Origin of the sequence: Streptomyces sp. NRRL F-2580, assembly GCF_000720115.1 — a bacterium.
In the GTDB taxonomy this organism is placed as follows: domain Bacteria; phylum Actinomycetota; class Actinomycetes; order Streptomycetales; family Streptomycetaceae; genus Streptomyces.
Window position 1 is genome coordinate 57,180 of sequence record NZ_JOIR01000005.1, and the last position, 115,343, is coordinate 172,522.

Genomic DNA, 115,343 nt, shown 5'->3' on the forward strand with positions numbered 1-115,343 from the left:
GGCGGATGCGAATACGCCGACCTGGCCGAGCAGACCGCCGTGGAGCGGGCCAAGGTGCTGTTCGGGGCCGAGCACGCGAACGTGCAGCCGCACTCCGGCTCCTCCGCCGTGCTGGCCGCGTACGCCGCGCTGCTGCGGCCCGGGGACACCGTGCTGGCGATGGGGCTCCCGTACGGGGGGCACCTCACCCACGGCTCGCCCGCGAACTTCTCCGGGCGCTGGTTCGACTTCGTCGGGTACGGGGTCGACGCCGAGACGGGTCTCATCGACTACCAGCAGGTGCAGGACCTCGCCCGCGCGCACCGCCCCAAGGCGATCGTCTGCGGGTCCATCTCCTACCCCCGCCACCCCGAGTACTCGGCCTTCCGGGAGATCGCCGACGAGGTCGGGGCCTATCTGATCGCCGACGCGGCCCATCCGATCGGGCTGGTGGCCGGCGGGGCCGCGCCCAGCCCCGTGCCCTACGCCGACGTCGTCTGCGCCACCACGCACAAGGTGTTGCGCGGGCCGCGCGGCGGGATGGTCCTGTGCGGCGCCGAGTTCGCCGAGCGCATCGACCGGGCGGTCTTCCCCTTCACCCAGGGCGGCGCCCAGATGCACACCATCGCCGCCAAGGCCGTGGCCTTCGGCGAGGCGGCCCGGCCGGCCTTCACCACGTACGCCCACCGGGTCGTCGCCAATGCCCGGGCGCTGGCCGGCGCCCTCGAAGAGCACGGTTTCACCATCACCACCGGCGGCACCGACACGCATTTGATCACCGCCGACCCGGCGCCGCTGGGCATGGACGGCCCGACCGCGCGCGGCCGGCTGGCCGCCGCGGGGATCGTCCTCGACACCTGCGCCCTCCCGTACGGGGACCAGCGCGGGGTCCGGCTGGGCACGGCCGCGGTGACCACCCAGGGCATGGGCGAGGCGGAGATGCGCAGGATCGCGGCGCTGTTCGCCGCGGGGCTGCGCGGGGACGGCGCGAAGACACGTACGGAGGTCAATGAGCTGGCGCAGGAATTTCCCCCTTACGGGGAGTAATCAGGACAAGAGGGGCGTAGTGGAACCGGGATACGGACCCCTCGCGTCCTCGGGGGAGGGGACATCGCAGCTAATGTGTGGGGCTGAGATGGCCGGCGATACATCTGGGGCAGCCCGTGCGTGAATATCTGCTGACGCTTTGCGTCACGGTCGCGGTGACCTACCTGCTGACCGGGCCCGTGCGGAAGTTCGCGATCGCGGCCGGGGCCATGCCGGAGATCCGTGCCCGCGACGTGCACCGAGAGCCCACGCCACGGCTGGGCGGCATCGCCATGTTCGGCGGTCTGTGCGCGGGCCTGCTGGTCGCCGACCACCTGCGGAACCTCAACGGCGTCTTCGAGCTGTCGAACGAACCGCGCGCCCTGCTCTCCGGCGCGGCCCTGATCTGGCTGATCGGCGTACTCGACGACAAGTTCGAGATCGACGCCCTCATCAAGCTCGGCGCGCAGATGATCTCCGCCGGCGTGATGGTCATGCAGGGCCTGACGATCCTGTGGATCCCGGTCCCCTTCTTCGGCACGGTCTCGCTCACCCAGTGGCAGGGCAACCTGCTCACCGTGGCCCTCGTGGTGGTCACCATCAACGCGGTGAACTTCGTGGACGGCCTCGACGGCCTGGCCGCCGGCATGGTCTGCATCGCCGCCGCGGCGTTCTTCCTCTACGCGTACCGGATCTGGTTCGGCTACGGCATCGAGTCGGCCGCGCCGGCCACCCTCTTCGCCGCGATCCTGATGGGCATGTGCCTCGGCTTCCTGCCGCACAACATGCATCCCGCCCGGATCTTCATGGGCGACTCCGGCTCGATGCTGATCGGCCTGGTGCTGGCCGCCGGCGCCATCTCCATCACCGGCCAGGTGGACCCCGACGCCCTCGCCCTGTACGCGCAGGGCGAGCGCAACGCGACGCACGCGATGCTCCCCGTCTTCATCCCGCTGATCCTGCCCCTGACGATCATCGCGATCCCGATGGCGGACCTGGTCCTGGCCATCGTGCGGCGTACGTGGAAGGGCCAGTCGCCCTTCGCGGCCGACCGCGGGCACCTCCACCACCGGCTGCTGGAGCTCGGGCATTCGCACAGCCGCGCGGTCCTGATCATGTACTTCTGGTCAGGGCTCATCGCCTTCGGCACGGTGGCGTATTCGGTGCATTCCGCCACGATGTGGATCGTGCTCGCGATCGCCGCGCTGAGCGCCGTGGGCCTGATCCTGCTGCTCCTGCCGCGCTTCACCCCGCGCACCCCGCGGTGGGCGGAGGGTCTGGTTCCGCCGCGTTACCGGCACGCCGCGCGGGCGGCCGAGGCGGCTGCGGAAGCGGCCGCGCTGGATGCCTCGGGCGCGGAGCCGCAGCCCGCCAGGCCGATCGCGGCGGGCGTCTCCGGCGTCAACGGAGCGACCGCCGTGGGCCCCCGTTCGCGCTTCCCCGACCGGCGTAAGGCTGAATCCACCCGCTGACAGTTGCGCCGCATGTCGGACATGGGTGCCCTTTACCAGACAAGTCGCACGCCTGTCGCGCACACACGCGCAGGGTCCCTCTCATGTGTGACAGTCAGCACACCGGGCAGGTAAAGCTCTCATCAAATAGTTTGTGATACCGTTCACTAAACCCGGCGACAGAGCCGAAGGACCGTAGTGCGACGGCCCCTTGGCCCGAGGTTCTCTCTCGGACCGGGCTTACGCTCGTCCCGTACGAGTCCCGTGCCCCCACCACCACGCGGAGCAAACCGCCATGCGGTCAGATGACGTCCGATCCCTCCTGCAAGCCGCCGTACCCACGGCTGTCGCCGGCGCACTCGCCGCAGCGATCAGCGCGTTGGTCGTCGGAGGCAAGGGCGCGGTCGGGGCCGTCGTCGCGACGCTGGTCGTGATTCTTTTCATGGGCATCGGATTCGTCGTTCTGCAGCGCACGGCGAAGTCACTCCCGCACCTTTTCCAGGCCATGGGGCTCATGCTCTACACGGCCCAGATCCTGCTGCTTTTCGTGTTCGTCGCGGTGTTCAAGAACACCACCCTGTTCAATCCCAAGGCCTTCGCGATCACGCTCGTCGCCACCACCCTGGTGTGGATCGGCGCGCAGACGCGTGCTCATATGAAGGCCAAGATTCTTTACGTCGAACCGGACTCGGTGAAGGGCGACAAGCCCGAAAATCCGGGGCCGAAGTCGTGAAGGGTAGGGCCGGGATAAGCGGGCGTTCGAGATCCTGCTATCGTCCGGTGCTGCCAACTGCGGCACTGCGGGCGCGGGCATCTGAGCTGACGCCTGTCCCATCGCGAGGCTCGATGCCTGACCGCCGCCCCCACACCCGTAACACCAGTCCAGTGCCGAACAGCGGCTGTCCGCCGCGCCGACACAACGAGGTTGCCGTACCTATGCGCCACGCTGAAGGAGCCCGCGGTGAGTGCTGACCCGACGACGGTGCTCGCCTTCGAGACCGACTGCCACATCTTCGACGGTTGTGGCTTCCCGGCTCCCGGCCTGCACTCGTTCCTGTTCCAGCCGATCTTCGGCGACGCGGACAGCAACTTGTACTTCAACAAGACGATGCTGCTGGCCCTTCTCGGCTCCGTCATCATCGTCGGCTTCTTCTGGATGGCTTTCCGCAAGCCGAAGGTCGTCCCGGGCAAGCTGCAGATGGTCGCCGAAGCCGGTTACGACTTCGTGCGCCGCGGCATCGTCTACGAGACGCTCGGCAAGAAGGAGGGGGAGAAGTACGTCCCCCTGATGGTCTCCATCTTCTTCTTCGTCTGGGTCATGAACCTCTGGTCGATCATTCCGCTCGCCCAGTTCCCGGTGACCTCGATCATCGCGTACCCGGCCGGCCTCGCGCTGATCGTCTACGTGATCTGGATGAGCGTGACGTTCAAGCGCCACGGCTTCGTCGGCGGCTTCAAGAACCTCACGGGCTACGACAAGTCGCTCGGCCCGGTCCTGCCGCTCGTCATGGTCATCGAGTTCTTCTCGAACGTCCTGGTCCGGCCCTTCACCCACGCGGTCCGACTGTTCGCGAACATGTTCGCCGGTCACACCCTGCTGCTGCTGTTCACCATCGCCAGCTGGTACCTGCTGAACGGGATCGGCATCGCGTACGCGGGCGTCTCGTTCGTCATGGTCATCGTGATGACCGCGTTCGAGCTCTTCATCCAGGCTGTCCAGGCGTACGTCTTCGTCCTCCTGGCCTGCAGCTTCCTCCAGGGCGCGCTCGCCGAGCACCACTGAGCCCCGCCCGCCCCGCTCAGCCCCCCGTATTCGTCCGGTGGCCAACCCCCACCGGTCCGTGAAAGAGAAGGAAGAACTGGCATGTCCCAGACCCTTGCCGCCGTCACCGGCTCCCTCAGCTCCGTTGGTTACGGTCTCGCGGCCATCGGCCCCGGCGTCGGCGTCGGCATCATCTTCGGTAACGGCACGCAGGCCCTTGCCCGTCAGCCCGAGGCTGCCGGTCTGATCCGCGCCAACCAGATCCTCGGCTTCGCCTTCTGTGAGGCGCTCGCCCTCATCGGTCTGGTCATGCCGTTCGTCTACAGCTGACGAACCGCGATCACTAGTCCGAACCGACGAAAGGCACTGATGTGAACCTCCTGGTTCTCGCGGCTGAGGGTGGAGAGAACCCCCTCGTTCCGCCGATCCCCGAGCTCGTCATCGGTCTGATCGCCTTCGTCATCGTCTTCGGTTTCCTCGCGAAGAAGCTCCTCCCGAACATCAACAAGGTTCTGGAAGAGCGCCGCGAGGCCATCGAGGGCGGTATCGAGAAGGCGGAAGCCGCTCAGACCGAGGCCCAGAGCGTCCTGGAGCAGTACAAGGCCCAGCTCGCCGAAGCCCGGCACGAGGCCGCGCGCCTGCGCCAGGAAGCGCTGGAGCAGGGCACTGCGCTCAAGGAAGAACTGCGCGCAGAGGGCCAGCGGCAGCGTGAGGAGATCATCGCTGCCGGTCACGCCCAGATCGCGGCGGACCGCAAGGCCGCTTCCCAGTCGCTGCGTCAGGACGTGGGCAAGCTCGCCACCGACCTGGCCGGAAAGCTCGTCGGCGAGTCCCTTGAGGACCACGCCCGGCAGAGCCGCACGATCGACCGCTTCCTCAGCGAGCTTGAGGAGAAGGCCGAGGCGGCCCGATGAACGGAGCGAGCCGCGAGGCGCTGGCCTCCGCGCGTGAGCGTCTCGACGCGCTGACGGACAACACGTCCGTCGACGCGGCGAAGCTCGCCGGTGAGCTGGCTGCCGTCACCGCGCTGCTCGACCGTGAGGTCTCGCTGCGTCGGGTCCTCACCGACCCGGCGCAGTCCGGCGAGGCCAAGGCCGAGCTGGCCGGGCGGCTGCTCGGCGGCCAGGTCGGCGGGGAGACCCTCGATCTGGTGTCCGGCATGGTCCGGTCCCGCTGGTCGCAGTCCCGCGACCTGGTGGACTCGCTGGAGGAGCTGGCGGCCACCGCCGACCTCACGGCGGCCCAGCAGGGCGGCGCGCTCGACAACGTCGAGGACGAGGTGTTCCGGTTCGGCCGGATCGTCTCCTCGAGCACCGAGCTGCGTTCCGCGCTGACCGACCGCGCGGCCACCGCCTCCGCCAAGAGCGAGCTGCTGCGCAGCCTGCTCGGCGGCAAGGTGAACGCCGTCACCGAGCGCCTGGTGATCCGTCTTGTCACGCACCCGCGTGGACGTAGCCTGGAAGCGGGACTCGAGTCCCTTTCCAAGCTCGCCGCCGAGCGCCGTGACCGCATGGTCGCCACCGTGACCAGCGCGGTTCCGCTCAGCGACGTGCAGAAGGCACGCCTCGGCGCGGTGCTGGCCAAGCTGTACGGCCGCCAGATGCACCTGAACCTCGACGTGGACCCCGAGGTCCTCGGCGGGATCTCGGTGCGAGTCGGCGACGAGGTCATCGACGGCACCATCGCGGACCGCCTCGCAGAGGCGTCCCGCCGCATGGCCGGCTGACCAGCCACCAAAAGAACAAAGCATTCCTAGCGGCCCGGTTGGGCCGTGCAGAACTTGCAGAAGATTCCTGGGGGTCGCCCCCAGACCCCTAAGAAGCTTCAGGCCCAACAAGGAGAGCAGGGAACCCAGATGGCGGAGCTCACGATCCGGCCGGAGGAGATCCGGGACGCACTGGAGAACTTTGTCCAGTCGTACCAGCCGGACGCGGCCTCGCGCGAGGAGGTCGGAACGGTCAGCGTTGCCGGCGACGGCATCGCGAAGGTGGAGGGCCTGCCCTCCGCCATGGCGAACGAGCTGCTGAAGTTCGAGGACGGCACCCTCGGTCTCGCCCTCAACCTCGAGGAGCGCGAGATCGGTGCGGTCGTCCTCGGCGAGTTCAGCGGTATCGAGGAGGGCCAGCCGGTGCAGCGCACCGGTGAGGTGCTCTCCGTCGGCGTCGGCGAGGGCTACCTCGGCCGCGTCGTCGACCCGCTCGGCAACCCGATCGACGGTCTCGGCGAGATCGCGACCGAAGGCCGCCGCGCCCTCGAGCTGCAGGCCCCCGGCGTCATGGTCCGCAAGTCGGTCCACGAGCCGATGCAGACCGGCTACAAGGCCATCGACGCGATGGTCCCCGTCGGCCGCGGCCAGCGTCAGCTGATCATCGGTGACCGCCAGACGGGTAAGACCGCCCTGGCCGTCGACACGATCATCAACCAGCGCGACAACTGGCGCTCCGGCGACGTGAACAAGCAGGTTCGCTGCATCTACGTCGCCATCGGCCAGAAGGGCTCGACCATCGCGTCCGTTCGCGGCGCCCTGGAAGACGCCGGCGCGCTCGAGTACACGACGATCGTCGCCGCCCCGGCGTCCGACCCGGCCGGCTTCAAGTACCTGGCGCCGTACACCGGTTCCGCCATCGGCCAGCACTGGATGTACGCCGGCAAGCACGTCCTGATCATCTTCGACGACCTGTCGAAGCAGGCCGACGCCTACCGCGCCGTGTCGCTGCTGCTGCGCCGCCCGCCGGGCCGTGAGGCCTACCCGGGTGACGTCTTCTACCTGCACTCCCGTCTGCTGGAGCGCTGCGCGAAGCTGTCCGACGACATGGGTGCCGGTTCGATGACCGGTCTGCCGATCGTCGAGACCAAGGCGAACGACGTGTCGGCGTTCATCCCGACCAACGTCATCTCCATCACCGACGGCCAGTGCTTCCTTGAGTCCGACCTGTTCAACGCGGGCCAGCGCCCGGCGCTGAACGTCGGTATCTCGGTCTCCCGTGTCGGTGGCTCCGCCCAGCACAAGGCCATGAAGCAGGTTTCCGGCCGTCTGCGCCTGGACCTCGCCCAGTACCGTGAGCTGGAGGCGTTCGCCGCCTTCGGTTCCGACCTGGACGCCGCGTCGAAGGCCGCGCTGGAGCGAGGCAAGCGTCTGGTCGAGCTGCTGAAGCAGGGCCAGTACCAGCCGATGCCCGTCGAGGAGCAGGTCATCTCCGTCTGGGCCGGTACCACCGGCAAGATGGACGACGTCCCGGTCAACGACATCCGTCGCTTCGAGTCGGAGCTGCTGGAGCACCTGCGCCGCGAGCGCAAGGACCTCCTCACCTCCATCGCCGACGGCGGCAAGATGTCGGACGACACCCTGACGTCGATCGCGGACGCCATCGCTTCCTTCAAGCGCCAGTTCGAGACCTCGGACGGCAAGCTCCTGGGCGAGGACGCACCGGCCGTCAACGTCTCCAAGTGACGACGGAAGGGACCTGACTCATGGGAGCGCAGCTCCGGGTCTACAAGCGTCGCATCCGTGCCATCACGGCGACCAAGAAGATCACCAAGGCGATGGAGATGATCGCCGCCTCGCGCATCGTCAAGGCGCAGCGCAAGGTGGCGGCATCGATGCCGTACGCGACCGAGCTCACCCGTGCGGTGACCGCGGTGGCGACCGGCTCGAACACCAAGCACGCCCTGACCACCGAGGTCGAGACGCCGACCCGTGCCGCGATCGTGCTCATCACGAGCGACCGCGGTCTGGCCGGCGGCTACTCCTCGAACGCCATCAAGCAGGCGGAGCGGCTCACCGAGCGGCTGCGCGCTGAGGGCAAGGACGTCGACACGTACATCGTCGGCCGCAAGGGTCTGGCCTACTACGGCTTCCGCGAGCGCAAGGTCGCGGATTCGTGGACCGGCTTCACCGACAGCCCGGCCTACGCCGACGCCAAGCGCGTCGCGGGGCCGCTGATCGAGGCCATCCAGACGGAGACGGCCGAGGGTGGCGTCGACGAGCTGCACATCGTCTACACGGAATTCGTGTCGATGATGACGCAGAACCCGGTCGACGGCCGGATGCTGCCGCTCAGCCTCGACCAGGCTGCGGAGGAGAGCGGTACGAAGGGCGAGATCCTTCCGCTGTTCGACTTCGAGCCGTCGGCGGAGGACGTCCTCGACGCCCTGCTGCCGCGCTACGTCGAGAGCCGCATCTACAACGCACTGCTGCAGTCGGCCGCTTCCGAGCACGCCGCCCGCCGCCGTGCGATGAAGGCGGCGACCGACAACGCCGGAGACCTCATCAAGAGCCTCTCCCGGCTTGCCAACGCGGCCCGCCAGGCCGAAATCACCCAGGAAATCAGCGAGATCGTCGGTGGCGCGAGCGCCATGGCTGACGCGACCGCGGGGAGTGACAAGTAATGACGACCACTGTTGAGACGGCCGCCGCCACGGGCCGCGTCGCCCGGGTCATCGGCCCGGTCGTCGACGTGGAGTTCCCCGTCGACGCCATGCCCGAGATCTACAACGCCCTCAAGGTCCAGGTCGCCGACCCGGCCGAGGACGGCAAGCTCAAGACCCTGACCCTTGAGGTCGCGCAGCACCTGGGTGACGGCCTCGTCCGTACCATCTCGATGCAGCCGACCGACGGTCTGGTCCGCCAGGCCCCGGTGACCGACACGGGCGAGGGCATCACCGTCCCAGTCGGTGACTTCACCAAGGGCAAGGTGTTCAACACCCTCGGTGAGGTGCTGAACTACCCGGAGGAGAACGCCAACGTCACCGAGCGCTGGCCGATCCACCGCAAGGCCCCCCGCTTCGACGAGCTCGAGTCGAAGACCGAGATGTTCGAGACCGGCGTCAAGGTCATCGACCTTCTCACCCCGTACGTCAAGGGTGGAAAGATCGGTCTGTTCGGTGGTGCCGGTGTCGGCAAGACCGTTCTGATCCAGGAAATGATCTACCGCGTCGCCAACAACCACGACGGTGTGTCGGTCTTCGCGGGCGTCGGTGAGCGTACCCGTGAGGGCAACGACCTCATCGAGGAAATGGCCGACTCGGGCGTCATCGACAAGACGGCGCTTGTCTTCGGCCAGATGGACGAGCCCCCGGGCACCCGTCTTCGCGTCGCGCTTGCCGGTCTGACCATGGCGGAGTACTTCCGCGATGTGCAGAAGCAGGACGTGCTCTTCTTCATTGACAACATCTTCCGTTACACCCAGGCCGGTTCCGAGGTCTCCACGCTGCTCGGCCGCATGCCGTCCGCAGTGGGTTACCAGCCGAACCTGGCTGACGAGATGGGTCTGCTGCAGGAGCGCATCACCTCGACGCGTGGTCACTCGATCACCTCGATGCAGGCGATCTACGTCCCCGCGGACGACCTGACCGACCCGGCGCCGGCGACCACCTTCGCCCACCTCGACGCGACGACGGTTCTTTCCCGTCCGATCTCCGAGAAGGGCATCTACCCGGCCGTGGACCCGCTGGACTCGACGTCCCGCATCCTCGACCCGCGGTACATCGCGGCGGACCACTACGCCACGGCGATGCGCGTCAAGGGGATCCTGCAGAAGTACAAGGACCTCCAGGACATCATCGCGATCCTCGGTATCGACGAGCTGGGCGAGGAGGACAAGCTCGTTGTCCACCGTGCCCGTCGCGTCGAGCGCTTCCTGTCGCAGAACACCCACGTGGCGAAGCAGTTCACCGGCGTGGACGGTTCGGACGTTCCGCTCGAGGAGTCGATCACCGCGTTCAACGCGATCTGCGACGGTGACTACGACCACTTCCCCGAGCAGGCGTTCTTCCTGTGCGGTGGCATCGAGGACCTGAAGGCCAACGCCAAGGAGCTGGGCGTCTCCTGATCCGGCGCGCTCCGCGAGGGGCGCATCCGGTTCGACGGTTCGACGGAGAGGGGCGGGTGTGTCCCGTCCCTCTCCCCACGCCCATTAGAATTTGACCCAACACCCGGCTGACCCGCCGGGTGGTGACCCGAGGAGCCACCTTGGCTGCTGAGCTGCACGTCGAGCTGGTCGCGGCGGACCGCAATGTCTGGTCCGGCGAGGCCACCCTTGTTGTCGCCCGCACCACGTCCGGCGACATCGGCGTCATGCCCGGTCACCAGCCGCTTCTCGGTGTGCTGGAATCGGGCCCTGTGACCATCCGCACCAGCGAGGGCGGCACTGTCGTCGCCGCGGTGCACGGCGGTTTCATCTCGTTCGCGGACAACAAGCTGTCCCTGCTGGCCGAGATCGCCGAGCTCGCGGACGAGATTGACGTCCAGCGTGCGGAGCGGGCACTGGAGCGCGCGAAGGCGGAGGCGGACGCCGCCGCCGAGCGTCGCGCTGATGTCCGGCTGCGCGCCGTAACGGGCTGAATGCCCGTCGGAGTTTGAACCGCTGAGTACCGGGGGGCGACCGTCGGTACCCGGCAGACCTCAGCCGCGGTCCGTTCTGGAATTTTCCAGACCGGGTCGCGGCTGAGGCGATGCAGGTCGTTTTTTTCTCATGCGGTATTCGATGAGCGAGGAGGTCGGTGAAGATGCTCCTCGCTCTGCTTGTGAGCGGCCTGGTGGTAGCCCTGGTGGTGATCGGGCTGTTTGTCTTCGGGCTGCGCCGCAGGCTCATCCAGCGGTCCGGCGGGACCTTCGACTGCAGCATGCGCTGGGGCGTGGCCGACAAGCCCGACGTCTCCGGCAAGGGCTGGGTGTACGGGGTCGCGCGCTACAGCGGTGACCGGATCGAATGGTTCCGGGTCTTCTCGTACTCCCACCGGCCGCGCCGGCTGCTGGAGCGGTCCTCCATCGAGGTCGTCGCCCGCCGCGCCCCGGAGGGCGAGGAGGAGCTGGCCCTGCTCTCCGACGCCGTCGTGCTCGGCTGTCTCCACCGGGGGACCCGCCTGGAGCTGGCGATGAGCGAGGACGCGCTGACCGGATTCCTGGCCTGGCTGGAGGCGGCGCCTCCCGGCCAACGGGTGAATGTTGCCTAAATTCCTTTCCCGTTGGGTGGGGGTCCCCCCGGACGAAGTCTGGGGGAGGGTGAATGTTGCCTAAATTCCTTTCCCGTGGCGTGGGGGTCCCCCCGGACGAAGTCTGGGGGAGGGTGAATGTCGCCTGGGTTCCGGTGGCCTGAGGCCTTCAGGACGTGAAGAAGCCGGGGAGACGGGGGCGGACCCGTCTCCCCGGCTTCCGTCCTTCCTACTGCAGCCCGGTGTGGATGGCGTTCGCGAGCTCACCGTTGGCGGTGTCCCCGCTGAACTCCCAGAAGAAGGCTCCCTTGAGGCCCTGCTGCTTGGCCCAGGTCATCTTCCCGGCGATGGTGGCGGGCGTGTCGTAGCTCCACCAGTTGCTGCCGCACTTCGCGTAGGCCGTGCCGGCGATGGTGCCGGTGGCCGGGCAGCTGGTCTTGAGCACCTTGTAGTCCTCGATGCCCTGCTCGTAGGTGCCCGGGGCGGGCCCGGTGGCGGTGCCTCCGGGGGCCGCCTGGGCGACGCCGGTCCAGCCGCGGCCGTAGAAGCCGATGCCGAGGTTGAGCTTGGCGCCGGGGACGCCCTTGGCCTTGAGCTTGGCGATGGCGTCGGCCGAGTTGAAGCCGGCCTGCGGGATGCCCGCGTACGAGGTGAGCGGGGAGTGCGGGGCCGTCGGGCCCTGCGCCGCCCAGGCGCCGAAGAAGTCGTACGTCATCACGTTGTAGAAGTCGACGTACTGCGAGGCGCCGCCGTAGTCGGCCGCGTCGATCTTGCCGCCGCTGGAGGCGTCGGCGGTGATGGCGGCGGTGACCAGGTTGTTCGCGCCGAACTTCGCGCGGGTCGCCTGCATCAGGTTCTTGAAGGCGGCCGCGCCGCTGGTGTCACAGGACAGTCCGCAGGCGTTCGGGTACTCCCAGTCCAGGTCGATCCCGTCGAAGACGTCGGCCCAGCGCGGGTCCTCGACGAGGTTGTAGCAGGACTGGGCGAAGGCGGTCGGGTTGGCCGCGGCCTGCGGGAAGCCGCCGGACCAGGTCCAGCCGCCGAAGGACCACAGGATCTTGATGTTCGGGTAGGCCTTCTTCAGCTTGCGCAGCTGGTTGAAGTTGCCGCGCAGCGGCTGGTCCCAGGTGTCGGCGACGCCGTCGACGCTCTGGTCGGCGGTGTAGGCCTTGTCGTAGTCGGCATAGGCGTCACCGATGGTGCACTGGCCGTTCTGGACGTTGCCGAAGGCGTAGTTGATGTGGGTGATCTTGCTCGCGGTCCCCGAGGTGACCAGGTTCTTCACGTGGTAGTTGCGCCCGTAGACGCCCCACTCGGTGAAGTAGCCGAGCTTGACCTTGCCGCCCGGGTCCGGGGGCTGGGTGCCGCCGGTCGTCGTGAACGACACGGTGACGGACGCGGCGCCGGTCTGGTCGATCGTGTCGCGCGCGACCACGTGGTAGCTGTACGTGGTGCCCTTGGTCAGGCCCGTCTGGGCGTAGGTGGTGCCGGTGACCGTGGCGATCTTGGCGCCGTCGCGGTAGACGTCGTAGTTCTTGATGCCCTTGTCGTCGGTGGCGGCGCCCCAGCTCAGGGTCAGTGAGGTCTCGGTGATGTTGGAGGCGGTCGGGGCGCCCGGGGAGGAGGGGGGAGCGTCGCCCGGCTGGGTGGAGCCGTCACAGGATGCGCCGTTGATCTTGCAGCCTGTGGGGGAGCCGCCGCCGGCGCCGTTGAAGCCGAAGCCGGCGCTCGCGCCGGGGGCGAGGGTGCCGTTCCAGCCGACGTTCTTGGCCGTCCAGTGGGTCCCCGAGCCGGTGACGGTGGCGTCCCAGGCCGAGGTGACCGAGGTGCCGGCCGGGTAGTCCCACTCCACGGTCCAGCTGGTGAGGGTGGTGGTGCCGGTGTTCTTCACCACCCACTTGCCCTCGAAGCCGGTGCCCCAGTCGGAGACCTTGGTGTACGTCGCGGTCGCCGCGGCGGCCGCCTGGGCCGGGGCGGCGAGCACGACGAGCCCGGTGACGGGCAGGGCGAGCGCGGCCACGATCGCCGCGACGCGGGTGAAGAACCGGGTGCGCCTGGTGCGGGGTGGGGATGCTGTGCTCAAGGGTGATCCTCCGTAGGTCCGTCTCGGTCGTGGGGGACCTCGACATGGGGGTGGGACCTGCGCCGCCCGTGAGCACGCTTTGTCATGGCACGCTCACCACAGTGTTGCGGCGAGCGTAGAAAGGTCTGGACCAACCGTCAAGAGGTCCAGACCGGTACGCGCGCGGCCGCCCCGGGGCCGGACCTATATCCCCAACTCCTGCGCCAAGACCGCGGCTTGGAGTCGGCTGCGCAGTTCCAGCTTGCCGAGCAGGCGGCTGACGTGCGTCTTCGCCGTCGCCTCGGCCATCTCCAGCCGCTGGGCGATCTCCGCGTTCGACAGGCCCTCGCCCAGCGCGCTCAGCACCTCCCGCTCCCGCGGGGTCAGGGAGGCCACCGCCGCGGCCGTCTCCGGCGCCGGGGTGGCCCGCGCCGGCCGGGGCGCCGCGAACTCGGCGATCAGCCGCCTGGTCACCGCCGGGGCGATCAGGCCCTCCCCGCGCGCGACCGTCCGTACCGCCCCGATCAGCTCCGCCGCGTCCGCGTTCTTCAGGAGGAAGCCCGCGGCCCCCGCCCGCAGCGCCCCGAAGACGTACTCGTCGAGGTCGAACGTGGTCAGTACCAGCACATCGGCCAGCCCCTCCGCGACCACCTGACGCGTGGCGGACACCCCGTCGAGCCGGGGCATCTGGACGTCCATGAGGACGAGGTCCGGCCGCAGCTCCCGGGCCAGGCGCACCGCCTCCTCCCCGTCGCCGGCCTCGCCCACCACCTCGACGTCCCCCGCGCTGCGCAGGATGAGCACCAGCCCGGCCCGTACCGCGCTCTGGTCCTCCGCCACCACCACCCGGATGGTCATGCCTCCACCGCCTTCTCCTCCGCGGGCAGTGTCGCCCGCACCTGCCACACCGCGCCGGACCGGCCCGCCGCGAACTCTCCGCCCAGCAGCTCCGTCCGCTCCCGCATGCCGATCAGACCCGCCCCGGAGCCGGGGGCGCGGGGGCCGGGCCGCTCGCCGTACGGGGAGTCCACCGCCACGGTCAGCAGTCCGTCGGCGCGTGCCACAAGGACCGTGACCGTGCCCGGGGCGGCGTGCTTGAGCGCGTTGGTGAGCGATTCCTGCACGATCCGGTACGCGGCCAGCTCCACGGGGGCCGCCGCCGGCTCCCCGGACGGCCGCTCGTCGTGGAGCACGAACGTCAGCCCGCTCGCCGAGCCGTTGGTCCCGGCCTGCGCGACCAGGGCGTCCAGGCCGTCCAGCGAGGGCACGGCGACCGGCTCCTGGCCGCCCCCGGCATCCCGCAGCAGCCCGATCAGACGCCGCATTTCGGCCAGCCCCTGCACGCTGTTCTCGCGGATCACGCCGAGCGCGTCGCGGCTGGTCGCGGCCGTGTCGATGGAGAGCGCGGCGGTGGAGTGGATGGCGATGGCGGAGAGGTGGTTGGCCACCATGTCGTGGAGCTCCCGGGCCATCCGGGCGCGCTCGGCGGCCACGGCCTGGGTGCGGTCCATCTCGGCCAGCAGCGCGGTCTGCTCCGCGCGCAGCCGGGCGGCCACGGCGGCCTCGCGGTGGTTGCGCAGGGTGGCGCCGGTCAGCGCCGGGCCGAAGCTCACGATGCCGGTGACCGCGCCGATCAGCAGGGCCTGCGGGGTGCGCAGCCAGGCCAGCGAGGCGATGGTGACCACGACGGTGATCAGGCCGGTGGTGACCGGGAGCCGCCGGGCCATGGCCGGTTTTCCGTACACGACGGCGGCGTACATCAGGTCGGTGAAGATCACGACGGTGGCGAGGCTGCCGACCGTGAACTGGTCGGCGATCACCCCGAGGGTGCCGACGGCCAGGGTCAGATTCGGCTTGGTGCGGCGCAGCAGCTCCATCGCGCCGAGGGCCACGAGGGGGACCAGGGCCGCCCAGGCCGGCAGGAAGCCCCGGCCGGGGCTGCTGTAGACGCCGAGCGACCAGAAGACCAGGCCCGCGAGCACGCTGACCACCGCGAGGAGGACGTCGTCACGGTGGGGGCGCAGGCTCTTCGGGGTCACGGTCCCATCCAACAGGGTGCGTGGGCCGCGCACGTCGGCGGAGGGGCCGAGGTGCGGCTACATCGAAGGGTGCAGGCCCACATGGTCAATGGCGACGACGAAACGGGCCCGGCGGGACGGGAGCCTGGAAGGGAACGGAGAACCCGAGCGGACGGAGAGTCCCATGATCGTCGCGCTGATCATCGCCTGCGAGGTCGGCTTCTGGGTGCTGCTGGCGGCCGGACTGGCCCTGCGGTACCTCGCGAAGATGCCCAGGCTGGGGGCGGCGGTCCTGCTGTGCGAGCCCCTGATGGAGCTGGTCCTGCTGGTGGTCACCACGATCGACCTCAAGAACGGCGCCGAGCCGGACTGGAAGCACGGTCTGGCCGCGCTCTACATCGGCTACACCGTCGGCTACGGCCACTACACGATCAAGTGGCTCGACGGGCACGCCGCCCACCGGCTGGCCGGGGGCCCCAAGCCGGCCGGCGCCGGGTACGGGAAGGCGCGGGCCGTGCACGAGTGGAAGCTGTGGGTCCGTACCGTCGTCGCGGCCGCCGTCGCCCTCGGCCTGCTCCAGGTGGCCATCTGGTACGTCGGAGACGCGGGCGACGTCAGCTCGCTCAAGGCGTGGCAGTTCGGCGCCCTGCGCGCGGTCGGCATCCACGCCCTGGTCGCCGTCGCGTACACGATCTGGCCGAAAAAGGCCCCCGCGGGCGTCGAGGAGCGGCCCGCACTGGCGAAGACCGGCCGATAGCGCGCCCTACCGCTCGCCGCCCGGTACCCAGAGCACGTCACCGACCTCCTTGTTGGCCACCCGCGCCAGGATGAACAGGAGGTCGGAGAGGCGGTTCAGGTAGGTGGCGGTCAGCGGGTTCATCACCTCGCCGTGCACCTCCAGCGCCGCCCACGTCGAGCGCTCGGCGCGCCGGACCACCGTGCAGGCCTGGTGCAGCAGGGCCGCGCCGGGCGTGCCGCCGGGCAGGATGAAGCTGCGCAGCTTCTCCACCTGCTCCAGGAAGAGGTCGCAGTCCGCCTCCAGCTTGTCGATGTAGAACTGCTCCACCCGCAGCGGCGGGTACTCCGGCTTCTCGACCACCGGCGTGCACAGGTCGGCGCCCACGTCGAACAAGTCGTTCTGCACGCGGACCAGGACCTTCACGACCTCCGCCGGCAGCCCGCCGAGCGCGATGGCCGTCCCGATGGCCGCGTTGGCCTCGTTGGCGTCGGCGTACGCGGAGATCCGCAGGTCGGTCTTGGCCGTGCGGCTCATGTCGCCGAGGGCGGTCGTGCCCGAGTCGCCGGTACGGGTGTAGATGCGCGTGAGGTTCACCATGCGGCCAGCGTAGACGGACCGCCTCCGGCCGCGGCGAGCCGGAGGACGGCTGAACTGGAGGGCTGGGCACGGGTGCTGGGCCGTACCGGTGTGATGTCCGTCATCTGAGACGTGACGCGTGTTACTTCGCGGTCACACCGCACCGCCCGGACGCTAGTCTCCGCCGGAGTGGCTACGAGACCGTGCCGTATTTGAGACTGGTCATTTGAAGAACGTGGGGTGTGCAGTGGCTGGGAAGCTCGCCGTCATCGGTGCCGGACTGATGGGTTCCGGGATCGCTCAGGTCTCCGCTCAGGCGGGTTGGGACGTCGTGCTGCGCGATGTCACCGACGCCGCGCTGACCCGTGGCACGGACGGGATCAAGGCCTCGTACGACAAGTTCGTCTCCAAGGGCAAGCTGACGGCCGAGGACGCCGAGGCGGCGCTCGCGCGCATCACGACGACCACCGACCTCGACGCGGTGGCCGACGTGGACATCGTCGTGGAGGCCGCCTTCGAGAAGATCGAGATCAAGCACGAGATCTTCCGGGCCCTCGACAAGATCGTCCGTGAGGACGCGATCCTCGCCTCCAACACCTCCGCCATCCCGATCACCAAGATCGCGGCCGTGACGGAGCGTCCGGAGCGGGTCGTCGGCGCGCACTTCTTCTCGCCCGTCCCGATGATGCAGCTGTGCGAGCTCGTGCGCGGCTACAAGACGAGCGACGAAACCCTCGCCACCACGCGGGCGTTCGCCGAGTCCGTCGGCAAGACCTGCATCGTCGTCAACCGCGACGTCGCCGGCTTCGTGACGACCCGTCTGATCTCCGCGCTGGTCGTCGAGGCCGCGAAGCTGTACGAATCGGGCGTGGCCTCCGCCGAGGACATCGACATCGCATGCAAGCTGGGCTTCGGCCACGCGATGGGGCCGCTGGCCACCGCCGACCTCACGGGCGTCGACATCCTGCTGCACGCCACCAGCAACATCTACACCGAGTCGCAGGACGAGAAGTTCGCGCCGCCGGAGCTCATGCGCCGGATGGTGGACGCGGGCGACATCGGCCGCAAGAGCGGCCAGGGCTTCTACAAGCACTGAGGCCGGGCCAGCCACCGAGCACCACCGTTCGAATATTTCGTTCACCCCTCCGGGTGAATTAGGTATCGGTTCGCTCACGGTCGGCAACTTCCCTGCCCGTGGGGCAGTCAGTTGAAGTGAGAGTTGCCGACCACGGACCAGTCGGACCATACGTACGCAGTACTGCCGGGAGTACACATGCACATCAGGGGCGACCACGCCGAACTCGCTGTCGGGGGCCGCCTCGACGTGCGCAGCGCGGCGGACGCCCGTACGGCCCTCCACACCGCGCTCGACGACGGCCGCGGCGACCTCGTGCTCGACCTCACCGGGCTCGACTCCTGGGACGCGACAGGCCTCGGCGTGATCATGGGCGCGCACCGGAGGGCCGGCCGGACCGGCCGGCGCCTCGTCCTGCGCGGGGTGCCGCCCCAGATGCAGCGGCTGCTCGTCGCGACCCGCCTGCACCGGATCCTCGCCATCGAGGGCGGCCTGGAGGCGGAGTCCCTGCCCCGCGTCTGAACGGCAGGCCGCTGACCTTTGCATTTCCTGCGGAAACGTAACGGTCCGGTGGTGATCGCCCCCCTGCGGTTTCCCGCACCACCGGCCACGGTCTAGGGTTCGGGCGGAAACCGGACCAGGAGCGACCGCGGGCGCGCCGAGGCCGGGCGGTACGACGGCGAGGCGCGCGGCCCGCGATCGGGGGACTGGGTCATGGACCGTACACAGGGGCAGACCGAACAGGACGGGCAGTCCGCAGGCGGCTCCGCGCCGCCCGTGCCCGGATCCGGGCAGGCTCCGGCCCCGTCCGCCACGACCGCCGCGCCCACGCCGCAGGGGCCCGCACGGGTCGTCACCCTGACAGCCGGCGACTTCACCCTCACCGTCAACCCGGTCGACGGCAGTGAGATCGAGCCGCTCCGCCCCGGCACCGAGCGGGGCCGCCCCGCCAAGCGCGACGCGGCCGCCCGTACGGCCCGGGAGCGCGCGGCACGGGTACCCGCCCTGCCGGGCCCCGGCGGCCCCATACCCGCCCTGCTCGGCCGCGACGAGGAGCAGGAACGCCTCGTCCGGCTGCTGGCACGGGGCCGGTCCGTACGGCTGACCGGGCCTTCCGGATCCGGCCGCAGCGTGCTGCTCGACGCGGTCGCCGCCCGGTGCGCCGGCCTCGCGCCCGACGGCCTCGTGCGGCTCTCCGGGTTCGGGCACCAGCAGCCCTCGGAACTCCTCCAGACGCTCTACGCGACCGTGTACGACGCCCCGGGGGAGCGGCCCGAGCGGGACGAGCTCCTCGCCCGCGTACGGGACATCGGCGCCATCGTCCTCCTCGACGACCTGGAGATGGGCGGACCCGCCCTCGACGAACTGCTGCGCGCCACCCCCGAATGCGCCTACCTGCTCGCCACGACCCCCGACACCCGCTCCCCCTCCGACGACTCGCACATCGAGGAGGTCTTCCTCACCGGGCTGGCCAAGGCCGACTGCCTGGAACTGCTCGAAGCGGGCGTCCGACGGCCGCTGACGGACGAGGAGACCGCCTGGGCGGGGGACCTGTGGTTCGCCTCCGAGGGGCTGCCGCTGCGCTTCGTACAGGCCGCCGCGCTGCTGCGGCAGCGGGACGAGCTCAACCACACCGCCGAGGACGACGACGAGGAGGAGCCCGGCGTCTTCGACGAGCGCCCGCGCGACCCCGCGCAGGTGCCGCTGCCGACGCTGGCCGAGGGCGCGGCCCCGGCCGAGCTGCTGGCCTCGCGGGTCAGCGAGTCGGCGCGGGCGGCCCTGCGGATCGCCTGCGCGCTCGGCGGGGAGCTGCCGCACCACGCGCACCTGCCGGCCCTGGTGGGGGACACCCACGCCGACACGGCGGTGGCGGAGCTGCTGGCCTGTGGGCTGCTGACGGGCGTCGGGACGCGCTACCGGCTGGCCGCGGGCGTCGCACGGCAGCTGGAGGAGGCCGGGTACGGGGACACCGCCGCGGAGGAGGCCCGTACGGCCGCCCGGCACTACGCCTGGTGGACCGGGCACGCCTCGGTGACCCCGGAGCGGGTCGCGGCCGAGGCGGACGCGGTGCTCGCGGCGCTGGCCGGCGCCGACGTGGTGGCGGCGGTGCTGCTGGCGCGGACGGCGGCTCCGGCCTTCGCGGGCTCGCTGCACTGGGAGGCGTGGGAGCGGGTGCTGCGCTCCGGAGCGGAGGCCGCGCGCAAGGCGGGAGAGGTGGCCGAGCAGGCGTACTTCCACCACGAGCTCGGCGTGCTGGCCCTGTGCGAGGGGCGCCTGGACCGCGCCCGGGCCGAGCTGGAGACCTCGATCGGGCTGCGCGGCGCGCTGGCCGACAAGCGGGGCACGGTGGCCGGGCGGCGCGCCCTGGCGCTGGTCGTGGACCGGGAGACGGAGGTGGCGGCGTCGCCGCCGCTGCGGCTGGAGGCGCCGGCCGCCCTCGGGGCGGGTTCGGAGGCGCTGACGGTGCCGACCCCGGCCACCCCGGCCACCAAGGCCATCGCGGCCACCCCGGCGGCCTCGTCCGCCCCGACCGCCCCGCTCGCCAAGGCCGCCCCGGCCGCGAACCGGCCGGCCCCGTCGGCCCGCGTCGCCCCCGTGGTGCCCGTGGGCCCGGTCTCCGCCGAGGCGGTGACGCGGATGACCCCGGTGGTGCCGGTGAACCGGAGCCCTGAGCCGCCCACGAAGCTGTCGGAGGTGTTCGAGGACGCCTTCCCGCTGTCGCCCAAGCCGGCCCCGCCCGCCGCCCCGAAGCCCGCGCCCGCGCCGGACCGGCGCCCGGACCGGCGCAAGCTGGTGCTGCTGGCCGGGGCGGGAGCCCTGACGGTGGTGGCGCTGGGCACGGTCGTCGCACTGGCGCTGGGCTCCTCGGACGACACGCCGCCCGCGCAGGGCCCGGCGGTCTCCTCGACCCCGTCGGCCGTGGTCACGCCGACCGTGCCGAGCGTCAGCGGGAACGATCCTGCACCGGAGCCGCCGGCGGCCTCGGCCCCCGCTTCGGAGGCCGCGCAGCCGGGGCAGAGCGCCACCGCCCCGACCCCGGGCCGCACGCCGGGCCGGACCCCGTCCCGCCGCCCGTCCGCGACGCCGCCGAACTCCCCGCCGCCGTCGTCGGTTTCGCCCCCGCCGACCACCGCGGGGCCGTCCCCGACGCCGACCGAGACCGCCGAGCCGTCGCCGACGGCCACCCAGGCGGTCACGGCCACCGCCGCCTCGCCCACCGCGGGCCCGTGAACGCCGACGGCTCCGTCCCCTTCGGGACGGAGCCGTTGCGTCAGTGGGCGCTCGGTCGGGCAGCCGGTCGGTCGGGCAGCCGGGTGGGGCCGGGGATCAGAACAGGCGGAGCTTGTCGTCCTCGATGCCGCGCAGCGCGTTGTAGTCCAGGACCACGCAGTCCATTCCGCGGTCCGTCGCCAGCACCTTGGCCTGCGGCTTGATCTCCTGGGCGGCGAAGATGCCCCGGACCGGCGACAGGTGCGGGTCGCGGTTGAGGAGCTCCAGGTAGCGGGTCAGCTGCTCGACGCCGTCGATCTCGCCGCGCCGCTTGATCTCCACGGCCACCGTCGCGCCGGAGGCGTCCCGGCACAGGATGTCCACCGGACCGATCGCGGTCATGTACTCGCGCCGGATCAGGGTGTAGCCCTCACCCAGCGTTTCGATGCGGTCCGCCAGGAGTTCCTGGAGGTGTGCCTCGACGCCGTCCTTGATGAGTCCCGGGTCGGTGCCGAGCTCGTGGGAGGAGTCGTGCAGGACTTCCTCCATGGTGATGATGAGCTTCTCGCCCGCCTTGTTGATGACCGTCCACACCCCGGCGTCATCACCGCTCCCCTCCTTGAGGGTGCACGGGGGCGACATCCAGTTGAGCGGTTTGTACGCCCGGTCGTCCGCGTGGATCGAGACACTGCCGTCGGCCTTCACGAGGATCAGACGGGGTGCCGAGGGCAGATGGGCGGTGAGCCGGCCCGCGTAGTCGACGGAGCAGCGGGCAATGACGAGACGCATGGTCGGCAACGCTACTCGACGAGAAGGCCTCCACGCGATTCGCCCCTGAAAGCCCCCTTCGCGGATGGCGCGTTGTATGCGCATTCTCCTGGTGCGCCACCCATGGGGCGCCTACCGTGGTGAGCGGGAGGTGGCGGAGCGTGCACTGTGCGTCGCGGCCTCCTTCCCTGCCCGTAAGGCTCCGGCAACCCAATCAGCCGGGGTCGCGAGAGGAGAACCCATGTCGCTCGACGTCTCACCGGCCCTACTCGAACAGGCCGAGCGAGGCGAGGTCGACGAAGCCGCTTTCGTCGACTGCGTCCGGACCTCCCTGCCCTACGCATGGGAGATGATCAGCTCGCTGGTGGCCCAGCTGAAGGTGGACGGCGGACAGTTCGCCGACAACCAGACGCCGCCGCCCGACGAGCAGGCGCGGGGGCAGCTGCTGCGTGCCCTCGCGAGTGACGCGATACGGGGTGCCCTGCAGCGGCACTTCGGAGTGCGCCTGGCATTCCAGAACTGTCACCGGGTTGCGGTGTTCCCGCTGAACCCCTCGGTGGACGACCGGCTGGCCAAGTTCACTTCGATCCGCGGTCAGCTGCTCAACCAGTCGCCGGAACTGCGGGACTGCTGAGCAGGTCCGGTAGATCTCAGCCGAGGCGGGGCAGGACCTCGACGCCGAGTCGTCGTACGTTCTCCTCCGTCGCGGCGAGATCGCCGGAGCCCTCCGTCAGGAGGGCGAAGCGTGTGATCCCCGTCCGTGCGGACGTGACCGCCAGCCGGTCCGCTGCCACCTCCGGGGTGCCCACCGGGTGCAGGTCGCACAGCAGTTCCGTGTACGCGAGCGGATCCCGCATCGCGCGTACGCGCCCGTCCACGGTCACGTGCGCGTCCAGGCCCTGCTTGAGCCAGCCCGGCATCGCCTTGAGCAGGGTCTCGCGGGCGTCCGCCGTGCGGTCCGCGAGCTGGCACACCCCGGCGGAGACGTGTCCCGCGCCGGCGACGTGCTCCCGCGAGTGGCCCGCCGCCAGCGCCGTGCCGCGCCACAGCGCGACCATCTCCGCCTTGGTCTCGTCCCCGCAGTGCATGCCGAGGAGCATCGGCAGCCCCCGCTGCGCGGCCAGCCGCACGGAAGCGGGAGAGGTGCACGCCACGATGACCTCCGGCCCCGAGCCGTCCCCGTCCAGGGCCTCCGACGGCCGCGGTACGACGGCCACCTCGCGGAAGCCGTACCGCTCGCCGGCGGCTCCCACCCGCGCCTCCGTCAGCCAGCGCCGCAGCAGGTCCAGGGCCTCCGGGAAACCGTTCTCGTACGAGTCCAGACCGCCCCCGAACACTTCCAGGTCGACCCACGGCCCGCCGCGGCCGACCCCCAGGGTGAACCGGCCGCCCGAGGTCACGTGGAGCAGCGCCGCCTGCTCGCCGAGGGCCACCGGGTGCGTGCTCGGCAGCACGCTCACCGCCGTGCCCACCCGCAGCCGTCGGGTCCGGCCGAGCAGCAGGGCCGCCAGGGTCACCGCCGAGGGGCAGACCCCGTACGGGACGAAGTGGTGTTCGGCGAGCCAGACCGAGTCGAGCCCGGCCTCCTCGGCCACCTCGGCGGTCCGCACCGCCCGGTGCAGCGCCTCTCCCTGTCCCTGGCCCGGGAACTGGGCCGCCAGTACAAACGCTCCTACGCGCATCGCCTTTAGCCTCCTCGCGGCTGACGCGGCCTCCCCCAGGTGGACCGGTTCTTCCTATGGCAACAACGTCTGACACGTGCCAAAGGCACGGGCCCACAGGAAAGTTATTGGGATTGTCGGGCCATTCCTCTTCGCGCCGACGCCTTCCTCAGCCACCCTGCGGGTACCCGGCCTCGCTGCGCGTAGTCTGGGAGAAAGTCACTGCCGTCCGCCCTTCCGTGAGGTATACGTGTCACCGCGCAACAGCCGCCCCAGGGGCGGCGAGACCCCGGACGAACGCCCCGGCACCGGCCTCGACCGCTACGGGCTGGAGCGCACGGAGGAGTACCAGGGCGAGGACTGGAAGGTCCGGCACGTCGCCGGTGCCAGCGCGGCCGGCAAGCGCTACCGCTGCCCCGGCTGCGACCAGGAGATCCCCTCCGGCACCCCGCACCTGGTGGCCTGGCCGGAGTACGGCGGCGTGGACGACCGGCGGCACTGGCACAAGGCGTGCTGGAACGCGAAGGACCGCCGCACCTCAAAGGTGCAGCGGTCGCGTAACGCGCCGAGGTACTAGAGCACCCCGGGGCGGCCTTAGACGTCCCGGCGGCCGACCGACAGGTACGAGGCGGTCACGGCCGCGCCCGTCACCAGCACGATGAGCAGCACGTGCGAGAGGGTGCTGGGCGCCGCGCCCAGGTCGCCGCCCTCCTTCATGCCGAAGAGCTGGCTCAGTGCCACCGGCACGTTGCGCTGGAGGATCGCCCGCCCGACCGGCGCCACGACCTCCCAGCTGCTGAGCATCGCCCCTATCACCGGCGGCAGCGTGACGAGGCCGAGCATGACGGCGATCGCCCCGGCGGAGTGCCGCACGAGGGCGCCGATCGCGAGCGCGAGCACGCCGAGCAGGGTGACGTAGAGGCAGCCGAGCAGCGCGCCGAGCCACTCGTGGAAGGCGTGCGAGCCGGCCGCGGCGCCGTCGTGGACGAGCGACGCGGCGATCCCGACCACGAAGACGGACAGCGCGGTGGTGACCAGGGCCGTGGCGCTGAAGACGAGGTACTTCGCGGTGAGCACCCGGTACCGGTCCGGGGCGGCGGTGAACGTGGTCCGTGCCAGCCCGGTGCCGTGCTCGGAGGTGATGGTCAGCACGCCGAGGACCACCACCGCGATCTCCCCGACCAGGAGGCCGAAGAGGGCGGGTGTGGTGAAGGTGATCCCCTCGTAGTCCCCGTCCGAGGTCTGCGAGACGAAGAGCAGCCCGACGCCCACGACGATGAGCACGAGCGAGCCCAGCGTCCACAGGGTGGAGCGGAGGGAGACCAGCTTGGTCCACTCCGAGGCCACGGCGTGCCCCAGGTGCGGCCGCGGCGTGGGGAGGGTGGAACTGTAGCTCCGGGGCCGCTCCGGCGTCGTGGTCGTCGGGGTCATCGTGTGTCCTCGGGGGATTTCTTGGCGGTGCTCGTGAGCTCGCCGGGACTGCCGGGCATGAGGAAGGGCTGCCCGCCCGCTGCGGGTGGCGGCGGCGCGAAGAACCCCGTCTGCGGGACCTCCGGCGGCGCCGGTTCCTCCTCCCACGCCGGGAGGGTCAGCGGTTCGGGCTCCCAGAGCTCGGCCCGCGGGTCCTCGGTGGAGGTGTACTCGACGGCGGACTGGGTCATCCGCATGTACGCCTCCTCCAGCGAGGCGTGGTGCGGTGACAGCTCCCACAGCCGTACGCCCGCCCCGTGCGCGAGGTCCGAGATGCGGGGCAGCTCCAGGCCGGTCACGCGCAGTGCTCCGTCGGGCTCCTGGAGCACCCGGCCGCCCGCCTTGGTGAGGGCCGTACCCAGCGTGTCCCGGCCATCCGGATCAGTGTCGGCCGCGCGCACCCGAGCGAATCCGGCCGAGTTGTGCGCGATGAACTCCTGGGTGCCCATGTCGGCCAGCAGCCGGCCCCGCCCGATCACGATCAGGTGGTCGGCGGTCAGCGCCATCTCGCTCATCAGGTGCGAGGAGACGAAGACGGTGCGGCCCTCGGCGGCGAGCCGGCGCATGAGGTTGCGGACCCAGAGGATGCCCTCCGGGTCGAGCCCGTTGACCGGCTCGTCGAAGAGCAGCACCCGCGGGTCGCCGAGCAGGGCGGTGGCGATGCCGAGCCGCTGGCCCATGCCGAGCGAGAAGCCCTTCGTGCGCTGCCTGGCGGCGTCCTGGAGCCCGACCACGGCCAGCACCTCGTCCACCCGCTTCTCCGGGATCCCGGAGAGCTGGGCGATGGACAGCAGGTGGGTACGGGCCCTGCGGCCGCCGTGCACGGCCTTGGCGTCGAGCAGGGCCCCGACGTGCCGCTGGGCGTTCGGGAGGTCCCGGAAGGGCTGGCCGTTGATCGTGACGTGACCGGAGGTGGGCCGGTCCAGGCCCACGATCATGCGCATGGTGGTGGACTTCCCGGAGCCGTTGGGCCCGAGGAATCCCGTGACGTGACCCGGCTTGACCTGGAAGGACAGCTGGTCGACGGCGGTCTTGGCGCCGTAGCGCTTGGTCAGGCCGACTGCCTCGATCATCTTGCTGCCCCTTACCAGGCCGGGACGACTTTCGCCCGCGTAAGGGTTAAGAGGATAACGAGCTTCCTCTGGTTCCGTCCCGGGCCGGATCCCTGAGCTGCCCCTGAGACCGACCCGGGGATCCCCCGTAGTACGTCAGCAGGAGGTCAGGCGTCCCTCTTGCGGAGGACGGCGTAGCCCCCGAGTACCGCGGCCAGCGTCCAGAGGACCATGATCCCGAAGCCGCCCCACGGTCCGTACGGGGTCTCGGGGGACCCGAAGGCGTTGGGTACGACCTGCATGATCCGCGCCCCGGCGTTGCTCGGCAGGTACTGGCCGACCGTACGGGTCGCCTCGAAACCGTTCAGGAGGTTCGAGACGATCAGGAAGAACGGGATCAGGATGCTGATGGCGGCGACCGAGCTGCGCAGCATGGCCGCCACGCCCATGCAGAACAGGGCGAGCAGCGCCAGGTACAGTCCGGCGCCGATCAGGGCGCGCAGCACGTTCTCCTCGCCGACGCCGATCCCGAGGTCACCGAGGAGCGCCTGGGTGAGGAAGAACGACACGAAGCTGGTCAGCAGGCCCACGACCAGGGCCAGCGCCGTCGCCACCGCCATCTTGCCGAGCAGGAAGTGCCCGCGGCGCGGCACGGCGGCCAGCGAGGTGCGGATCATGCCCGTGCTGTACTCGGTGCTCACGACCATCACACCGAAGACGATCATCGCCAGCTGTCCGAACTGCATCGAGGCGAAGCTCATCGCGGTGGCGTCGAAGGTGGCCTGCTGGGCCGCGTCCAGATTGTTCTTGTCGAACGTGGCGCTGAAGAGCGCGGCGAAACCGGTGGTGACGAGGAAGACGAGGGCGAGGGTCCAGCTGGTGGAGGCGACCGTGCGGATCTTGGTCCACTCGGACTTGAGGACGGCGGTGAAGGCCATGGTCACTCGCCGCCCTTGCGCGTCGCCTCGTAGCCGGCGCCCCAGGCGGGGACGTCGGCCGGCCGGGCGGGGTTGTCCGCGGCCATGCCCGGCGGGACCGGGGCGCCGGGTGCGCCCGGTGCGTGGGCGTGGTATTCGACGGAGTCGGCCGTCATGCGCATGAACGCTTCTTCCAGTGAGGCCCGTTGCGGGCTGAGCTCGTGCAGCACGATCTGGTGCCGGGCGGCGAGCTCGCCGAGCTGTTCCGCGCTCGCCCCGTCGATCTCCAGCGTGCCGGTGGCGGGAACGCTGACGGCGTTGATCCCCGCGTCGTGCAGGACGTCCTTGAGCCGTTCCTGCTGCGGGGAGCGCAGCCGGACGTAACTGCGGGAGTTCTGCTGAATGAAATCGGCCATCGGTAGATCGGCCAGAAGCCTCCCTTGACCAATGACGACCAAATGGTCTGCGGTCAGCGCCATTTCACTCATCAGATGGGAGGACACGAAGATCGTTCGCCCCTCCGCCGCCAGGCCCTTCATCAGATTGCGGATCCAGAGAATTCCCTCCGGGTCCAGACCATTGACGGGTTCGTCGAACATCAGGATTTCCGGATCACCCAGCAGCGCGGAGGCGATTCCCAGCCGTTGGCCCATGCCCAGCGAAAATCCTTTGGACTTCTTCTTCGCCACGGCCGTCAGCCCGACCAGGTCCAGCACCTCGTCGACCCGGCTCTGCGGGATCTCGTTCGACTGGGCCAGGCAGAGCAGGTTGTTGTAGGCGCTGCGGCCGCCGTGCATGGCCTTCGCGTCCAGCAGCGCCCCGATGTGCTTCAGCGGCTCCGGCAGCTCGCGGTAGTGCTTCCCGTCGATCCGGACCGTCCCGCTGGTCGGATTGTCGAGGTCGAGCATCATGCGCATGGTCGTGGACTTCCCTGCCCCGTTGGGGCCGAGGAAGCCGGTCACCACCCCCGGTCGGACCTGGAAGCTGAGGTTGTCCACGGCGGTCTTCGCGCCGAATCGTTTGGTAAGTCCCTCTAGCTCGATCATGCGGCCACGCTAGAACGCCCGAGGGCCCTACGCCACCTCGAAAAGGTGACCCAGGGCCCTCGGTCGGGCCAAGCGCGTGTGACGGGTTTCGGCCCGCCGGTCGATCAGCGGCTCTGCTGCGCGGGGACGCCGCGGCTGACCGGCTCGTCGTCCACGATCGGGTTGGCCGCCGCGACGGCCGCACCGGTGAGCGTCGCCAGCATCTCGCGGACGTTCGTCAGCTGCGCGTTGATGGAGTCGCGGCGGTTGGTGAGCGCCGCCAGCTCGCGCTCGGACTCGCTGCGGATACGGTCCGCCTTGGCGTTGGCATCGGCCACGATGTCCTCGGCCTGGCGCTGAGCGGTCTCCACGGTCTGCCGGGCGCGGCGCTCCGCGTCCGTACGCAGCTTCTCGGCCTCCAGGCGCAGCTGCTCCGCGCGGTGCTCGATCTCGGCGAGACGCTTCTCGGCCTTGGCCTGACGCGAGGCCAGGTCGCGCTCGGACTGCTCACGGCGCTTGGCCAGGTTGGTCTCGAAGTCCGCGGCGGCCTGCGCGGCCTTGGCACGGGTCTCCTCGAACAGCGCGTCGGCCTCCTCGCGCTTGGAGGCCGCGTCCTTCTGGGCCTCCGCGCGCAGGGTCGACGCGTCGCCCTTCGCCTTCTCGACGATGCGGACGCCCTCGTCCTCCGCCTTCGACTTGCGGTCGGCGGCGAACGACTCGGCGTCGTTGCGCACCTGCTGGGCGGCCGACTCGGCGAGCTCGCGGTGCTGCTCGGCCGCGCGACGGGCCTCCTCGCGCAGGTCCTTCGCCTCCTCCTCGGCCAGCCGAAGGATCTTCTCGACCCGGGCGCCGAGACCGGCGTACGACGGCTCGGCGTCGTTCACCTGGGCCTGGGCGTTCTGCGTCTCGAGGTGCAACTCCTCGATCCGCTTTTCCAGAGAGTTGATACGTCCAAGGGCGCTGTCGCGGTCGGAGACCAGCTTGGTAATGCGGTCGTCCACCTGACCACGGTCGTAACCACGCCGCACGAGCTCGAAGCCGAAGGGGGAGGAAGTGTCGCTCATGGGGTTCCTGTCGAATGAGACCGATGAGGTGCTACGTGAGGTGTTAAGGGGAATCCTAGGCGCCCGAGCGGCGTGTCATCGAGTCAATCCACGTTTGATCTGGACAATGACACCCCTTTTGAGTGGCAAGGCGACAGAATGCTTGTCACTCGTTCGCCTGAACCTCCATCAGGTGGACACATTCCCGTCGGGTTTGACTAGCCCTCTGACGTCTTGCCACCCGAACGAGTGGACCCCGCGGTCACTCCTGCCTTCACGCCCCCCGCGCCCTGGCCGCCGACCGCCGGCTTCCCGCCGCCCGAAGGCGCCTCGAATGATTCCAACGCCTCAAGAACGTCCTGGACACGGGAGATCTCCGCCTGAATGTCCTCGCGCCGACGCACCAGGACCTCCAGCTCACGGCGGCCCTCGTCGACGAGGCGTTCGGCCTCCGCCTTGGCCTCCGCGAGAGCCTTCTCGGCCTCCCGGGCCAGCTCCGCCTTCTTCTGCTCGGCCTCCTTGAGCAGCGCCTCCGCCTTGCGCACCGCCGCGATGCGCACCTTGCTCGCCTCGCTGCTCGCGTCCGACACCAGGGCCTTGGCCTTCGCCTCGGCCTCGACGCTCTGCTCGGTCGCCGCGCGCACCAGCTTGTCCACGCGCTCGCCGGCCGACTTCATCTGCTCGGCGGACTCCCGGCGGGCCCGCTCGTGCAGCTCCTCGACCTCGCTCTCGACGCGGCCGCGCAGCTCCTCCGCCCGCTCCCTTATGGCAGCCGCGTCCGTGCGCGCGCCGACCAGCAGCTCGTCCGCGTCCGTCCGGGCCTTCTCCACCAGGGAGTTGCCCTCGACGGTCGCCTCCGAGGTGATCCGCGCCGCCTCCTTGCGGGCCGCGTCGACCATCGCGTCGGCCTGCTCCTCGGCCGCCGTGGTGGCGGCGAGGGCCTGCTGCTGCGCGTCGCCCGTGAGCTTGTCGGCCTCCGCGGAAGCCTCCGTGATGAGCCGGTCGACCTGCTCCGCCGCCTCGCTGCGCCGCTTGTTGGCCTCCTCGCGGGCCTCGTCCAGCAGCCGCTCCGACTCCGTGCGGGCCTCCGCACGGATCCGCTCCGCCGCGGCCGCCGCCTCCGCCTTGACCCGCTCGGCCTCCGAGCGGGTACGGGTCGCGTGCTCCTGCGCCGAGGACAGCGCCTCCGACGCGTCCGCGCGCAGCCGCTCGGCCTCGCCGGCCGCCTCGCCGACCGTGCGCTCGTTGTCCTTGCGGGTCCGCTCGGTGAGCTTCTCCGCCTCGGACGCCGCCTCGGCGATGAGCCGGTCCGCCTGCTCGGCCGCCTCGGTGCGCAACCGGTTCGCCTCGGCGCGCGCCTCGTCCAGCGTCCGCTCGGACTCCCGCTCGGCGCCCGCCAGCGTCTCGTTGGCCGCGACCGTGACGCGGTCCGCCTCCGCGGTGGCCTCGCCGATGATCCGGCCGCCGTCCGCACGGGCGTCGTCCAGGACGCGGGCCGCCTCGGCGCGCAGCCGCTCGGCCTCCGCCGCCGCCTCGCCGACCGTGGCCTCGTTGGCCGCCCGGGTCTCCTCGATGAGCCGGTCGCCCTCGGCACGCGAGTCGAGGATGATCCTCGCGGCGTCGCGTTCGGCGCTCGCCAGCGTCTCCGCCGCCTGCGCCTTGAACCGTGCCGCATCGGCGCCCAGCCGCTCGGCCTTCGCCGCCGCCTCGCCCACGGTGGCCTCGTTGGCCGCCCGGGTCTCCTCGATGAGCCGGTCCGCTTCCGCCGACGCCTCGGTGATGAGCCGGTCGACCTGCTCCGCGGCCTCGGTCCGCAGCCGGTTGGCCTCGGCGCGGGCCTCGTCCAGGGTCGCCGCGGCCTCGACGCGGGTGGCCTCCGCCGCCTGCGCAGCCTCGGTCGTGATCCGCGAGGCCTCCGCCTCGGCCTCGGCGACCGCGGCCGCGTTCGCCGCGAGGGTCTCCTCGGTGAGCCGCTCGGCCTCCGCCGTCGCCTCGGCCGTGATCCGGGCGCCCTCGGCGCGCGCGGCCTCCAGGGACTCCGCCGCCTCGCCGCGGATGCGGTTCGCGTCGTCACGGGCATCGGCCCGGGTGCGCGCCGCGTCCCGCTCGGACGCGGCCAGCGCGTCCGTGGCCTCCGTACGCACCCGCTGCGCGTACTCGGCGGTGTCGCCGCGCAGCTGCTCCGCCTCGGCGATCGCCTCGCCGACCGTCCGCTCGGCCAGCGCCTTCGCCGCGTCCGTCTCGGCGCGCGCCTCGCTGCGGACCCGGTTGGCGTCCTCGGTGGCCCGCTCCCGTTCCGCGTAGGCGTCGGAACGGACCCGGCCGGCCTCTTCCTCGGCCTCCGTCTTCGTACGCTCCGCCGCGTGCTCGGCGGCGTTGCGCAGTCCGGCGATCTCCTCCTCGGCCTGCTCGTGCAGCCCCGCCACGGCGTCCCGCACCTGCTGGGCGGTGGCCTCCGCCGCCGACACCAGCTCCGACGCGCGGCGCTCGGCCTCCTCGGTCAGGCGGGCCGCCTCGGCCTGCGCCTCCTCCGAGCGGCGGCGGGCCGCGGCCAGCAGCTCCTCGCTCTGCTCGCGGGCCTGCGCCCGCTCCTGCTCCGCGTCCGTGCGGGCCGACGCCAGGGTCTCCTCGGACTCCCGGCGGCGCCGGGCGGCCTCCTCCTGCGCGGCGGAGAGGGCCTCCGCGGCCTCCTCGGCGACCCGCTCGGCCGCCGCCTTCGCCTCGGCGCGCAGCCGGTCCGCGGTCTCCTGCGCCTCCGAGCGCACCCGCTCGGCCTCGGCCTCGGCCTCGCCGCGCAGCCGTACGGCGACCTGCTCGGCCTCCGCGCGCACCCGCCCGGCGTCCTGCGCCGCGTCGGTGCGCAGCTGGTCGGCCTCCGCCTCGGCCTGCGTCTGCAGGGTGCGGATCCGCTCGGCCGACTCGGCGCGCAGCCGGTCGGTCTCCTCCGCGGTCTCCCGGCGGATGTTCTCCGCCGCCCCGCGGGCGTCGCGCAGCGTCTGCTCGGCCGTCGTCAGCCGGCCCTCGGCTTCGGTGTGCAGCCGTACGAGCTCCTCGTCGGCCTCCGCCCGCCGGGCGGCGACCGCCTGCTCGGTCTCCTCGCGCCGCGCCAGGGCCGCGGCGTCGGCCTCGGCGCGTACGGCCTCGGCCCGCTCCTCGGCCTCGGCGTGCAGCCGCTCGGCCTCGGCGCGGGTCCGCTCCAGGGTCTCCTCGGCCTGCTTGCGCAGGGTGCCGGCCCGCTCGACGGCCTCGGCGCGGACCCGCTCGCTCTCGGCGGTCGCCCCGCCGCGCAGCTCGTCCGCGTCCGCCTTGGCCTTGCCGAGCAGTTCCTCGGCGGTCCGGGCCGCCTCCTCGATCTGCTGGACCGCCTCGCGGCGGGCCTCGCCGCGGATCCGCTCGCCCTCGGCGACGGCCTCCGCGCGCAGCTGCTCGGCCTCGCCGCGCAGCCGCCGGGCCTCTGCCTGGAGTTCGACCGTGCGGGCCCGGTACTCCTCGGTGTCGTCCTTCGCGGCGCCCTTGAGCTCGTCGGCCGTGGCCGCGGCCTGCAGGCGCAGCCGGTCGGCCTCGGCCTCGGCCTCGCGGCGGATCCGCTCGGCCTCCTCGGACGCGGCCCGGGTGGTGGCCCGAGCGTCCTCCGAGGCCTTGTTCAGTACGTCCTCGGCGGTGCGGGCGGCCTTCGCCAGCTGCGCCGCCATGTCCTCGGCCGCGGCCGTACGGGCCTGCTCGCCGGCCTCGGTGCGCTGCCGCTCGGCGTCCGCGCGGGCGTCGGCCAGGGCCTGTTCGGCCTCCGCCTTGAGGGCCTCGGCCTCCTTGGTGGCCTCGCCGACCAGCCGGGCGACCTGCTCCTTGGCGGTGCGGGTGCGCTGCTCGTTGACGGACTCCGCCGACGCGAGCTGGCGGGCCGCGCTCTCCTTGGCCTCGGCGAGGACCCGCTCGGCCTCGGCCCGGGCCTCGCGCAGCGCCGCCTCGGCCTCCTGCGCGCGGGACTCGGCCACCCGGCCGAGGTCCATGGTCTGCTGCCGGGTCTGCTCGGCCTCGGCGGAAGTGGTGGAACGCAGCCGCTCCGCGTGCTCGGTGGCCTCCTGGGCCTGCGCGGAGGCGGCGGTCAGCAGCCGCTCGGCCTCCTTGCGGGCGCGCAGCAGCGTGGCCTCGGCCTCCGAGCGGGCGGCCTCCGCGTCGGCGGCCATCCGGCGCCGGGTCTCCTCGGCGACCCGGGCGGCCTCGGCGCGGGCGGCGTTCAGGGACTGCTCGGCCTCGGCGCGGGACTCCTCCATGAGCCGGCGCGCCTGGGACTCCGTACGGGCGCGCAGCTGCTCGGCCCACGCCACGTTCTCGTTGACGTGCGCCTCGACGGTCTGACGGCGCTCGTTGAGCTCCTGGTCCAGCCGCTGGCGGCGGTTGACGGCCTCGGCGTGCAGCTCCGCCTGGAGACGCGCCTGGTGCTCGGCGTGCTCCTGGAGGATGCGCTGGGTCTGCGCCCGGGCGTCGCGCAGCTCGCGCTCGGCGTCGGAGCGCATCTGGTCGGCCTGGATCTGGGCATTGCGGAGCAGCTGCTCCGCCTGGTAGCCCATGTCCGCGCCGTCGTAGGCGGGGCGGGACGCCAGCGATCGACGTACCTCGTGGAGCTTGGCGCGCAGCACCTCGACCTGGTATCCCAGGTCCTCAGCGTGCTGGACGGCCTTCCCGCGCTCCTTCTTCAGCCGCTCCATCTCGGCTTCGAAGCGCGAGAGATGGTCGGCCCCGGCCTGATGGCTCTCCTGGCTTTCGTAGCCCCGCACAGCGCGGTCCCATCCGTCCCCTGGTCGCAAGCTCACTCCCAAATGAGCATCGCTCGCCCGCTGAACGACGCCCCCGGGGGAATGGTGTCAGATACCGGGGCAGGGGTCACAGGCCCCGACCCCGTCTCCGCACCGAACCCCGGCCGAGCCATGGCCACTCTACCGGCCGGGGAATCGGGCCATCAGTGGTCCATCAGTGCTCGGGGTTGGAGGTGACCAGTTCGGTGAGGACGCCGTGGCAGTCCTTGGGGTGCAGGAAGGTGATCGAGGAGCCCATGGAGCCGGTGCGGGGCTGGTCGTAGAGGACGCGGACGCCCTTGCCGCGGATGGCCTCCGAGTCGCCCTGGACGTCCTCGGTGCCGAAGGCGATGTGGTGGACCCCCTCGCCGTTCTTGGCCAGCCACTTGCCCACCGCGGAGTCCTCGCGGGTGGGCTCCAGCAGCTGGAGGTAGGAGGCGCCGCCGTCGGACGTCTCGTTGATCTTCAGCATGGCCTCGCGGACACCCTGCTCCTCGTTGACCTCGGAGTGGAACACCTCGAAGCCGTACGTGGCACGGTAGAACTCGACGGTCTTGTCCAGGTCGAAGCAGGCGATCCCGATGTGGTCGATTCTTGTCAGCATGGTGACAGTGCACCGCCGAAGGGGGCGGTCACGCAACGTGCGCGCGATCACACCGGCAGCCCGGTGACCGCTGCGGTACCGCCCAGTACATTCACGTAAACCCTCGTTCACTCCTCATCCAAGGGGCTGTGCCTCATGTCCGGATCGAACAACACCACTTCTGTGATCGTCGCCGGGGCCCGCACGCCCATGGGGCGGCTGCTCGGCTCGCTCAAGTCCTTCTCGGGTGCCGACCTCGGCGGCTTCGCCATCAAGTCCGCGCTGGACCGGGCCGGGATCTCCGGTGACCAGGTGCAGTACGTGATCATGGGCCAGGTGCTGCAGGCCGGCGCGGGCCAGATCCCCGCCCGCCAGGCGGCGGTCAAGGCCGGCATCCCGATGAACGTCCCCGCGCTCACCATCAACAAGGTGTGCCTCTCGGGCCTCGACGCGATCGCGCTCGCCGACCAGCTGATCCGCGCGGGCGAGTTCGACATCGTGGTCGCGGGCGGTCAGGAGTCCATGACCAACGCCCCGCACCTGCTGCCCAAGTCCCGCGAGGGCTTCAAGTACGGCGCCATCGAGATGCTCGACGCGATGGCCTACGACGGCCTCACCGACGCCTTCGAGAACATCGCGATGGGCGAGTCGACCGAGAAGCACAACACCCGCCTGGGCATCGAGCGCGCCCCGCAGGACGAGTTCGCCGCCGCCTCGCACCAGCGGGCCGCGGCCGCGCAGAAGAACGGCGTCTTCGAGGCCGAGATCACCCCGGTCGAGATCCCGCAGCGCAAGGGCGAGCCGGTCATCTTCTCGGCGGACGAGGGCATCCGCCCCGAGACCACCGCGGAGTCCCTCGGCAAGCTGCGCCCCGCCTTCGCCAAGGACGGCACGATCACCGCCGGCACCTCCTCCCAGATCAGCGACGGCGCGGCCGCCGTGGTCGTGATGAGCAAGGCGAAGGCCGAGGAGCTCGGCCTGGAGTGGATCGCCGAGATCGGCGCCCACGGCAACGTCGCGGGCCCGGACAACTCCCTCCAGTCGCAGCCGTCCAACGCGATCCTGCACGCCCTGAAGAAGGAGGGCCTGGAGGTCTCCGACCTGGACCTCATCGAGATCAACGAGGCCTTCGCCGCGGTCGCCGTGCAGTCAATGAAGGACCTCGGCGTGAGCCCGGAAAAGGTGAACGTCAACGGTGGCGCCATCGCCCTGGGCCACCCGATCGGCATGTCCGGTGCGCGTGTGGTGCTGCACCTGGCGCTGGAGCTGAAGCGCCGCGGTGGCGGGATCGGCGCGGCCGCGCTGTGCGGCGGCGGTGGCCAGGGCGACGCCCTGATCGTCCGCGTCGCCAAGTAGGCACCGCCGGGCCGCCGGGCCCCCATCACGGGTGCCCGGCGGCCCGACCGTACCCGCACCCGTACCCGTACGAGAACCGAGGAGCGCAGCACGTATGACGGCGGTGGACGTCCCCCAGCTGGTGGCCCAGGCGCGTGAGGGCCGGCCGAGAGCGGTGGCCCGGCTGATCTCGCTGGTCGAGGGGGCGTCCCCGCAGCTGCGGGAGGTGATGGCCGCGCTGGCCCCGCTCACGGGCGGGGCGTACGTGGTCGGGCTGACGGGATCGCCGGGCGTCGGCAAGTCGACCTCGACCTCGGCGCTGGTGTCCGCGTACCGCAAGGCCGGGAAGCGGGTCGGCGTCCTCGCCGTCGACCCGTCCTCGCCCTTCTCGGGCGGCGCGCTGCTCGGCGACCGGGTGCGGATGTCGGACCATGCCTCGGACCCGGGGGTCTACATCCGCTCCATGGCCACCCGGGGGCACCTGGGCGGGCTGGCGTGGGCCGCCCCGCAGGCGATCCGGGTGCTGGACGCGGCCGGCTGCGAGGTGATCCTGGTCGAGACGGTCGGCGTCGGCCAGTCGGAGGTGGAGATCGCCTCGCAGGCCGACACCTCGGTGGTGCTGCTGGCCCCCGGGATGGGCGACGGGATCCAGGCCGCGAAGGCGGGGATCCTGGAGATCGGTGACGTGTACGTGGTGAACAAGGCGGACCGGGACGGCGCGGACGCGACGGCCCGGGAGCTGAACCACATGCTGGGGCTGGGCGAGGCGCGGGGCCGGGAGGACTGGCGGCCGCCGATCGTCAAGACGGTGGCGGCGCGCGGGCAGGGCATCGACGAGCTGGTCGAGGCGCTGGAGAAGCACCGGGCGTGGATGGACGAGCGGGGGGTGCTGGCCGAGCGGCGCGCGGCGCGGGCCGCCCGGGAGGTGGAGACCATCGCCGTGACGGCCCTGCGGGCGCGGATGGCGGACCTGCGGGGTGACGCGCATCTGGACGCGCTGGCCGCGAGGGTTGCCGTGGGCGAGCTGGATCCGTACGCGGCCGCGGACGCCCTGCTGGCGACGCTGACCGAGGCCTGAGCCTGGGCCTGGGCCTGGGGCTGAGGCGGGGGGCGGGGTGCGCCGCCGTGGCGGGGGCGCTGCCCCCGAGCCCCCGCGCCTCAAACGCCGGCGGGGCTGGACGGGGTCAGTTGCTGTCGTCGTTGTCGTCCGTGTCGGAGCCGGACTCGGTCACCTTGCCCGTGGCGTGGTCGACGTGGGCGTTCCAGGTCTTGCCGTCGGAGGACCTGACCTCGACCTCCCAGTAGGGGGCGCCGCCGTCCTCGCCGTCCTCCCAGTTGAGGGACCAGACCTGTCCGGGGTGGGCGGCCAGGGCCGCCTTCATCGCCTGTTCGGCGGTGACCTTGGCGGCGACCAGGTCCTTGTGCTCGGCGGCGTTCTCGTCCGTATCGCGATTGAGCTCGGTGACCGTGCCGTCGGCCGCCACTTCCAGTTCGGCGTGGCCCTTGCCGTCCTTGCTGATCACGTCGACGTTCCAGACGGTGCCGTCCTTGTCGAGGGACTCGACGACGCCCGGGTAGTGCTTCAGGGCCGCCGCCGATGCCTCCTCGGCCGTCTCGGCGGAGGGGACGGCGGCCGCGGCCGCCGTGACGCTTCTCGCGGTGTCGGCGGATGCCGCTGTCGCGGCCGCCACCGGGCCTCCCACGATCAGGACCACGGACGCGGCCGCAGAGATGTACGTGTTGCGCTTCATGACTGGACCTCCTCAGGCCGGCCATGGCGCTTACGGTTACGCGGCGGCGGCCGGCAGCGGGCGGATAGTGCCCATTGTCCGGCCGACCGCCGTGCGGGGCGCGTCGAGCGCCCGGGGCTCAGACCTTGCCGCGGGTGCCGCGCAGGTGATCCGCGACCGGGGTCAGCGAGGCGCGCAGCGCCGCCAGGGCCTCCGGCGGCAGCAGGTCGATGAAGTGCTGGCGGACGGACGCCACGTGGTGCGGGGCGACCTTGCGCATCGTCTCCATGCCCTCGTCGGTGAGCACCGCGTACAGGCCGCGGCGGTCGGACTCGCAGTTCACCCGGCGCACGAGGCCCGCCGTCTCCATGCGCGTGATCTGGTGCGACAGTCGGCTCTTGGACTGCAGGGTGGCGGTGGCGAGGTCGCTCATCCGCATCCTGTGGTCCTGCGACTCCGAGAGGTTCACGAGGATCTCGTAGTCGTTGTTGGTGAGTCCGAAGGGCTGGAGATCCTTTTCCAGCTGGTGCATCAGCAGTCTGCTGACGTCCAGGTGGGTGCGCCATGCGCACTGCTCGGCGTCGGTCAGCCAGCGGGTGGCCGTCTCGGTCTCCATGGTCTCCATGAATGAACTCTACCTAAAAAGTTGAATTACGTACAAAGATCGGATGTCCGGGGTCTCACAGTCCGAGGCGGCGCTGGAGATCACCCAGCTGTCCCGGCATCCGCGGCACGCCCAGCTGCCCCATCGGCCCCTGGCCCGCCCCCGGCACGCCCTGCGCGTTGCCCGTGGCCGCGCCCGCGCCGACCGCGCCGACCGCCTGCTCCGCCATCAGCATCTCCGACGACTGCAGCAGCACCGTCCCGGCCCCGACGAACTCGAACTGGTGCTCCTCGCCCGAGCTGCCCCCGATGCCGGTCAGCGAGCGCAGGCCGCCCAGCACGCCGGACATGTAGCCGTGGTCGTAGTGGTGGCACGGCGAGGGGCAGTCCGCCCAACCCACCAGCGCCTGCGGGTCCACGCGCAGCGGCGGCTCCATGAACACCACCGGGCCGTTGGACGCCGCCACGAACTTCCCGGTTCCGATCAGCGTCAGGAAGCCCGGGACGATCGACTGCTTCAGGGCGAGCGTGGGCTGGTACGCGAGCAGGTTGCCCGAGCGGATCGTCAGGTTGCCGTTGTCGAGGTCGTACGAGTTCACGTCGAAGGCCCGGTCGGCCAGCAGCATCTTGCCCGAGCCCTCGGCGACCACCCAGTCGCTCGCGTGCAGCGGGGAGTGGAAGCTGGTCCGCAGCAGGCGGTCGAAGCGCCCGTTGCCGATGCCGTTGAACTCGATGCGCCCGTAGTACGAGATCATCTTGCCCTTCTGCAGGAACCACTGGCTCCCCTTGAGCTCCACGCAGAAGGTGTACGCGTTCACGTTGTCGTCGGAGGGCAGCGTGTACGGGTCGAAGACCGTCGGGCCGCCGGGTCCGCCGGTCACAGGGCCAAAGTTCACAGCTTCTCCTCGGAGGCCTGTACGTACACCGCGCCCTGGCCGGAGAGCTCCAGCTGGAACGCCTCGCCCGAGCCGCGGCCCACCATGTCCCGCCAGCCGAGCGCGGTGGAGAGCTTGTTGCGCACGTCGCCGTGGTGGGCGACGTACGCCTGCGGGTCCACGTGGATCGGGCGCTGAGGGGTGATGGGGAGCTCGATGACCCCGCCGTGGGCCATCACGGCGACCGAGCCGTGGCCCTTCAGGGTGGTGGTGAACAGACCCTGGCCGGTCACCTGACCGCGGACCATGCCCATGACGCCGCCCTGGGAGCCCATGAACATCGTGCCCTGCTGCAGGGTGCCGTCGAAGGCGAGCAGCCGGTCGGCCTCGACGTAGAGGGTCTCGCCGGTCAGGTTGATCACCTGGATGTGGTGGCCGCCGTGGCCGAACATCACGGTGCCGCTGCCCTCGACCGTCATCAGCGGGGTCTGCTCGTTCGCCACCCGGCGGCCGATCATGCCCATGACCCCGCCCTGACCACCCGTCAGGCTCGGGGTGAAGGAGACCTCGCCGCGGTACGCGAGCATGGCGCCGCGCTGGCTGAACATCTTCTGGCCCGGCACGACCTGCGCCTCGACCATCTTCGAGTTGATCTCGCGGAACGGCATCAGATGTCGCCCCCGACGGTGTTGCGCTCGCTGGGCTGCACGTACACCAGGCCCTCGCCCTCGAAGCGGATCTGGAACGCCTCGCCGGAACCCTCGCCGATCAGCGTGCGGAAGTTCACGCCGGACTGGAAGGACTGCTGGAGGTTGCCGGTGTGCGCGATGTACGCCCCCGGGTCGACGGAGAGCGGGTACTGGGCGCTCACGCGCAGCACCACCGCCGGACCGTCGGACATGATGGCCGCCTGGCCGGAGCCCTCGACGGTCGTGGTGAAGAGACCGTTGCCCGTCGTCGCACCGCGCAGGCCGGTGAACGTGGTGCCGGTCCGCAGACCGGCGTCGGTGCACAGCAGGTTGCTGGACTCGACGTAGAGCTTCTCGCCGCGCAGATTGACCAGATTGATCTCGCTGGCGCGGTCGGCGAAGAAGCAGGTGCCGTGTCCCTGTACCTCCATCACCGTCATCTGTTCGCCGGTCAGCCGGCGGGTCACCATGCCGCGGAGGCCTTCGCCACCGCCGGTCATCTTCTTGAAGGCCATCTGCCCGTCGTACGCGACCATGGAGCCGTTCTTCGCTTTCACGGCATCCCCGGTCAGGTCGACGGCCAGCACCTTGCTGCCTTGGAGTCGGAACTGAGCCACGGGAAGACGTTATCGGCACCGGGCGAACCCGAACAGGGCCCCGTGGCCGATATATGCCACACCTGGTCGATATCGGGGCGATGCCGGGGCGATCCGGGCCCGCCGCGGAGGGGAAGGGGTCGGGTCAAGATCCCGCAAAGCGGCTGAGACACTGGAACCGACCCAGGCCTCCACCCCGAAGGTTGAACGTGGACATCAAGACCGCCTCCGCCCTGCACCGTCTGCGACTCATCTCCGTTCCGGAGGCGCTGTCGTTCCCGGCCCTGCTGATCTTCGGCTCCATGCTGAGCCGGATCTCGGACATCGACTACCTGATGATGCCGCTCGGCGCCATCCACGGGATCCTGTTCCTCGCCTACCTGGTCCTCCTGATCGACGTCTGGACCAAGGCGAAGTGGCCGGCGAAGAGGGTCCTGCTGTTCTTCGTCCTCTCGCTGGTGCCGTTCGGCGGGCTGTACGGCGACAAGCTGCTCAAGCGGGAAGAGGCCGACAGCGTGGTGGCGGCCCGCGCGCGACAGGTGGCGCAAGCGTGATCGTCGCGTTCTCGGTGACCCCGCTGGGGGTCGGTGAAGAGGTCGGCGAGTACGTCGCCGACGCGGTCCGGGTGGTCCGCGAGTCCGGACTGCCGAACCGTACGGACGCGATGTTCACGACCGTCGAGGGCGAGTGGCACGAGGTCATGGACGTGGTCCGGCGCGCCGTGGCCGCGGTCGAGGAGCGGGCGCCGCGGGTCTCGTTCATCCTCAAGGCCGACATCCGGCCCGGTGTGAGCGACGGGATCACGTCGAAGGTGGAGACGGTGGAGCGGCACCTCGCCGGGGGCTGAGGCGCCCGGCTGCCGTGTCTGGTGTACCCGAAGCGCCCTTGGCCTCCCGGCCGGGGGTGCTTTCGCGTGTGCGGGCCGGTGGTGGGGGCCCCGGGCTGCGCCCGGCTTTCTGGGGCTCCGCCCCGGACCCCGCGCCTCACACGCCGGCGGGCTGGAAGAGCGGGGCTCCGCCCCGGACCCCGCGCCTCAGACGCCGGCGGGCTGGATCTGCTACTCCCTGGCTCGGCGGGCCAGGCCCAGGGCGTAGGGGGGCCACCAGGTGCCGGCTTTCGGGCCGCCGCGGCAGGGGCCGTCGGACTCGCCCGGGGGCTTGATCCACAGGTACGCGTCGACGAGCGGGTCGGCCGTGCGGTCGGTCGGCGGGGTTCCGAGGGCGCGGCCCGGCGGGTTGCACCAGGCCTGGGCGGGGTCGCCCGGCAGCGGGCCTTCGCCGTTGCGGCCGGTGTCGATGACGAAGTGTCTGTTCCCGGTCCGCTCGGAGATCCTGGCGCCGTACGCCCGGGCGGCCGCGTCGGGCTGGAAGCCGGAGACGTTGACGGCGAAGCCGTCCGCGTGCTCCAGGCCCGCCTTGGCGAGGGGCGGCACGAGGTCCGTCGGGTTCTTGACCGAGGCCGGATCGCCCGCGTCCAGGTAGACCTTGGTGTTGCGGTTCCGCTTGAGCCGGTCGACGGCCTCGGAGAGCAACCGGTAGCGCTCCGCGTGGTGTTCGGCCCGGGTGCAGCCGTCGACGGTGTGCGCGAGGGCGCCCGGCTCCAGGATGACGACGGCCTTGGTGGTCCCGATGCCGTCGGCGAAGGCGCCGATCCACTTGCGGTACGCCTGGGCGTTCGGGGCGCCGCCGGCCCGCGGCTGCCCGCAGTCGCGGTACGGGATGTTGTGCGCGGCGAGCAGCAGGGTCCGCCCGGCCGCCCGCGCCCCCGCCCCGGCCCGGCGGATCTCGGGTCCCGGGTCACCGCCCGGCCCCCACAGGGCCGTCGGCCGGTCCGCGATCCTGCGCAGCACCTGGGCGTCGCTGTTGCGGCCGGCCGCCTCCCAGGCGGCGACCTGCCGGGCCGCCTCGCTCCGCGGGTCCACCCAGTACGGGGACTCGGCGGCGGGCGCGCCCGGCGAGGCGGCCGCGGGCGGTCCCGGCGCGGGCGCCGGCCCGCCCGAGCAGGCCGGGGCGGCGGCGAGCAGCGCGAGGAGGCCGAGGACGGAGTGCAGGCGGCGTCTGGGGGCGGCGGAGGGCATCCGGCTTCCTCGGGACGAAGGGTCGGGCAGCGGACCGGGATATCGTGACATAACGGTCAGTCGCCGTCCCCTTACGACACCGTGGGGTCGCCGCTCGCGAGGGCGATGGCCAGCGGGGTGCGCTCGTAGAGCACCTGGTGGCCGTGGCGGGCGGAGATGAGCAGGCCCGCCGCGTGCAGGGTGCCGAGATGCGCCGAGACCGTGGACGGGGCGAGGCCGAGCCGGTGGGCCAGTGCCGTGGTGGAGGACGGTTCGTCCAGCGCGCACAGCACGTCGGCCCGGGCCCGCCCCAGCAGGCGGGCGAGCGCGGCCGGGGTGTCCTCCCGTACCGGGGTCCACAGGGCGCCGACCCCCCGGGCCGGGTAGACCACGGTCGGCTGCCAGGGCGGGTCGAAGCCGCCCGCGATCTGCGGCCAGACGAAGGCGCTCGGCATGAGCACGAGGCCCTGGCCGCCCAGAACGCGTTCGTGGTGCGACGGCCGCTCGATGGTCAGGGTGAGGGAGGCGGCGTCCCACGAGAGGTCGGGGTGCAGACCGTCGAAGAGCGACTCCAGGCCGCCGGCCGCGAGGCGGCGCGTGTGGAAGAGGACATCGGCCTCCAGCAGGGCCCGCAGGCGCGGCCAGTGCGGCTCGACCAGGACGCTCCAGGCCCGTTCGATCAGATCGGCCAGCTCCTGCACCGACCGCGCCGGATCGGCGAGCAGGGCCCGGCCCGCTTCGCTGTCGAGCGCGCCCGGCGTACAGGCCAGGGCCTTGCGCATGTCCTCGCGCGCCGCGGCCGGATCGGCCGCGCGGATCAGCGCGAGCTCCTCCTCGAAGCTGACTCCGGGGCCGCTCGGCGGCGGGCTGATGAAGTCCGTACTGTGCCCCCGGCGCGGCATCAGCAGCCACAGCGGCCGCAGGTCCAGCCCGTCGGCGGCGGCCCGGATCCGCCGCAGCCAGGGCAGGTGGTAGCCCTGCCGGTCCGGGCGGTTCAGGGTGCGCACCGCCTCCTGGGTCTCCCACGCGGGCGACAGCGCGAACCGGCACCGCAGCAGGTCCCGGTGTCCGAAGCGATGGTGCAGGCCCATCCCGGCCCCCCTCCCCACACGTGTGCGTCGCCTCAATACCTCAATATTCGGGTACGGACGAATCTCTGGAGCGCGGCGGCTCCGGTGCGGACGCTGGACCCCATGCCAGCCGACACCCAGGCGCCCGCGCGGTCCACGCCGTCACCGGGCTACCGCTCCGTCTTCCGGACCCGAGAATTCCGCCCCGTCTTCGCCGCCCACCTGATGTCCGTACTCGGCGTCGTCGTCGCCGAGATCTCCCTCACCGTGCTCGTCTACCGCGCCACCGGCTCACCCCTGATGAGCGCGCTCACCTTCGCCCTCGGCTTCCTCCCGTACGCCCTCGGCGGCACGCTGCTCGCCGGGATCGCCGACCGGCACCCCGCCCGGCGGGTGCTCGTCGCGTGCGACCTCGTCTGCGCGGCCTGCGCGACGGCCATGATCCTGCCGGGCACGCCCGTCGCCGTGCTCCTCGCCCTGCGCTGCGCGATGGCCTTCGTGGCGCCGCTCTTCCAGGGCACGCGCAACGCCTCCCTCGCCGACATCCTCGGCCCCGGCGACACCTTCGTCCTGGGCCGCTCGCTGATGCGCATGGTGGCCCAGAGCGCCCAGCTCGTCGGATTCGGCCTCGGCGGACTGCTGCTCACCGTGCTCGCACCGCGCGGGGCCATCGCCCTCACCGCCGCCGGATTCCTCGGATCCGCGCTGCTGCTGCGCCTGGGCACGCGCAGCCGGCCCGCCCGTACGAGCGCCCGTACCTCCCCCCTCGCCGGACTGCGCGCCGTCCTCGGCCGGCGCCGGCTGCGCGCGCTCACCCTGCTCTTCTGGCTGCCGCCCGTCTTCCTCGTGGTGCCCGAGGCGCTGCTCGCCCCCTACGTCGACGGCATCGGCGCCGGGACCGCGGTCCTCGGGCTGCTGATGTGCGCGATGCCCGTCGGCACCATCACCGGTGAACTCTGGGCCGGCTCCGCCCTCACCGCCCGGACGCGATCGCGGATCGTGGCCCCGCTCGCCGCCGCCGGTCTGCTGCCGCTCCTGCTCTTCGCCGGCCGGCCGGGCGTGCCCCTCCTGCTGACCGCGCTGCTGCTCGCCGGCCTGGCCCACGCCTACACCCTCGGGCTGGACCAGTGGTACGTCGACGCGGTGCCCGAGGAGCTGCGCGGACGGGCGATGACCCTGCTCAGCACCGGCCTGATGACCCTCCAGGGAGTGGGCATGGCCCTGGCCGGTCTCGCTGCCGAGTTCCTGCCGGTGCACGCGGTCGTCACCGGTTCCGGGATCCTCGGCACGGCCGTCGTCCTGCTGCTCCTCGCCGAACTCCGGGCCGCCGCCCGGCAGGAGGGGGGACTGAAGGATGAGACGGCCCCCGCCGCGAAGTGACCTCCCGGTAGGGTCGGGGACGTGCCCAAGCCGCTCAGCCTTCCCTTCGACCCCATCGCCCGCGCCGACGAGCTCTGGCAGCAGCGCTGGGGGCCCGTGCCCTCGATGGCCGCGATCACCTCGATCATGCGGGCGCACCAGATCCTGCTCAGCGAGGTCGACGCCGTGGTCAAGCCGTACGGGCTGACCTTCGCGCGGTACGAGGCCCTGGTGCTGCTCACCTTCTCCAAGGCCGGGGAACTGCCGATGTCGAAGATCGGCGAGCGTCTGATGGTCCACCCGACCTCGGTGACGAACACCGTGGACCGGCTGGTGAGGTCCGGGCTGGTCGACAAGCGGCCCAACCCGAACGACGGCCGCGGCACCCTCGCCTCCATCACGGAGAAGGGCCGCGAGGTGGTCGAGGCGGCCACGAAGGACCTGATGGCGATCGAGTTCGGCCTCGGCGCCTACGACGCCGAGGAGTGCGCGGAGATCTTCGCGCTGCTGCGCCCGCTGCGGGTGGCCGCCGCGGACTTCGAGGAGTCCTGAGGCGGACCCGGGCGGACCCCCGGGCCCGTCCCGCGATCACCGGGGCCGCGTCAAGATCGAGCAAAACGGACGGTTAGGCTCGTCCGCATGAAACGAAGCGTGCTGACCCGCTACCGCGTCATGGCCTACGTGACCGCGGTCATGCTCCTGATCCTCTGTGCCTGCATGGTGGCGAAGTACGGCTTCGACACCGGCGCCGGCCTGACCTTCGCGGTCTCGCAGGCCCACGGCGTCCTCTTCATGATCTACCTGGTCTTCGCCTTCGACCTGGGCTCCAAGGCCAAGTGGTCCTTCGGCAAGCTCCTCTGGGTGCTCGTGTCGGGCACGATTCCGCTGGCCGCCTTCTTCGTCGAGCGCAAGGTCCGCGCCGAGGTGGAACCGCTGGTCAGCGACTCGCTGGCGACCGCCAAGGCCTGATACGAGGCGAGCGTCACCCACCCCCGGGGCGGGTCCCCGGGGGTTGCCCATCGACATTTACTAGGACGTCCTAGTAAATTCATGGGTATGGACGCAGACGCCATCGAGGAGGGCCGCCGTCGCTGGCAGGCCCGGTACGACAAGGCCCGCAAGCGCGAGGCCGATTTCACGACGCTCTCCGGAGATGACGTCGACCCCGTCTACGGGCCCCGGCCCGGCGACGCGTACGAGGGGTTCGAGCGCATCGGGTGGCCCGGGGAGTACCCGTACACCCGGGGGCTGCACGCCACCGGCTACCGCGGGCGGACCTGGACCATCCGGCAGTTCGCCGGGTTCGGCAACGCCGAGCAGACCAACGAGCGCTACAAGATGATCCTGGCCGCCGGCGGCGGCGGGCTCTCCGTGGCCTTCGACATGCCGACCCTCATGGGGCGCGACTCCGACGACCCCCGCTCGCTGGGCGAGGTCGGGCACTGCGGGGTCGCCATCGACTCCGCCTCCGACATGGAGATCCTGTTCAAGGACATCCCGCTGGGTGACGTCACGACCTCGATGACGATCTCGGGCCCCGCCGTGCCCGCCTTCTGCATGTACCTGGTCGCCGCCGAGCGGCAGGGTGTGGACCCCGCCGTGCTCAACGGCACGCTCCAGACCGACATCTTCAAGGAGTACATCGCCCAGAAGGAGTGGCTCTTCGAACCCGAGCCGCACCTGCGCCTCATCGGCGACCTGATGGAGTACTGCACCAAGGGCATCCCGGCCTACAAGCCGCTGTCCGTCTCGGGCTACCACATCCGCGAGGCCGGGGCCACGGCCGCGCAGGAGCTCGCCTACACCCTCGCCGACGGTTTCGGTTACGTGGAGCTCGGCCTCTCCCGCGGCATGGACGTGGACGCCTTCGCGCCCGGCCTCTCCTTCTTCTTCGACGCGCACCTCGACTTCTTCGAGGAGATCGCCAAGTTCCGCGCCGCCCGCCGCATCTGGGCGCGCTGGATGAAGGAGGTCTACGGGGCGAAGAGCGAGAAGTCGATGTGGCTGCGCTTCCACACCCAGACCGCCGGCGTCTCCCTGACCGCGCAGCAGCCGTACAACAACGTCGTGCGCACCGCCGTGGAGGCCCTCGCGGCCGTCCTCGGCGGCACCAACTCCCTGCACACCAACGCCCTCGACGAGACCCTCGCCCTGCCGAGCGAGCAGGCGGCCGAGATCGCCCTGCGCACCCAGCAGGTGCTGATGGAGGAGACCGGCGTCGCCAACGTGGCGGACCCGCTGGGCGGTTCCTGGTTCGTGGAGCAGCTCACCGACCGCATCGAGGCCGACGCCGAGAAGATCTTCGAGCAGATCAAGGAGCGCGGCCTGCGCGCCCACCCGGACGGACAGCACCCCATCGGACCGATCACCTCGGGCATCCTGCGCGGCATCGAGGACGGCTGGTTCACCGGGGAGATCGCCGAGTCGGCCTTCCAGTACCAGAGGTCGCTGGAGAAGGGCGACAAGCGGGTCGTCGGCGTCAACGTCCACCACGGGTCGGTCACCGGGGACCTGGAGATCCTCCGGGTCAGCCACGAGGTGGAGACCGTCCAGGTACGGGAGCTGACGGCGCGCAAGGCCCGGCGCGACGACGCCAGGGTCACCGCCTCCCTGAAGGCCATGCTCGACGCCGCCCGGGACGGGTCGAACATGATCCCGGCCATGCTGGACGCGGTGCGCGCCGAGGCCACGCTGGGCGAGATCTGCAACGTCCTGCGCGACGAGTGGGGCACCTACACGGAGCCGCCGGGCTTCTAGCCCCGCGCCCCCGCCGCACGGTGTGAGACGGCCGGCCGCGGTGCCCCCTACGGGCGCCGCGGCCGGCCGTTTCGCCGCTCAGGCCGCGGCGGGGCCGCGCAGGCCGTGCATCAGGAGGGCCGTGAAGGTGGCCACCCAGAGTTCGTCCACCGGTTCGGAGCTCACCAGGGCGCGGTGCACCACCGTGCCCGCGATCACGTCGAAGATCAGGTCCGTGGTGCGGTCCGCGAGGGACTCGTCCTCCTCGTACGGGAGTTCACCGCGGGCCTGGGCCCGTTCGCGTCCCAGTACGACGAGACGTTTCTGCCGGTCCACGATCGCCGACCGGATCCGGTCGCGCAGGGCCTCGTCGCGGGTGGACTCGGCGACGACCGCCATCAGGGCCGTACGGGCCTCCGGGCGCCGCAGCAGCGCCGCGAACTGCAGGACGACGTTCTCGATGTCGGCTTCGAGGGAGCCCCGGTCCGGGAGTTCGAGCGCGTCGAAGAGCTCCGCCACCGCGTCCACGACCAGTTCGTTCTTGCCCGCCCAGCGCCGGTAGAGGGTGGTCTTGGCGACCCCCGCGCGGGCCGATACGTCGCCCATCGTCAGCTTCGACCAGCCCAGCTCGACCAGCGCGTCCCGGGTCGCGGCGAGGATGGCGGTGTCCGCGGCGGCGCTGCGGGGACGACCGGTGCGGCCGGGGCTGGGGTTGCGCATGGCCGAGACCATACCCGCCGGTAGCCGAGGCGCCCGCTGTGGCTCAGATCACGGGACGCGAAACGCCCCGGACGGCCGCCGGGGGAGTTACGCTACGGCTCGTAGCGTAAGAGCGACAACCACGCGAAGGGCTACAGGCGCCAGGTGGGGACCCGGCGCCGATCAGCACCACGACCAGTATCGGACCAGCACCACGATCGCGACGGACGGCCGGTACGGCCAATTCACGCGATCTTTTTCGTCGGCGCGCGCACACGGGGGAGGATGTACGCATGCAGCCCAGAAACATGTCCATGAGCGGCGTCGTCGACCTCGCCGCGGTGAAGGCGGCCGGCGAGGCCAAGGCCAAGGCCGAGCAGGCCCGCGCCGAAGCGGCACGCCAGGCCGGCCAGGGTGGCGGGGCGGGCCCCTCCGCCGGCGCGGTGCCGCCGTCCGCGCTCGTCATCGACGTAGACGAGGCCGGCTTTGAACGCGATGTGCTCCAGCTCTCCGCCGAGGTCCCGGTCGTCCTGGACTTCTGGGCCGAGTGGTGCCAGCCGTGCAAACAGCTCAGCCCGCTGCTGGAGCGTCTGACCGTCGAGGCGAACGGCCGCCTCGTGCTGGCCAAGGTCGACGTCGACGCCAACCAGATGCTGATGCAGCAGTTCCAGATCCAGGGCATCCCGGCGGTCTTCGCCGTGGTCGCCGGTCAGGTGCTGCCGCTCTTCCAGGGCGTGGCCCCCGAGGAGCAGATCCGCGAGACCCTGGCCCAGCTGGTGCAGGTCGCCGAGGAGCGCTTCGGGATCATCGGCATCGAGGTGGACCCGAACGCGGAAGGGGCCGCTCCGGCCGCCCCGACCGAGACCGAGGCCCCGGCCGGCCCGTACGACGCCCTGCTGGAGGCGGCCGTCGTCGCGCTGGACGCCGGTGACCTGGGCGGCGCGGTGCAGGCGTACAAGAACGTGCTCGTGGACGACCCGGCCAACACCGAGGCCAAGCTGGGCTTGGCCCAGGCCGAGCTCCTCGCCCGCGTCCAGCACATGAACCCGCAGGCGGTGCGTGCCGCGGCGGCCGAGAACCCGAAGGACCCGGCGGCCCAGATCGCGGCGGCCGACCTCGACCTGGTCGGCGGTCACGTGGAGGACGCGTTCGGGCGTCTGGTGGACACCGTGCGCGTCACGTTCGGTGAGGACCGGGACGCCGTGCGGCTACGGCTGCTGGAGATGTTCGAGGTCATCGGTGCCGACGACCCGCGGGTGTCCGCGGCGCGTACGGCGCTCGCGCGGGTGCTCTTCTAGGCCCGATCCGACCCGATCCGCCCGATCCGGCCCGGCTCCGGGCGGCCGGCGATTTGTTGACACGTAGATGAACAGCGGCCGCGCTTTACCAAAACTTGGTAATCGCGGCCGCTGTTACTCGCAGTAAATCGAACCCCGTGAACTGTCCGGTGTGTTCACCATTCCACCGTTCTGTCGTGGCCCCGGGTAACACCCTGTGTTGCTGCCCGACCGCGGCAGGTCGTACTCAGGTTATCTGCCCGTTACCCGCCAGTAACGAACCCCCTTGTGCCCCGGCCGGGAATGGACCACGATCGGCGACGCTCGGTCCTTCCCGCAGAGCCGCTCACTCGGAGCCGCGGTGAAGGGTCCCCACCGAGTCGGCCTGTGGCAGTGGCACCGGCCGTGGGACAGGGGGGTCTCTGCCACACCGGCGGGGCCTGTCCTCCAGGTTGCGCGAACGCGTGGCCCAGTGGTTGTCGCTCGGGGGTGATCGCCGGTGTTTCGGACGTGGCACAGCCGCGGCCCGGCCGCCTGCGCTCCTTCCCGAGGACGTAGCACTTCTCCCATCCCAGGACGGGCACGGCCCGGACCGGAGATGTACGTCCGAGAAGGAGGAACGAAATGAGTTCTCAGGTTCGTGGCGGGACCAGATGGAAGCGCTTCGCGCTCGTCATGGTGCCGAGCATCGCGGCCACGGCCGCGGTCGGTGTGGGTCTGGCGCAGGGTGCCCTCGCGGCGTCCTTCAGCGTCTCCGGCCAGGACTTCAAGGTCTCGGCCGACAAGCTTGACGGTGACAACCTCATTCAGTACGGCGGTATCGCCGAGGGGCACGACCTCAAGGGCAATGCGCAGCACCACCCGGTCACCATCTCCGGGTTCAGCCACGCCGAGATCACCAACATGTGCCAGTCACTGGTGACCCCGACGCCGCTGGGCAACATCACGCTGCAGCTGCGCACCGGTCACAAGGGCAAGCCGGCCGTCGCCGACAACATCTACCTGGATGTTGCCGAGCTCGACACCGACGCCGAGTTCAAGAACCTGGACATCGGCGTCGCCGTCGGCGACTCGAGCCACAAGACCAAGCCGCAGGCCGGCACGGTCGCCAGCCCGTACGCGTTCTCGCAGCGCGCCGACAAGGCGATCCTGACGAACGTGCGCCAGAAGGCGTGGGCGACGACGGCGGGAACCTTCAAGCTTCCCGACCTGAAGCTGCGCCTGCTCGGCGGCGACCAGCCGTGCTACCAGGACGCGAACTGATCCGTCCAGGCGAGTGACCGGAGGGGCGGTCGGCGGCGCACGTCGCCGCCCGCCCGTCCGGGCTCCACAGAGTTCTCCGTACCACCGTTTCCAGGGAGCTGTTGTCCATGAACCCCCAGGCCCCGGTTTACGTTCGCGCTGAAGACGACGCCTGGCTCACCGTGGCGTGGTACCAATTCCACGCCTGGCGAGGGCGCCGTCCCTTCTGGGCCGGGCTGTTCACGTTCGTCAGCGGCTTCCCCATCGCGTACTTCCCGTACGCGGACCTCCGGCTCGGCAACCTGAGCCTCGCGATGGCCACCACCGGCGGCGCCGGAGCGCTGATCATCGGTGTCCTGCTGATCACGCTGGGCCTGGCTCTCTGGTTCCAGCAGGCCATCCGGGTCTTCGCCGGTGTCGCCTCGATCCTGCTGGCTCTGGTCTCGCTGCCGGTCTCCAACCTCGGCGGCTTCGGGCTGGGCTTCGTACCGGCCCTGATCGGCGGCGCGCTCGCGCTGGCCTGGGTCCCCGGGCAGCCGGGGGACGAGGAGCCGGCCGACCAGCGCCAGGGCGGGCTGGACATGGCCAAGGCGGAGGCGATGGCGGGTCTCCAGGACTTCCCGGGGCAGCGCGAAACGGAAATGCCGGCACACGCGAGCGAGACGACTGCCCACGCCGATGGCGGGAGGAACAGTGCGGGGTGACGAGACGCAGCGGGGCGTGGCCCCAGGCGCAGAGTCCCGGGAGACCAAGGGGCCGCGCCACGCGGCGCCCAGGAAGTCGCTGCTGAACAAGATCCAGATACCCGTCGGCAAGACGATGGCGCTCGCGGCGATGCCGACGGCCGTGTTCGTCGGGATGGGCATGGCGCCGAAGCTGGCCGTGGCCGACGACAAGGAGATCCCCTTCGCGCCCGGCCCGTGCGTCACGCGGTCCGACCAACCCGCGGAGTCCGAGTCGAAGTCGCCGTCCCCCACGCCGTCGACGACGCCCTCGCCGAGCACCTCGCCCGGCGCGACGCCCTCGCCGTCCGCGTCGGCGGCCGCGAAGCCGAAGCCGAAGACGAGCGCCTCGCCGTCGGCGACCCAGCCCCCGGCGAAGCAGGAGACGGCCCCGGCCGCCACCCCGACGCCGACCAAGAGCACGAACCCGCTGGACCCGCTGGGTGTCGGCGACGCGCTCAAGGGCCTCGTCGACGAGCTCGGCCGGCCCCTCAAGGACGGCCTGCCGAAGACGACCCCGACGCCCACCCCCACGCCCTCGACGACCGCCAAGCCGACCCCGGACCCGGCCGCGGACGCGATCCGGGACGCGGCGAAGCAGTCGGGCGTCGACGTCTCGGAGCTGTCCGACGAGGTCAAGGACACCGCGAAGACCCCGAAGGACGAGACGGGCAAGGCGGGCGAGCGCGAGAACAAGGACAAGGACAAGGGAGAGGCCAAGCCCGAGGAGTCGAAGGACCCGGACGGGAAGGAACCCTTCCCCTGCCCGACCTACGACGCCAAGGCGCTGGCCGACGCCGAGCTGGAGCAGGGCATCCCGCTCCTGCCGGACGAGCCCTGGTACCTCGACAGCTCGCTGCTGACCCTCTACGGCCTGGACTACCACGGCATCGTCGAGGTGAAGACCGGCAGCGGCAAGATCAAGAAGGTCCTGAAGTTCACCGCGGACTCGCTGGACATCAAGGACCTGTACCAGACGGTCGGCAAGGACGGGAACGTCGCTCACCTGAAGTCCCGTCCGGGCTCCACGTCCAAGATCCGCGGCGGCACGGTGACGATGTACACCGAGAGCCTCAAGGGGAACCTGTTCGGGCTGATCCCGATCGAGTTCACCCCGAACAGCCCGCCGCCCCTGAACGTCCCGTTCGCGTTCTTCACGGACGTCAAGGTCATCCAGGCCGGCCAGTTCGGCGGCACCCTGACCGTCCCGGGCCTGAAGAACTACATCGGCCCGCCGGAGTAGTCCCGTACGGCAGCGCTCACCTGGAACACGCTCACCTGGAACACGCTCACCTGGAACAGGTCACCTGGAAACACGGTCACCCGGAGACACACCGAGGGCGGCACCCCGGATCCCGATCGGATCCGCGGTGCCGCCCTCGGTCTCTGTGCGGCAGAGTCCAGGCTTCAGGCGGTGCGGCGGCGTCAGTCGCGGCCGGCGTCGCCGCCCAGGTGGTGGACCCGGACCATGTTGGTCGTGCCCGGGACGCCGGGGGGCGAGCCGGCGGTGATGACCACGGTGTCGCCCTCGTTGTAGCGGCCGAGCTTGAGCAGCTCGCCGTCCACCAGGTCGACCATCGCGTCGGTGTTGTCCACGTGCGGGACGACGTACGACTCGACGCCCCAGCTCAGCGAGAGCTGGTTGCGGGTGTTCACGTCCGTGGTGAAGGCCAGGATCGGCTGCGTGGAGCGGTAGCGCGACAGGCGGCGGGCGGTGTCCCCGGACTGGGTGAAGGCGATGAGCGCCTTGCCGTCGAGGAACTCCGCGATCTCGCAGGCCGCGCGGGCGACGGAGCCGCCCTGGGTACGGGGCTTCTTGCCCGGGACCAGCGGCTGGAGGCCCTTGGAAAGGAGCTCCTCCTCGGCCGCCGTGACGATCTTCGACATCGTCTTGACGGTCTCGATCGGGTAGGCGCCCACCGAGGACTCGGCGGACAGCATGACCGCGTCCGCGCCGTCGAGGATCGCGTTGGCGACGTCGGAGGCCTCGGCGCGGGTCGGGCGGGAGTTGGTGATCATCGACTCCATCATCTGGGTCGCGACGATCACCGGCTTGGCGTTGCGGCGGCACATCTCGATGAGCCGCTTCTGGACCATCGGGACCTTCTCGAGCGGGTACTCGACGGCGAGGTCGCCACGGGCCACCATGACCGCGTCGAAGGCGTCGACCACGGCCGCCATGTTCTCGACGGCCTGCGGCTTCTCCACCTTGGCGATGACGGGGACCCGGCGGCCCTCCTCGTCCATGACCTTGTGGACGTCCTTGACGTCGCTGGCGTCGCGGACGAAGGACAGGGCGACCATGTCGCAGCCCATCCGCAGGGCGAAGCGCAGGTCGTCGACGTCCTTCTCCGACAGGGCGGGGACGTTCACGGCGGCACCCGGCAGGTTGATGCCCTTGTGGTCCGAGATGACACCGCCCTCGATGACGATGGTCCGGACCCGGGGGCCCTCGACCTCGGTCACCCGGAGCTCGACGTTGCCGTCGTTGATCAGGATCTGGTCACCCTTGGCGACGTCGCCCGGGAGGCCCTTGTAGGTGGTGCCGCAGATGGACTTGTCGCCCGGGACGTCCTGGGTGGTGATGGTGAACTCGTCACCGCGCACCAGCTCGACGGGACCCTCGGCGAAGGTCTCCAGACGGATCTTCGGGCCTTGGAGGTCGGCGAGGACGCCGACGGCGCGCCCGGTGTCCTCGGAGACCTGCCGGACGCGGTCGTACCGCTCCTGGTGTTCTGCCTGGGATCCGTGGCTGAAGTTGAATCGGGCCACGTTCATACCTGCCTCGATGAGCGCTTTCAGCTGCTCATACGAGTCGACGGCGGGGCCCAGCGTGCAGACGATTTTGGAACGGCGCATGACTGGATCCTATCGGTTTGTTTCGTAGCGGAATATTCCGTCTGGCGGAAAGTCCAAGACGCGGCTACTGAGCAACGGTAACGAAGGCGTACGCCTGGGTGGCGATCTCCAGTTCCTCATCCGTCGGGACCACCGCCACGGCCACCCGTGCATACTCCGCCGAGACCAGCCGCGGCTCCGGGGAGCCCGCCGCGTTGGCCTGAAGGTCCAGCGCCAGGCCCAGCTCGGCCAGGCCGTCCAGCGCGGCCTCGCGGACCTGGTGGGCGTTCTCGCCGACCCCGGCCGTGAACGCCACCGCGTCCACCCGCCCCAGGACCGCCGAGTAGGCGCCGATGTACTTCTTCAGCCGGTGGACGTACGCGGCGAAGGCGAGGCTCGCCGCCTCGTCGCCCTCGCCCGCCCGCCGGAGCACCTCGCGCATGTCGTTGTCGCCGCACATGCCCAGCAGACCGCTCTTCTTGTTCAGGAGCGAATCGATCTCATCCACCGAGAGGCCCCCCACCCGCGCCAGGTGGAAGACGACCGCCGGATCGATATCGCCCGAACGGGTCCCCATGACCAGACCCTCCAGCGGGGTCAGGCCCATCGACGTCTCCACGCACACGCCGCCCCGGACCGCCGAGGCGGAGGCGCCGTTGCCCAGGTGCAGCACGATCACGTTCACGTCCTCCACCGGCCTGCCGAGCAGCGCGGCCGTCGCCCGGGAGACGTAGGCGTGGGAGGTGCCGTGGAAGCCGTACCGCCGGATGGAGTACGCGTCGGCCGTCGCGGCGTCGATCGCGTACCGCGCCACGTACTCCGGCATCGTCGAGTGGAAGGCGGTGTCGAAGACCGCCACCTGCGGGATGTCCGCGCGCAGCGAGCGCGCCACCTCGATGCCCGTCACGTTCGCCGGGTTGTGCAGCGGGGCCAGCGGGATCAGGTTCCGGATCTCCGCCAGCACCTCGTCGTCGATCACGGTCGGCTGGGTGAAGCGCGTCCCACCGTGCACCACCCGGTGCCCCACCGCGGCCAGTTCGGGGGAGTCCAGGCCCATCCCGTCGGCGGCGAGCTCCGCGGCCACGGCCTTCAGCGCGGCCTCGTGGTCCGCGATCGGGCCGAGCCTCTCGCGCTTGCCGCCGGCGGCGTCCGGGGCCGAGTCCCCGGTGATCCGCTCGTGCACCAGCCGCGAGGTCTCCTCGCCGATCCGCTCCACCAGGCCGACCGCGAGCCGGGACCGGTCCGCCATGTCGAGGAGCTGGTATTTGACCGACGAGGAGCCGGAGTTGAGGACGAGTACGCGCGAAGCGGTCACGATGAGGGTCTTTCCTTGTCTCGGGCGGCGGGGTGGGGAGGGGATCAGGCGGTGGCCGCGGACGACGGCCCGCCCTGCGCCTGGATCGCGGTGATGGCCACGGTGGTGACGATGTCCTGCACGAGCGCGCCGCGCGAGAGGTCGTTCACCGGCTTGCGCAGGCCCTGGAGCACCGGGCCGACCGCCACCGCGCCCGCCGAACGCTGCACGGCCTTGTACGTGTTGTTGCCGGTGTTGAGGTCGGGGAAGATCAGCACCGTCGCGCGGCCGGCCACCTGCGATCCGGGCAGCTTGGTCGCGGCGACCGAGGGCTCCACGGCCGCGTCGTACTGGATCGGGCCCTCGACCTGGAGGTCGAGGCGCTGCTCGCGGACGAGCTCGGTGGCCTTGCGGACCTTGTCCACGTCCGCGCCCGAACCGGAGGTGCCGGTCGAGTACGAGAGCATCGCGATCCGCGGGTCGACGCCGAAGGCGGCGGCGGTGGCGGCCGACTGGACGGCGATGTCGGCGAGCTGCTCGGCGTTCGGGTCCGGGTTGACGGCGCAGTCGCCGTAGACGAGGACCCGGTCGGCCAGGCACATGAAGAAGACCGAGGAGACGATGGACGCCTCCGGCTTGGTCTTGATGATCTCGAAGGCGGGGCGGATGGTCGCCGCCGTGGAGTGCACCGAACCGGAGACCATGCCGTCGGCCAGGCCCTGCTGGACCATCAGAGTGCCGAAGTAATTGACGTCGGTGACCACGTCGTTGGCGAGCTCGACGGTCATGCCCTTGTGGGCGCGGACCTTGGCGTAGTACTCGGAGAAACCTTCCCGCAGGGGGGAGGTCGCCGGGTCGATCAGCTGCGCGCCCGAGATGTCGACGCCGAGGTCGCCGGCCTTCTTCAGGATCGCCTGCTCGTCGCCCAGCAGGGTCAGGTCGCAGACGCCCCGGCGCAGCACCACGTCCGCGGCGCGCAGCACGCGCTCCTCGGTGCCCTCGGGCAGGACGACGCGGCGGCGCTCCGAGCGGGCCCGCTCCAGCAGCTCGTGCTCGAACATCATCGGGGTGACCCGCTCCGAGCGGGCCACCGAGAGCAGGTCGCGCAGCTCGCCGGTGTTCACGTGCCGTTCGAAGAGGCCGAGCGCGGTCTCCAGCTTGCGCGGGGTCGCGGAGTTCAGCCGGCTCTGGAGCGAGAAGAGTTCGGCGGCGGTCGGGAAGCTGTTGCCGGCCACCGACACCACGGGCGTGCCCGGGGCCAGCTTCGAGGCGAGCGCCAGGACTTCCTTGCTCGGCCGCTCGTTCAGGGTGAGCAGCACACCGGCGATCGGCGGGGTGCCGGAGGTGTGCGCGGCCAGCGCGCCGACGACCAGGTCGGAGCGGTCCCCGGGAGTGACGACCAGGCATCCGGGGGTCAGGGCGTTCAGGAAGTTCGGCAGCATGGCACCGCCGAAGACGAAGTCCAGGGCGTCGCGGGCCAGCCCGGCCTCGTCGCCGAGGAGCACCTCGCCGCCGAGCGCCCGGGTGATCTGGGCGACGGTCGGGGCGGAGAGCGACTTGTCGTCCGGCAGCACGTAACAGGGCACGGGGAGCCGGGCGGCCAGCCGCTCGGCTATGAGGTCGCGGTCCTCCGGGGCCACCCGGTTGACGACCATCGCGACGACGTGGCAGCCGAGGGTCTCGTAGGCCCGGTAGGCGTTGCGGGCCTCGGCGCGCACCGCCTCGGCGTGGTGCTTGGTGCCGCCGACGACGGGGACGACGAGCGCGCCCAGCTCGTTGGCGAGGCGGGCGTTGAGCGCCAGCTCGTCCGGGAGGTTGGTTTCCGCGTAGTCGGTGCCGAGGACGAGCATGACCTCGTAGTCGCGGGCCACTCGGTGGTAGTGGTCGACCAGCCGGGAGACGAGTTCGTCGGTGCCCTTCTCGGCCAGGATCGCCGAGGCCTCCTGGTACTCCATCCCGTACGCCGTCGCGGAGTCCTGCTCGATCCGGTAGCGGGCCTTCAGGAGCTCGAAGAGGCGGTCCGGTCCGTCGTGGAGCAACGGACGGTAGACGCCGACCCGGCCCGTCTGCCGGGTCAGGAGCTCCATGATCCCCAGCTCGACGACCTGGCGGCCGTCGCCCCGCTCGATACCGGTCACGTACACGCTGCGCGTCACGCCCGCACTCCGTCCCATGCTGTGGATATCTGTTTGGTCTGGCTTGACCTCTTGACAATACCTCTGCCAATAGATAGGGCGCCCCCCGGGAAAGGGCCTGGCCAGGAGGGTCGAAAGGCCCGGGAACCGGAGCGGCGCAGAACGCGCGGCACCCCGGGCCCGTGGAACAATCGGACAGGCTTCACCATTACGCCCTTCATATGTACGGCAGGAGACACAGCACGATGCGTATCGGAGTTCTCACCGCAGGCGGCGACTGTCCGGGGCTCAACGCTGTCATCCGGTCGGTCGTACACCGCGCCCTGGTCGGGCACGGGGACGAGGTCATCGGTTTCGAGGACGGGTTCAAGGGCCTCCTCGACGGCCACTTCCGCCCCCTCGACATCAATGCCGTCAGCGGCATTCTCGCCCGCGGCGGCACGATCCTCGGCTCGGCGCGCATGGAGCGCGCCCGCCTGCACGAGGCCGCCGAGAACGCCGCCGAACTGGCGACGCGCTACGGCATCGACGCCCTCATCCCGATCGGCGGCGAAGGCACCCTGACCGCCGCCCGGATGCTGTCGGACGCCGGGATGCCGGTCGTCGGCGTGCCCAAGACCATCGACAACGACATCTCCTCCACCGACCGCACCTTCGGCTTCGACACCGCCGTCATGGTCGCCACCGAGGCCATCGACCGCCTCAAGACCACCGCCGAATCCCACCAGCGCGTGATGGTCGTCGAGGTGATGGGCCGCCACGCGGGCTGGATCGCTCTGGAGTCCGGCATGGCCGGCGGCGCCCACGGCATCTGCCTGCCGGAGCGTCCCTTTGAGGTGGACGCCCTGGTGAAGATGGTGGAAGAACGGTTCTCCCGCGGTAAGAAGTTCGCCGTCATCTGCGTCGCCGAGGGCGCGCACCCGGCCGAGGGCTCCATGCCGTACGAGAAGGGCGCCATCGACCAGTACGGTCACGAGCGCTTCGCCGGCATCGGCAACCGCCTCGCGATCGAGCTGGAGCACCGCCTCGGCAAGGAGGCCCGCCCGGTCATCCTCGGCCACGTCCAGCGCGGCGGCGTGCCCACCGCGTACGACCGCGTGCTCGCGACCCGCTTCGGCTGGCACGCCGTCGAGGCCGTCCACCGCGGCGACTACGGCAACATGACCGCCCTGCGCGGCACCGACATCGTGATGGCCCCGCTCGCCTCCGCGACCACCGAGCTGAAGACGGTCCCCGAGGACCGCATCTACGAGGCGGAGTCCGTCTTCTGATCCGCCCGGCCGGGACCTCCGCCCCTGCCGGGCCGGGCCCTTCGGCCCCGCTTTCCCGCCGGACGGCCCCGCAGCCGGCCCTCCGGGGCCGCTCCGTGCCTCCGCGCCTCCGCGCCCCGGTCCCCGGTGGTTAGGATTCCGGCCGGGGGACCGGCCGGCCGAGTCGCGTGACGGACCGGGCCCGCACGCCGGGCCCCCTCCTCCGCTCGCACGCACTCGATGGAAAGGTGCCCCCCTCCCGTGGCGACCAGCTCCGCCGTCCGGACCGCCGAACCGGTCGAGAACCCACCGGGACCCCGGGTCACCGGCCCTGCCGCACGGCGCAGCCCCACCGTCCTCGCCGCGGCCCTCGCCGCGTCCTGGGCGGTGCCGCTGCTGCTCCACGCCGTCGCCCTCGACGTGCTGCTCCTCCCCGTCCTGGTCCTCACGACCGCCGCCCTGATCCGGGTCGGCGGCGGACTGCTCGACCGTCTCGTGGTCGCGGCCTTCCTGCTCTGCGGCGCCGTGATGGGCTTCGGCCTGCTCTTCTCCGTCTGGCCGTGGGGCCTGGCCCCCGTGCCCGGAGCCGGCCTGCTGCTGACGGTCGCCTCCGTCTCCGGCTGGCTGGCCCGCCGCCGGCCCGGCGTCCCGCTGCGGCTGCGCGGCTCGGACGCGCTGGTCGCCGGCACCGTGGCCGTGGTCTGGCACTACGTCCACCACCCGGTGGCCGGCAAGTCGGCCGCCGACCGGCTGGCCTACTTCGTCACGTCCGAGGACCGGATGGGGCACTTCTCGTACTTCACCGGCATCCGGCAGGTCGGCGGCTACGCCTTCCTCCACCAGGACGCCGCCCGGACGTACATGATGACGCCGTCCGAGGCGGTCTACCCGCAGGGCTCCCACTTCCTGCTGGCCTGGGTCGACGCCCTGGTGACCTCCTCCGCCGAGGCGGGCTCCGCCCTCGCCATGACGAACCGGTACTTCCTCTACGTCCTGGCCGCCTACGCACTGTTCTGCGGGGCGCTGGTCTGGGCCGCCCGCTGGATCGGCGGCCCCCGCCTGCGCGGCTGGCGCGCGGCCGCGGTCTGCGCCACCGCCGCCGCGGTGATGATGTCCGGATCGATGGCTGAGCTGATCGAGCGGGGCTTCGACTCCGAGACCGTCGGCCTGCTGTTCCTGGCCGTCGCCCTGGCCCTGCTGGTGCGGCCCGCGGCGGGCCGCACCGAGTTCGTCCTCCTCGCGGCGGCCGGCCTGATCGCCGTCACCTACGTCTACAACCTCTACGGCGCCCTCGTCGGCATCGCCCTGGTCGCGGTGCTGCTCGTCCACCGCCGCCGGTTCGCCGGGCGGTGGATCCCGGTCCTCGGGGCACTGGCGGCCGCCACTCTCGTGGCGGGACTGCCCAGTGCCTTCTCCGTCCTCACCAAGCTGGACGTCGCCAAGACCTCGAACCTGGCCGGCCCGATGGTCATCCCCGACCGCCCGGTGTTCATCGGGCTCGGACTGCTCGCCGTGGTCGCGGCCACCCTCCCGGTGAACCGCCGGACGGGCACCGGGCGGACGCTGCTGGCCCTCGTCCTCGGCGGGGCCGCGCTGATCGGCGTCTTCGGCGCCTGGCAGAAGCACACCATCGGCTACTACTCGTACTACTTCGAGAAGCTGACCGCCGCCGGGCTGGTGATCGCCCTGCTCTCGCTCGGCCTGATCGGACTGATGCTGCCGCCCGCCGGCGGGACGACGGGCCCGGCGCTGCGCCGCCGCGCGGACCTCCTGCTGCGTTCCTGCCTCGCGGCGGCCGCGGCGCTGGCGCTCTTCGGCGGCGTCCAGTGGGGCGTGCCCTCCGGCTGGGGCCACCCCTCGGCCTGGTACGGCAGCCCCCTGCTCAAGTGGAGCCGGGGCGAGGCGAAGAGCGGCGACATCGGCCCGCCGGCCGCCGCCCTCACCGGGCGCGACCTGCCCGGCGTCACCTCCCCGGTGATCGCCCTGTACGGCAACGACGCCTACCTCAACCTGAGGTCGACCTTCCTCGCCCAGATCCTCACCCACCAGGCCGGCACCATGGTCGGGCTGTACGAGGTCTTCTACGTCAAGGTCGGCGGACCCGCGACGGCCGGGGAGGAGGAGTACCAGGCGTCGCTGGGCCACCTGAAGACCGCGATCGCCTCGTGCCCGGCCCCGCCGACCGTCCTGGTGGGCGACCGGAAGACCGCAGACCGGCTCAGGAACGACCTGGCGGCCGCCGGCAGCGCGGCCACCGTGGTCCACGCGCCGCTGCCCTCGTAGTGGCCTAGGTCGTGCCACCCGCGAGCTGCCAGAAGCGGTCCACGATCTCGACGAGGAACTCGCGGCCGGCGTCGCCGCTGCCGGCCTCGCCCCCGCCGCCGCCCCAGCTGAGCGTCGCCACCATCCGCGACTGGTAGTCGCCGTGCAGCTGCTCCAGCACCCATTCCAGGTTGGCCTTGGGGATCGGCAGCAGCTTGCCGAGCGGCTTCACGTACGCCTGCCAGCGCGTGGTCACCGCACTGCGCAGCAGGTCGGCCAGCTCCTCCTGTTTGCCGGTGGCCGTCACGAACTGGGCCAGCGTCAGACCGAGCACCGAGGCGAGGGCGGCGGACTGCCGTTCGTTGCCCTTCCAGCGCCCGGTGTCCTCCATCTTCTGGTACGAGTTCGTCTCCAGGCCGATCCGCCGGGCCAGTTCGTCCGCGGCGAGCCCCCGGGACATCCGGTGCTCCCGCAGGGTGACCGGCTCGGCGAGCAGCTCCCCGGGAGCGCACCAGAGCACGCCCGCGAGCGCCGTGAGTTCGACCGAAGAGGGCGATATCTCGCCACGCTCCCAGGCCATCACCGTCTCGGGCGCGACGACGAGTCCGTACTGGGCGCGCAGGCCGTAGGCGACATGTCCGGGAGCCATGCCCAGGGCCGCGCGCAGACGACGCGCGGCGGGGGCATTGAAAGGTGGGCTGGAGTGCACACCGCACACCGTAGGAGTGGCCGGGCGACGGCGCCTACAGACCAAACAAACAAGCCCATACCTCGTAGGAAAGTCCTATGGAGATAAGGGCTTTCGTCGGGTTTCTGGGCGACTGTCCGGTAACCGGTGAACTCGAAGATCCTTTGTGATGAGTACGGTTCCAGCCAATGCCCGCCGACGCAAGAGTCGTCACACCCTCCACACAAGATGAACCGGACACCTATTCCGTACGTGGTTATCTGAGGGGCCCTCGCGCACGGGGGTGGCGAGGGCCCCCTTCCGCTTCCTCTACCGCCGGGTGCGGCCCCTGCCTCGCCAGATCGCGCCCGTGCTGTCCGCGGTCGCCGCCCAGGAGGCCGACCGGCTCAAGGCCGTGCAGATCGACGCGGACGGCAACCCCGCCGCCGTCACGCGGTACGGGGTGCTGTCCCTGCCGACCCTGCTCCTCTTCCGCGACGGCGAGCCCGTGAAGCAGATCGTCGCCGGAGGAGGAGCTGACTAGGGCCTGAGCCAGACCGTCGCCAGCGGCGGGAGGGTCATGCGCAGGCTGGCCGGGCGGCCCTGCGCCGGCACCGGCTCCGCCCGCAGCGGCTGCGTGTGGTGGACGCCGCTGCCGCCGTAGACCTGGAGGTCGGTGTTGAGGACCTCGCGCCACAGCGGCACCTCCTCCGGCACGCCGATCCGGTAGCCGTGCCGGACCACGGGCGAGAAGTTCGACACCGCCAGCAGCTGCGAACCGTCCTGCGCGTACCGCAGGAAGGCGAACACGTTGTCGTCCGCGGCGTCCGACTCCACCCAGGCGAAGCCCTCCGGCACGGTGTCCCGCTCCCACAGGGCGGGCGCCGCCGTGTACGTACGGTTCAGGTCGCGCACCAGGGTCCGTACGCCCCGGTGGTCACCGGCCGCCGCGTAGGAGTCGTCCAGCAGCCACCAGTCCGGCCCGTACGCCTCCGACCACTCCGAGCCCTGGGCGAACTCCTGCCCCATGAAAAGCAGTTGCTTGCCCGGGTGGGCCCACATGAAGCCGAGGTACGCCCGGTGCGCGGCCCGCTTCTGCCACCAGTCCTCGCCGGGCATCTTGGACACCAGTGAGCCCTTGCCGTGCACCACCTCGTCGTGCGAGATCGGCAGCACGTAGTTCTCGCTGAAGGCGTAGATCATCCCGAAGGTCATGTCGTGGTGGTGGTACTTGCGGTGCACCGGCTCCTTCGACATGTAGCGCAGGGTGTCGTGCATCCAGCCCATGTTCCACTTCAGGCCGAAGCCGAGCCCGCCCGAGTCCGTCGGACGCGTCACGCCGTCCCAGGCCGTGGACTCCTCCGCGATCGTCACCACGCCCGGGCAGCGCCGGTACACGGTGGCGTTCATCTCCTGGAGGAACGCCACCGCGTCCAGGTTCTCCCGCCCGCCGTGCTCGTTGGGCGCCCACTCGCCCTCGCCGCGCGAGTAGTCGAGGTAGAGCATCGAGGCCACCGCGTCCACGCGCAGCCCGTCGACGTGGAACTCCTCGCACCAGTACACGGCGTTGGCGACGAGGAAGTTGCGGACCTCCTTGCGGCCGTAGTCGAACTCCAGCGTCCCCCAGTCCGGGTGCGCGGCCCGGCGCGGGTCCTGGTGCTCGTACAGCGGCCGCCCGTCGAACTCCGCCAGGGCCCAGTCGTCGCGCGGGAAGTGCGCGGGCACCCAGTCGACGATCACCCCGATCCCGGCGCGGTGCAGCGCGTCCACGAGGAAGCGGAAGTCGTCCGGGGTGCCCATCCGGGAGGTCGGCGCGTAGAAGCCGGTGACCTGGTAGCCCCAGGAGCCACCGAAGGGGTGCTCGGCGACGGGCATCATCTCCACGTGCGTGAAGCCCAGCTCCTTGACGTACGCGGGGAGCTGCTCGGCGAGCTGCCGGTACGAGAGCCCGGGCCGCCAGGACGCCAGGTGCAGCTCGTACACGGAGAAGGGGGCCTGGTGCGGGGGCCTCTCACCGCGCCGCGCCATCCACTCCGCGTCCTGCCACACGTGGGCGGAGGCGGTGACCACCGAGGCGTTCGCCGGCGGGACCTCCGCGGACCGGGCCATCGGGTCGGCGCGCAGGGTGTGACTGCCGTCCGGGCGCGTGATGTCGTACTTGTAGAGCGCACCGGCGCCCACACCGGGCAGGAACAGCTCCCACACGCCGCTCGCGCCGAGCGAGCGCATCGGGTAGGCGACGGAGTCCCAGTACGAGAAGTCCCCGGCGATGCGGACCCCCTGGGCGTTGGGCGCCCACACGGTGAACCGGGTCCCGGCCACGCCCTGGTGCTCCATCGGCTGGGCGCCGAGCGCCGTCCACAGCTGCTCGTGGCGGCCCTCGCCGATCAGGTGCAGGTCCAGCTCGCCGAGGGCGGGCAGGAACCGGTACGGGTCGTGCACCTCGATCTCGTCGCTGTCGTACGTCACCAGCAGCCGGTACTCGGGCACGCCGGTCAGCGGCAGCAGCCCGGAGAACAGCCCGTCGCCCTCGTCGAAGAGCTCGGCCCGCAGCCCCTTGGCGACGATGGTGACCGCCTTGGCGTAGGGGCGCAGCACGCGGAACGTCACCCCGCCCCGCGCGGTGCGGGCGCCCAGCACCCCGTGCGGATCGTGGTGGCGGCCCTCCAGCAGCCGGGCCCGTTCGTCACCGCCGAGCGCGGGCGCCGGCCGGACCCCGCGTGCAGGAGTGGCGCGGCGGGCCCGGGGCGCGCGGGGCTTCTTCGCCGCCGCCGGGGCGGGTACGGCTTCGTCGCGGACGGTCGGTGACGGCTGTCGTGCGGCGCTCACGCGAGCGGCCTCCTCGGGGGCTTCGGGCGGGGATGGGGATGCGGGGTGATGGAACCGGGGGCGGGCGGGGTCGGCGGCACGCGGTGCGCGGATCGCGAGGGTTCCGAGAGCCGCCGGATCGCGGCCATCGGGACGTGCAGCCAGTCGGGGCGGTGCCGGGACTCGTAACGGGCCTCGTACACCGCCTTGTCGGTCTCGTACGCGCGCAGCAGTACGGGATCCTCGCGGGGGTCCCGGCCGGTGGTGCGGGCGTAGCCCTCGCAGAAGGCGGCCCGGCAGTCGTCCGCCCAGGCGGGGGCGAACGGCCGGTGCGAACGGGCGGCGTAGTCGAAGGAGCGCAGTATCCCGGCGATGTCGCGGACCGCCGGTTCGGGACGGCGCCGGTCGGCCAGCGGCCGGGCCGGCTCGCCCTCGAAATCGATCAACGACCAGCTGCCGTCGAGGGTGCGCAGGGTCTGACCCAGATGGAGGTCCCCGTGGATCCGCTGGGCGGGCACCCCCGCCCCCCGGGAGGCGGCCAGCGCGTCGAAGGCTCCGCGCAGCCCCGCCTCGTAGGGCCGCAGGGCGGGCACCTCCCGGGCGGTCGCGGCCAGCCGGGCGGTCATCCCGGCGGCCAGCCGGGCGGTCTGCTCCGGGCCGAGCGCGACGGTCGGCAGCGCGGCGGCGAGCGCGCTGTGCACCTCTGCGGTGGCCCGGCCGAGGGCGTGCGCCTCGGCGGTGAAGTCGTCCCCGGCGCCGAGCCGGCGCAACGCGAGCTGCCAGCCGTCGTCGGAGCCGCGCAGGTACGGCTGGAGCACGCCCAGGGTCAGCGGCTCGCTCCCGGGCGGCTCGGCCTCGTACCAGGCGACGGGGGCCGGGACGCGGGCGCAGCCGGCGGCGGCCAGGGCCCGGGGCAGCTCCAGGTCCGGGTTGACCCCGGGGCCGACCCGGCGGAACACCTTCAGGATGAACGAATCTCCATAGATCAACGAGGAGTTGGTCTGCTCTCCCGAGAGCGGCCGGGGCGCGAGCCCCGCCGGGATCGGCGTGGCCGGGTCCCGGTCGAAGCGCAGCGGGCCGAGCACCCCGGGGGAGCGCAGCCGCTCCAGCAGCATGGCCGCGAGCCGCGGGTCGCCCAGTGCCTCGTAGACCGCCCGGCCGGCGTACGGGCCGTCCTCGGCATGGCCGATCAGGGTGGGCGCGAGCGCGGGCGGCAGGGACGGGCGGATGCCCAGCAGCAGTTGGTAGCAGTCCCCGTCGACGTCGAGGAGCAGGTGCAGCATCCCGGGGGTGGATCCCGGCGGCAGCAGCTCGGCCGCCGAGACGGTCCTGAGTCTGCTGATGGTGCGGCCCTTGCCCGCGAACCAGCGCTGAGCGGGCAGCCAGGCCCTCAGCATCGGTTCCAGCGGGGCGATCCCGGCGGCCCGGTCGGCCGTCAGCCGGTTCCGGGCGGATGCAGCCTCCGACATGGCGTCGCGTCCTTTCCCCGGGCCGTCACAGAATGCGCAGAGTGTCCCGGATGCGCGGCAGTTGCTTCTCCGGCATGTGCGAGTGTCGGGTCAGGATGGTCCGTACAGGGGCGGGCGATTGACCCATTCGAGCTGCCCGCCCCTCTGCCGGCCCGCTAACCGTCGCGTTGCTCGCCGCGTTGCCCGCCGCGCTTCTCGGTCCGCAGCCGGAACCAGTAGAAGCCGTGTCCCGCCAGGGTCAGCAGGTACGGCCACTCACCGATCGGCGGGAAGCGCACGTCGCCCGTGAGCTCCACCGGGACCCGTCCGTTGAACGACCGAAGATCCAGCTCGGTGGGCTGCGCGAAACGCGAGAAGTTGTGCACGCACAGCACCAGGTCGTCCCCGTACTCGCGGAGGAACGCGAGCACCGCCGGGTTGGACGAGGGCAGTTCGGTGTACGAGCCGAGTCCGAAGGCCGGGTTGGCCTTGCGGATCTCGATCAGCCTGCGGGTCCAGTGCAGCAGTGAGGAGGGCGACGCCATGGCCGCCTCGACACTGGTGACCTGGTACCCGTAGACCGGGTCCATGATGACCGGCAGGTTGAGCCTGCCCGGATCGCAGGAGGAGAAACCGGCGTTCCGGTCCGGGGTCCACTGCATGGGGGTGCGGACGCCGTCGCGGTCGCCCAGCCAGATGTTGTCGCCCATGCCGATCTCGTCGCCGTAGTAGAGCACCGGCGAGCCCGGGAGGGACAGCAGCAGGGCGGTGAACAGCTCCATCTGGTTGCGGTCGTTGTCCAGGAGCGGGGCGAGGCGGCGCCGGATGCCGATGTTGGCCCGCATCCGCGGGTCCTTGGCGTACTCGGCGTACATGTAGTCGCGCTCTTCGTCCGTGACCATTTCGAGGGTGAGCTCGTCGTGGTTGCGCAGGAAGATGCCCCACTGGCAGCGGTCCGGGATCGCCGGTGTCTTGGCCAGGATTTCCGAGACGGGGTAGCGGGACTCTCTTCGCACGGCCATGAAGATGCGCGGCATGACGGGGAAGTGGAAGGCCATGTGGCACTCGTCCCCGCCCTTGGCGAAGTCCCCGAAGTAGTCGACCACGTCCTCGGGCCACTGGTTGGCCTCGGCGAGCAGCACGGTGTCGGGGTAGTGCGCGTCGATCTCGGCCCGCACCCGCTTCAGGAGCCGGTGGGTGCGCGGGAGGTTCTCGCAGTTGGTGCCCTCCTCGGCGTACAGGTAGGGCACGGCGTCGAGTCTGAAGCCGTCGATGCCGAGGTCCAGCCAGAACCGCAGGGCGGAGATGATCTCCTCGACCACGGCCGGGTTCTCGTAGTTCAGGTCCGGCTGGTGCGAGAAGAAGCGGTGCCAGTAGTACTGCTTGCGGATCGGGTCGTACGTCCAGTTCGAGGTCTCGGTGTCGATGAAGATGATGCGGGCGTCCTGGTACTGCTTGTCGTTGTCGGCCCACATGTAGTAGTCGCCGTACGGGCCGTCGGGGTCCTTGCGCGACTGCTGGAACCACTCGTGCTGGTCGCTGGTGTGGTTCATGACGAAGTCGATGATCACGCGCATGCCGCGCTGGTGTGCGGCGTCCACGAACTCCACGAAGTCGGCGAGGTCGCCGAACTCGGGCAGCACGGAGGTGTAGTCGGAGACGTCGTAGCCCCCGTCGCGCAGGGGTGAGGCGAAGAACGGCGGCAGCCACAGGCAGTCGACGCCGAGCCACTGGAGGTAGTCCAGTTTGGCGGTGAGCCCCTTGAGGTCCCCGACACCGTCTCCGTTGCTGTCGTGGAAGGAGCGGACGAGGACCTCGTAGAAGACGGCCCGTTTGAACCAGTCGGGATCGCGGTCCTTGGCGGGGGTGTCCTCGAAGGTGTCGTGGACGGGATCGTTGATCATCATGTGGTGGGTGACCCTCCGGTGGGCGGGGACGGTCGCAGAGCGGCCAGCACGTGCGCGGGCGTTCGGCCCGGCTCTAGGCGCACGTAGTTCGCCCTGCCCCAGTGATAGGTCTCGCCGGTGAGCTCGTCGCGCACCGCGAGGGACTCGTGCCAGTCGAGGCCGAGTACCGGCATGTCCAACGAGACCGTCGCCTCCTGGGTGTGGTGCGGATCGAGGTTGACGACCACCAGTACGGAATTGGCTCCGGCGTGCTTCGAATAGGCGATCACCTGTTCGTTGTCGGTCGAGTGGAAGTGGATGTCGCGCAGCTGCTGGAGCGCGGGGTTGCGGCGGCGCAGCCGGTTCAGGGCGGTGATCAGCGGGGCGATGGTGCGGCCCTCGCGGTCGGCGGCCTCCCAGTCGCGGGGCCGGAGCTCGTACTTCTCCGAGTCCAGGTACTCCTCGCTGCCGCGGCGCACCGGGGTGTTCTCGCAGAGCTCGTAGCCGGCGTAGACCCCCCAGGTGGGGGAGAGGGTGGCGGCGAGGACCGCCCGGACCTCGAAGGCGGGGCGGCCGCCGTCCTGCAGGTACTCGTGGAGGATGTCCGGGGTGTTCACGAAGAAGTTCGGCCGCATGACGGAGGCCGAGGCGGTGCCGGACAGCTCGGTCACGTACTCGGTCAGCTCGGCCTTCGTGTTGCGCCAGGTGAAGTACGTGTACGACTGCTGGAAGCCGACCGCGGCGAGCGCGCGCATCATGGCGGGACGGGTGAAGGCCTCCGCCAGGAAGATCACGTCGGGATCGGACTTGTTGATGTCCGCGATCACCTTCTGCCAGAAGACCACCGGCTTGGTGTGCGGATTGTCGACGCGGAAGATGCGGACCCCGTGGTCCATCCAGTACCGCAGGATCCGGCAGGTCTCCTCGACGATGCCGGCCATGTCGGTGTCGAAGTGGATCGGGTAGATGTCCTGGTACTTCTTCGGCGGGTTCTCGGCGTACGCGATCGTCCCGTCGGCCCGGTGGCGGAACCACTCCGGGTGCTTCTCCACCCACGGGTGGTCGGGGGAGCACTGGAGGGCGAAGTCCAGCGCGATCTCCAAGCAGAGCTCGCGGGCGCGCGCGACGAACGCGTCGAAGTCCTCGATGGTGCCGAGCTCCGGGTGGACGGCGTCGTGCCCGCCCTCGGTCGACCCGATCGCCCAGGGCACGCCCGGATCCCAACTCCCCGCGGACAGGGTGTTGTTCGGACCCTTGCGGAAGGTGCTGCCGATCGGGTGGATCGGTGGCAGGTAGACCACGTCGAAGCCCATCGCGGCGATGGCGGGCAGCCGCTCCGCGGCGGTCCGGAAGGTGCCGCTGACCGGCGCCTCGCCTGGCTCCAGTACCGCCCCCTCCGAGCGCGGGAACATCTCGTACCAGGAGCCGAAGAGGGCCCGCTTGCGCTCGACGAGCAGCGGCAGCGGCTTGGAGGCGGTGACCAGCTCCCGGTACGGGCGCTTGGCGAGCGCCGCGTCCACGGCGGGGTCGAGGGCGGCGGCGTACCGTTCGGCGGCCGGCCGGTCCTCGTCGCGCATGATCTCGGCGGCGGCCAGCACGGCCTCGCGGCCGTCGCGCTTGGTGATCCGGGCCCCGGCCCGCTCGTAGAGCTCGGCGCCCTCCAGCAGCATCAGCCCGGTGTCGATGCCGGCCGGGATCTTGATCGCGGCATGGGCCCGCCAGGTGGCCACCGGGTCGCTCCACGCCTCGACGGTGTACGTCCATCTCCCCTCGGTGTCGGCGGAGACGCGGGCCCCCCACCGGTCGGTGCCGGGGGCGAGCTCGCTCAGCGGTACGGGAGGCCGCAGCCGCCCGCTCGGATCGCGCAGGACGATGTGTGCCGCGACGGCGTCGTGGCCCTCGCGGAACACGGTGGCCGAGATCTCGAAGACCTCGTCCACGACCGCCTTGGCGGGTCTGGCGCCGCAGTCGACGGCGGGGCGGACGTCCAGCACGGGAATGCGACCGATCATGATGGGATCACCTGGGGGCAGTTCGCAGGGCTCGGTGACAACAGGCCAGTCGGAGTCACGACTGGTAGTGCACGCTCTGTTCGCTCTGTTTCTAGCCGCTCGGAAGACGGCTGGGCTGCGGGCATGGCCGCTCCTGTCCGCGTTCACTCGGGTGGCGGGGAGAGGGTTTGTGGGCGGGTGCCTCGTGCTGTACCACGTCTACCCGGGGAGCCCTTCCCACTCTCGTCCCGCCCAATCCGCGCGCTCGGTTAACTACTCGTACGTAGTGAAACGGGTAATACCAAGCCCTGGATCGACATCCCGGCGGGGCTCCGTCAAGTCGGCCGGTACTAGGTGACGTAGAGGCCGACACCACCCGTCCCACGGGTCTCCCGGGCCCCTCCCGGACCGCCCGAACGAGTGGACGGGAGACAGGGCCTCTGGACGCGGATACCCCGGCGAACGGCGTATGCACGGCGGTGGAGGGGCCCGGTGCGGACCCGCAGGCTCCGGCACGAGGGCGGGAGGCGGGCGGCCGGCCGCCGCCGGAGGCGCCATGGCCGGAACACGCGGGCCTCGCTAGCCTTCCCGGGGTGATGCGCGGGTGCACAGCGTGGTGCGGCCGCTCCGATCCGCAATCCCCTGCGAAGGTGGAACGTGTGAAGGCTATCCGTCGATTCACCGTGCGCCCCGTCCTCCCGGAACCCCTGTTGCCGCTCACCGACCTCGCGCGCAATCTGCGCTGGTCGTGGCATACCGAGACCCGTGAACTCTTCCAATCCGTCGACCCCGAGGGCTGGCAGGCCGCCGGCGGCGATCCCGTCCGGCTGCTCGGCGCCGTCTCCGCCGCCCGCCTCGCCGAACTCTCCGCAGACCGCCGCTTCCTGCGGCGGCTCGCCGTCGCCGCCGCCGACCTCGACGACTACGTCAACGGCGGGAGGTGGTACCAGAGCCATGAGAACGGCGCGGAACTGCCCGCCGCCATCGCCTATTTCTCCCCCGAGTTCGGGATCACCGCCGCCCTGCCGCAGTACTCCGGCGGCCTCGGCATCCTCGCCGGGGACCACCTGAAGTCCGCCAGCGACCTCGGCGTCCCGCTCATCGGGGTGGGACTGCTCTACCGGCACGGCTACTTCCGGCAGTCGCTGTCCCGCGACGGCTGGCAGCAGGAGCACTACCCCGTACTCGATCCCAACGAGCTCCCGCTCGGCCTGCTCCGCCAGGAGGACGGGACCCCCGCCCGGGTCTCGCTGACCCTGCCCGGCGGCCGCGCCCTCCACGCGCACATCTGGCAGGCCCGCGTCGGGCGGGTGCCGCTGCTGCTCCTGGACTCCGACGTCGAGGACAACGACGCCGTCGCCCGCGAGGTGACCGACCGGCTCTACGGCGGCGGCAGCGACCACCGGCTGCTCCAGGAGATGCTGCTCGGCATCGGCGGTGTCCGCGCCGTCCGGCTGTACTGCGGGCTCAGCGGCCACCCCGCCCCCGAGGTCTTCCACACCAACGAGGGCCACGCCGGCTTCCTCGGGCTGGAACGCATAAGGGAACTGGAACGTGAGCAGGGACTCGGCTTCGACGCCGCCGTCGAGGCGGTGCGCGCCGGGACCGTGTTCACCACGCACACCCCCGTCCCGGCCGGCATCGACCGCTTCGAGCGGTCCCTGGTCGCCCGGCACTTCGGGGACGGCGGGGAACTGCCCGGCGTCCCCGTCGAGCGGATCCTGGAGCTCGGCGCCGAGACCTATCCCGGGGGCGACCCCGGCGTCTTCAACATGGCCGTGATGGGACTGCGGCTGGCCCAGCGCGCCAACGGGGTGTCCACCCTGCACGGCGCGGTCAGCCGGGAGATGTTCGCCGGCCTGTGGCCCGGCTTCGACCCGGCCGAACTGCCGATCACCTCCGTGACCAACGGGGTGCACGCCCCGACCTGGGTGGCCCCCGAGGTGGTCCGGCTCGGCATCCGCCAGATCGGCGCGGGCCGCACCGAGGACGCCCTGTCGGTCGGCGGCTCCCACCGCTGGGACGCCGTCGCCGAGATCCCCGACCAGGACGTGTGGGACCTGCGGCGGGTGCTCCGGGAGCAGCTGGTGCAGGAGGTACGGGACCGGCTGCGGGCCTCGTGGCTCCAGCGCGGGGCCGCCGCCGCCGAGCTGGGCTGGGTGGACTCCGTGCTCGACCCCGACGTGCTGACCATCGGCTTCGCCCGGCGCGTGCCCTCGTACAAGCGGCTGACGCTGATGCTGCGCGACCCGGACCGGCTGCGCAGGCTGCTGCTGGACCCGGAGCGGCCGGTGCAGATCGTGGTCGCGGGCAAGGCGCATCCGGCCGACGACGGCGGGAAGCGGCTCGTGCAGGAACTGGTGCGGTTCGCGGACGACCCGCGGGTGCGGCACCGGATCGTCTTCCTGCCCGACTACGGCATGGCCATGGCGCAGAAGCTCTACCCGGGCTGCGACGTCTGGCTGAACAACCCGCTGCGGCCGCTGGAGGCGTGCGGGACGAGCGGGATGAAGGCGGCGCTGAACGGCTGCCTCAACCTGTCCGTGCTGGACGGCTGGTGGGACGAGTGGTTCGAGCCGGACTTCGGCTGGGCCATCCCGACCGCCGACGGGCTCGGCGCGGACGAGGACCGGCGCGACCACCTGGAGGCGAGCGCCCTCTACGAGCTGATCGAGGGCCGGGTCGCCCCCCGCTTCTACGACCGGGCCGGGCGCGCCGGGCTCCCGGTGCGGTGGATCGAGATGGTCCGGCGCACGCTCGTCTCGCTGGGGCCGAAGGTGCTCGCGGGCCGGATGGTGCGCGAGTACGTGGAGCGGCTGTACGCGCCGGCCGCGCTCGCCCACCGGGCCCTGGACGCCGGGGCCGCGCGCGACCTCGCGTGGTGGAAGGGGCGGGTCCGGGCGGCCTGGCCGCGGGTCTCCGTCGAGCACGTGGAGGCGCTGGCCGCGGCTCCCGTGAACGGCACCGCCGAGCTCGGGGCCACCCTCACCCTGCGGGTGCAGGTGTCGCTGGACGCCCTCGCGCCCGAGGACGTGGAGGTCCAGGCCTTCGCGGGCCGGGTGGACGCGCAGGACGTGATCCGGGACGGGCGGACCTTCCCGCTCAAGCCGGCCGCGGGGCCCGACCTGGAGGGGCGCTGGGTGTACGAGGGCCCGCTCGCCCTCGACCGTACGGGACCCTTCGGCTACACGGTACGGATCCTGCCCGCGCACCCGCTGCTGGCGACCCCGGCCGAACTGGGCCTGGTCGCGGCTCCGGTGGACACGGACGCGGGAGGCGGCGTACTGCTGCGGTAGACGCCGCCGAGGAACCGGTTCAGGGGGCGGGCGGCGGATCCACCAGCCGCTCGCCCTCCACGAGCATCCCGGCCCGTTTGACGCTGCGCAGGGCCGGGATCACCTCCACCTGCCCCACGCCGTCCACCGCGCCGATCCGCTCGGTCAGGTACGTGTAGAGCGCGTCGGTGTCCCGGCACACGACCACCGCCATCAGGGAGGCCGCCCCGGTCACGGCCGCCGCGAACGGCACCTCGCGGTGGCTCGCCAGCGCGGCCCCCACCTCCGCCAGCCGGGCCGGCGGGACGGTCAGCACCATCGTCGCCTCGGCCTCGTAGCCGAAGAGCGAGGGGACGAACTCCACGTCGAAGAAGAGGGCCCCGAGATCGCGCAGCCGTTCCACCTTGCGGCGGGCGGTCGACTCCGACAGCCCGGTGGCGCGGGCCAGTTCCGGATACCCGGCGCGGCCGTCCCGGCCCAGCACCGCGAGCAGCGCGAACTCCGTCTCGTCCAAGGCGTACCGGTCCGGCCCGGGCGGGGCCGCGGGCCGTTGCAGGGCCGCGATCTGATCCGGGCGCAGCACGTCCACACCCGCCCACGAGTCGGGCCCGCCGAAGAACTTCCGCAGGATGGTGTGGGCGCTGATGCCGGTCACCCGGCGGGTGCGCGGCAACTTCTCCAGCAACAGGGCGTCCCGGTCCCGGCGGGTGCGGGCCCGGGTCATGCAGTGGACCTCCGTGCCGCCCGAGTTCAGGGTCACCCACGCGATGTCCGGGCGGCGGGCGAGAGCCTCGGCCACCGGGAGCGCCGCGTCGGGGGCGCACTGCACCCGCAGCCAGGACTCGAACAGGCCGACGCGGCTGCCCTGCGGCAGCCCGACCACCCGCACCAGACCGGTGGTCCGCAGCCGACGGTAGCGGCGTACGACGGTCTGGTCGGAGACCTCCAGCACCTCGGCGAGCCGGCTGAAGGAGGCCCGGCCGTCGATCACGAGGGCGTGCACCAGGGACTGGTCGAGTGCGTCCAGCTGCGTGTCGTTCATGGTTTCCATCATTGCAGGGGCTCCCATGACGGAAATCCGGCAGAAGCAGGCCGGTGGATGGGGGACTGGCGGCGGGCGATGGGACCTTGGGGTCACCGCGGATCCGCCCGCGACCCCGCCGCTCCGCAACCCGAGGAGAACTCCCATGCGCAAATGGCTGCCCCTGACGGCCGTCTGCCTCGGGGCTTTCATGCTCCTGGTCGACGTCACGATCGTGACCGTCGCCCTGCCCGACATGTCCGCCGACATGCACACCGGATTCGCCGGCCTCCAGTGGGTGATGGACGTCTACGCCCTCGCGCTGGCCGCCCTGCTGCTCGGAGCGGGCTCGCTCGCCGACCGGATCGGCCGCCGCCGCGTCTACCTCATCGGGCTCGGACTCTTCGCCGTCGCCTCGCTCGCCTGCGGGCTGGCCACCGGCCCGGCCGAACTGATCGCCTTCCGCGCCGTCCAGGGCATCGGCGGAGCCGCCATGTTCGCCACCACCATGGCCCTGCTCAGCGCGTCGTACCAGGGCCGCGACCGCGGGGTCGCCTTCGGCGTCTGGGGCGCGGTCAACGGCGCCGCCGCCGCGGCCGGCCCGATCATCGGCGGGCTGCTCACCGAGAACTTCGGCTGGCGCTGGATCTTCTTCATCAACCTGCCCGTCAGCGCGCTGGCCGTGTACGTCACCCTCAAGGCGGTGGCCGAGTCACGCGACCCGCACGCCGGGCGCCTCGACCTGCCCGGCATGGCCACCTTCACCGCGGGCGCCGCGGCCCTCACGTACGCCGTGATCCGCGTGGGCGAGAACGGCTGGGGCTCGCCCACCACCCTCGGCCTGCTCGGCCTGGGCTTGGCCGCCTTCGCCGCCTTCGTCCTCGTCGAACTGCGCAGCACCCGCCCGATGCTGGACCTCTCGCTCTTCCGCAGCCGCACCTTCGTCGCCGTCATGGCCGCCGGACTGCTGCTGTCCGGGGCCGCCTTCTCGTACCTCATGTACGTCTCCCTGTGGCTGCAGTCCGCCGAGGGGATGAGCCCGGTCGGCGCGGGCCTGGTGCTGCTGCCGCTCAGCGCGGCCGGCTTCGTCGTCGCCGCGGTGGCCGGACGGCTGCTGCACGGGGTCCCGCCCCGGCTGACCATCGGCGGCGGGCTGCTGCTGATCGGCGTCGGCGCGCTGCTCCAGGCCTGGATGCTCGACGCCGGGGACGGCTGGACCGCCCTGGTGCCCGGACTGCTCGTGACCGGCGTGGGGGTGGGCGCCGCGACCCCGGCGCTGGCCGCCACGGCGATGGGGGCCGTGGCCCCGGCCCGGGCGGGCATGGCGGGCGGCGCCCTGAACACCGCGCGCCAGCTGGGCACCGCCCTCGGCATCGCCGTCCTCGGCGCGGTCTTCCACGCGGGGCTGCGCTCCGGGCTCGGTGACGGCGGCCGGGGGCTGGCGGAGCCGCTGGCCTCCGGTGCCGCCGGGCAGGTGCTCGCCGAGGCCCCGGCGGGCGCGGCCCGCGAGGCGCTGACCGGCCTGGTGGAGGCCGCCTTCGCGAGCGGTCTGCGCGAGACGTTCCTGGTCTCGGCCGCGATGGGGCTGGCCGGCGCGCTGGCGGTCTTCCTCCTGCTCCGCGGCGGGGCGCCGGCGGCCGCCGCTCCGCTCCCGCGGCCCCGCACGTCGACCCGGGCCCACGGCCCGGCGGGGGCGCAGGCCGTACGGAACTGAGCCCGTACGGAGCCGAGGCCGTGCGGAAGGAAGCCGTACGGCTGGGACCTCACGGGTGAACCTTCGAACGTACTGGGCATGCCGAATCGTTTCAGCGTCCTGCTCCGCTCCTACGCTGCCCGCGGATGCCACCGGACCCGGCATCCGCGAACCCGAGGAACGGATTTCCCCCCATGCGTCTTCGCACCACCGCCGCCGTGCTCGTCGGCGCTCTCGCGCTCGTCCTGCCCACCGCCGGCCCGTCGCTGGCCGACGACCACGGCGACCGTGCGCTCGGCACATTGAACTACCGGTTCATCAACGATGACGACGTCGAGGAGAACGGCCAGATCAGGCCTGCGGACAACCACACCTGCTACGTGCTCACGCACACCTCCCAGGACAGGCCGGCGGTCGCGGTACGGAACAACACGCGGTCGCGGGCGCACCTCTTCGACAACCGCAGCTGCTCCGGCGAGGAGGTGGCGACGCTGAGGCCGGACCGGCAGGTGAACCGGGTGAGGGTCGTCTCGGTCTACTTCACGCCGGTGAACGAGGACGACGAGGGCCGCGGCGACTGGAACAACGGCGGTGACCAAGGCCGCGGCGACTGGAACAACGGCGGTGACCAGGGCCGCGGCGACCAGGGCCGTGAGGACGAGGCCCGCGAGGACCAGGGGCGTGGCGACCAGGGCCGTGAGGACGAAGCCCGCGACGACCAGGGCCGTGGCGACCAGGGCCGGGACGACCAGGCCCGTGAGGACGAGGCCCGCGAGGACCAGGGTCGCGAGGACCAGGGTCGCGGTGACCAGGCCCGCGACGACCAGGGCCGCGGTGACCAGGCCCGCGACGACGAGGAAGAGGAGGAGGAAGCCCTCCTCGACAAGGTCTTCCGCACCTTCGGCTGACCTGCTCCCCGCTGACCCGGGAGCGGTCCGGCGCCCACGTGGCGGCCGGGCCGCTTCCGCGTCAGGCGGCCCCGCCACGTGCGCGGCGCCCGCCGCCGGCCACTCCACCACGTCCGCCGCCGTGTAGGGCGCCGCGTCCGGAGAGAGGCCCGCCAGGAAGGACAGGTCCTGGCTGATCGTCACCAGCGGGGGTTCCACCGCGCCGCCGGGCCGCCGCTGCGCCAGTCCGACGGTGGCGAGCAGGCCGTTGCACAGGCACTGCCGGCCCTTCGTGTCGGCCGCGTCCCCGCCCTTGCGGACGTAGCTCGCCACCGGCTCGGCCGCGCACCGGTAGAGCAGACCCCGGGGGCCGCGTACCAGAGGCAACAGCTCCCGGCGCGGGGGCCCATGGGACAGGGCCGCCCGGGGAGGTCTTCTCCCGGGCGGCCCCGTGTCTATCTGTTCAGCTCGTGCTCACGCTGCCCCGACGGGGTCAGAAGGTGAGCTTCCAGCTGTTGATGTAGCCGGTGTCCAGGCTGGCAGCGTCCTTGACGCGGAGCTTCCAGGTGCCGTTGGCGACCTCGGAGGAGGCGTTCACGGTGAAGGACTGGACGATGTTGTCCGCGCTGCCGCCGGTGCGGTTGCGCAGGTTGTACACGCTGCCGTCGGGGGCGACCAGGTCGACCACCAGGTCACCGACGTAGGTGTGGACGATGTTCACGTCCACCTTCAGCGTGCTCGGGGCATTGCCCGTGCGGGTCACCGCGAGCGGGGACTCGACCGTGGCGTTGTCCGCGATCTGGTAGTCGTTCGTGTTCTCGAAGACGTTCTGCTGACTGGTGCCGACCGTCCAGGTGAAGGACGTCGTCCCGGTCTTGCTCTGCGAGTCGGTCACCGTGACGGTCACGTTGGACGTGCCCGCGGTGGTGGCCGTGCCCGAGATCAGACCGGTGGAGGAGTTGATCGACAGGCCGGCCGGCAGGCCGGTCGCCGCGTAGCTCAGCGCACCCGGGTTGGTGCTGGTGGCCTGGACCTGCAGGCTGACAGCGGTGTTGATCTGGGTGGTCTGGTTCGGGATCGCCGTGACCGAGACGCCGCTGGGTGCGGGGCGCGATCCGACGGCGATGGCCGCCCAGGCGTGGGCCACGTTGTTGTACGTCGCCGAGCCCGCGCCGTACAGGTCGGCCGCCGCCTGCAGGGTGGCCGTACGGGCCGCCGCGTAGTTGGTGTTCGACTTGAACAGACCGGTGGTCAGCGCGCGGAACCAGATCTTCGACGCGGCGTCGCGGCCGATCCCGGTGACGGGCAGGCCGTCGGCGGTCGGCGAGTTGTAGCTCACGCCGTTGATGACCTTGGCGCCGGAGCCCTCGGAGGCCAGGTAGTACCAGTGGTTGGCCGGGCCCGACGAGTAGTGGACGTCGATGCCGCCGAGGCCGGAGTACCAGGAGTCCTTGGACGCGCCGTCCTTGCTCGGCTTGTCCATGTAGCGCAGCGGGCTGCCGTCGCCGTTGATGTCGATCTTCTCGCCGACCAGGTAGTCGCCGACGTCCTGCGGGTTGTTGGCGTAGAACTCGACCGCCGCCGCCATGATGTCGGAGGTGGCCTCGTTCAGACCGCCGGGCTCACCGCTGTAGGTCATGTTGCCGGTGACCGAGGTCAGGCCGTGGGTCATCTCGTGCGCGGCCACGTCGGTGGAGGTGAGCGGCTTGTTGTTGCCCTCGCCGTCGCCGTACGTCATGCAGAAGCAGGAGTCGTCCCAGAAGGCGTTCACGTACGCGTTGCCGTAGTGGACCCGGCTGTAGGGCGCGACGCCGTCGTTGCGCAGGCCGTTGCGGCCGTGCACGTTCTTGTAGTAGTCCCACGTGACGGCCGCGCCGTAGTGGGCGTCCGCGGCGGCGGTCTCCAGGTTGGCGGCCGTGCTGTTGCCCCAGATGTCGTCCGGGCCGGAGAAGAGCGTGCCGGTGCCGGAGGAGCCGCGGTTCAGGTTGTACGTCTTGTGGTTGCCGCGGCCGGTGTCGGTCAGCGTGTAGTTGCTGCCCGACTGCGCGGTCCCGAGGGTCACCTGGCCGCTGTACATGGTGTTGCCGGTGCCGGTCTCGATGGCCTGCCACTCGGTGATCTTCGCGCCGGTCTTGGCGTCGGTGACCACGTGCAGCTCGCTCGGGGTGCCGTCGTGCTGGAGGCCGCCGACGACGGTCTCGAACGCGAGCACCGGAGCGCCCTCGGCCGCCCAGACCACCTTGCGGGCGTTCTTGGAGGCCTTCGCCTCCTTGCCACCCTGGGACTTGGCGGCGGAGAGGGCCTGGCTCTCGGCGGCCGCGGGGGTGACCGAGGCGCTGGTGTCGACCTTGATCTCGTGGTTGGTCGCCTTGGTCACGCTCTTGGTGACACCGCCCTTGGCGTGGACGGTGAGGTCACCGCCGAGCACGGGGAGACCGTCGTAGGTGCGCTCGTACGTCGTGTGCGTGGTGCCGTCCGCATCCTGGACGACATCGCGGACGATGAGCTTCTCACCACTGCCGAGGCCGAGGGCCTTGGCAGCCTGCGCGGTGGTCGAGTTGGCCTCGGCGAGGAGCGTCGCACGCTCCGAAGCGCTGAGTACGCGGTTGGCCGCGCCCGGATTGGGCTGGGCAGCCTTGGGTGCCTGGGACGCGGTGGCGTCGGCGGTGGCGGTGCCGGTCTGTATGCCTACGGCGAGCAGGGCTGCCGCGGCAACGAGCGCGCCGGCCGCGGTGGCACGCCTCTGGGGGGTGGACCTCAACGCAGACTCCTTCTGCAAGGGGGGTTCCGGATGGCTGGGTGGGCCTCCGGGCAGAACAGGGCTGGTGCGATGAACGGTCGAAGATTGCCACTTGGCGGTCTAGATGTCAGGGCTACGTCAAAAGGTTGGCCGGAAACGGTTCGTTGTCCGAAGATACGTATCCGGTATCCGGACCATTCACCTTCGTGTGCTTCGCGGCGTGTCCGGCTTCCGGAACGGCTGATACCGGTTGCTAACACTTGCGCAACAAGAGGCTGCGTTGACCCAAACGGCATTTACCGTACGGGTGTTTGTCGTACTGTTTGCCGGTGCGGCAGATGTCCGTTGCCAGGGGAGGCCTCGGACACCCGCCACTGCCATAGACCACGTGCCAGGGGGGCCCATGAGGCATGTCCATTTTCCTGCGCAAAGAGTGGCCGGGGCGGCCCCTGAGTTCGTAGGGTCCGCCCGGCGTCACGGGGACAAGGCCCGCTGGTACCGCCCGGCAGCCGTCGCCGCCGACTTCTTCGGCGCCGCCCTTCCCGTAGGGCTCGTCTTCGACGCCGCACAGCAGGTCCGGCCCCTCTACTGCGCCCTGGCCGCCGCCGTGGCGTGGACCGGGGTGCAGGCGCTGCGCCGGCGGTACACGGCCCGCGCGCTCGGGGAATCGCGCGGAGTGCTGCCCGTCGTCCACGACTGGCTGATTCTCATCGGTGTGCTGGCCGTGGCCCGCGTGGTGACCGAAGAGGCCACCCCCCGCCTGTCCGCTCTCGGCGCCCTGCTGCCGGCCCTCCTCATCACCGTCGCCTGCCACAAACTGACCTACCGACACCTTTCGGCGGCCCGCCGCGAGGCCCAGGTCGTGAGCCGGGTCCTGGTCGTCGGTGAGCCCGACGCCGCCGAGGACGTCATCGCGCACCTCTCCGCCCGCACCGACCACCCGTACGTGGTCGTCGGCGTGGTCCCGGTCGGCTCCGGTGCGCTCTCCAGCGGGGTGCCCGTGGCGGCCCGGCTCGACGAGGCGATGCCCGAGGCGTCGGCCGGCGACTCCGCGGCCGTGCTCGGCGCCGTCGCCAGCCACCACGCCGACCTGGTCCTGGTGGCCCCCGGTGTGCGGATCACGGGGGAGCGGCTGCGCCGCGTCGCCTGGGCCCTGCACGACGCCGGGCTGGAACTGGCGGTCTTCCCCGGGCTGGTGGAGGTCTCCGTCAAGCGGCTGGAGACCCTGTCCGCGGGCGGGCTCGCCGTGCTGCGGATCGCGCCGCCGGTCAGCCGCGGGATGCAGACCCTGCTCAAGTCGGTCCTGGACCGGGTGGGGGCCGCGGTCGGACTGCTGCTGCTCGCGCCGGTCTTCCTCGGGATCGTGCTGGCCATCCGCCTCGACTCGCGCGGTCCGGCCTTCTACCGCCAGCAGCGCATCGGCCGCGACGGAGTCCCCTTCGTCATGTGGAAGTTCCGCACGATGGTGACGGACGCCGACGCCCGCAAGGCCGAGCTGTCCGGGGCGAACGAGAACGACGGCCTGATGTTCAAGATGCGCCGCGACCCCCGGGTGACCCGCGTGGGCCGGTTGCTGCGCCGCACGTCGCTGGACGAACTGCCGCAGCTGGTGAACGTACTGACGGTCGACATGTCACTGGTCGGCCCGCGCCCGCCGCTGCCGGAGGAGGTGGCCCGGTACGACGAGGTCGAACTGCGCCGGCTCACCGTGCGGCCCGGGATGACGGGGTTGTGGCAGATCAGCGGGCGGTCCGACCTGTCCTGGGACGAAACGATCCAGCTTGACCTGCAGTACGTCGACAACTGGTCCTTCACCAGCGATGTCGACGTCATGGGCCGTACGCTCCGCGCCGTCGTCGACGGACGCGGAGCGTACTGAGGCACCGGAGACCGGGGCCGCCTGTGCGATCAGCCCTGCTCGCGCCACCACTTGTACGTGGCGGCGATCCCGTCCCGCAGCGGGACGGCGGGCTTCCAGCCGAGCGAGGTCAGGCGGTCGACGTCCAGCAGCTTGCGCGGGGTCCCGTCCGGCTTGGACGTGTCCCAGGCGAGCCGGCCACGGAAGCCGGTCACCTCGGCGACCGTCTCCGCCAGTTCCCTGATGGTCAGGTCCTCGCCGCAGCCGATGTTGACCGGCTCGTCGCCGTCGTAGCCGGCGAGCAGCACGGCGCAGGCGGCGGCGAGGTCGTCCACGTGCAGGAACTCCCGCCGCGGGGTGCCCGAACCCCACAGGGTGACCTCCTCGCGGCCCTCGGCCGCGGCCTCGTGGAACCGCCGGATGAGGGCGGGCAGGACGTGCGAGGTCTCCAGGTCGAAGTTGTCGCCCGGGCCGTAGAGGTTCGTGGGCATGGCCGAGATGTACGAGGCCCCGTACTGCTTGCGGTACGACTGGACCTGGACGATGCCGGCGATCTTCGCGAGGGCGTAGGCCTCGTTGGTCGGCTCCAGCGGGCCGGTCAGCAGGGCGTCCTCGCGGATGGGCTGCGGGGCCAGCTTCGGGTAGATGCAGGACGAGCCGAGGAACAGCAGCCGGCCCACGCCGGCGGCGTGCGCGCCGGCGATCACGCTGAGCTGGATCTGGAGGTTCTCCTCCAGGAACTGCACCGGGTAGGTGCTGTTGGCCATGATCCCGCCGACCTTGGCGGCGGCCAGCACGACGGCGTCCGGGCGGACGTCCTTCAGGTACGCACCCGTGGCGGCGGCGTCGCGCAGGTCAAGGTCGGCCCGGCCCCGGGTGAGCACCTCGTGGCCGTCGGCGGTCAGCCGCCGGGCGACCGCGGACCCCACGAGGCCGCGGTGGCCCGCGACGAAGACGCGGGCGTTCGGGGGCAGGAGCGGCAGCGAACTTGTCATACCGCCGATGATGCCAGTCCGCTCCCGCGGGGGGCGCAGTGGTCCGGTCCCCGGGAGGAATCCGCCGCAAAGGCGGTTGGACCGGGCGTGTACGGTACGCATCCAGTCCCCCGGGACCTCGAACGGGTGGGGCGCCCCGCTCGTCACAACTGACCGAAACCATCCCCAGGGGGACCGCATGGGCAAGACCGCACTGATCACCGGCGTCACCGGGCAGGACGGCTCGTACCTCGCCGAGCTCTTGCTCTCCAAGGGCTACACGGTGCACGGGCTCGTGCGGCGGTCCTCCAGCTTCAACACGGAGCGGGTCGACCACATCTACCAGGACCCGCAGACGGCCAACCGGTCCTTCGTCCTGCACCACGCCGACCTCTCCGACGGCGTCGCGCTGGTGAACCTGCTCCGCGAGATACGCCCCGACGAGGTCTACAACCTCGGCGCGCAGTCCCACGTCCGCGTCTCCTTCGACGCCCCGCTCTACACTGGCGACGTGACCGGCCTCGGCGCGCTGCGGCTGCTGGAGGCCATCCGGGCCAGCGGCGTCGACACCCGCATCTACCAGGCCTCGTCCTCGGAGATGTTCGGGGCCACCCCGCCCCCGCAGAACGAGGGCACCCCGTTCCACCCGCGCAGCCCGTACGGCGCCGCGAAGGTCTTCGCGTACTGGACCACGGTGAACTACCGCGAGGCGTACGACATGTTCGCCGTCAACGGGATCCTCTTCAACCACGAGTCCCCGCGCCGCGGCGAGACCTTCGTGACCCGCAAGATCACCCGTGCGGTCGCCCGCATCAAGTCCGGTCTCCAGGACCACCTTTACCTCGGCAACCTCGACGCGGTGCGCGACTGGGGCTACGCCCCCGAGTACGTGGACGCCATGTGGCGGATGCTCCAGCAGGACGAGCCCACCGACTACGTCGTCGCCACCGGTGTGGCCGCCACCGTCCGCGAGTTCGTCGAGTCCTCCTTCTCGCACGCCGGTCTCGACTGGACCGAGCACGTGCGCTACGACCCCAAGTACGAGCGCCCCAGCGAGGTCGACGCACTCATCGGCGACGCCTCGAAGGCCCATGACCTGCTTGGCTGGAAGCCGTCGGTCCTGGTGGCGGAGCTGGCGCAGATCATGGTGGACGCCGACATTCGGCAGGTCGAGGACCAACTCGCGGGCGTGACGGTCCGCATCGACCGCTGAGGCCTTATATTTCCCCTACGATTTGCCGTGTCCCGGTCATTCGCGCACTTCCCTGCGGGTATGGCCGGTTCAAACCTGTCATATGTCCGTTGTGCACCCTCGCTGCTGAGCCGTTGATTCCAAGTTGGTATGCAATGGGTCAAGAGGGGTGACCAGGCCCTCGCGTGAGCCCTAGTCTGCGCCCGTACATATGGCTGTTCGGATAGTTCCAGCCATCAAACCGGGCAATTGCCCTGGGGGGCTCATGCGTAGATCCAGAGGGCTGACTGCTGCCCTCGTCCTGTCACTGGCCGGTGCCGGCACCGGCATAGGCCTGGTGTTGATGCCTCAGGCGTCCGCCATCACGCCGCCGGTGGCATTCACCGCCGACGAGCTGCCCACCTGGCAGCCGGACGGCATCGTCTTTGCGATGGCCCAGGCGAACGGCACCGTCTTCGCCGGCGGTACCTTCTCGGCGGTCCGTCCGCCCGAGGGCGCCGCGGGCGCCGAGCAGGAGGCCGTGAACTTCGTCGCGCTCGACGCCGCGACGGGCAAGCCCACCTCCTGCAAGCTCGCCTTCACCATCGGCGACGGCACGGCGACCGTGCGCACCCTGGTCGTCTCCAAGGACAAGAAGACCCTTTACGCGGGCGGCTACTTCGGCGCCGTCAACGGCACCCCGGTCTCCAGCCTCGCGGCGATCGACATCGAGAGCTGCACCCCCAAGGCATCGTTCCACCCCGGCTTCCCCGCCACCGTGCGCGGGCTCGCCGTCACCGACGACACCCTGTACGCCGCCGGTGACTTCAACGCCGTCGACGGGCAGACCCGCGAACGGTTCGCCGCCGTGGACGCCGGCACCGGTGCGCTCAAGCCCTTCGTCGCCAACGTCGACGAGCCGGGCCGCGCCGTCGAGGTCACCCCCGACGGCAAGAACGTGCTGCTGGGCGGCGACTTCTTCACGGTCAACGGCTCCAACAGCCACGCCCTGGCCGTGGTCAACGCCACCACCGGCGCGGTCACCAAGACCTACACCAACATCCCGTCGAACTCGGTCGTCAAGGACATCTCCACCGACGACACCGGCTTCTACACGGGCCACGAGGGCTCCGGCGGCGGCGTCTTCGACGGCCGCATCGGCCTGCGCCTGAGCGACTTCACCGAGAAGTGGCGCGACCGCTGCCTCGGCGCCACCCAGTTCGTCCTGCCGTACCAGGGAGTGCTCTACAGCTCCTCGCACGCGCACGACTGCTCCACCGAGCTGGAGTTCCCCGACGGCAAGCGGAACTTCCTGCTGGCCCAGCCGACCAACCACGACGGCGCCGCCCCCGCGCCCGTGGACGGTTTCGTGCGCGGCCCCGGCAAGCTCGGCTGGCACCCCACCGCCAACGACGGCCTCGGCGAGGGCATCGGCCCGCGCGTCATGGCCGTGGCCGACAAGAACGACGTCAAGTACCTGTGGGTCGGCGGTGAGTTCACCCTCATCAACGGCAAGGCGCAGCAGGGGCTGACCCGCTTCGCCTCCACCGGTGACGTCGGCGCCCCGACCACCCCGGTGGCCAGCGCCGCGAGCGTCAAGCCCGGCGAGGCCCAGGTCCGCTGGCGCACCAGCTACGACGCGGACGACAGCAAGCTGACGTACCGCATCTACCGCAACGGTTCGGCCACCCCGGCCGCGACGGTCACCGCCAGCTCGCTGGAGTGGGAGCGCCCGCAGGCCTCCTGGAACGACACCACGGTCAAGGCCGGCCAGACGTACACCTACCGCGTGACCGCGACCGACGACGCGGGCAACACCAGCGCCCTGTCGGCCGTCGCCTCGGTGACGATCCCGACCTCGGTCCAGACGTACCCGAACCAGGTCCGCCAGGACGGTGCCAACCTGTACTGGCGCTACGACGACTCCGTCAGCCCGTACGTGGCCGACTCCTCCAACGGTGGCAACACCAGCGGTGTCCAGTTCAACGCCCCGGCCCTGCGCCAGACGCCCGGCGCGGTCTCCGGCGCCAGCACGGCGATGGGCTTCAACGGCACGAGCCAGCTGGTGCACAGCGACCGCCGTCAGTCGGTCGGCAACACCTTCACCGTCGAGACCTGGTTCAAGACGAACACCACGCGCGGTGGCAAGCTGATCGGCTTCGGCAACAACACCACGCGCAGCAGCGGCTCGAACGACCGCCACATCTACATGACCAACACCGGTCGCCTCGTCTTCGGCGTCTACAACGGCTCGGCCCGGACCGTCTCCACGGGTCTGTTCGAGACGTACAACGACAACAAGTGGCACCACGTGGTCGGCACCCAGGGCCCCGGCGGCATCACGCTGTACGTCGACGGCCAGAACAAGGGCTCGCTGAACGCCACCAGCAACAGCACCTACGCGGGCTACTGGCACGCCGGCGGCGACAACCTCTCCGGTTGGCCGACCCGCCCGACGAGCAACTTCTTCGCCGGTCAGCTGGACGAGACGGCCGTCTACCCGACGGCGCTCACCCAGGCCCAGGTCAAGAACCACTTCGACCTGGCCAAGGCACCCACCGACTCGGTCTCCGCGGTCAAGGCGACCGAGGACACCTACATCAACCAGGGCGCCCCGAGCACGGCCTACGGCACGTCCACCTCGCTCGCGGTGCGCGGCACCTCGGCGTACGAGACGTACCTGCGCTTCAACCTGCCGGCCGCCCCGGCCGGCCAGGTCCTGAAGTCCGCCTCGCTGCAGATCAAGACCTCCACGCAGGCGGGCGCCGGCACCGCCGACACCGTCTCCGTGGTCCCGGTCACCGGCACCTGGAGCGGCGCGGGCACCACCTTCAACACCAAGCCCACCCTCGGCACCACCCCGCTCGGCACCATCGCGGGCGTGCCGGACGGCTCGGCGGTCCACAGCGTCGAGCTGGACACCGCCGCGGTCTCCGCGGTGCTGGGCGGCGGCTACAGCCTGGGCCTGACGAGCACGGGCACCGACCCGCTGTGGATCTGGTCCTCGGAGTCCACGGCGGCGGAGGGTACTCCGCAGCTGGTTCTGACCTTCGGCGCGAAGTAGCGACCACCCGGGCAACCGCCTGACGGTGTGCGGGGCCCGGCTCTACGCAGCCGGGCCCCGCTCGCCCGTCCCACCCCCTGTAAGTAGTACGGGAGCCATCCGATGTACCGACGCTCCGCGGCGGCCGCTGTCCTGCTGACCGCCGCCCTGACCCTGACCGCCTGCAGTTCCGGCGGTGACGACTCCGAGGCGAAGGTGAAGCCCCCGGCCTCGTCGGCGGCCCCCGATCCCGCGGACACCCCGGCCACCCCGGCCACGGCGGAGCCCGCGGCCGACGCGAAGCCGACGGGCCCGGTCCTGCCCGACGCGAAGCTCACCCCGAAGACGGGCAGCTTCACGGCGCAGGAGAAGAAGTACCTGAGCGGGCGGGTCCCGGAGAAGATGGACCCGGCGGCCGTCCTGCAGACCGGCCAGGAGGCCTGTCAGCGGGTGGCGCGCACCGCGAAGCACGACAAGGACGCGGCGACCGGGGCCGTCATCACCGGGGAGATCCCCGGCGCCAAGGACGCGATCACGTACCTGTGCCCGGACCAGAAGCCGATCCTCGCCGCGGCGGAGAAGGGCTTCGCCGAAGGCCCGAAGCAGTCGCCCGCGGCGGGCGGTTACCGGGCGCTGACCCAGGCCACGAACTGCACCTGGGAGGCCAAGGGCAAGGACGGCTCCGTCCTCGCCTCGGGCCCCGAGGCCCCGCTCAAGGCGGGCGACAAGATCACGGCGACGATCCCGGCGGGCACGACGGAGTTCAACTCCTCGGGCTGCTACGCCTGGATCCCCGCGTAGCACCGCGGCGCGCCACCGGCGTACGACAACGCCCCCGAGGACCGGACTCCCGGCCCCCGGGGGCGTTTTCGTGCCCCGGACCCGGGTATCCGCGCGGTCACAGCCACAACGGCGGAAGGCGGACTCATGGGCATCGGTGGATGCATCGGTTTGATCGTGGTGGGCGCCATCCTCACCTTCGCCAGCGACTGGGAGATGGAGAGCGTCAACCTCGACCTGGTCGGCCTGATCATGATGGCGGTCGGCGGGATCGGCCTCGCCGTGTACACCAGCATCTACAAGCGGCGCCGGGCCGCGGGCGCGATACCGGTCGTGGAGGAACACCGCCGGGACGTCATCTGACGCCGCGGCGGGGCTTCACCCGCGGTGGGGCCTCACCCGCGCAGCGCGCCCTCGTACACCGGGAGCAGGGTGTCCAGGACCGCGTCCATGGAGAAGGAATCCGCGGCCAGCTTGCGGGCCGACAGCGAGGCTTCCCGGTTGGCCACCGGGTCCAGCAGGGCCAGGACGGCCGCGGCGACGCCCGCCGGACCCGGATCCACCGCGTGCCCCGCACCGGCCCGCGCGACGTCACGGGCCAGGCCGTTGGAGTGCGTGACCACCGAAGGGACGCCCACCGAGAGCGCCTCCAGCACCGACATCGGGAACGGCTCGTCCACCGAGGGCAGGACGTACACGTGCGCCCGTCGCAGCTCCGTCAGGACCTCCGCGCCGGACAGCGCCCCCGGCACCGTGAACCGGTCCGTCAGACCCAGCTCCCCGATCCGGGCCCGTACGGCCCCCAGCTCGCCCTCGTCCGGACCCGCGACCACGAAGTGCGCGTCCGGACGCACCGCCAGGACCGCCGGGGCCGCGTCCACGAAGTCCACCGGCCGCTTGCGGGCCTGCAGGCGCGCCGAGTAGAGGATCCGCGGCGGGCCGGCGGGCGGCGGCCGCTCCTCCTGCGCCGGGGTCCCGTTGACCAGGCGGACCGCGTTCGGCAGCGGTGTGCCCACCACCGCGTCCAGTCCCTCGCGCTCGTGCGGGGTCAGGTACAGCAGCGCGTCCGCGCCGCGCAGCAGCCGGCGTACCGCCACCGCGTCCAGCACCTTGGCCAGCAGCTTCTCGCTGGGGTCCACCATCCCGTGGGTCTGCAGCACCAGCGGCTTGCCCGCCCGCAGCGCCGCCAGCGCCACCGGCAGGGTCACCAGGTCCCGGGCCAGGTGGACGTGGACGAGATCGGCGTCGCGCACCAGCCGGCCGGCCGACGCCAGCAGCGCCGGTGAGGTCATCCCGCTGAAACCGAGGGGGAGCAGACGGCGGGCGGGGAACAGCTTCGCCGGCACGCCCTCCACGGAGGTGGGCCACGCGTCGAAGCCCTCGCCCAGCGCGAGCAGCCGCGCCTCGTGGCCCCGGGCGCGCAGCCCCTTCGCCAGGTTCAGCGCGACCCGCACCGGCCCGCCGAAGGCGTGCGAGGGGGAGTGCAGGGTGACGGCGTGCAGCACGCGCACCGGGGTGCTCACTTGGGCTCCTCCACCGGGCGGCGCCGCCCGTCCTGGGTCTGCAGCGTCAGCTCCGGCAGGTCCTTGTGCACGACCGAGCCCGCGCCGGCGACCGCGCAGCGGCCCACCGTGACCCCGGCCAGCACGGTCGCCCGTACGGCCACCCAGGCGCCGTCCTCGACGGTGATGGGCGCGTTGCGGTAGCGGAAGTCGGCGGCCCGGTGGTCGTGCGAGCCGGTGCACAGCACGGCCTCCTGAGAGAGGCACACGTGCGAACCGATCGTCAGCGGCTCCAGGTTCAGCAGCCAGGCGCCCTCACCGATCCAGGTGTGGTCCCCGACGGTGAGCTTCCACGGCCACAGCACGCGCACCCGGTGGCGTATCAGCACGCCCTCGCCGATCTTCGCCCCGAAGGCCCGCAGCAGCGCCACCCGCAGCCGCGCCGGACAGAACCAGCTCATGAACAGCGTGTTCATCACGGCGAACCAGAGCGCCTGCGTCAGCAGCCCGCGGCCCTTGTCGTATCCGGCCAGCGTGAAGGAAGGAAGATCCCGCAACTGTCGCCCCCATCTGCTCCCCCGGAATCCGTCCGGGGAGACCCCCACGCCGCCGCCTCCCCGGGCGTGGCCCGCTCAGACTAGACTGCGCGCGGACCAGGCACATCGGGTGGGGGCGGCAGTGACGACGGACATACGCAAGCCCCCCGCGACGCCCGCGAAGCAGCCCGTCCCGTCCCCCTTCGAGGACGAGAGCCTGTGGGGCCGGGCCACCCTCCCGCGCACCCTGCTCTCGCGCGCGCTGTCCGTACCGCTCGCGCTCGGATTCACGGTCTTCCTGCCGTTGTTCGTCGCCGTCCAGACGGGCTCGGGCGCCCGTGACGCGGCCTTCTGGCTCCAGCTCCTGCTCACCATGTACGCGGGCGCCCGGCTCTCCGCGATGGTGCTCACCAGCCGACGCAAGCTGCTCCAGGGCTCCTTCTGGCTCTTCGTCTACATGGCCATGGGCGTGGCCCCGCTCGCGCAGGCCGTCCTCGGCCAGGTCCCGACGCCGGTCGTCGGCCCGCGCTCCGACCTGACGATCGCCATCGGGCTCGTGCTGCTCGGCTGCACGGCCTTCGACGTCGGCGTACTGCTGGCCCGTCACCGGCCGGCCGGGCGCGCGGGCGGCTCCCAGAAGGAGTCCAAGCCCGTCATGGCGCACCGGCGCCGGCTCCAGCTCCTGACGGTCCTCTCGTTCCTGTGCAGCGCCGCCTTCATCATGAAGCTGGGGGGCCCGGCGGTCTTCTTCTCCAGCCGCCAGGAGATCATCGCGGGCATCGAGGAGGCGGGCGTCTCCAACGGCGACGGCCAGGCCGGGCAGGCCCTGCTGCGCGGCTTCGGCACCGTACCGGCCCTGCTCGCGCTGCTCCTCTACACCCGCTGGCTGATCACCTCGAAGTTCGCCCGCCGCAAGGTGTCGATCATCGTCACGTGGGCGGCGCTCGCCGGCCTCAACCTGATCGTCAACAACCCGATCTCGAACCCGCGGTACTGGTTCCTGACGGTCATGTTCGCGCTGCTCTTCACCGTCTTCCCGGTGAGCGCGGCGATGTACCGGGTGGCGCTGTCGATGGCGGTGGTCGTCGCGCTGCTGATCTTCCCCTTCGCAGACCGCTTCCGGTACGACGAGAAGAACTACCGTCCGGTCGAGACCACGTCCTTCCTGGAGCCGATGGCGCTCAAGGACTACGACCAGATCGGCATGTTCGCGAACACCATCACCTTCTCGGAGTCGGGCCCCGGGCACTTCTACGGGCGCCAGCTGGCCGGGTCGATCCTGTTCGCGGTGCCGCGTTCGGTGTGGCCGGGCAAGCCGCGGGACACGGGTGTGATGGTCGGCCAGTGGATGGGCACGGTCAACACCAACCTCTCCTCCCCGATCTGGGCGGAGCTGTGGCTCGACTTCGGTCCGCTGGGCATGGGCGCGGGGCTGCTGGGCATGGGGTACGCCTCCGCCCGCGTCGACCGGCGCTACGCGAAACGGGCCACGCGGAGGTCGCCGCCGGGCAGCCTGATCTCGGTGGTCGTCCCGCTGGTCGCGGGCTACTCCTTCATCCTGCTGCGCGGCCCCCTGCTCCAGGCGTCGGGGCGGGTGGCGATCGCCGCCCTCTGCCTCGCGCTGGTCGCCACGTACCGCACGGACCGCGGCACGACGTTGCGCTAGCCGCGCCCGCGCCCAGGTGCGTAGCCGCTGCGGGGGCGCTGCCCCCGAACCCCCGCGCCTCGAACGCCGGCGGGGCCCTATCTCAGCCCCGCCGGCGTTCGAGGCGCGGGTCCGGGCAGAGCCCGGGAAACGGCGGGCAGCGGGTCAGGCGGCGGGGGCCGGCTCGGGTTCGCGGTCCTGCGCAGCAGGTACTCGCAGGCGGGTGACGCGCCACCAGGCGGCCGCGGCCTTGAGTGCGGAGCCGGCCGCCAGGCCCACCGCGGCGCCCGCCACACCCCCCACCGCGTACCCGCCGAGCAGCAGCCCCACGGACAGCACCGAGAAGACCACCTGCAAGGAGAGCGTCGCCTTCGGCGCCAGCACCCGCAGGGTCAGCAGCGCACAGGTGCCGAGCCCCATCACCGCGTACTGCGCCCCCGTCGCCGGCAGCAGCGCGGCCGTCGCCGACCAGGTGTCGCCGAGCAGCCGACGGCCCACCCGCTCCGGCAGCGCGTACAGCACGGCCCCCCAGCCCGCGCCGAGCGCGGCCAGTACCAGGCCGAGCAGCGCGGTCGCCCGCACGGTGGCCCGCTTGCCGCCGAGCCGCCCGAGGACCGGCGGACCGAAGGAGTTCGCGGAGTTGAACAGCACGTTCAGCGGCCCGAAGAGGGTGGTCGCACCCCGCAGCGCGCCGACGGCCAGCGGGGTCGCGAAGACGCCGAGGCCCAGTACGGCGAGCTGGCTGGAGCCGTTGCCCACCGCGAACTCGACCACGAACCGCTGCCCGAGATGACCCCGGCGCAGATACGGCCGTAGTCCCGCGAGACCGCCCCGGGCGCCGCGGACGTACGGCCGCAGCAGCCACAGCCCCAGCCCCAGCGCGGGCACCGCGGAGAGGCCCCACACCAGCACCAGCCGCCCCGCCGAAGCCCCTTCGGGCTGCACGGTCAGCGCCGCGACCACGCACACCAGCCGCAGCGCGTCCGCGGCCAGCGCCCGCTCGGGGGCGCGCAGCGCGGAGAAGCAGTAGCGCAGTCCGTCTTGGAGGAGAACCAACGGCAGGACGAGGCCCAGCGCGAGGAAGGCCCGGCCGGGCGTCGCGGGGAGCGCGAGGCCCACCACCACGAGCAGCGCTCCCACGGCGGCCGACGCGGCCCCGGTGAAGCCGATGGCGGAGCGGCACATCGCGCCGAGCCTCCCCCAGACTTCGTCCGGGGGGACCCCCTGGCCCTTCTCCAGGACGAGGCTCTGGCCGACGTAGGCCATGTTCAGTCCGAGGAGCACGCTGAAGGTCACGTACACCATCGAGAAGTCGGCGAACCCGGCTGCCGAGGACAGCCGGGCGGCCAGCACCAGCACCAGGATGTTCGTGGCACTGGAGGCGGCCTGGTCCAGGACCGACGCGACGGCGGCGAGGCCGCGTCGGCTCATCTGCGGCCCATGCGCACGGTGCGCAGCGCCACGGTGTCGGTGCCGTCACCGGGGATGTGCTGCTCGGGTTCGGCCACCTCGTACGGGATCGGCTGCGGCGGCTGCGGGCCGCCCGCCGGGGAGCCGGCGGCAGGTGCGGGGGCCGGGGTCTTGTCCTTGCCGCGGCCGCGCTTCTCGCCGGGCAGCGGGGCGTGCAGCACCGCGCCGAGCACCGTGCCGCCGGCGCCGCTGATCAGCTCGCGGATGCGGGACAGGTCGGTGCGGTGGACGCCGCGCGGGTTGCAGACGACCAGGACGCCGTCGACGCGGTCGACGAGGGCGAGGGCGTCGGCGTAGGAGAGCACGGGCGGCGCGAGCACGATGACGGTCGCGTTGGGGGAGTCGGCCTCGGAGATCAGCCGGGTGGCGCGGGGGGAGGTCAGCGCGCGCGGCACGTTGCGCGCCCGCTCGCCGGGGATCAGGTCGAAGGAGCCGGACTCGCCGGCGTCCACGACGAGCTGGCGTCCGTCGGGCCACTCGGAGTCGGAGTGCCGTCCGCCGCCCTTCTGGCCGCCCGGGGTCTGGCTCCAGCGCGGCCGGCCGCCGGCGTCCGTCGGCAGCTGGCTGGCCAGTACGGGGGTGCGCAGGTCGGCCTCGATGAGCAGCACGTCCTTGCCGGTCTCCGCGAAGGAGGCGGCGAGGTTCACGGCCACCGCGGCGGCGGTCTCGCTGCTGCCGCGCGGGGCGACGACGAGCAGCCGGCGCCGGTCGGCGAAGCGGGAGTCGTAGGCGAGCCGGAAGGCCACCGAGCGGTACTCCTCGGCGAGGCGGGGGTCGGCCTCGCCGGCGGCGAGCAGCGGCCCGCCGCCCGTCCGGTCCCGGGGCAGGTAGCCGAGTACGGGCGCGCGAAGGGCCCGTGCCACGTCGCCCTCGGAGCGCGGCGCCGGGTCGAAGACGAGCCGGACCCAGGCGGCCAGCAGGCCGAGGGCGAGGCCGACGGCGGCGCCGAGCGCGAGGGACATGAGGATGCCGGGGCCGTCGGCTCCGGGGGGCGCGGTCGCGGCGCTGGTGACGCGGCCCGGGGTCATGTCGAGGGCTTCGAGCTTGGTGATCTTGGTGTTGTAGCCGCCGACCTCGCTCTGCAGGTCGGTCTTGGCGGAGCTGGCCGCGTCGCGCCCGGCACCGGCGGGCATCCGGGCGATCTCCTTGGAGAGCTCGTCGAGCTGCTTGGCGATCGGGTCGCGCTGCTCCTTGTAGCCCTTGACCATCTTGTCGCGGGTGGCGTCGAGGGACTCCTGCCGCTTGAGCAGGTACGCCTCGGTCATCGCGTTGGCGCGCTTGGCGGCCTCCTTGGGGGAGGACGCCGTGTACGTGAAGCGCAGCACCATGGTCTGCGGCGGGTTGGTGACCTGCAGACCGCTGCGCAGGGCGGCGAAGCCGGACGCGGACACGCCGAGCTTCTTCGCCGCCTCGTTGGCTATGGAGGAGCTGAGCGCGACCTGGCGCTCGGAGCCGATGTTGATCGCCTTGTCGGGGGCGAGGCTCGGGTTGAACGGGTCGTCGGTGGGCGCGCGCAGCACGACGTCGGCGGTCGCGACGTAGGTGTCGGCCGTGGAGATGCCGAGGTAGACGCCGCCCAGCAGGCCGATGCCGATGCCCGCGCCGATGAGCCTGCGGTAGCGCAGGAGCTGCCGGAACTGGTCTCTGAGGAGGTCCGGTTCGTCGTCGGCCGGTGCCGCTGCAGGGCGGTTCGTCTCGATCACGGCCGGGGTCCCCCAAGTGCTTCGTCTATCAGTGCGTCGATGCGGGCCAGGCCCGCTTCACGGCTCAGATGGGCCGCCACGTGGCGGGGTCCGGCCGCTCCCAGTGCGTCCGCGCCTTCGGGGTCCTCGGCCAGGGCCCGTACGGCCTTCAGCAGGGCCTCGGGGTCCTCCGGCGGTACGAGCACCCCAGCGCCCGAGCGTTCCACCTCCTGGGCGGTGCCGCCCTCCGCCGCCACGGAGGCGACGACGGGGCGGCCGGTCTGGAAGTAGGAGGTGAGTTTCGACGGCACGCTCATGTCCAGCACGGCAGCGTGCTGCGTGACCGCGAGTACGTCCGCCGCGGCGAGGATATCGGGGAACTCACCGTCCGCGGCAGGGGGGATGATGTCCAGATTCGGTACATCGGCCGACAGATCGGCGAGCGCGGCGCGCTGACTGCCGTCGCCCATGAGGACGAAGCGGACATGGGGATCCAGCCTGGCGGCGCCCACGAGGACTTCCAGTCCCTGCTTGAGGCCCATGTTCCCGGAGTGCAGGACGACGGTCTCGCCGGGGCCCCAGCCGAGGTGGCGACGCGTCTCCCCGCGCGGCTTCGTGGGCACCGCCACGTGCGACCAGTTGGGGACGAGGCGGATCCGGCCCGGGTCCACGCCCATGCCGACGACCCGGTCGACGAAGGTCTCGTGGATGACGCCGACGAGGGTGGCGCGCTTGAGGGCGTACGCCTCGGCGCGGCCGGCGATCGCGGCGGCCTTGTCCCCGCCCCTGATCCCGCTCTGCGCTGCGGCGGCGCCCATCAGGTCCTGGACGACCGGGACGTACGGGACCTTCCAGCGGGCCGCGAGCCGGGCGGCGAGCACCCCGCCGGCCAGGCTGGGCATCTGGGCGAGCACCGCGTCCGGCTTGGGCATCCGGGGCGGGGCCACGGCGCCGTGCAGCAGAATCGATCCTTCAAAAAGGGCCCGCTTCACGGCGGTCTGGCGCGGCGGTACGGTGTGCGCCCGCCGGTGGACCGTGACGCCCGCGCGCTGTTCCGTGCGCTGGAGCGCCCCCTTGTACTCCGGCTCGACGGACCACGCCGGGTAGTGCGGCATGCCCGCCAGCACGTGCGTCTCGTGGCCGAGATCCGCCCAGTGCTCCGCGATCTGGGTGGCATACGGGCCGATCCCCGCGTGCTCCGGAGCGTAATTGGTGGAAACCAGCAGCATGCGCCGCTGACCGGATCTGGACACCGAGCGTCCCCTCTTCCCCTGGATGATGCGCACGTCACCCTATTCGTTCACCCGCGTGCTGCGGAACGTGCACGCTATTGTCTGCTCATCAGCTGCACCGGGGGGTGCGGTCGCTGGGGATAACAGATGACGGAGCACGAGATGTCCGACTTTGGCGCGCCGGCGCGTAGACCGTACCGAGTCGGCTACGCGCCGGGAGCCTACGATCTGTTCCACATCGGACATCTGAACATCCTTCGCCACGCGCGCAGCCGGTGCGACTACCTCGTCGCCGGAGTGGTCTCCGACGAGATGGCCGAACGCGCCAAGGGGCGCCGCCCGATGATCCCGCTCGTCGAGCGGCTGGAGATCGTCCGCAGCGTGAAGTACGTGGACGCCGCCTTCGTGGAGACCGTCCCGGACAAGGTGGAGACCTGGAAGCAGGTCCGCTTCGACGTCATCTTCAAGGGCGACGACTGGCGCGGCACGCCCAAGGGCGACCGGCTGGAGAAGGACTTCGCCGCCCACGGCGTCGACGTCGTCTACTTCCCCTACACCGTGCACACTTCCAGCACCCAGCTGCGCCGGGCGCTGGACGCGCTCGCGGAACCCTCCGCCCTCCCCGGTCAGGTCACCGGGGAACGGCGCTGAGCTCCCGGAACCACTTCGCGAGGAACGCCAGCAGGAACAGCACGGCGACCACGCCCAGCCCGGCGTACGCCCAGGCGAACAGCCTCCCGCCGCCGAGCAGCAGGAACACCACGCAGAACACCCCGTAGTCCACGGGCAGCAGGGCCACCGCGCGCAGGGTCGACGGAGCGGCGGCGGGGCTGCCCGGGGCCGGCTTCGGCTTGAGCTTCTCCGTCAGCAGCCCGCCGAAGAAGGTGACGACCGCGGCGAACTGGAAGCCCAGCGGCACCAGCAGCCAGCCGTCGGCCGTCGTCCCGTACTCCCCGGGGAAGCGGTAGAAGGCGATCAGCACGCATGCGTGCAGCGCCGTGAGCTTGGCCGCGTCCACGACGTGGTCCAGCCACTCGCCGGCCGCGCTGCCGCCGCCGCGCAGCCGGGCCAGCTGCCCGTCCGCGGAGTCGAAGGCGAACCCGACGGCGAGCGCCGCCCACACCGCGGTCCCCAGCGCCCACGAGGGCGCGCACAGGGCGACCGCGGCCACGGCGGCGAAGCTGAAGGCGGCGCTGACCAGCGTCACCTGATTCGGGGTGAGCCCGAGCGCGTACGAACCGGCGGCCAGGTACCGCCCGGCGGGCCGGTTGACGAACCGCGAATACAGCGACACCCCCTTCGCCGACTTCTGCGCCCCGCGCAGTTCCTGCAGCGCGGTGTTGACTCTGCCCATGCAGGACCCCCCTCAGAACGATGTCGAACACATCATCGCAGGGCGAGCAGGGGAGTCGTTCCGGATGTCCGGTTTCCTCCGGAGGCAGCGGCGTGCGGGGTCGTGGGCCGCCGCCTCCTCACACGGACGGCCCCCGCGCCGCCGACCCGCAGACCCGCAGCAGCAGGACCGAGCGGGCCGGGACCGTCAGGGTCTCCCCGCCGCGGTGACGGGTGCGGGGCGCGTCCGACTGGCTCTCCAGGGAGGTGTCCAGGACCAGCTCGTACGCCTCCGCCCACGGCGCCCCCGGCAGGACCCAGGCCAGCGGCCGGTCCCCGGTGTGCAGCAGCGCGAGGAAGCTGTCGTCCGTCACCTGCCGGCCCCGCTCGTCACGGCCCGGGATGTCCCGCCCCGACAGGTACATCCCCAGCGCGGCGGCCGGGGCGTACCAGTCCTGCTCCGTCATCTCCGCGCCCGTCGGCGTGAACCAGGCCAGGTCCCGCAGCCCGTCCGCCCCCTGCGGCCGCCCCGAGAAGAACGCCCGCCGCCGCAGCACCGGATGCGCCTGCCGCAGCGAGATCAGCCGCTCCGTCAGCGCGAACAGCTCCCGCCACGCCGGGTCCTCCAGCAGCGACCAGTCCACCCACCCCGTCTCGTTGTCCTGGCAGTAGGCGTTGTTGTTGCCGCCCTGCGTGCGCCCGAACTCGTCCCCCGCCACCAGCATCGGCACCCCCGTCGACAGCAGCAGGGTGGTCAGCAGGTTGCGCAGCTGGCGGCGGCGCAGCGCGCCCACCCGGACGTCCTCGCTCTCGCCCTCCTCCCCGCAGTTCCACGACCGGTTGTCGTTGGTCCCGTCCCGGTTCTCCTCCCCGTTCCCCTCGTTGTGCTTGCGCTCGTAGGACACGAGGTCGCGCAGGGTGAAACCGTCGTGCGCGGTCACGAAGTTCACCGAGGCGTACGGGCGCCGCCCGCCCCAGGCGTAGAGGTCGCTCGACCCCGAGAGCCGGTACCCGAGGTCCCGTACGTCGGGCAGCGCGCCCCGCCAGAAGTCCCGTACGGCATCGCGGTAGCGGTCGTTCCACTCCGTCCACAGCGGGGGGAACGCGCCCACCTGGTAGCCGCCCGACCCCACGTCCCACGGCTCGGCGATGAGCTTCACCCGCCGCAGCACCGGGTCCTGGGCGATCACCGCCAGGAACGGGGACAGCATGTCCACGTCGTGCATCGAACGGGCCAGCGCCGCCGCCAAGTCGAAGCGGAAGCCGTCCACGCCCATCTCCGTCACCCAGTAGCGCAGCGAGTCCGTGATGAGGCGCAGCACGTGCGGGCGCCCGGCGTGCAGGGTGTTCCCGCAGCCCGTGTAGTCGGCGTAGCGGCGCTGGTCGGACTGGAGCCGGTAGTAGCCCCGGTTGTCGATCCCGCGCAGCGACAGGGTCGGACCCAGCTCGCCGGCCTCCGCCGTGTGGTTGTAGACCACGTCGAGGATCACCTCGATCCCGGCCGCGTGCAGGGCCCGCACCATCCGCTTGAACTCGCCGACCTGCTGCCCCGCCGTCCCGGACGCCGAGTAGCCCGCGTGCGGGGCGAAGTAGCCGATCGAGTTGTAGCCCCAGTAGTTGCGCAGCCCCCGGCGCAGCAGGTGGTCCTCGTGCGCGAACTGGTGCACCGGCAGCAGCTCGACCGCCGTGACCCCCAGCCTGGTCAGGTGCTCCACCGCCGCCGGATGGGCGAGCCCCGCGTACGTGCCGCGCAGCTCTTCGGGAACACCCGGATGGCGCATCGTGAACCCGCGCACGTGCAGCTCGTAGATCACCGAGTCGGCCCACGGGGTCTTCGGCCGGACGTCGTCCGCCCAGTCGTCGTCGTCGTGGACGACCACGCCCTTCGGGACGAACGGCGCCGAGTCCCGGTCGTCGCGCACGGTGTCCGCGATGTACTGCTGCGGCCAGTCCCGGACGTGCCCGTACACCTCCGGCGGCAGGGTGAAGTCCCCGTCGACGGCCCGCGCGTACGGGTCCAGGAGCAGCTTCGCCGGATTGAACCGGGCTCCCGTCCAGGGGTCCCAGCGCCCGTGCACCCGGAACCCGTACCGCTGACCGGGGCGCACGCCCGGCACGAAACCGTGCCAGATCTCGTGCGTGAGCTCGGTGAGCGAGCAGCGGGTCTCACCGCCCTCGGAGTCGAACAGGCACAGCTCCACCGCCTCCGCGCCCTGCGCCCACAGGGCGAAGTTGGTGCCCGCCGTCCCGTCCGGTCCGTGGTGGAACCGGGCCCCCAGGGGATGCGAGGATCCCGGCCACACCGCTGGTCCCGGGCGCGTGTGGACGCGTAACACCTGCCCCTTGACCTGGCCGTTCGACTGGCCTACGCCCGGATGGCCGTTCGGCCGGATGTTCGGATGGACGCCCGGCTGGCCGCCCGGATGACCGTCGACCCGCGGTGCGGGCGCGGTCTGGCCGCCCCGCACCGCATCGACGGCGTTGCCGACGGCTTCCACCGCCTCTTGCTCGGCTGCGCTCGACACTGCCCGCCTCCACGGCTCCTGGGTACCTGCGGGGGTGGGGAGTGCGGCTCCGGCGTCCCGGCCCGGGCCGCCCCCGTCTGGTCCTTCCCACTGTTCTGCCCGGACTGTTCCGCCCGGAACGTGGAGCGCGCTCACGTTTCCCCCGGAGGGGGCCGGTCGTTGGAGGGATCGTGACACTTCTGACGAGGCGGGCAGGGGCGGGCTTGGCCGCCGTGGCGGCATGGGTGGGCCTGTTGGGCGGGCTGGCCGGATGCACCAAGGACGGCAAATCGCCGGTCGAGATCCAGCTGCCCGGCAAACCCCGCTCGCCGGACGAGGCCATCCGCATCACCCCCGACGACAACGCCAAGGGGGTCCCCGCCGACGCGCGGCTGGTGGTCACCGTGCCCGAGGGCCGGCTGGAGCGGGTCGTCGTCACCAAGGTGGAGGACGCGCAGCAGGAGGAGGTCCCCGGCGCCATCGCCGACGACGGGCTCAGCTGGAGCCCCGACCCCGACTCCGCCCGGCTCGCACTCGCGGCCAAGTACACCGTGGACGCCGTCGCCCTCGACGGGCACAACCGCCGCCAGGCGCGGCACACCACCTTCACCACCTACGTTCCCGAGGAACGGTTCATCGGCTACTTCAAACCCGAGAACCGCTCCACCGTCGGCACCGGCATGATCGTCTCCTTCAAGTTCAACCGGGCGATCGAACGCCGCGCGGAAGTGGAGCGGGCCATCACCGTCACCTCCGACCCGGCCGTGCAGGTCGTCGGCCACTGGTTCGGCAGGGACCGGCTCGACTTCCGGCCCAAGGAGTACTGGAAGGCCGGCACCAAGGTCACCGTGAAGATGGACCTGCGCGACGTCGAGGGCGCGCCCGGTTCGTACGGCATCCAGTCCAAGACCGTCACCTTCACCGTCGGCCGCTCCCAGATCTCCCGGGTGGACGCGGCCGCGCACCAAATGGAGGTCCGCCGGGACGGGGAGCTGCTGTCGACCGTGCCGATCAGCGCCGGGGCGCCCAAGACCACGACGTACAACGGGAAGATGGTGGTGATGGAGCTCTTCGACGTCACCCGCATGAACGGTCAGACCGTCGGCTTCGGCGGCGAGTACGACATCCCCGACGTCCCGCACGCGATGCGGCTCACCGCCTCGGGAACCTTCCTGCACGGGAACTACTGGTCCAGCCCCGACACCTTCGGCACCACCAACGTGAGCCACGGCTGCGTGGGCCTGCGCGACGACAAGGGCGGCGGCTCCGACACCCCCGCCGGCTGGTTCTTCGACCGGACCCTGATCGGCGACGTGGTGGAGGTCGTCAACTCGCAGGACAAGACGGTCGCCGCCGACAACGGGCTGGGCGGCTGGAACATGTCCTGGGCGGACTGGGTCGCCGGCTCCGCCATCGTCTGAACGGCGCACGGCGGCGCCGTACGAGTGACTCCCTTTACGGGAGGCAGCGGTTCGGCCGGCTGCGTCAACCTCACCTAACCGGACGCGGGGCGCCTCTGGGACCTGCTCACCGAGGGCGACGCGGTGTACGTGTGGGGCACCAAGCCGGGCACCGAGGACTGACCCCGCCACCCTCCGGCCGACCGTCGCCGCCGACCGTCCCCGACAACCGACCCGGCCGCTGATCAGCATGTTGGGACGGAACGGTGACAAGACCGTGGCTCATCGTGATCTGCCCGTGTGATTTCCTGTCGACAAGCGCGCGACTGTCCGCGCGCGGGGGACATGGGGAGAACAAGAGTGAACCTGCAGCCGATACGCGGCCGCGCCCGGACCGGCCTGCCGGCCCTTCTGCTGGGGGCGGCCCTGCTGTTCACCACCGCGTGCAGCGGTGGTGGCGGGAGTGACAGCAGCGGCGGCGGCGACAACGCCGGGGGTGGCGCCAAGAACGGGACCGAGGCCTCGAAGGCCGTCGTCAGCGTCAAGCCCGACGACGGGGCCAAGGAGGTCGCCACCAGCGGCGTCCTGAAGATCTCCAGCAGCGGCGGCAAGCTCACCACGGTGACCGTCGCCGACACCAAGGGCAACGCGGTCGAGGGCAAGCTCGCCGACGACGGTTCGAGCTGGGAGCCGGCCCGTCACCTGGCCTCCGCCACCGAGTACAAGGTGCACGCGGTCGCCAAGGACGAGGCCGGCCGGGAGTCCGCCAAGGACACCACCTTCACCACCCTGACGCCGACCAACACCTTCGTCGGCCACTACACGCCGGAGGACGGCGCGGAGGTCGGCGTGGGCATGCCGGTCTCGATCAACTTCAGCCGTGGGATCACCAACCCCGAGGCCGTCGAGAAGGCCATCACCGTGACCGCCGAGCCGGCCGTGCCGGTCGAGGGCCACTGGTTCGGCAACGACCGCCTGGACTTCCGCCCCGAGAAGTACTGGGCCGCGGGCACCAAGGTCACCGTGAAGCTCGCCCTCGACGGCGTCGAAGGCCGCCCGGGCGTCTACGGCAAGCAGACCCGTACGGTCACCTTCAAGATCGGCCGCTCCCAGATCTCCACGGTCGACGCGAGCGAGAAGCACATGGAGGTCGTCCGCGACGGCCAGGTCATCAAGAACCTCCCGATCACCGCGGGCGCCCCGTCGACCACCACCTACAACGGGCAGATGGTCATCAGCGAGAAGTACAAGGTCACCCGGATGAACGGCGCGACCGTGGGCTTCGGTGGCGAGTACGACATCTCCGACGTCCCGCACGCGATGCGGCTGTCGAACTCCGGCACCTTCGTGCACGGCAACTACTGGGCCTCCTCCAGCACGTTCGGCTCGGAGAACGTCAGCCACGGCTGCGTCGGCCTCAAGGACGTCCGCGGCGCCGGCGACGGCAACCAGCCCGCCGCCTGGTTCTTCAACGAGTCCCTGATCGGCGACGTGGTCATCGTGAAGAACTCCAAGGACAAGCAGATCGCCCCGGACAACGGCCTCAACGGCTGGAACATGGACTGGGCGGAGTGGATCAAGTAAGCGGGTCCCGTACCCCCTGAAGCCGGCCCGGTGCTGTGACACACAGCACCGGGCCGGCTCGCGTTAACCGCGGCTAACCTGGCCCGTATGACCATCTCTCTCGAAGTCTCCGAAGGCGTCGGCACCATCCGCCTGGACCGGCCGCCCATGAACGCCCTGGACATCGCCACCCAGGACCGGCTGCGCGAGCTCGCGGTGGAGGCGACCGACCGGGCCGACGTCCGCGCCGTCGTCATCTACGGCGGCGAGAAGGTGTTCGCGGCGGGCGCGGACATCAAGGAGATGCAGACGATGGACCACGCGGCGATGGTCGCCCGGTCCCGTGCGCTCCAGGACGCCTTCACCGCCGTCGCCCGCATCCCCAAGCCGGTCGTCGCGGCCGTCACCGGCTATGCGCTGGGCGGCGGTTGCGAGCTCGCGCTGTGCGCCGACTACCGGATCGCCGCCGACAACGCGAAGCTCGGCCAGCCCGAGATCCTGCTCGGCCTGATCCCGGGCGCGGGCGGCACCCAGCGGCTCTCCCGCCTGGTCGGCCCGTCGAAGGCCAAGGACCTCATCTTCACCGGACGCATGGTCAAGGCCGACGAGGCGCTCACCCTGGGCCTGGTCGACCGGGTCGTGCCCGCCGCCGAGGTGTACGAGCAGGCGCACGCCTGGGCCGCCAAGCTGGCGCAGGGTCCGGCGATGGCGCTGCGCGCCGCCAAGGAGTGCGTGGACGCCGGCCTGGAGGCCGACATCGACACCGGTCTGACCATCGAACGCAACTGGTTCGCGGGCCTGTTCGCCACCGAGGACCGTGAGCGCGGCATGCGCAGCTTCGTCGAAGAGGGCCCGGGCAAGGCGAAGTTCGTCTGAGCGCGGCGCCGGTCCTCCCTGGGGGTGGATTAGCCAGGCCTTAAGGCAGTCTTAAGCAGAAGCGGTGATCCACTCGGCGTGATCCATTCCGTGCGGTGTGTCACCGCAGGTCAAACCGGGTATTGAGGCACCTTTGCTGCCTCTCGCATATGACAAGACACCCCCTTGGATTCGTTGAATCCGGGGGGTGTTTTCCTCCGGAACGACCCGGAGGGGCAGGTCGGCCGTCCATGATGGGTGCATGGCGGGCCTGGAGGGTGTGGAACAGCCGCGGCAGCGCGGCAGCGCTTCGGCAGTGCGGCTCACGGCGGCTCTTGAGGACGAACAGGGTCTCAAGGCGCTGGAGTCGTACGGCAATCCGGCCGAGGCGGAAGTGACGCTGCCGTCCATGCCGGAGTCGGCGAGCACGGCGCGCCGGCTCACCCAGTGCGTGGTGATCCGCCTCTGGGGACTCTCGCCGCAGATCGCCGAGCACGCCGTCCTGCTGGTCTCTGAACTCGTCGGCAACGCGGTGCGGCACACCGGGGCCCGCTCCTTCGGCTTACGCATGCTGCGGCGGCGCGGCTGGATCCGGGTGGAGGTGCGCGATCCCTCGCGCGGACTGCCCTGCCTGATGCCGGTGCACGAGCTCGACACCACGGGCCGGGGCCTCTTCCTCGTCGACAAGCTGTCCGACCGCTGGGGCGCCGACCTGCTGCCGCGCGGGAAGATCACCTGGTTCGAGATGCGGGTCGCCGACCGCCAGAACGCCTGACCGCCAGAACGCCTGAGCGCATGAACACCGAAGAAATGCCTGAAGCCCCCGGCTCGCCTGTGGGGGCGGTGTGGGGGCTTCATGGGTGCGCCGAGGATCGAAGGGGGTGTGATCCTCGGCGTGGCGACTTCGCTCGGGTCAATGGGGAAGCCGTGGCTCCGACTATGGCAGACGAGGGTCCAAACGCCAAAAGTCCCTACTCGGACATAAGTGTGCAAATCGTAAGACTTTCTAGCTAAATCCTAGGTGAGGTGGGCCACTCACCTCGCAATCCATGAATAACTATCGGAACCTCTGAGTGAATCGTTGATCACATAGAGGATCGATCACCCGCTCGGCCCCTTCTGGTGGACGTCCCGAATTGGGTCAATCATTACCATCCGGGTCATCCGCCCCTTAAATGGGCAGGTGCTCTCACAACCAGGCCGCCGCGCGGCCCTGCGCGGGGCCCTGCGTGCGGCCGGTCTCGGAGCGGCCGCGACCGCGGCGGCCGGCCTCACCGCCGCCTGCGGACCGGGTCGCCCCGCCCCCGCCTCCTCCGCCCCGCCCCCCGGTCCGGCCAGACCCGACCGCCCCGCCAAGGCGGCCGCCGCCGCCCCGCGCCGGTTCCCCGGGCAGCCCGTGGAGATCGGCCACGGCCCGCGCGACCGCCCCCGGGTCGCCCTCACCTTCCACGGCAACGGGGACCCGGCCATCGCCCGGGCGGTCCTGACCGAGGCCGAACGCGGGGGCGCGCGGGTCACCGTACTGGCGATCGGCACCTGGCTCGACGCCCACCCGGACATGGCCCGCCGCATCCTCGACGGCGGTCACGAGCTCGGCAACCACACCCAGCGCCACCTCGCGGTCAACGACCTGCCCGAGGCGGAGGCCTACGCCGAGATCACCGGCTGCGCCCAGCGGCTCAAACGGCTCACCGGCTCCATCGGCTCCTGGTTCCGGCCCTCCCAGACCCAGTACGCGACCCCGCTCGTCCGGAAACTGGCCCAGCGGGCCGGCTACCCGCACGTCCTCTCGTACGACGTGGACTCCCTCGACTTCACCTCGCCCGGCGCCGCGGCCGTCATCCGCACCGTCACCGGGACGATCCAAGGCGGATCGGTGGTGAGCCTGCACTTCGGCTACGCGGACACGGTCGACGCGATGCCTCCCCTCCTCGAAGAACTCGCGCGCCGCAAGCTGCGCGCGGTGACCACCACGGAGCTGCTGACCCAATGACCACCACCCGCCTTCCCCGGAAGGTCACCGTGCTGCTGGCCGGTCTGGTCCTCGCCGCCCTGGCCGGCTGCGGCGCAGCCGAAAAGGGGCCCGCCGAGGCGCTCGGCACCAAGGGCCCGGCCAAGCCCGTCAAGGCCGTGCCGGCCCTCCCGCCCGGCCTGCCCGGCATGCCGCCGCTCCTCGATCCGAACGACGTCTACGCGGCGGACCGGCCGAACAAACTCTCCCCGGTGGTCAAGGACTTCCCGTCCCGCGTCTACGTGCCGAACACCACCTCCAACACGGTGTCCGTCATCGACCCGGTGACCTACCGGGTCATCGACACCATCCCGGTCGGCGTCCAGCCCCAGCACGTGGTGCCCTCCTGGGACATGAAGACCCTGTGGGTCAACAACAACCGCGGCCACACGCTCACCCCGATCAACCCGGCCACCGGCGAGGCCGGAAAGCCCGTCGAGGTGCACGACCCGTACAACCTGTACTTCACGCCGAACGGCAAGTACGCGATCGTCATGGCCTCGATGGACAAGGAGCTGGTCTTCCGCGATCCGCACACCATGGACCGCGTGAAGACGGTCCCGGTGACCTGCTACGGCGTCAACCACGCGGACTTCTCCGCCGACGGCCGCTACTTCATCGTGAGCTGCGAGTTCTCCGGCGAGCTGCTCAAGGTCGACACCGAGCAGATGGAGGTCATCGGCCAGCAGAAACTGCCGTTCGAGGGCGCCATGCCGCAGGACGTCAAGGTCTCCCCGGACGGGAAGACCTTCTACGTCGCGGACATGATGGCGCACGGCATGTGGGTGCTCAGCGGGGACAAGTTCGAGACCCCCAAGCTGCTGCCCACGGGCAAGGGCTGCCACGGCCTGTACGTGAGCCGCGACTCCAAGGAGATGTACGTCTCCAACCGCGGCGAGGGCACCATCTCGGTCTACAACTTCCCCCAGAACAAGCTCACCAAGAAATGGACCCTGCCGGACGGCGGCAGCCCCGACATGGGCGGGGTCTCGGCCGACGGCAAGGTGCTGTGGCTGTCGGGCCGCTACAACTCCGAGGTGTACGCGATCGACACCGCGACCGGCAAGCAGCTCGCCCGGATCCCGGTCGGCGGCGGACCGCACGGGCTCGCGGTGTACCCGCAGCCCGGCCGCTACTCGCTCGGCCACACCGGGATCTTCCGGTAGCCGAAGGCACGTTGGCCCCATGATGTGACGACGGAGCCCCGGGGGCTCGCACGACTCCCGGGACACCGCTGGGCCATCGGTCAGCGGCATCTTGACGTGGTACGCCGCCACCGAGGACGGCACGTCGAGAATGCCCGGGGTGTCCACGAAGCAGCCGTAAACGGGGTTCGACTGAAACTCCGACAGGGTCGCACGCGGATATCAGCCCCTCCGGGTCCGGACTCCTCCACGCCCTTGAGAATCCGCCGCCCGACCCTCTGATTTCCTTCGTGGCGCGCGTTCAGCCCTGCTCCGCGTGACAAGTGCGGGGCCGGATTTCTTGGCTGGAATTATCGCATTTGTATTGTGGAAGGGTAATCGAATTTCTTTCTGCCGTCCGAACGGGACCCGCGGCGGGGGCCGGGCGTGGGGACCGCTACCCTGAGCCGGTCAACAGGCATCAAGAAGGAGTGCACCCAGTGGCGGACATCGAGAGCGCACGGACGACGTTCGGCAAGTTCGACGTGAACGGTGACGGCTTCGTCACGGCCGAGGAGTTCAAGGCGGCCATGGCGGCCATGGGCGACCCGTTCGTCACCGCCGCCGTCGCGGACGCCGTGATCGCCGCCAAGGACGGGAACGGCGACGGCCTGCTCAGCTTCGACGAGTTCTGGGCCTCCCTGAACAAGTAGTCCCTCCGCGCCCGCTCCCGCCCCGCGCACCCCGGCCCGCCGGCCGGCCGGGGCGGGAGCGCGCGCGTGTCAGGCCTCCGGCCCGGACGACATGTCCTCGACCTCGGCGAGGGCCTCCTCCAGCCAGTGCAGCCAGAACGTCTCCAGGGCGATCCCCCCGTGCAGGACGAGCCGGCGCAGCCGGTCCTCCACGGCGTCGCGACCCGGCGGGAAGTCCTTCTCCTCGATGGCCTCGTACTGCGCCAGCTGGCGCCGGTGCAGGTCCAGATGGCGCCGCAGCTCAGGGCCGAGCCCCTGTGGCCCCACCACGCCCGCCGCGCGGATCCGCAGCAGCAGCGGGTCGCGCATCGGCTTCGGGTCCTGGCTCTCGCCGACCCACCGCGCCAGCTCCGCACTGCCGCCGGGCAGCACCTCGTACTCCTTCTTCTGCCCCCGCACGGGCACCTCGCTGGGCAGCGCCCGGATCAGCCCGGCCTCCTCCAGCCGCCCGAGCTCGCGGTAGATCTGCTGGTGCGTCGCCGACCAGAAGTACCCGATCGACTTGTCGAACCGCCGGGTCAGCTCCAGCCCGGACGAGGGCTTCTCGAGCAGGGCGGTGAGGATGGCGTGCGGGAGGGACATGGCGCCATCCTAGGTTTGCTGCCGCCCCCGTTCAGCCCCCCCCGTTCAGCCGCCCCCGGCTGGCGGACGGGCCCGGCGGTCCACAGGCTGGGGGAGTGTCCGCCGACGTCGAGTACCCAGACCTCACCGCCGTGTACGTGAACTGCACGCTCAAGCGCTCGCCCGAGACCAGCAACACCGAGGGCCTGATCGACAAGAGCCGGGCGGTCATGGAAGCCGCCGGAGCCCGCACCTCGCTCATCCGGGCCGTCGACCACGACATCGCGACAGGCGTCTGGCCGGACATGACCGAGCACGGCTGGGAGAGCGACCAGTGGCCGGTCCTCTACAGCCAGATCATGGACGCCGACATCCTCGTGCTCTGCGGCCCCATCTGGCTCGGCGACAACAGCTCCATCATGAAGCAGGTCATCGAACGGCTCTACGCCTGCTCCTCCCTCCTGAACGAGCAGGGCCAGTACGCCTACTACGGGCGGGTCGGCGGCGCGCTGATCACCGGCAACGAGGACGGCGTCAAGCACTGCGCCATGAACGTCCTCTACAGCCTCCAGCACCTCGGCTACGTGATCCCTCCGCAGGCCGACGCGGGCTGGATCGGCGAGGCCGGACCCGGGCCCTCGTACCTCGACCCGGGCTCGGGCGGTCCCGAGAACGACTTCACCAACCGGAACACCACCTTCATGTCCTGGAACCTCATGCACCTGGCCGCCCTGCTCAAGCGCTCCGGCGGCATCCCGGCCCACGGAAACCAGCGCTCGCTCTGGGACGCCGGCTGCCGCTTCGACTTCCCCAACCCCGAGCACCGCTGAGCCCGGTCCCGTCCTCGTCGACAAGGCTGGAGGAAGCCGTGGAGCAACTGCTGAGAGTCCAGAACTTCACCGTCTCGCGCGACGGGTTCGGCGCCGGTGAGCACCAGAGCCTGGAGCGGCCGTTCGGCGACGCCGATCCCGGGGAGATGTTCGCCTGGGCCGGGGCCACGGCGAGCTGGCCCAACCGCACCGACCCCGGAGGCAGCCGGGGCCTCGACGACTACTTCACCAGGGACTTCGCGCACAACATCGGCGCCGAGATCATGGGCCGCAACAAGTTCGGGCCCCAGCGCGGGCCCTGGCCCGACCACGACTGGCGTGGCTGGTGGGGCGACGAGCCCCCGTTCCACACCCCGGTGTTCGTCATGACCCACCACGAGCGTCCGTCGTTCACGCTCTCCGACACCACCTTCCACTTCGTCTGCGCCGACCCGGCCACGGCCCTCGGCATGGCACGGGAGGCGGCGCGGGGCAAGGACGTCCGGCTCGGCGGCGGGGCCACCACCGTCCGGGAGTTCCTCGACGCCGACCTCGTCGACACCCTGCACGTGGCGGTCTCACCGGTGGAGATCGGATCCGGGGCACGGCTCTGGGACTCGCCCGAGGAGCTCCTCGACAGGTTCCACCTCGACGTCGTGCCCAGCCCCAGCGGCGTGACGCACCACCTCTTCTGGCGGCGGTGACCGCCCCTACCCCGGCACCTGCGCCGGCGCCGTCTCCAGCCGCGCCGGCAGCGGCCGGGCGTTCATCCGCCGGCAGCCGGCCAGGGCCTCCCGCAGCAGGGCCCGGGGCACGTGCGACGCCCCGGGCCCGCCGGTCTGCCCGCTCGTCCGCCCGTCACCGGGTGACGTGCGAGATGTCCACGACGAAGCGCTCCGGGGAGTGCAGGGTGTAGGCGCGGTAGTACGGCACGGTGTCGAAGGCGGCGCCGAAGGTCACGTACCCCTCGTAGTCGCCGGTCAGGGCGATGCCCTTGAGCTTGCTGAGGTAGATCTTCTGGAGCTTGGGCCCGTGGTAGACGCTCTGGCCCGCGTCGTCGTGCGCGGCGGCGGGGTGGAAGCGGATCTCCAGGAAGTACTTCCCGGCCAGCGGCACGGGCTTGCCGGACCCGTCGTAGAACAGCTGCGGGACGGGAGTGACGGTCACCTCGGGGACGTACCCCTGCAGGTCGATGACGATCCGGTCGTACGTGGCGTGCCCGCCCCAGCGGGCGTCGACGACGAGCGGGGTCTGGCTCTGGGTGGCGGTGGCGGTGGCGGTGGCGGTGGTAGGGGCGGCGGCGGTGGAAGTGGCGGCCGAGGCAGGTGCGGCGAAGGAGAGGCAGGCGGCGAGCAGAGCGCCGGAGGCCAGGGCCACGATCTGCCGGAGACGTGCGTGGATCATGACGTCCCCTCGATTCCTGAGAGACGGGGACTGGTGGCACGGCTTAGGACGCCATGGGCGGCTCCCGCGGTTCCCGTTCTTTTGCCCGCACTCCTCCCCGCTCTGGTTCGGTCAATCCGCCGCTGCGCAACTGCCATTGGTGGCAGGGTGGTTGGTGGGAGCCCCGCCCGGCCGACAGGAGAGAACCGGATGCGTCTTCACCGCTTGTCCCGTCACGCAACGGTCGCCGCGGCCCTCGTCCTGGCGGCCACCGCCTGTGGCGGTGACGCGGAGCGCGAGGTCCCGCAGGAGGGGAAGGGCGGCTACCGCTGGGTGGCCACGGACGAGATCTGCAACGTGCTCCCGTACGGCGAGCTCGCCGACCCGCTCGGGGTGCGCGAGGAGGCCGCGGACCGGGACAAGCGGTCCGGCGCGGGCGCCCCGGGCGTCAAGTGCGTCCAGCCGCTCGTCGAGTCCGGCCCGGCGAAGTACGGGAACGTCACGGTGGAGCTGGACCTCGCGTACACGGAGAGTGTCGACTTCGCCGAGGACGTCTTCGCCCGGGGCCGCGAGAACACGGCCAAGGACATGCCCGACAGCGGCCTCACCGAGGTGAAGGGCGTCGGCAAGGAGGCCTACCGGTTCGCCTTCAACAAGCCGACCGAGCTGCGGCAGGTCCACGAGTTGCGGCTGCGCGACAGCAACATGACGATCGACGTGACGGTCACGGCCGAGACGCGCACACCGCCCACCCCCGAGAGCCTGAAGGCGTACGACGCGGCGGTGGACGATTTCGCCCGAGGGGTCCTCAAGGCGCTGCGCCGCGGGTAGCAGGCGGCAGCCCGGCGGAAACGGAAGGGGCCCGGCGCGCACGCCGGACCCCTTCCGTCACCTGCCGTGGATCAGCACTCGATGACGTTGACCGCGAGACCGCCGCGGGCGGTCTCCTTGTACTTGACCTTCATGTCGGCGCCCGTCTCCTTCATGGTCTTGATGACCTTGTCGAGGGAGACCTTGTGGGTGCCGTCACCGCGCATCGCCATCTTGGCGGCGGTGACGGCCTTGACCGCGGCCATGCCGTTGCGCTCGATGCAGGGGATCTGGACCAAGCCGCCGACCGGGTCGCAGGTCAGGCCCAGGTTGTGCTCCATGCCGATCTCGGCCGCGTTCTCGACCTGCTCCGGGGTGCCGCCGAGGACCTCGGCGAGGGCGCCGGCCGCCATCGAGCAGGCCGAGCCCACCTCGCCCTGGCAGCCGACCTCGGCGCCGGAGATCGAGGCGTTCTCCTTGAAGAGCAGCCCGATCGCACCCGCTGCCAGCAGGAAACGGACCACGCCTTCCTCGTCGGCGCCCGGCACGAAGTTGACGTAGTAGTGCAGGACCGCCGGGATGATGCCCGCGGCGCCGTTCGTCGGAGCGGTGACCACCCGGCCGCCGGCCGCGTTCTCCTCGTTCACGGCCATCGCGTAGAGGGTGATCCACTCCATGGAGAGCGCCAGCGGGTCGCCCTCGGATCGGAGCTTGCGGGCGGTGTTCGCGGCTCGGCGCCGGACCTTCAGGCCGCCCGGCAGGATGCCTTCACGCGACATGCCGCGCGCGACGCACGCCTGCATGACCCGCCAGATCTCCAGCAGGCCCTCGCGGATCTCCTCCTCGGTGCGCCAGGCCTTCTCGTTCTCCAGCATCATCGCGGAGATCGACAGGCCGCTCTCCCGGGCCATGCGCAGCAGCTCGTCGCCGCTGCGGAAGGGGTACTTCAGCACGGTGTCGTCGAGCTTGATCCGGTCCTCGCCGACCGCGTCCTCGTCCACGACGAAGCCGCCGCCGACCGAGTAGTAGGTCTTCTCCAGCAGCGGGGCGCCGGCGGCGTCGTACGCGAAGAGCGTCATGCCGTTCGCGTGGTACGGCAGGGAGCGCCGGCGGTGGAGGATCAGCTGGTTCGGCTCGTCGAAGTCGATCTCGTGGACGTCGCCTATCTCCGCGCCCAGCAGCCGCAGCCGGCCGCTCTTGCGGATGCGCTCGACCTCGTCGTCCGCCGTCTCGACGTTCACCGTGCGGGGGGAGTGCCCCTCCAGACCCAGCAGCACCGCCTTGGGGGTGCCGTGTCCGTGGCCGGTCGCGCCGAGGGAGCCGAAGAGCTCGGCCCGCACGGCGGCGGTCTGGGCGAGCACGCCGTCCTTCTTCAGCCGCATCACGAACATGCGGGCGGCCCGCATCGGACCCACGGTGTGCGAGCTGGACGGACCGATGCCGATCGAGAAGAGATCGAAAACGGAAATGGCCACGTTGGCGGTCTCCCGGGTCATCCCCGCGGTGGCGGGGAACGGACCGTCCAGTCGCGCTCGCAGTGCAGCGAGGCGGCCGACGGAGGGGCGGACTTTGCAGGGATTGCGGGCAAAGATCACCTCGTGGGCGCCCTTGCCCGGTTCATCAGCGTACGTCAGTTCGTGCGGGGCCCGGTTACGCCGACCTGTACGGCGGCTTTCGCGACCCCGACGTCGAGGACCGCGCTCCGGACCATGGGAAAGGCCCGGCCCTGTGCGAGACGAGGCCGGGCCTTCCCAAGCCGTTGCCTAGAGCGACGGGTACAGCGGGAACTTCGCGGCGAGCGCGGAGACGCGCGCCTTGAGGGACTCGGCGTCGTAGGCCGGCTTCAGCGCCTGCGCGATGATCTCGGCGACCTCGGTGAAGGCCTCGGCGTCGAAACCGCGGGTGGCCAGCGCCGGCGTACCGATCCGCAGACCCGAGGTGACCATCGGCGGCCGCGGGTCGTTCGGGATGGCGTTGCGGTTGACCGTGATGCCGACCTCGTGGAGGCGGTCCTCGGCCTGCTGGCCGTCCAGCTCGGAGTTGCGCAGGTCGACCAGGACCAGGTGCACGTCGGTGCCACCGGTGAGGACGTCCACGCCCACGGCCTTGACGTCGTCCTGGACCAGGCGGGCGGCGAGGATCTTCGCGCCCTCCAGGGTGCGCTCCTGGCGCTCCTTGAACTCCGGCGAGGCCGCGATCTTGAAGGAAACGGCCTTGGCCGCGATCACGTGCTCCAGCGGGCCGCCCTGCTGACCGGGGAAGACCGCGGAGTTGATCTTCTTGGCCAGCTCCTGCGTCGACAGGATGACACCGCCTCGCGGACCGCCGAGGGTCTTGTGCGTGGTGGTGGTGACCACGTGGGCGTGCGGCACCGGGTTCGGGTGCAGACCCGCGGCGACCAGGCCGGCGAAGTGCGCCATGTCGACCATCAGGTACGCGCCGACCTCGTCCGCGATGCGGCGGAAGGCGGCGAAGTCCAGCTGGCGCGGGTACGCGGACCAGCCGGCGACGATCAGCTGCGGCTTGGACTCCTTGGCGAGGCGCTCGACCTCGGCCATGTCCACCTCGCCGGTCTCGTCGACGTGGTACGGGACCACGTTGTAGAGCTTGCCGGAGAAGTTGATCTTCATGCCGTGGGTCAGGTGACCTCCGTGGGCCAGGTTCAGGCCCATGATCGTGTCGCCCGGCTTCAGCAGCGCGAACATCGCGGCGGCGTTCGCCTGCGCACCCGAGTGCGGCTGGACGTTCGCGGCCTCGGCGCCGAACAGCGCCTTGATGCGGTCGATCGCGATCTGCTCGACCACGTCGACGTGCTCGCAGCCGCCGTAGTAACGGCGGCCCGGGTAGCCCTCGGCGTACTTGTTGGTCAGGACCGAACCCTGGGCCTCCATGACGGCGACCGGAGCGAAGTTCTCCGACGCGATCATTTCCAGGGTGGACTGCTGGCGCACGAGCTCGGCGTCGACGGCGGCGGCGACGTCCGGGTCGAGCTCGTGGAGAGGGGTGTTCAGTACAGACATCAGGGTCCCCTGGGGTCAGTTACCGGCGGTGAGCGTGGTGTACTCCTCGAAGGACAGGGTGTCCTTCGGCTCCTCCGAAAGGCGCACCTTGAAGAGCCAGCCCCCCTCGAACGGGGCGGTGTTCACGAGCGCCGGGTCGTCCACGACGTCCTGGTTGAACTCGACGATCTCGCCGGAGACGGGGGAGTACAGGTCGCTGACCGACTTCGTCGACTCCAGCTCGCCACAGGTCTCGCCCTCGGTCACCGTCTCGCCGGCCTCGGGGAGCTGGGCGTAGACGACGTCACCGAGCGCGTTGGCCGCGAACTCCGTGATGCCGACCGTCGCGACGCCGTCCACGGCGTCCGACAGCCACTCGTGCTCCTTGGTGTAACGCAGCTTCTCGGGGTTGCTCATGACCTGATTCTCCTGGATGCGGGGGAGTGGATACCAACAGTGGTCTTGGGTACTGAGACGGCGCCGTACGGGTACCCGTACGGCGGACGTCGTGAGTGGAGCTACTTCTGCCGCTTGTAGAACGGCAGCGCCACGACCTCGTACGGCTCATGCGTACCGCGAATGTCGACGCCGACGCCGGAGGTGCCGGGCGCGGCGTGCGCCGCGTCCACGTACGCCATCGCGATCGGCTTGCCCAGCGTCGGGGACGGGGCGCCCGAGGTGACCTCACCGATGACCTGACCGTCGGCGACGACCGGGAAACCGGCGCGCGGGACGCGGCGGCCCTCGGCGATCAGGCCGACCAGCTTGCGCGGCGGGTTCGTGGCGGCGCGCTCGGCGGCGGACTCCAGCGCGGCGCGGCCGACGAAGTCCCCCTCCTTCTCGAACTTCACGACCCGGCCCAGCCCCGCGTCGAACGGGGTGAGGGAGGTGGTCAGCTCGTGCCCGTACAGCGGCATGCCCGCTTCCAGGCGCAGGGTGTCGCGGCAGGACAGGCCGGCCGGCACCAGGCCCACGCCCTCGCCCGCCTTGGTCAGCGCCTGCCACAGCTCCACGGCGTGCTCGGGAGCGACGAAGAGCTCGAAGCCGTCCTCGCCGGTGTAGCCCGTACGCGCGATCAGCGCGGGCACGCCCGCGACGGTGCCCGGCAGACCGGCGTAGTACTTGAGGCCGTCCAGGTCGGCGTCCGTCAGGGAGGCCAGGATGCCGGGGGACTCCGGGCCCTGCACCGCGAGCAGCGCGTACGCGTCGCGGTCGTCGCGGACCTCGGTGTCGAAGCCGGCGGCACGCTCGGTCAGGGCGTCGAGGACGACCTGGGCGTTGGAGGCGTTGGCGACGACCATGAACTCGGTCTCGCCGAGGCGGTAGACGATCAGGTCGTCGACGATCCCGCCGTCCTCCTGACAGATGTGGGTGTAGCGGGCGCGGCCGACGCCGACGGTGGAGATGTTGCCGACCAGCGCGTAGTCCAGCGCCTTGACGGCCTCCGGGCCGGTCAGCGTGATCTCGCCCATGTGGGACAGGTCGAAGAGGCCGGCCTTGGTGCGTACGGCGTTGTGCTCGTCGCGCTCGCTGGCGTACCGCAGCGGCATGTCCCAGCCCGCGAAGTCGGTCATGGTCGCACCGAGCGAGCGGTGCAGCGCATCGAGGGCGGTCAGACGGGGGGCAGTGCTCATGGGTGTGGCTCCCGAGTCCCAGGGCATGACATGACGAGGAGGGTCCTCCCCATCTGTCATCGGAACCTGAGAGGTTCGCCGAGAGTTCCTCGGCTTGCACCTTGGGTGGAGCTGTCGAGCAGCTCGCTTTTCAGATCTGCCTCATCCACGCGGTACGGGGCCTGAGAGATTCAAGGGAGGATCTTGCTCCTTCGGCGCCCGCGCACGGCCTTGCGGCGTGCCGGGACTCTCCCGCGCGGATTCAAGCGGCCGGTATGCAGTTGGTCCAGATGGCGCACATCATTGCACGCCATGCCCGTGATCGGGCGGAGGGGTCCGAAAGTTCGTACGGTACCCCGAGCGGTCGGACCGGAACCGGGGGTGCCGGATTACCGTCTCTTTACACT

The 115,343-nt window shown here is 71.3% G+C and carries 97 protein-coding genes, 2 pseudogenes and 1 riboswitch (1 of these 100 only partly in view); of the genes and pseudogenes, 54 read left to right on the forward strand and 45 right to left on the reverse strand.

Annotated features, from left to right (window positions below):
* The 12 genes from glyA (IF88_RS0106355) to IF88_RS0106415 all read left to right on the forward strand — a co-directional run.
* Positions 1-1,026, forward strand: the 3' portion of a protein-coding gene (gene glyA / locus IF88_RS0106355; RefSeq protein WP_030708136.1) for a serine hydroxymethyltransferase. 204 nt of this gene lie to the left of the window's left edge; the window shows 1,026 of its 1,230 coding nt (coding positions 205-1,230); its start codon lies beyond the left edge, outside the window; the stop codon is at positions 1,024-1,026.
* Between the two features lie 116 nt (positions 1,027-1,142).
* Entirely contained in the window at positions 1,143-2,477 is a 1,335-nt protein-coding gene (locus tag IF88_RS0106360; RefSeq protein WP_030708138.1) for an MraY family glycosyltransferase, read from the forward strand.
* A 274-nt stretch (positions 2,478-2,751) separates the two neighbouring features.
* Positions 2,752-3,189 (forward strand): hypothetical protein, encoded by a 438-nt coding sequence (locus IF88_RS0106365; RefSeq protein ID WP_030708140.1) that lies wholly within the window; start codon positions 2,752-2,754, stop codon positions 3,187-3,189.
* Positions 3,190-3,402: 213 nt separating this feature from the next.
* Positions 3,403-4,239: a F0F1 ATP synthase subunit A gene (gene atpB / locus IF88_RS0106375; protein WP_037805558.1), complete on the forward strand. Its 837-nt coding sequence runs from the start codon at positions 3,403-3,405 to the stop codon at positions 4,237-4,239.
* Between the two features lie 81 nt (positions 4,240-4,320).
* Positions 4,321-4,548 (forward strand): ATP synthase F0 subunit C, encoded by a 228-nt coding sequence (atpE, locus tag IF88_RS0106380; RefSeq protein ID WP_030386954.1) that lies wholly within the window; start codon positions 4,321-4,323, stop codon positions 4,546-4,548.
* 41 nt (positions 4,549-4,589) lie between these two features.
* Positions 4,590-5,132, forward strand: coding sequence for a F0F1 ATP synthase subunit B (locus tag IF88_RS0106385; RefSeq protein ID WP_030708144.1), 543 nt, complete (start codon positions 4,590-4,592; stop codon positions 5,130-5,132).
* Positions 5,129-5,944: a F0F1 ATP synthase subunit delta gene (locus IF88_RS0106390; protein WP_030708146.1), complete on the forward strand. Its 816-nt coding sequence runs from the start codon at positions 5,129-5,131 to the stop codon at positions 5,942-5,944. The genes IF88_RS0106385 and IF88_RS0106390 overlap by 4 nt, the downstream gene beginning before the upstream one ends.
* A gap of 129 nt (positions 5,945-6,073) precedes the next feature.
* A complete protein-coding gene (gene atpA, locus IF88_RS0106395) occupies positions 6,074-7,669 on the forward strand; it encodes a F0F1 ATP synthase subunit alpha (RefSeq protein WP_030708148.1) in 1,596 nt (531 codons plus the stop codon).
* A 20-nt stretch (positions 7,670-7,689) separates the two neighbouring features.
* On the forward strand, positions 7,690-8,607 hold the full coding sequence (locus IF88_RS0106400) for a F0F1 ATP synthase subunit gamma (protein ID WP_030708150.1): 918 nt from the start codon (positions 7,690-7,692) through the stop codon (positions 8,605-8,607).
* Positions 8,607-10,049 carry a F0F1 ATP synthase subunit beta gene (gene atpD, locus IF88_RS0106405; RefSeq protein WP_030708152.1) on the forward strand — a complete coding sequence of 481 codons (1,443 nt, stop codon included), beginning with the start codon at positions 8,607-8,609 and terminating at the stop codon, positions 10,047-10,049. The genes IF88_RS0106400 and atpD overlap by 1 nt, the downstream gene beginning before the upstream one ends.
* Before the next feature lie 140 nt (positions 10,050-10,189).
* The gene (locus IF88_RS0106410) at positions 10,190-10,561 is read left to right on the forward strand and encodes a F0F1 ATP synthase subunit epsilon (protein WP_030708154.1); all 372 of its coding nucleotides are present in this window, start codon (positions 10,190-10,192) and stop codon (positions 10,559-10,561) included.
* A gap of 164 nt (positions 10,562-10,725) precedes the next feature.
* Complete coding sequence (locus IF88_RS0106415; RefSeq protein ID WP_030708156.1) at positions 10,726-11,172, forward strand: DUF2550 domain-containing protein; 447 nt, start codon at positions 10,726-10,728, stop codon at positions 11,170-11,172.
* Between the two features lie 208 nt (positions 11,173-11,380).
* Here the strand turns inward: IF88_RS0106415 and IF88_RS0106420 are convergent, their stop codons facing one another.
* From IF88_RS0106420 to IF88_RS0106430, 3 genes are all read right to left on the reverse strand, one after another.
* On the reverse strand, positions 11,381-13,234 hold the full coding sequence (locus IF88_RS0106420) for a glycosyl hydrolase family 18 protein (RefSeq protein WP_030708157.1): 1,854 nt from the start codon (positions 13,232-13,234) through the stop codon (positions 11,381-11,383).
* 183 nt (positions 13,235-13,417) lie between these two features.
* Positions 13,418-14,071 (reverse strand): response regulator, encoded by a 654-nt coding sequence (locus tag IF88_RS0106425; RefSeq protein WP_030708159.1) that lies wholly within the window; start codon positions 14,069-14,071, stop codon positions 13,418-13,420.
* On the reverse strand, positions 14,068-15,252 hold the full coding sequence (locus IF88_RS0106430; RefSeq protein ID WP_051836533.1) for a sensor histidine kinase: 1,185 nt from the start codon (positions 15,250-15,252) through the stop codon (positions 14,068-14,070). Before IF88_RS0106430 ends, IF88_RS0106425 begins: the two co-directional genes overlap by 4 nt.
* Positions 15,253-15,415: 163 nt before the next feature.
* Here IF88_RS0106430 and IF88_RS0106435 point away from each other — a divergent pair, with 163 nt between their 5' ends.
* The gene (locus IF88_RS0106435) at positions 15,416-15,988 is read left to right on the forward strand and encodes a hypothetical protein (protein ID WP_030708163.1); all 573 of its coding nucleotides are present in this window, start codon (positions 15,416-15,418) and stop codon (positions 15,986-15,988) included.
* Positions 15,989-15,994: 6 nt separating this feature from the next.
* Here the strand turns inward: IF88_RS0106435 and IF88_RS0106440 are convergent, their stop codons facing one another.
* Positions 15,995-16,567 carry a cob(I)yrinic acid a,c-diamide adenosyltransferase gene (locus IF88_RS0106440; RefSeq protein ID WP_030708165.1) on the reverse strand — a complete coding sequence of 191 codons (573 nt, stop codon included), beginning with the start codon at positions 16,565-16,567 and terminating at the stop codon, positions 15,995-15,997.
* A gap of 226 nt (positions 16,568-16,793) precedes the next feature.
* On the opposite strand from IF88_RS0106440, the gene IF88_RS0106445 reads away from it, so the two are divergent.
* From IF88_RS0106445 to IF88_RS0106455, 3 genes are all read left to right on the forward strand, one after another.
* Positions 16,794-17,642, forward strand: coding sequence for a 3-hydroxyacyl-CoA dehydrogenase family protein (locus tag IF88_RS0106445; RefSeq protein WP_030708166.1), 849 nt, complete (start codon positions 16,794-16,796; stop codon positions 17,640-17,642).
* 177 nt (positions 17,643-17,819) lie between these two features.
* Positions 17,820-18,143 carry an STAS domain-containing protein gene (locus IF88_RS0106450; RefSeq protein ID WP_030708167.1) on the forward strand — a complete coding sequence of 108 codons (324 nt, stop codon included), beginning with the start codon at positions 17,820-17,822 and terminating at the stop codon, positions 18,141-18,143.
* Positions 18,144-18,335: 192 nt separating this feature from the next.
* Positions 18,336-20,852: an ATP-binding protein gene (locus IF88_RS0106455; RefSeq protein ID WP_051836536.1), complete on the forward strand. Its 2,517-nt coding sequence runs from the start codon at positions 18,336-18,338 to the stop codon at positions 20,850-20,852.
* A gap of 96 nt (positions 20,853-20,948) precedes the next feature.
* Here the strand turns inward: IF88_RS0106455 and nucS are convergent, their stop codons facing one another.
* On the reverse strand, positions 20,949-21,620 hold the full coding sequence (gene nucS, locus IF88_RS0106460; protein ID WP_030708169.1) for an endonuclease NucS: 672 nt from the start codon (positions 21,618-21,620) through the stop codon (positions 20,949-20,951).
* 220 nt (positions 21,621-21,840) lie between these two features.
* Here nucS and IF88_RS0106465 point away from each other — a divergent pair, with 220 nt between their 5' ends.
* The gene (locus IF88_RS0106465) at positions 21,841-22,233 is read left to right on the forward strand and encodes an SCO5389 family protein (RefSeq protein WP_030708170.1); all 393 of its coding nucleotides are present in this window, start codon (positions 21,841-21,843) and stop codon (positions 22,231-22,233) included.
* Between the two features lie 16 nt (positions 22,234-22,249).
* Here the strand turns inward: IF88_RS0106465 and IF88_RS0106470 are convergent, their stop codons facing one another.
* Positions 22,250-23,281, reverse strand: a complete 1,032-nt coding sequence (locus IF88_RS0106470; RefSeq protein ID WP_030708173.1) for an LLM class flavin-dependent oxidoreductase — start codon at positions 23,279-23,281, stop codon at positions 22,250-22,252.
* 229 nt (positions 23,282-23,510) lie between these two features.
* Between IF88_RS0106470 and IF88_RS0106475 the strand changes: the two genes are divergently transcribed.
* Complete coding sequence (locus IF88_RS0106475; RefSeq protein ID WP_030708175.1) at positions 23,511-23,837, forward strand: hypothetical protein; 327 nt, start codon at positions 23,511-23,513, stop codon at positions 23,835-23,837.
* Positions 23,838-23,854: 17 nt separating this feature from the next.
* Here IF88_RS0106475 and IF88_RS0106480 read toward each other — a convergent pair whose 3' ends face one another.
* The 7 genes from IF88_RS0106480 to mce all read right to left on the reverse strand — a co-directional run bounded on the left by IF88_RS0106480 (position 23,855) and on the right by mce (position 34,164).
* Positions 23,855-24,691 (reverse strand): ABC transporter permease, encoded by an 837-nt coding sequence (locus IF88_RS0106480; RefSeq protein WP_030708177.1) that lies wholly within the window; start codon positions 24,689-24,691, stop codon positions 23,855-23,857.
* Positions 24,688-25,803 (reverse strand): ABC transporter ATP-binding protein, encoded by a 1,116-nt coding sequence (locus IF88_RS0106485; protein WP_030708178.1) that lies wholly within the window; start codon positions 25,801-25,803, stop codon positions 24,688-24,690. The genes IF88_RS0106480 and IF88_RS0106485 overlap by 4 nt, the downstream gene beginning before the upstream one ends.
* Positions 25,804-25,949: 146 nt before the next feature.
* Positions 25,950-26,720, reverse strand: coding sequence for an ABC transporter permease (locus IF88_RS0106490; protein ID WP_030708179.1), 771 nt, complete (start codon positions 26,718-26,720; stop codon positions 25,950-25,952).
* A 2-nt stretch (positions 26,721-26,722) separates the two neighbouring features.
* Positions 26,723-27,745 (reverse strand): ABC transporter ATP-binding protein, encoded by a 1,023-nt coding sequence (locus IF88_RS0106495; protein ID WP_030708180.1) that lies wholly within the window; start codon positions 27,743-27,745, stop codon positions 26,723-26,725.
* 104 nt (positions 27,746-27,849) lie between these two features.
* Positions 27,850-28,788, reverse strand: a complete 939-nt coding sequence (locus IF88_RS0106500; RefSeq protein WP_030708181.1) for a cellulose-binding protein — start codon at positions 28,786-28,788, stop codon at positions 27,850-27,852.
* A gap of 197 nt (positions 28,789-28,985) precedes the next feature.
* Complete coding sequence (gene scy, locus IF88_RS0106505) at positions 28,986-33,542, reverse strand: polarized growth protein Scy (RefSeq protein ID WP_030708182.1); 4,557 nt, start codon at positions 33,540-33,542, stop codon at positions 28,986-28,988.
* Positions 33,543-33,735: 193 nt separating this feature from the next.
* The gene (mce, locus tag IF88_RS0106510; RefSeq protein WP_008738238.1) at positions 33,736-34,164 is read right to left on the reverse strand and encodes a methylmalonyl-CoA epimerase; all 429 of its coding nucleotides are present in this window, start codon (positions 34,162-34,164) and stop codon (positions 33,736-33,738) included.
* Between the two features lie 135 nt (positions 34,165-34,299).
* Between mce and IF88_RS0106515 the strand changes: the two genes are divergently transcribed.
* Both IF88_RS0106515 and meaB read left to right on the forward strand, forming a co-directional pair.
* Positions 34,300-35,499: an acetyl-CoA C-acetyltransferase gene (locus IF88_RS0106515; RefSeq protein ID WP_030708183.1), complete on the forward strand. Its 1,200-nt coding sequence runs from the start codon at positions 34,300-34,302 to the stop codon at positions 35,497-35,499.
* A 94-nt stretch (positions 35,500-35,593) separates the two neighbouring features.
* A complete protein-coding gene (gene meaB, locus IF88_RS0106520) occupies positions 35,594-36,556 on the forward strand; it encodes a methylmalonyl Co-A mutase-associated GTPase MeaB (protein ID WP_030708186.1) in 963 nt (320 codons plus the stop codon).
* Positions 36,557-36,662: 106 nt separating this feature from the next.
* On the opposite strand, the gene IF88_RS41980 is transcribed toward meaB, so the two are convergent.
* The 5 genes from IF88_RS41980 to IF88_RS0106545 form a co-directional block, all read right to left on the reverse strand.
* Positions 36,663-37,229, reverse strand: a complete 567-nt coding sequence (locus tag IF88_RS41980) for a PepSY domain-containing protein (RefSeq protein WP_051836537.1) — start codon at positions 37,227-37,229, stop codon at positions 36,663-36,665.
* 118 nt (positions 37,230-37,347) lie between these two features.
* Positions 37,348-37,824 (reverse strand): MarR family winged helix-turn-helix transcriptional regulator, encoded by a 477-nt coding sequence (locus IF88_RS0106530; RefSeq protein WP_030708190.1) that lies wholly within the window; start codon positions 37,822-37,824, stop codon positions 37,348-37,350.
* A gap of 64 nt (positions 37,825-37,888) precedes the next feature.
* Positions 37,889-38,692 carry an AIM24 family protein gene (locus IF88_RS0106535; protein WP_030708192.1) on the reverse strand — a complete coding sequence of 268 codons (804 nt, stop codon included), beginning with the start codon at positions 38,690-38,692 and terminating at the stop codon, positions 37,889-37,891.
* Between the two features lie 11 nt (positions 38,693-38,703).
* Positions 38,704-39,354 (reverse strand): AIM24 family protein, encoded by a 651-nt coding sequence (locus tag IF88_RS0106540; RefSeq protein WP_030708193.1) that lies wholly within the window; start codon positions 39,352-39,354, stop codon positions 38,704-38,706.
* Positions 39,354-39,992, reverse strand: coding sequence for an AIM24 family protein (locus IF88_RS0106545; RefSeq protein ID WP_030009698.1), 639 nt, complete (start codon positions 39,990-39,992; stop codon positions 39,354-39,356). The genes IF88_RS0106540 and IF88_RS0106545 overlap by 1 nt, the downstream gene beginning before the upstream one ends.
* Positions 39,993-40,180: 188 nt before the next feature.
* Here IF88_RS0106545 and IF88_RS0106550 point away from each other — a divergent pair, with 188 nt between their 5' ends.
* Together IF88_RS0106550 and IF88_RS0106555 are read left to right on the forward strand one after the other, a co-directional pair.
* Positions 40,181-40,525: a DUF3817 domain-containing protein gene (locus tag IF88_RS0106550; protein WP_030708195.1), complete on the forward strand. Its 345-nt coding sequence runs from the start codon at positions 40,181-40,183 to the stop codon at positions 40,523-40,525.
* Positions 40,522-40,818 (forward strand): MTH1187 family thiamine-binding protein, encoded by a 297-nt coding sequence (locus tag IF88_RS0106555; RefSeq protein WP_030708196.1) that lies wholly within the window; start codon positions 40,522-40,524, stop codon positions 40,816-40,818. Before IF88_RS0106550 ends, IF88_RS0106555 begins: the two co-directional genes overlap by 4 nt.
* Before the next feature lie 210 nt (positions 40,819-41,028).
* On the opposite strand, the gene IF88_RS0106560 is transcribed toward IF88_RS0106555, so the two are convergent.
* Together IF88_RS0106560 and IF88_RS0106565 are read right to left on the reverse strand one after the other, a co-directional pair.
* On the reverse strand, positions 41,029-42,048 hold the full coding sequence (locus IF88_RS0106560; RefSeq protein ID WP_030708198.1) for a glycoside hydrolase family 6 protein: 1,020 nt from the start codon (positions 42,046-42,048) through the stop codon (positions 41,029-41,031).
* 71 nt (positions 42,049-42,119) lie between these two features.
* Positions 42,120-43,118 (reverse strand): ArsR/SmtB family transcription factor, encoded by a 999-nt coding sequence (locus IF88_RS0106565; protein WP_030708200.1) that lies wholly within the window; start codon positions 43,116-43,118, stop codon positions 42,120-42,122.
* Positions 43,119-43,220: 102 nt separating this feature from the next.
* On the opposite strand from IF88_RS0106565, the gene IF88_RS40100 reads away from it, so the two are divergent.
* The 4 genes from IF88_RS40100 to IF88_RS0106585 all read left to right on the forward strand — a co-directional run bounded on the left by IF88_RS40100 (position 43,221) and on the right by IF88_RS0106585 (position 47,213).
* Positions 43,221-44,477, forward strand: a complete 1,257-nt coding sequence (locus IF88_RS40100; RefSeq protein WP_107050488.1) for an MFS transporter — start codon at positions 43,221-43,223, stop codon at positions 44,475-44,477.
* Between the two features lie 21 nt (positions 44,478-44,498).
* Positions 44,499-45,008: a MarR family winged helix-turn-helix transcriptional regulator gene (locus IF88_RS0106575; protein WP_030708202.1), complete on the forward strand. Its 510-nt coding sequence runs from the start codon at positions 44,499-44,501 to the stop codon at positions 45,006-45,008.
* A gap of 87 nt (positions 45,009-45,095) precedes the next feature.
* Positions 45,096-45,425: a DUF3817 domain-containing protein gene (locus IF88_RS0106580; RefSeq protein ID WP_030708204.1), complete on the forward strand. Its 330-nt coding sequence runs from the start codon at positions 45,096-45,098 to the stop codon at positions 45,423-45,425.
* 87 nt (positions 45,426-45,512) lie between these two features.
* Positions 45,513-47,213 carry an acyl-CoA mutase large subunit family protein gene (locus IF88_RS0106585; protein WP_030708206.1) on the forward strand — a complete coding sequence of 567 codons (1,701 nt, stop codon included), beginning with the start codon at positions 45,513-45,515 and terminating at the stop codon, positions 47,211-47,213.
* Between the two features lie 78 nt (positions 47,214-47,291).
* Here IF88_RS0106585 and IF88_RS0106590 read toward each other — a convergent pair whose 3' ends face one another.
* Positions 47,292-47,912 carry a TetR/AcrR family transcriptional regulator gene (locus IF88_RS0106590; RefSeq protein ID WP_030708208.1) on the reverse strand — a complete coding sequence of 207 codons (621 nt, stop codon included), beginning with the start codon at positions 47,910-47,912 and terminating at the stop codon, positions 47,292-47,294.
* A gap of 272 nt (positions 47,913-48,184) precedes the next feature.
* Between IF88_RS0106590 and IF88_RS0106595 the strand changes: the two genes are divergently transcribed.
* The 4 genes from IF88_RS0106595 to IF88_RS0106610 all read left to right on the forward strand — a co-directional run bounded on the left by IF88_RS0106595 (position 48,185) and on the right by IF88_RS0106610 (position 52,375).
* On the forward strand, positions 48,185-49,189 hold the full coding sequence (locus IF88_RS0106595) for a tetratricopeptide repeat protein (protein WP_030708211.1): 1,005 nt from the start codon (positions 48,185-48,187) through the stop codon (positions 49,187-49,189).
* 603 nt (positions 49,190-49,792) lie between these two features.
* Positions 49,793-50,431 carry a DUF6230 family protein gene (locus IF88_RS0106600; protein ID WP_030708213.1) on the forward strand — a complete coding sequence of 213 codons (639 nt, stop codon included), beginning with the start codon at positions 49,793-49,795 and terminating at the stop codon, positions 50,429-50,431.
* 107 nt (positions 50,432-50,538) lie between these two features.
* Positions 50,539-51,114 carry a DUF6114 domain-containing protein gene (locus IF88_RS0106605; RefSeq protein WP_030708215.1) on the forward strand — a complete coding sequence of 192 codons (576 nt, stop codon included), beginning with the start codon at positions 50,539-50,541 and terminating at the stop codon, positions 51,112-51,114.
* The gene (locus tag IF88_RS0106610) at positions 51,104-52,375 is read left to right on the forward strand and encodes a hypothetical protein (RefSeq protein WP_030708217.1); all 1,272 of its coding nucleotides are present in this window, start codon (positions 51,104-51,106) and stop codon (positions 52,373-52,375) included. The genes IF88_RS0106605 and IF88_RS0106610 overlap by 11 nt, the downstream gene beginning before the upstream one ends.
* Positions 52,376-52,557: 182 nt before the next feature.
* Here the strand turns inward: IF88_RS0106610 and pyk are convergent, their stop codons facing one another.
* From pyk to pta, 3 genes are all read right to left on the reverse strand, one after another.
* A complete protein-coding gene (pyk, locus tag IF88_RS0106620) occupies positions 52,558-53,991 on the reverse strand; it encodes a pyruvate kinase (protein ID WP_030708219.1) in 1,434 nt (477 codons plus the stop codon).
* Between the two features lie 64 nt (positions 53,992-54,055).
* Positions 54,056-55,285, reverse strand: coding sequence for an acetate kinase (locus IF88_RS0106625; protein ID WP_030708220.1), 1,230 nt, complete (start codon positions 55,283-55,285; stop codon positions 54,056-54,058).
* A gap of 44 nt (positions 55,286-55,329) precedes the next feature.
* Positions 55,330-57,420 carry a phosphate acetyltransferase gene (pta, locus tag IF88_RS0106630; RefSeq protein WP_030708222.1) on the reverse strand — a complete coding sequence of 697 codons (2,091 nt, stop codon included), beginning with the start codon at positions 57,418-57,420 and terminating at the stop codon, positions 55,330-55,332.
* Positions 57,421-57,644: 224 nt separating this feature from the next.
* Between pta and IF88_RS0106635 the strand changes: the two genes are divergently transcribed.
* Complete coding sequence (locus tag IF88_RS0106635; RefSeq protein WP_030708224.1) at positions 57,645-58,670, forward strand: ATP-dependent 6-phosphofructokinase; 1,026 nt, start codon at positions 57,645-57,647, stop codon at positions 58,668-58,670.
* Positions 58,671-58,910: 240 nt separating this feature from the next.
* Positions 58,911-60,932 carry a hypothetical protein gene (locus IF88_RS0106640; protein ID WP_030708226.1) on the forward strand — a complete coding sequence of 674 codons (2,022 nt, stop codon included), beginning with the start codon at positions 58,911-58,913 and terminating at the stop codon, positions 60,930-60,932.
* Positions 60,933-60,936: 4 nt separating this feature from the next.
* Here IF88_RS0106640 and IF88_RS0106645 read toward each other — a convergent pair whose 3' ends face one another.
* A complete protein-coding gene (locus tag IF88_RS0106645) occupies positions 60,937-61,620 on the reverse strand; it encodes a helix-turn-helix domain-containing protein (RefSeq protein WP_078892744.1) in 684 nt (227 codons plus the stop codon).
* A gap of 239 nt (positions 61,621-61,859) precedes the next feature.
* Here IF88_RS0106645 and IF88_RS47680 point away from each other — a divergent pair.
* Positions 61,860-62,122, forward strand: a pseudogene (locus IF88_RS47680) (thioredoxin family protein).
* Here the strand turns inward: IF88_RS47680 and glgB are convergent.
* The 4 genes from glgB to IF88_RS0106670 form a co-directional block, all read right to left on the reverse strand.
* Entirely contained in the window at positions 62,119-64,407 is a 2,289-nt protein-coding gene (glgB, locus tag IF88_RS0106655) for a 1,4-alpha-glucan branching enzyme (RefSeq protein ID WP_030708230.1), read from the reverse strand. The pseudogene IF88_RS47680 and the gene glgB overlap by 4 nt on opposite strands.
* A complete protein-coding gene (locus IF88_RS0106660; RefSeq protein ID WP_063754751.1) occupies positions 64,404-65,855 on the reverse strand; it encodes a maltokinase N-terminal cap-like domain-containing protein in 1,452 nt (483 codons plus the stop codon). Before IF88_RS0106660 ends, glgB begins: the two co-directional genes overlap by 4 nt.
* A 155-nt stretch (positions 65,856-66,010) precedes the next feature.
* The gene (treS, locus tag IF88_RS0106665; protein ID WP_030708234.1) at positions 66,011-67,741 is read right to left on the reverse strand and encodes a maltose alpha-D-glucosyltransferase; all 1,731 of its coding nucleotides are present in this window, start codon (positions 67,739-67,741) and stop codon (positions 66,011-66,013) included.
* Entirely contained in the window at positions 67,738-69,732 is a 1,995-nt protein-coding gene (locus tag IF88_RS0106670; RefSeq protein WP_030708236.1) for an alpha-1,4-glucan--maltose-1-phosphate maltosyltransferase, read from the reverse strand. The genes treS and IF88_RS0106670 overlap by 4 nt, the downstream gene beginning before the upstream one ends.
* Positions 69,733-70,370: 638 nt before the next feature.
* Between IF88_RS0106670 and glgP the strand changes: the two genes are divergently transcribed.
* A complete protein-coding gene (glgP, locus tag IF88_RS0106675; RefSeq protein WP_030708238.1) occupies positions 70,371-73,007 on the forward strand; it encodes an alpha-glucan family phosphorylase in 2,637 nt (878 codons plus the stop codon).
* A 19-nt stretch (positions 73,008-73,026) separates the two neighbouring features.
* Here the strand turns inward: glgP and IF88_RS0106680 are convergent, their stop codons facing one another.
* Positions 73,027-74,028 carry an Lrp/AsnC family transcriptional regulator gene (locus IF88_RS0106680; protein ID WP_037805539.1) on the reverse strand — a complete coding sequence of 334 codons (1,002 nt, stop codon included), beginning with the start codon at positions 74,026-74,028 and terminating at the stop codon, positions 73,027-73,029.
* Between the two features lie 145 nt (positions 74,029-74,173).
* Here IF88_RS0106680 and IF88_RS0106685 point away from each other — a divergent pair, with 145 nt between their 5' ends.
* The gene (locus tag IF88_RS0106685) at positions 74,174-75,721 is read left to right on the forward strand and encodes an MFS transporter (protein WP_051836540.1); all 1,548 of its coding nucleotides are present in this window, start codon (positions 74,174-74,176) and stop codon (positions 75,719-75,721) included.
* A 173-nt stretch (positions 75,722-75,894) separates the two neighbouring features.
* Positions 75,895-76,608: a hypothetical protein gene (locus tag IF88_RS0106690; protein ID WP_030708244.1), complete on the forward strand. Its 714-nt coding sequence runs from the start codon at positions 75,895-75,897 to the stop codon at positions 76,606-76,608.
* Positions 76,609-77,080: 472 nt separating this feature from the next.
* Here the strand turns inward: IF88_RS0106690 and IF88_RS0106695 are convergent, their stop codons facing one another.
* Positions 77,081-79,348 (reverse strand): M4 family metallopeptidase, encoded by a 2,268-nt coding sequence (locus tag IF88_RS0106695; RefSeq protein ID WP_030708246.1) that lies wholly within the window; start codon positions 79,346-79,348, stop codon positions 77,081-77,083.
* 382 nt (positions 79,349-79,730) lie between these two features.
* On the opposite strand from IF88_RS0106695, the gene IF88_RS0106700 reads away from it, so the two are divergent.
* A complete protein-coding gene (locus tag IF88_RS0106700) occupies positions 79,731-81,206 on the forward strand; it encodes a sugar transferase (protein WP_030708248.1) in 1,476 nt (491 codons plus the stop codon).
* A 29-nt stretch (positions 81,207-81,235) separates the two neighbouring features.
* On the opposite strand, the gene IF88_RS0106705 is transcribed toward IF88_RS0106700, so the two are convergent.
* Positions 81,236-82,180, reverse strand: a complete 945-nt coding sequence (locus IF88_RS0106705) for a GDP-L-fucose synthase family protein (protein WP_030708250.1) — start codon at positions 82,178-82,180, stop codon at positions 81,236-81,238.
* 178 nt (positions 82,181-82,358) lie between these two features.
* Between IF88_RS0106705 and gmd the strand changes: the two genes are divergently transcribed.
* The 4 genes from gmd to IF88_RS0106725 all read left to right on the forward strand — a co-directional run bounded on the left by gmd (position 82,359) and on the right by IF88_RS0106725 (position 87,516).
* A complete protein-coding gene (gene gmd / locus IF88_RS0106710; protein ID WP_030708252.1) occupies positions 82,359-83,372 on the forward strand; it encodes a GDP-mannose 4,6-dehydratase in 1,014 nt (337 codons plus the stop codon).
* Positions 83,373-83,616: 244 nt separating this feature from the next.
* On the forward strand, positions 83,617-86,394 hold the full coding sequence (locus tag IF88_RS0106715) for a DUF7594 domain-containing protein (protein ID WP_030708254.1): 2,778 nt from the start codon (positions 83,617-83,619) through the stop codon (positions 86,392-86,394).
* A gap of 102 nt (positions 86,395-86,496) precedes the next feature.
* On the forward strand, positions 86,497-87,174 hold the full coding sequence (locus IF88_RS0106720; protein ID WP_030708256.1) for a hypothetical protein: 678 nt from the start codon (positions 86,497-86,499) through the stop codon (positions 87,172-87,174).
* Positions 87,175-87,300: 126 nt separating this feature from the next.
* A complete protein-coding gene (locus IF88_RS0106725) occupies positions 87,301-87,516 on the forward strand; it encodes a DUF6458 family protein (protein ID WP_030026053.1) in 216 nt (71 codons plus the stop codon).
* A 32-nt stretch (positions 87,517-87,548) separates the two neighbouring features.
* On the opposite strand, the gene IF88_RS0106730 is transcribed toward IF88_RS0106725, so the two are convergent.
* Positions 87,549-88,664, reverse strand: a complete 1,116-nt coding sequence (locus tag IF88_RS0106730; protein ID WP_030708258.1) for a glycosyltransferase — start codon at positions 88,662-88,664, stop codon at positions 87,549-87,551.
* 8 nt (positions 88,665-88,672) lie between these two features.
* Positions 88,673-89,212, reverse strand: coding sequence for a WcaF family extracellular polysaccharide biosynthesis acetyltransferase (locus IF88_RS0106735; protein ID WP_030708259.1), 540 nt, complete (start codon positions 89,210-89,212; stop codon positions 88,673-88,675).
* A gap of 121 nt (positions 89,213-89,333) precedes the next feature.
* Between IF88_RS0106735 and IF88_RS0106740 the strand changes: the two genes are divergently transcribed.
* Positions 89,334-90,857, forward strand: a complete 1,524-nt coding sequence (locus IF88_RS0106740) for a hypothetical protein (RefSeq protein WP_078892746.1) — start codon at positions 89,334-89,336, stop codon at positions 90,855-90,857.
* Between the two features lie 144 nt (positions 90,858-91,001).
* On the opposite strand, the gene IF88_RS0106745 is transcribed toward IF88_RS0106740, so the two are convergent.
* The 3 genes from IF88_RS0106745 to IF88_RS0106755 are packed head-to-tail and all read right to left on the reverse strand — an operon-like array spanning position 91,002 to position 95,217.
* Positions 91,002-92,267 carry a hypothetical protein gene (locus IF88_RS0106745; protein ID WP_030708261.1) on the reverse strand — a complete coding sequence of 422 codons (1,266 nt, stop codon included), beginning with the start codon at positions 92,265-92,267 and terminating at the stop codon, positions 91,002-91,004.
* A complete protein-coding gene (locus IF88_RS0106750; RefSeq protein WP_030708263.1) occupies positions 92,264-94,009 on the reverse strand; it encodes an LPS biosynthesis protein in 1,746 nt (581 codons plus the stop codon). Before IF88_RS0106750 ends, IF88_RS0106745 begins: the two co-directional genes overlap by 4 nt.
* Complete coding sequence (locus IF88_RS0106755) at positions 94,006-95,217, reverse strand: glycosyltransferase (RefSeq protein WP_051836541.1); 1,212 nt, start codon at positions 95,215-95,217, stop codon at positions 94,006-94,008. The genes IF88_RS0106750 and IF88_RS0106755 overlap by 4 nt, the downstream gene beginning before the upstream one ends.
* Positions 95,218-95,367: 150 nt before the next feature.
* Between IF88_RS0106755 and IF88_RS0106760 the strand changes: the two genes are divergently transcribed.
* Positions 95,368-95,871 carry an adenylyltransferase/cytidyltransferase family protein gene (locus IF88_RS0106760; RefSeq protein WP_051836543.1) on the forward strand — a complete coding sequence of 168 codons (504 nt, stop codon included), beginning with the start codon at positions 95,368-95,370 and terminating at the stop codon, positions 95,869-95,871.
* On the opposite strand, the gene IF88_RS0106765 is transcribed toward IF88_RS0106760, so the two are convergent.
* Positions 95,852-96,574: a CDP-alcohol phosphatidyltransferase family protein gene (locus IF88_RS0106765; RefSeq protein WP_030708268.1), complete on the reverse strand. Its 723-nt coding sequence runs from the start codon at positions 96,572-96,574 to the stop codon at positions 95,852-95,854. The genes IF88_RS0106760 and IF88_RS0106765 overlap by 20 nt on opposite strands.
* A gap of 118 nt (positions 96,575-96,692) precedes the next feature.
* On the reverse strand, positions 96,693-99,077 hold the full coding sequence (gene glgX / locus IF88_RS0106770) for a glycogen debranching protein GlgX (RefSeq protein ID WP_030708270.1): 2,385 nt from the start codon (positions 99,075-99,077) through the stop codon (positions 96,693-96,695).
* A 179-nt stretch (positions 99,078-99,256) separates the two neighbouring features.
* Between glgX and IF88_RS0106775 the strand changes: the two genes are divergently transcribed.
* The 8 genes and pseudogenes from IF88_RS0106775 (at position 99,257) to IF88_RS0106805 (ending at position 106,722) form a co-directional block, all read left to right on the forward strand.
* On the forward strand, positions 99,257-100,477 hold the full coding sequence (locus tag IF88_RS0106775) for a L,D-transpeptidase (RefSeq protein ID WP_030708272.1): 1,221 nt from the start codon (positions 99,257-99,259) through the stop codon (positions 100,475-100,477).
* Positions 100,478-100,522: 45 nt separating this feature from the next.
* Positions 100,523-100,639 (forward strand): annotated as a pseudogene (locus IF88_RS47685) (L,D-transpeptidase family protein); the annotation flags it as partial.
* Between the two features lie 162 nt (positions 100,640-100,801).
* The gene (locus IF88_RS0106780; RefSeq protein WP_051836546.1) at positions 100,802-102,040 is read left to right on the forward strand and encodes a L,D-transpeptidase family protein; all 1,239 of its coding nucleotides are present in this window, start codon (positions 100,802-100,804) and stop codon (positions 102,038-102,040) included.
* A gap of 87 nt (positions 102,041-102,127) precedes the next feature.
* Positions 102,128-102,895, forward strand: coding sequence for an enoyl-CoA hydratase/isomerase family protein (locus IF88_RS0106785; RefSeq protein WP_030708276.1), 768 nt, complete (start codon positions 102,128-102,130; stop codon positions 102,893-102,895).
* Between the two features lie 241 nt (positions 102,896-103,136).
* The gene (locus IF88_RS0106790) at positions 103,137-103,649 is read left to right on the forward strand and encodes an ATP-binding protein (protein WP_030708279.1); all 513 of its coding nucleotides are present in this window, start codon (positions 103,137-103,139) and stop codon (positions 103,647-103,649) included.
* A 408-nt stretch (positions 103,650-104,057) separates the two neighbouring features.
* Entirely contained in the window at positions 104,058-104,867 is an 810-nt protein-coding gene (locus IF88_RS0106795) for a polysaccharide deacetylase family protein (protein ID WP_030708281.1), read from the forward strand.
* Positions 104,864-106,051, forward strand: a complete 1,188-nt coding sequence (locus IF88_RS0106800; protein ID WP_030708283.1) for a YncE family protein — start codon at positions 104,864-104,866, stop codon at positions 106,049-106,051. The genes IF88_RS0106795 and IF88_RS0106800 overlap by 4 nt, the downstream gene beginning before the upstream one ends.
* Positions 106,052-106,509: 458 nt before the next feature.
* Positions 106,510-106,722 carry an EF-hand domain-containing protein gene (locus IF88_RS0106805; protein WP_030708285.1) on the forward strand — a complete coding sequence of 71 codons (213 nt, stop codon included), beginning with the start codon at positions 106,510-106,512 and terminating at the stop codon, positions 106,720-106,722.
* A 69-nt stretch (positions 106,723-106,791) separates the two neighbouring features.
* Here the strand turns inward: IF88_RS0106805 and IF88_RS0106810 are convergent, their stop codons facing one another.
* Complete coding sequence (locus tag IF88_RS0106810; protein ID WP_030708287.1) at positions 106,792-107,343, reverse strand: PadR family transcriptional regulator; 552 nt, start codon at positions 107,341-107,343, stop codon at positions 106,792-106,794.
* A gap of 95 nt (positions 107,344-107,438) precedes the next feature.
* Between IF88_RS0106810 and IF88_RS0106815 the strand changes: the two genes are divergently transcribed.
* Both IF88_RS0106815 and IF88_RS0106820 read left to right on the forward strand, forming a co-directional pair.
* On the forward strand, positions 107,439-108,152 hold the full coding sequence (locus tag IF88_RS0106815) for a flavodoxin family protein (RefSeq protein WP_030708289.1): 714 nt from the start codon (positions 107,439-107,441) through the stop codon (positions 108,150-108,152).
* Positions 108,153-108,190: 38 nt separating this feature from the next.
* Positions 108,191-108,835, forward strand: coding sequence for a dihydrofolate reductase family protein (locus IF88_RS0106820; protein WP_030708291.1), 645 nt, complete (start codon positions 108,191-108,193; stop codon positions 108,833-108,835).
* A gap of 154 nt (positions 108,836-108,989) precedes the next feature.
* Here IF88_RS0106820 and IF88_RS0106830 read toward each other — a convergent pair whose 3' ends face one another.
* Positions 108,990-109,532 (reverse strand): AMIN-like domain-containing (lipo)protein, encoded by a 543-nt coding sequence (locus IF88_RS0106830; RefSeq protein ID WP_420710919.1) that lies wholly within the window; start codon positions 109,530-109,532, stop codon positions 108,990-108,992.
* 207 nt (positions 109,533-109,739) lie between these two features.
* Here IF88_RS0106830 and IF88_RS0106835 point away from each other — a divergent pair, with 207 nt between their 5' ends.
* The gene (locus IF88_RS0106835; RefSeq protein WP_030708293.1) at positions 109,740-110,345 is read left to right on the forward strand and encodes a hypothetical protein; all 606 of its coding nucleotides are present in this window, start codon (positions 109,740-109,742) and stop codon (positions 110,343-110,345) included.
* Positions 110,346-110,416: 71 nt separating this feature from the next.
* Here IF88_RS0106835 and IF88_RS0106840 read toward each other — a convergent pair whose 3' ends face one another.
* The 4 genes from IF88_RS0106840 to gcvT all read right to left on the reverse strand — a co-directional run bounded on the left by IF88_RS0106840 (position 110,417) and on the right by gcvT (position 114,957).
* Entirely contained in the window at positions 110,417-111,799 is a 1,383-nt protein-coding gene (locus IF88_RS0106840; RefSeq protein ID WP_030708294.1) for an L-serine ammonia-lyase, read from the reverse strand.
* Positions 111,800-112,087: 288 nt separating this feature from the next.
* Entirely contained in the window at positions 112,088-113,344 is a 1,257-nt protein-coding gene (gene glyA, locus IF88_RS0106845; RefSeq protein WP_030708299.1) for a serine hydroxymethyltransferase, read from the reverse strand.
* A 15-nt stretch (positions 113,345-113,359) separates the two neighbouring features.
* The gene (gcvH, locus tag IF88_RS0106850; RefSeq protein ID WP_030708301.1) at positions 113,360-113,740 is read right to left on the reverse strand and encodes a glycine cleavage system protein GcvH; all 381 of its coding nucleotides are present in this window, start codon (positions 113,738-113,740) and stop codon (positions 113,360-113,362) included.
* A gap of 101 nt (positions 113,741-113,841) precedes the next feature.
* The gene (gene gcvT / locus IF88_RS0106855) at positions 113,842-114,957 is read right to left on the reverse strand and encodes a glycine cleavage system aminomethyltransferase GcvT (RefSeq protein WP_030708303.1); all 1,116 of its coding nucleotides are present in this window, start codon (positions 114,955-114,957) and stop codon (positions 113,842-113,844) included.
* Positions 114,958-115,097: 140 nt separating this feature from the next.
* Positions 115,098-115,201: riboswitch (glycine riboswitch) on the reverse strand.
* Between the last annotated feature and the right edge of the window lie 142 nt (positions 115,202-115,343).

Bases quoted from the DNA above. Each gene is read 5' to 3' on its own strand.
- treS (WP_030708234.1), bottom strand. From the start codon at position 67,741: ATGATGATCAACGATCCCGTCCACGACACCTTCGAGGACACCCCCGCC.
- IF88_RS0106425 (WP_030708159.1), bottom strand. From the start codon at position 14,071: ATGACCATCCGGGTGGTGGTGGCGGAGGACCAGAGCGCGGTACGGGCC.
- IF88_RS0106440 (WP_030708165.1), bottom strand. From the start codon at position 16,567: ATGGTGAACCTCACGCGCATCTACACCCGTACCGGCGACTCGGGCACG.
- IF88_RS0106600 (WP_030708213.1), top strand. From the start codon at position 49,793: ATGAGTTCTCAGGTTCGTGGCGGGACCAGATGGAAGCGCTTCGCGCTC.
- IF88_RS40100 (WP_107050488.1), top strand. From the start codon at position 43,221: ATGCCAGCCGACACCCAGGCGCCCGCGCGGTCCACGCCGTCACCGGGC.
- IF88_RS0106450 (WP_030708167.1), top strand. From the start codon at position 17,820: ATGCACATCAGGGGCGACCACGCCGAACTCGCTGTCGGGGGCCGCCTC.
- IF88_RS0106485 (WP_030708178.1), bottom strand. From the start codon at position 25,803: ATGATCGAGGCAGTCGGCCTGACCAAGCGCTACGGCGCCAAGACCGCC.
- IF88_RS41980 (WP_051836537.1), bottom strand. From the start codon at position 37,229: ATGAAGCGCAACACGTACATCTCTGCGGCCGCGTCCGTGGTCCTGATC.
- IF88_RS0106580 (WP_030708204.1), top strand. From the start codon at position 45,096: ATGAAACGAAGCGTGCTGACCCGCTACCGCGTCATGGCCTACGTGACC.
- IF88_RS0106595 (WP_030708211.1), top strand. From the start codon at position 48,185: ATGCAGCCCAGAAACATGTCCATGAGCGGCGTCGTCGACCTCGCCGCG.
- IF88_RS0106490 (WP_030708179.1), bottom strand. From the start codon at position 26,720: ATGGCCTTCACCGCCGTCCTCAAGTCCGAGTGGACCAAGATCCGCACG.
- IF88_RS0106390 (WP_030708146.1), top strand. From the start codon at position 5,129: ATGAACGGAGCGAGCCGCGAGGCGCTGGCCTCCGCGCGTGAGCGTCTC.
- IF88_RS0106785 (WP_030708276.1), top strand. From the start codon at position 102,128: ATGACCATCTCTCTCGAAGTCTCCGAAGGCGTCGGCACCATCCGCCTG.
- IF88_RS0106765 (WP_030708268.1), bottom strand. From the start codon at position 96,574: ATGGGCAGAGTCAACACCGCGCTGCAGGAACTGCGCGGGGCGCAGAAG.
- IF88_RS0106635 (WP_030708224.1), top strand. From the start codon at position 57,645: ATGCGTATCGGAGTTCTCACCGCAGGCGGCGACTGTCCGGGGCTCAAC.
- IF88_RS0106660 (WP_063754751.1), bottom strand. From the start codon at position 65,855: ATGTCGGAGGCTGCATCCGCCCGGAACCGGCTGACGGCCGACCGGGCC.
- IF88_RS0106415 (WP_030708156.1), top strand. From the start codon at position 10,726: ATGCTCCTCGCTCTGCTTGTGAGCGGCCTGGTGGTAGCCCTGGTGGTG.
- IF88_RS0106725 (WP_030026053.1), top strand. From the start codon at position 87,301: ATGGGCATCGGTGGATGCATCGGTTTGATCGTGGTGGGCGCCATCCTC.
- IF88_RS0106800 (WP_030708283.1), top strand. From the start codon at position 104,864: ATGACCACCACCCGCCTTCCCCGGAAGGTCACCGTGCTGCTGGCCGGT.
- IF88_RS0106760 (WP_051836543.1), top strand. From the start codon at position 95,368: ATGACGGAGCACGAGATGTCCGACTTTGGCGCGCCGGCGCGTAGACCG.
- IF88_RS0106745 (WP_030708261.1), bottom strand. From the start codon at position 92,267: ATGAGCCGACGCGGCCTCGCCGCCGTCGCGTCGGTCCTGGACCAGGCC.
- IF88_RS0106495 (WP_030708180.1), bottom strand. From the start codon at position 27,745: ATGATCGAGCTAGAGGGACTTACCAAACGATTCGGCGCGAAGACCGCC.
- IF88_RS0106685 (WP_051836540.1), top strand. From the start codon at position 74,174: ATGCGCAAATGGCTGCCCCTGACGGCCGTCTGCCTCGGGGCTTTCATG.
- IF88_RS0106605 (WP_030708215.1), top strand. From the start codon at position 50,539: ATGAACCCCCAGGCCCCGGTTTACGTTCGCGCTGAAGACGACGCCTGG.
- nucS (WP_030708169.1), bottom strand. From the start codon at position 21,620: ATGCGTCTCGTCATTGCCCGCTGCTCCGTCGACTACGCGGGCCGGCTC.
- atpA (WP_030708148.1), top strand. From the start codon at position 6,074: ATGGCGGAGCTCACGATCCGGCCGGAGGAGATCCGGGACGCACTGGAG.
- IF88_RS0106435 (WP_030708163.1), top strand. From the start codon at position 15,416: ATGATCGTCGCGCTGATCATCGCCTGCGAGGTCGGCTTCTGGGTGCTG.
- IF88_RS0106500 (WP_030708181.1), bottom strand. From the start codon at position 28,788: ATGAGCGACACTTCCTCCCCCTTCGGCTTCGAGCTCGTGCGGCGTGGT.
- gmd (WP_030708252.1), top strand. From the start codon at position 82,359: ATGGGCAAGACCGCACTGATCACCGGCGTCACCGGGCAGGACGGCTCG.
- gcvT (WP_030708303.1), bottom strand. From the start codon at position 114,957: ATGAGCACTGCCCCCCGTCTGACCGCCCTCGATGCGCTGCACCGCTCG.
- atpD (WP_030708152.1), top strand. From the start codon at position 8,607: ATGACGACCACTGTTGAGACGGCCGCCGCCACGGGCCGCGTCGCCCGG.
- IF88_RS0106560 (WP_030708198.1), bottom strand. From the start codon at position 42,048: ATGCCCTCCGCCGCCCCCAGACGCCGCCTGCACTCCGTCCTCGGCCTC.
- IF88_RS0106680 (WP_037805539.1), bottom strand. From the start codon at position 74,028: ATGAACGACACGCAGCTGGACGCACTCGACCAGTCCCTGGTGCACGCC.
- IF88_RS0106810 (WP_030708287.1), bottom strand. From the start codon at position 107,343: ATGTCCCTCCCGCACGCCATCCTCACCGCCCTGCTCGAGAAGCCCTCG.
- IF88_RS0106530 (WP_030708190.1), bottom strand. From the start codon at position 37,824: ATGGAGACCGAGACGGCCACCCGCTGGCTGACCGACGCCGAGCAGTGC.
- IF88_RS0106755 (WP_051836541.1), bottom strand. From the start codon at position 95,217: ATGCTGCTGGTTTCCACCAATTACGCTCCGGAGCACGCGGGGATCGGC.
- atpE (WP_030386954.1), top strand. From the start codon at position 4,321: ATGTCCCAGACCCTTGCCGCCGTCACCGGCTCCCTCAGCTCCGTTGGT.
- IF88_RS0106470 (WP_030708173.1), bottom strand. From the start codon at position 23,281: ATGCGCGTAGGAGCGTTTGTACTGGCGGCCCAGTTCCCGGGCCAGGGA.
- pyk (WP_030708219.1), bottom strand. From the start codon at position 53,991: ATGCGCCGTTCCAAAATCGTCTGCACGCTGGGCCCCGCCGTCGACTCG.
- IF88_RS0106780 (WP_051836546.1), top strand. From the start codon at position 100,802: ATGGGGAGAACAAGAGTGAACCTGCAGCCGATACGCGGCCGCGCCCGG.
- IF88_RS0106585 (WP_030708206.1), top strand. From the start codon at position 45,513: ATGGACGCAGACGCCATCGAGGAGGGCCGCCGTCGCTGGCAGGCCCGG.
- IF88_RS0106455 (WP_051836536.1), top strand. From the start codon at position 18,336: ATGGACCGTACACAGGGGCAGACCGAACAGGACGGGCAGTCCGCAGGC.
- meaB (WP_030708186.1), top strand. From the start codon at position 35,594: ATGACGGCGGTGGACGTCCCCCAGCTGGTGGCCCAGGCGCGTGAGGGC.
- IF88_RS0106670 (WP_030708236.1), bottom strand. From the start codon at position 69,732: ATGATCGGTCGCATTCCCGTGCTGGACGTCCGCCCCGCCGTCGACTGC.
- IF88_RS0106540 (WP_030708193.1), bottom strand. From the start codon at position 39,354: ATGCCGTTCCGCGAGATCAACTCGAAGATGGTCGAGGCGCAGGTCGTG.
- IF88_RS0106365 (WP_030708140.1), top strand. From the start codon at position 2,752: ATGCGGTCAGATGACGTCCGATCCCTCCTGCAAGCCGCCGTACCCACG.
- IF88_RS0106715 (WP_030708254.1), top strand. From the start codon at position 83,617: ATGCGTAGATCCAGAGGGCTGACTGCTGCCCTCGTCCTGTCACTGGCC.
- gcvH (WP_030708301.1), bottom strand. From the start codon at position 113,740: ATGAGCAACCCCGAGAAGCTGCGTTACACCAAGGAGCACGAGTGGCTG.
- IF88_RS0106565 (WP_030708200.1), bottom strand. From the start codon at position 43,118: ATGGGCCTGCACCATCGCTTCGGACACCGGGACCTGCTGCGGTGCCGG.
- IF88_RS0106720 (WP_030708256.1), top strand. From the start codon at position 86,497: ATGTACCGACGCTCCGCGGCGGCCGCTGTCCTGCTGACCGCCGCCCTG.
- IF88_RS0106515 (WP_030708183.1), top strand. From the start codon at position 34,300: ATGTCCGGATCGAACAACACCACTTCTGTGATCGTCGCCGGGGCCCGC.
- IF88_RS0106465 (WP_030708170.1), top strand. From the start codon at position 21,841: ATGTCGCTCGACGTCTCACCGGCCCTACTCGAACAGGCCGAGCGAGGC.
- IF88_RS0106700 (WP_030708248.1), top strand. From the start codon at position 79,731: ATGAGGCATGTCCATTTTCCTGCGCAAAGAGTGGCCGGGGCGGCCCCT.
- IF88_RS0106590 (WP_030708208.1), bottom strand. From the start codon at position 47,912: ATGCGCAACCCCAGCCCCGGCCGCACCGGTCGTCCCCGCAGCGCCGCC.
- IF88_RS0106690 (WP_030708244.1), top strand. From the start codon at position 75,895: ATGCGTCTTCGCACCACCGCCGCCGTGCTCGTCGGCGCTCTCGCGCTC.
- glyA (WP_030708299.1), bottom strand. From the start codon at position 113,344: ATGTCTGTACTGAACACCCCTCTCCACGAGCTCGACCCGGACGTCGCC.
- IF88_RS0106705 (WP_030708250.1), bottom strand. From the start codon at position 82,180: ATGACAAGTTCGCTGCCGCTCCTGCCCCCGAACGCCCGCGTCTTCGTC.
- IF88_RS0106480 (WP_030708177.1), bottom strand. From the start codon at position 24,691: ATGACCCCGACGACCACGACGCCGGAGCGGCCCCGGAGCTACAGTTCC.
- IF88_RS0106400 (WP_030708150.1), top strand. From the start codon at position 7,690: ATGGGAGCGCAGCTCCGGGTCTACAAGCGTCGCATCCGTGCCATCACG.
- IF88_RS0106790 (WP_030708279.1), top strand. From the start codon at position 103,137: ATGGCGGGCCTGGAGGGTGTGGAACAGCCGCGGCAGCGCGGCAGCGCT.
- mce (WP_008738238.1), bottom strand. From the start codon at position 34,164: ATGCTGACAAGAATCGACCACATCGGGATCGCCTGCTTCGACCTGGAC.